This window comes from Roseibium sp. JB4-4 (genome assembly GCF_055693425.1).
Map to the genome: position 1 here is coordinate 3100748 of NZ_CM146333.1, position 115343 is coordinate 3216090.

Consider the following 115343-nt stretch of genomic DNA (forward strand, 5'->3'; position numbering starts at 1 on the left):
TGCAAGTGATCGACGTAGTGATGGAATGTCGAATTCCACGACGTCCCTTTTCTTCAGTATTGTAAATCCACTCGTTAGACCTTGACGCTCGAGGGCGCTAAGAAACTTCTCCAAAGAAGCCGTTTCATTCAACGCTGTTAGAAAAGATACTTGCTGTCTTTCATGTCGCAGCACCACAGCTGTTAGGCCGATAACGAGCACGAGTACCAAGGAAGTCAAAATTGCTGCGGTATTCAAAAGGTCCCCAGCTGCGCTGTCTGCCTGCAACCCTATTAGCCAAGTTCCTAGAGCTATCGTTAATACAATCGCAGCAATCGAAAGCAGTAACCGTCCCAAGTCCGCAAAATTGGCCTCTAGCGTCATTGTGATCCAAACGGCAATTAGGACACCCAGTCCTGACAGGTACAACGGACCTTGAATCGGAAAGAATTCATAATCGGAAAGAAGTAAAATCATTATAATAGGCAAGGCTACAACACATCGATTTATAGTCATATTTTCTGTTAGAGACAAAATCTGCCTATTTCGCGCAATCAGTAGCAATAAAATTACTGATAATGCAGAAAAATGAAACAAAAATAGAGCCTTAATAAAGTAAAAATTGTAGGTATACGGTACAAAAACGGATGATATTGAGAATATGATTAAGCCTAAACTGATAAATATCTTGGTAGTCCGGGGCGCGTGACGACGCAGCAGACCTTCCGTCAAGAGCAGTGCAGCCAAGGGAATGGCTGCTGCTGAAATCACAGTTGCAACTCTAAACACGCTCAAGCTCGACACCCAGCTCGGCTGCGCGCGCGAAATAGAAGACTCCAGCAACAAAGAGCGCGAACCGAAATTGCCGAGCTAACCCGCCATCGCGTGCATCAAATTGCAACCAAGCGATAGCGAGACCCACCACTGTGGCGACCGCAACCGTCAGATTGGTTATCAATTCGGGGTTAGTCATTTCCGATTTATCAACTTTTGGAGCTGGCGCGCTACAAATGGCTTCAACAGTTTTGAAAACGGCCCGGGAAGCGGTTTTTCAACGCGAGCTCGATAGGGATTAAAAAACCATCCCCGTTCATCTGTGCAAGTGGACTTATTCAGCAACAGACCCAGAACTTCATAAGCCATCAAGGTGCCCGTATTGATAACCATTGGTGCGAATGACATTCTGCTGCGGAGACCGCTTGCAACTTCGCCGGCAAGATTTAAATCTATATGGTGCCGTGATGACGAATTCATCATCACATACAGTGCTTCAGCTAAAAAGGCGTTTTGCCTTTGATCGTCCGTGAACTTGTCCCAATCTGTACTGATCGTAGGGTACCCAAGGCGCTCTTCTGGCATGGGACGACCTGCACGCGTTACAAAGACCGATGGTAAAGGTGATGCGTAGGCATCCACGATTGGCTTACCCAAAGACCTCGAAAGTCGATAAAGCAGCACAGAGGCCCCGAGGTCATCGGTGCCGTTCACAACAACATCGGCCTCTGATACAATACCTGAAGAAAATTCCGTCCAATTTCCGTTGAAAATTTCAATCTTTGCGTTGGGGTTAATCTTCAGACATTGAGCGCGCGTTGCCTCTGCCTTTTGCTGATCGACACTTTCTAAATTAGCAAAAACCTGTCGGTTGAAATTTGAGATTTCAAACTCGTCAATGTCCGCAAGGAACAGCCTGCCAACACCAGCTCTGACAAGAGACTGAATGGCCGCCCCGCCCATTCCCCCCGTCCCGCAAATGAATACTGATGCTCGACATATACGTTTTTGTTCCTCGGCAGTCACAAAGCCAATGTTACGCGTCGTAAATTCTTCATAAGTAAAGGTCATCTGGCTCGAATCCGTCCGAAATCGGTCTTCGTATCGAACCAATGAAAGACCGGTAGAAGTGCACGGCGCATGACAACGAGTGCACCAAGCACCGCGACTTGCAAAATTGACTTTCTGGGCACAGTGCGTGTCACATATCGCTGCGCAGCGTAAAGGTCGATCACGCCGATCTGTAAGAAATCGTCTCCGCGATCATAGTTCAGCATCTTCGCGCACCAATCGTTGTATTGCGCATCCCGGTGCTGCGGAGCGTCCTCGAAGGTTTTCATAAGATCGTCGGATCCGCCCGTGTAGGCATTTCTGATGATAAAACGCTGTTCTTCAAACGTTGCATCATCCCCGACGCCAAAAACGTGACGGTGGTTTGCCATTATTTCACGTGCGATGAGGATTTTTCGAAAATCCTTTGGCTTTGAGTCTGACGGTGTTGGACAGACCTCGGAGAATGTCTCCGAAACCATACCAACGACAGCCGGAACTTGTGTGACGTTTGAGACATAGGTGGGGCGCATGCCACCACGAACAAAAATCAGAAGGCAAGTGAGGCCATAGAGGATCCAAGAGAGCCCCTTATTTCGTTCGTTTGCATCAACCATTACCAAGCCAAGATGCACAACTCGACAATCTGCACCAAAAGCCGAAATGTCCATCAGGGAGAGAGCGTTAAAGGCAATTGGCCTATCATCATCTAAACGCCGGACAAGTGTAACAATCGTATTGTCGAATGCGCTCGTTTCCTCGGCAAAAACGCCATAGTCGAGCTTTCCTGCCTCTAGGCTTGAAATAGCGACTGCCTCCATATCGGATTGAAGTCGTCTAAGGCGATCGGATGACATCCAGCGGCCTGGCCGTTCGAAAATATCGACTCGTTGACCACCGGTCTGAAAGGAAACGTCTAACCATTTGCGTTTGAGTGTCTCGGCGATCAGCCCCATGCTGCTATCCATGCCAAATTGTTAGCACCTTGCAAAACGACACCTAACACCATCCTCACTCGGCAAAAGTGAGAATGACTCAAGCTTGCAACCATCGCACAAGATCAGGGACTACTAAAGGTTTTATGAATTGGCGGCAAATATATCGATGAGCAACCAATCACTTTTAGCAAACGAGTGAAGGTTTCCGTAAACGGAGTTGCTCAATAACTGAAATTCTCGGTCTCTCAGAAAGCTCTCGCCAATTCCATACGATGGAATGCTAACGAACGAACAACATTTTCTGCGCCAGTCTGATCCTTAGTCTTGGCAGATTTCTTCTCATTCCCAAGGAAGTGAAATGGATCTCTACTTTTGATTAATTCGTGAAAGCGCCAGGGAAAGTACTGGTGAGCACGACCCTTCCAAAGACACAGAACTTAGTTGTGTCTTGCTCCTGCCGCCTGCAGAACAAACACACAAAAACACTGAACTGGGACAATTCAGGAAATCGTCAGTTCCAGCGCCGGGTGCAGCCGTTGAAGGTTGCGGAGGGACTTGGATTGCCAGGGGATGCTCTTGGAGCCGAGAACGCGGACGCCGACGTCCGGCTGTTTCCGGATTTCGATTGTAAACTTTGCAAAGAGATTGATGCCGGAACTGTTCAGAAACTCAAGACCGGTCAGATCAAGCGTGATGAGATCAGGTTTGGACCCGAGAACGGAGTTCATGATTTCAAGTATCGGCGCATAGGCTTCCGTACCTGAAAGCCGCATGGTGCCTTCATAGTGGATGGACGCACCTTCAGTCCAAACGCGGTAATCGTTGGTGCTGATTTCCATGTTGGTTTCTTCCTTTGGAATAAGTCAGCGATCAGGAAAGTCGCAATGAGGCAAACGTGGTCAGCTTTACGCCTTCACTTACATGCTCGCGGAGGAAAGACCAGCCCAATTTGGCCTCGTAGTCGCTCATGAGCGTAAGCAGGCCGAGGCCTGAGCCGGTCGAATCGGGATTAAGGGCATTTTCTTCGATTTTCTCCAACAAGAGCTCACCGGGGTCGCGCTCCAGGAGTTCGCGCAGAAGCTCCTGAAAACGTGACGCCGTCTCATTGTCGATCTTGTTGACGATCTGAATCTCAAACGTTTCTCCCAGGAGACTGCTGTCGATGGCGACGTCGCCGCCATATCGGAATTTGACCGCGTTCTCGAGGATCTCGTTGATCATGTAACTGATGCTGTGGCGTGCATCGACCGGGTCGACATCTCCGGGACAGGCCCGGCTGAAATACTCACCGATGAAATCCGATGTCACACCGCAATGATGCCAGCTGAGTTCCAATGGCTCGGCCATCAACTTCAGGCAGAACCGCGTTGCGTCGCCGCCGTTTGAAGAATGAGTATGTCCAAAATCCTCGACCATGACCTACCTGTGCTTCAAAACCACGAGCGTGATATCGTCAAATACCTTATATTCACCGATGTGCATCTTGACGTCATCTATGACGGCTTCAGCGATACCCTTTGCCGTTTTGTGGCGATTGCTGTGGGCACTCTCGCTCAACCGATCCAGACCAAACATGTTTCCAGCCGCGTTTTCAGCTTCGGTGATGCCATCGGTGTGAAGGATCAGAATATCGTCCGGACCGAAACTCAAATCCAGCGTCGCGACAAACGCGGAGATATCTGCTTCCAATCCGACCGGGAACCCGAGATCCATGGTGTCGATACGCTCGGTCTCGCCAGTTGATCGGATGATCAGCACTTCTTCATGCTGGCCGGACAGCGTCACCTTGCCATCAATGTAGTCGACAAATGCAAGGGTCAGATGTTTGTCGGATTTGGTCCGTGTGATGTTCTTGTAGACAGCCCGGTTGAGCACATCCAGAAACGCGATCGGGTCCTTGTCACCCTTTTCCTGCAAGGCGCGGGCGACTGACTGAACCATCAGCATCAGAACTCCGCTTTCCAAGCCGTGGCCGGTCACATCACCGATACCCACCTTGATGTGTTCGCCATCAAAGAGCACGTCGTAGTAGTCGCCACCAACCTCATCGGCCGGTTCCATGAAGGCCGCAATTTCGATTTGCGGGATGATCTCCAGCTCACTGCGACGCGGAAGCACCATCTCCTGAATGCGCTTGGCGACATCAAGTTCCGCGCCCAGACGCACATTCTCCGACTTGAGCCGCTTGTTAAGAGCACCGATTTCCTTGTTCGCTGTTTCGAGCTTCTTCGTTCGCTCGTCGACCAGGTTCTCAAGGTTTTCGGTATGGAAGCTGATCTCTTCGGCCATGCGGTTGAAGGCAAGTCCGGCAGCGGCCACTTCATCGCGGGTCGGGATATCCACCCTGACGGAGTAGTCCTTGTTCTGCAGTGCACGAGCTGCACCGGCCAGCTGCGACAAGCCTTTGGTGATCCGGCCGGAAATGGCATAAACGGCAACGGTCACGATCACCAAGCTGATCAGAAGCGCCGCGATCTGCCAATAAACGATCCGCTCAGTCGCCTCGGACAACTCCAACTGCACGGCTGTCAACGGTGCATAGATCTCATCCTTGGCAACCATGAAGCCAAGTGTCAGATTTTCCGAAACAATCGTTTCCCCATTCCAGAGATTGATGGGCGAAAGTTCCTTCAGAACAACGATATATCCTTCGCCCGTCTCTTCGTTGAAATCGCCATCGCCGCCGAGCGTTATGGAATCGATGACTGTGCCCGTATTGTGCGGCAGCTCAAGATTTGCAACCTCAGGGAAACGGCTCTTTCCAAGGAGCCGATCGATCCCTGTCACGCCCTGGCCTTCACCACCGACGGAGACGAGACCAAGCGTTTCCGCCCCAGCTTCGCTCACAGCGATGACATTCCCGGCCGACGATGTGAGAAAACCAAAGCCGGTTTCAGCGATCTTTACATTTTCCACCAGATTGGAAAGCTGATCGAGCGTGATGTCCACGGCTGCCATGCCGGCGACATCTGAACGGTCTGCGGTCCACAACGGATAAAAGAAGCTCACGATGCGCGCACCGGTGATCGCATCAATATAGGGGTCCGTACCCACGATATCGCGGCCCACCGGCCGATTGGCCGGGTCCTTGATCCAGCTTTGCCAGCCCTCATAGACGCCTGGAAAGAAAAAATCCCAGAAGTTGTCTTCGTTGTGGCCGGGATAAAGCTTGTCGAATGTCTGCGCCTGGTCGGTATAGGGCGTTGTGCGCATGATCGGCTTGTCTTTCGGGCCGACATAATACATCTGCAGCTTTGGCGAACCGGTCTTCAGGATACCTGGTGCAATCAGATTAAAAGCGGAGCTGTCTGATATCTGTGCCTCGACCTCGGGCAGCGGATTGCCCTCGTCATCCAGCAGATACCCCCAGACGCTGACAACAGATTCCCCGGAGAATTCTGTGACCAGCCAGCCTGCGGATTGTAAACCAGCTTGTCGCCAAGCTTAGGGTCTGCTTCGACAGTCCTGCCGACATTGGTGCCGGTCTGAGGATTGTCAATCAGCGTCTGCATGGCGCCGCCAAGCGCTTCAACCTCGGAAAAAACCTGATCGAGTAGCAGATCGGTTCTGAGCGCTGTCGTGTCGATATAGGTCCGCAGATACTCTTCCGTGGCGCTGGTGAGGCCGGTCGCGACCTTCTCGGTCGCATCATTGGACAAACGTTGCACATTCCAGATGGCAACGCCGCCCGCCAACATGAGATCGAACAGAACCGCCGCACCGACGACCGCAATGAATTTGGCCCGAAAACTGTGCCTCGAAAACCGGCCAACTGATTGCCCGTCCTGCGGATCCGGAGCCTCAGTCCCTACATGTGTGACACTCATTTTGGTTTCCGTCCCGAAGCGACCCAGATCGGCCAGCCTGCATATCCTCGTGGATGCTTGGCCGCGAAGATATGATCCTGGAAACCCTGCCTGAATTCGCGGATTTGCTCTTCACTGTCGCCACGCTCGACAGCCATCTTGCCGGCATAGACATCTTCCCAGGACTGGATAATATCGGCGAAATCCTGAGGATCACCGTCCAGGTTGGTCACCATGAACGATTCCATCTGAATATCTTCAAGGCCTGCATCGATCAGATACCGCCGGCTCTTGGGGCCAAGCTCGATATCCATGTTGAAGTGGGCCCAAAGCCGCGCGACTTCATTGTAGGTGCGCTGGATCGATTCCGATCTCGGTTCACCAAGACAGTGGGAGTTTTTCTCGTTGGTGATGTAAATGCGTCCGCCCGGCTTGCAGATGCGCAGCAGCTCCTGAAGGATCAGTTCGGGCCGGTCGAACACCTGAAGGGAATGGCGGCAGGTGACGAAATCGAACTGGTCACTTTCCAGCAGCATTTCAGAGGCATCACCAAACACATAGTCGATACCGCGAATGCCGAAATCCGTCGCGACCTTGCGCGCATAGTCGAGACTGGACCGACTGTGATCCAGAGCAACCAGCCGATCGGGCTGAAATTCCTTTTGCAAGAGAACCGCGAAGTCCCCGATGCCGCAGCAGATGTCTGCTACCTGCAATCCGGGTTCCAGGCCATGGCGCTGCAAGATGGCCCGTTCATGACGCCATGTCAGTTTGGTCTGCGTGCGCAAAATCGGGATAAAGCCGCCCTCTTCCAGGAACGTCTGACCCGGATAAAATTCGTTGTCGTATTCACCGACGGTGATGTTTTCGGACATGGTCTCGAGCACCGCAAATTTACGGGTCGCCCAGCCAACCACGCTCGAGGTTGTCACGTGCACTTTCAGATCGCTGCGCCCGCGCACCAGGTCCAGGATCTTGCCGGCGAAGGCATGAAAAGCGACATTGTTCATGCGCACCAGCCGGCGCACATTGACATAGAAGCGCCCGCTGACCCCGGAAACGGAGTTTTCAAGCGCGGAAATGCAGCTGTTCATTTCTTCGCTGCGCTGCGGCCTCAAGCTGCCGTGCAATGAAAATTCCTGGTCGTTTTCGTTGAAATTCCACTGAAATCCTTGCGAAATACTGTCAGCGATCATTCTGTTTCGTCCTCAAGCGCCAATTCAGCGACAAGACACATACGGCCATTTTCAAGCCTGTCGATTGTCAAACGCGCACCGTAGTCGACACCCAGCTCCAGCAGTCCAAGGCCTGCATCCGGTTCGTCTTCCGTGAACAATGCTTCCAGATAAAGTGCTTCCGCATCCGAGGCCTGCACCTTTTCAATAGCTTGCCGGTAAGTCTCGAATGTAGGTTGATCTGCAGGAAAGGTCAGCTCTATCCGGTCGTGGTTGCCCTGGCGGCGCACGGCGCATTCAAGCTTGCCGTCTTCTCCATGAACGCGAAACACAGTTTCCAGGAGCTCGTTCAACGCGGATGAATAAAGATTTGAAAAAAGCAGCAGAATCCAGCCGATTGTGGCTGACCATTCGGGCCAGATACCCCGACATCAGATCGCAATGCGCCCAGTCAGAGCAAAAATCCTTGATATCCAAGTCCATATGGAGCATCTGCGGCACGTCGGAATTCAATGACATGCCTTCAGAAGTCGCCTGCATTACTATTCCCCCGTTGGCATAGTCCCTTGCACCCTTATGCGGAGTGTTCGCTGTTTTACACTTTGCACGGAAAAACTCTCTGGTGACACGTGTGTCATCAGTAATTCACTTATTTAATAATAGGGTTTCGCTCATTGTCGGCGATATAGCAACAGCAATCGCATGCAACATTCCATGAAAACACGAGGTAAAGCCTTTTTGGTTTTTTCCTAAGGTTCCAAGTTGCTACTTCGCGCGTCATCATCAAATCCGAAAACAAGAAAACCCGCCCGGAATTATCCGGACGGGCTCAATCGGGTCGTTCCGATCAGTGTGTCGGCAACTTACTTGTAGTCGTACTGACCGTCTTTCCACTCGTACCAGACATAGCCAGGCAGAGAGACGTCGCCCTTGTCGTCGAAGGACAAGTCGCCGAGAACGGTTGCGAAATCACCAGCGTTCAGAGCGCCAACGACAGCATCATAGTCCGTGGACTTTGCAGTCGTTGCAGCTGCCGCCCATGCCTGGATCGCCGCATATGTGTACAGAGAGTAGCCTTCTGCGGTTTTACCGGCATCTTCAAGCGCTTTCACGACGGGCGCCGCAATCGGGTTCTTGCGCGGGTCCGGAGAGAAGGTCATCAATGTGCCTTCGCCGGCCGGGCCGGTGATTGACCAATACTCGTCGGTGACGAGCGCATCACCGGAAACGAGGATGGTGTCCATACCCTGGTCAACCATCTGGCGCTTCATCAGACCTGCTTCCGTATGGTAGCCGCCGACATAGAGAACGTCGATTTTATCCTGCTTCAGCTTGGAGACCAGCGCGGTGTAGTCCTTTTCACCGGCGGTGTAGGCTTCGTAAAGAGTTTCCTCTTTACCAAGGCTGTTCATAACGCCTTTGGTGGCGTCGGCCAGGCCCTTGCCGTAGGCAGTTTTGTCGTGAACAACGGCAATGTTCTTGTCGCCGAATTCCTCAGCCAGATAAGTACCGGCAACCTGACCCTGCTGGTCGTCACGACCGCACACGCGAAAGACACCCGGACCAGGACGCTCATCGGTGAATTTCGGGTTGGTGGATGCCGGAGAAATCTGAACGATTCCCTCTTCAGCATAAACAGCGGAAGCCGGGATGGACGAACCGGAACAGAAGTGACCGGCCATGAACACAACGCCCTTGCCAACCATCTGGTTTGCAACCGCAACAGCCTGTTTGGGATCGCAGGCATCGTCACCCACTTCCAGAACAAGCTTTTCGCCGTTGACGCCCCCGGCAGCATTGATGTCAGCAACTGCCTGTTCGGCACCAGCTTTCATCTGCGCTCCGAAAGACGCGTACTGACCAGTCATCGGCCCGGCTGTTGCAATCACGATGTCTGCAAGTGCGGCAGTGGACATGGCCACACCAGCAACTGCAGCAACACTCGCCAATAGATATTTTTTCATTGTCAACTCCCCTGGTTCCAGTTTTCTGGACCATTTTGGACACAAAGCCTGCGCTTCCCAAAACGCCTGCTTCAACTTTGGCCGCGGCTAGAACGATTCTTTTCTTATTTCGTCCAGAACCCGGCCGGTTCCCCATGGGCACACAATATGCGCCCCTGGAATTTTTCAGCCCTCAGCGTAACGGTCAGATTGTCCTTCACGCAACCGCCAAGTGAACGGGCCTGTTTTTTGGTAAAGCCAAACATACTGTGTTGTCATCTGGTTAGTCCGCGTGAAACGCCAGCCCGCGAGACCGAAGGCAAGCACAACCAGATAATCCACAATCAAGTAATGCACTGACAACAGAGAGCCTTCGAAAAGCGCGAAGGTCAGGAACCTGATTGCCACTGTCAACAAGAACAAGAACCACAGCAACACCCAAATCGGACGCCAGGTGCTGGCGCAGGCGCGCCCCGTCATCCAGGCCGCGCCGCCTCCGAGCCCGCACAGCAGGATCAAAAAGACGCCAAAGTTCGTTTCATAAAGAATACCCATGTCGCGTCTCCTAGTGCCGTCCGCCCTCAAGGTAGGCCGCCTGCACGTCTTCACGCGTCAGCAGCTCCTTACCGGTTCCGGACATGGTGATCTTGCCGTTCACCATCACATATCCACGATGTGCCAGTTTCAGGGCGTGATAGGCATTCTGCTCCACAAGGAACACCGTCAGACCGTCAGTCTGGTTAAGGTCCCTGATCGCATCGAAAATCTGCTTCACGATGATCGGCGCCAGACCGAGGGAGGGCTCATCGAGCAGAAGCAAGCGCGGCTTGGACATGAGCGCCCGGGCAATGGCAAGCATTTGCTGCTCCCCACCGGACAATGTGCCGCCACGCTGGTTTCGCCTTTCCTTCAGGCGCGGGAACAGGTCGAATGCACGATCAAGGCTGCCTTCCACGTCCTCGTTTCCGGCCATTTCCGCACCCATGACAAGATTTTCCATAACGCTCATGCGCGGGAAGATCCTGCGGCCTTCAGGCGACTGCGCAATGGACTTTCGCATAATTTCATGCGTCGGCATGTGTGTGATGTTTTCGCCGTCATAGAGGACTTCGCCAGACGAAGCATGAGGCGTTCCGCATATGGTCATCATCAGGGTGGACTTGCCTGCCCCGTTGGCACCGATCAGGGAAACGATCTCGCCCTTGTCCACCGTCAGGTCGACGCCGCGCAACGCGATAATCTTACCGTAGTGGGTTTCAACATTTCGGACTTCAAGCATATGGTTCAGGGCTGTCACAGGCCGACCTCCTCTTCCACTGCATCTACTTCTTCATCCGGAACGCCGAGGTAAGCGGCAATCACCTTGGGGTCATCCTTTACTTCAGGTGCGGTGCCGTCGGAGATTTTTTCACCATAGTCCAGCACCACGACGTGATCGGAGATTTCCATGACGACGCTCATGTCGTGCTCGATAAGAAGGATCGAGGTGTCGTGTTCCTTGCGGATATACTGAAGCAGGGCGTTCAGTTCGGCACTTTCCTTTGGGTTAAGACCTGCAGCGGGCTCGTCAAGGCAAAGAAGTTCTGGACCGGAACACATGGCTCTGGCGATCTCAAGACGGCGTTGATCTCCATATGGCAGATCAGCCGCAGGCGCGTCGGCGCGATCAATCAGTGCAGTTTTTTCCAGCCAGTAGCGAGCCTTTTCAACGGCTTCGCGTTCGGCACTCCGGAAGGAGGACAGACCGAAAATGCCCGCCACCGAATAGCCCGAAGCCAGCATGAGTGGATTGTGCTGCGCCACCATCAGGTTTTCCAGCAGTGTCATTCCGCCGAAAAGCCGAATGTTCTGAAACGTCCGGGCAACCTTAGCACGCGCAGAGATCTGAAAATCGGGCATGCGCTCCAGGAGATAATGCTCACCGTTGGAGCGGTTCATCACCACCCGGCCTTCAGTTGGCTTGTAAAAGCCCGTCACGCAGTTGAAGACGGTCGTCTTGCCGGCACCGTTCGGTCCGATCAAAGCCGTGATATCCCCGCGGCCGACGTTGAAAGACAAATCGTCAACTGCAACCAGTCCACCGAAACGCATGGTCAGGTGCTCGATTGTCAGGACGGGGTTGTTGTCCCAGGAGCTCATCCGTGACCCTCCTGCACCAGATCAGAACTGATCCCCTTGCCCTTCTTGCCACTCAACGTGATTGAAGGATTACGGGTTGAGATCAGACCGCGTGGTTTCCAGACCATGATGATGACCATCAGGAGACCAAAGACGAGCATGCGGTATTCTTCCAGACCGCGGAAGAACTCAAATCCACCGATCATCACGATCGCCGCGATGACAACGCCGATCTGGCTGCCAAGGCCGCCAAGTACGACGATTGCAAGGATCACCGCAGATTCGATGAAGGTGAAACTCTCCGGAGAAATGAAGCCCTGGCGTGTCGCAAAGAAAGATCCGGCAAAACCACCGAACATTGCACCGAGCGCAAATGCGGTCAGCTTGGTGTTGGTGGTGTTGATGCCGAGCGAGCGACAAGCAATTTCATCTTCACGCAAAGCCTCCCAGGCACGTCCGACCGGCAGTTTGCGAAGCCGCATCGTCACGAAATTCGTGATCAGCGCCATGAGCAGGATGAGATAATAAAGGAAGATGATGCGGTGGATCGAGCTGAATTCCAGCCCGAACGTTTCGGCGAACCCACCTTCCCCTCTCGTGAATTCGATGCCGAAGAAGCTCGGACGCGGAATACCGGAGATGCCGTCGGGGCCACCGGTAAATTCATACCAGTTGAGCAGCACGACGCGAATGATTTCACCGAAAGCCAGGGTCACGATGGCAAGATAATCACCGCGCAGTCGCAACACCGGAAACCCGAGAATGATGCCCCAGAATGCTGCCAGAATGCCGGCAAGCGGAAGGCAGATCCAGAAGGAGAAGCCGAAGTACTCCGCCAGCAACGCATAGGAATAGGCCCCGACTGCGTAGAAAGCGACGTAACCAAGGTCAAGCAACCCGGCCAACCCGACGACAATGTTCAATCCCCAACCGAGCATGACATAAGTCGTCACCAGAATTGCGAGGTCGAGATATTGCCTTGAGCCGCGCGCGCCATAGGCGGACATCAGCAGGAAAGGCAGCACCACGGCCAGCACCAGGAAGATCGGCATGGCATATTTACCGAGCGGTGCAAACGACTGCAAGTTCGGCAGCAGGCTGCTGGCGGTCTGAGTAACGGGCGTATCAGCCTTCCAGACAAAGAGGTTCAGAAGCAGACGGCCACCGAAAACGATGGCCACCGCAACAGCAACAGCTCCCCAGCGGTAGACGATGCCGAGCTGCCCCCCAAGGCCGCTGGCGACTTCAGCCTTCATGCCGATGAGGACTGCAAAGAGCGCGAGCGCTATTAAGCCGCCCGCCGCTGCATCCTTCACCGAATCCATGAAGAAGTTATCGGATTTCACTGACATGGATCAGACCTTCTCCACTTCCGGCTTGCCGAGCAGACCTTCGGGCATGAAGATCAGAACGATTGCAAGGATGGAGAAAGCGGCAACGTCCTTGTATTCGACCGAGAAATATCCGGACCAGAACGTCTCGATCAGGCCAATCAACAGACCGCCCAGCATTGCCCCCGGGAGGGATCCGATCCCGCCGAGCACCGCTGCGGTGAAGGCTTTAACACCCGCAAGAAAGCCGATGTAAAAGTCGATCACGCCGTAGTAGAGCAGGAACATCAAGCCAGCGACTGAGGCGAGGCCGGCACCCATGACGAAGGTCAGCGAAATCGTACGGTCGACATTGATACCGAGCAACGACGCCATTTTGCGGTCCTGTTCGCAAGCCCGTTGCGCGCGCCCGAGAGACGTTTTGTTGATGAGCAGCGTGAAACCGATCATCAGAGCCACGGTGACAACAATGATCAGGATCTGGGTATAAGACAGCTGAACAATAAAACCTGATCCGTCGGCACCGCCGTCAGTCAGTGTGAAACCGCCGGAAATCAACGGCTGCAACGGCTTGTTGCGCGCTCCTTGAGAGATCTGGACGAAGTTTTGCAGGGCAATGGACGCACCGATCGCGGTGATTAACGGCGCCAGGCGGAAAGAGCCGCGCAGAGGCCGATAGGCAATGCGCTCAACCGTCCAACCCCAGGCTGCTGTCAGCGCCATGGAAACGATCAGGACGCCGATCAGCGCCAGGATCAAAAGCGCCACAGGCAGGGATGCCGTAATGCCGAGGGTTACAATAAAAATCAGCGCGATAAACGCGCCGACCATGAAAATATCACCATGAGCAAAGTTGATCATTCCGATGATGCCGTACACCATCGTGTAGCCGATAGCGATCAGGCCATAGATCGAACCCAGCGTCACGCCATTGATCAGCTGCTGAAGAAAGTATTCCATATTGTTCTTGTTACCCCCGGAGGCTATTGCCGCTTTTTTAGCGAGGCCTTTTTTGCCTTCATGAAGAAATCATTACCAAGACCGATTTGAAGTGACAATTCCTCTCGCGATAACCGCTTGAGAAAAACACATTTCTCCGTTTTTTGTCCAAATCAGGAAAAATTTCTCGGCAAAGACCCATTCTTACCATTAAAACCCCAGCTCGACGCCGCGCATGGTATGAGCTGCGCAACCTCGCTGCACCGGCTGTCTTCGCTGTCAAGCTTGTGCGATGCGCTGATTGACAGTTAGTGTTCCGACAAAAAGCAGGACAGATGTTGCCGGAAAACGACCCTCACGCCCCCCAATTCTTGACCACCAAGGAAGTGGCCGACTTGTTGCGGGTCAAAGAGCGCAAGGTCTACGATCTTGCAGCTGCAGATGAAATCCCACACAGGCGGATCACCGGGAAACTTCTGTTTCCATCTGCCGAGCTTCATGCCTGGATCGAAGGGTCCGGCGAAATCAAACCTGCTGTACGGCCCGATGTTCTGGCAGGGTCTCACGACCCTCTTTTGGATTGGGCAATCAGAGCTTGCGGATGCGGTCTGGCGACGCTTTGCAACGGAAGCCGGGATGGCCTGACAAAATTCGAAGCAGGCACGGCTGCGCTTGCAGGCATTCATCTGCCTGAAGAGAGTGGCTGGAACATAAGCTCGGTAAAGGATCTTGGCGTTTCCGACGCCGTTTTGATCGCCTGGGCTGTCCGCAAACGCGGTCTGCTTGTTTCACCAGACGATGCAGCCAGTGTTCCGTCCATCGCCAGCTTAAGGGGCAAGCGGTTTGCCATGCGGCAACCAGGTGCAGGCGCTGCATTGCTGTTCTCCAGACTTCTTGACGATGAAGGACTGAGCGAAAACGACCTTGCCTGCAGCAAGGATTACGCTCACACGGAAAACGAGGCTGCGGCCATGGTGGCTGCCGGAGAGGCAGATGCCGCCCTTGGGCTCCAGTCCATGGCCCGGCAATTCAAGCTTGCTTTCATCCCGCTGATCGACGAACGGTTTGATCTTCTCATCGACAGGCGCTCTTTTTTCACCATGCCTGTTCAGAAGCTTTTCGAATTTGCGCGTTCGCAGGACTTTCAGGACAAGGCCGAAGCGCTCGGCGGATATGCCCTTGAAGAGACGGGTACCGTGCGCTGGCTGTCGGCATAACAAAACAGGCAATATGAAATGAGCGACGTCCGTCCCCACGAAATCATGGTTCCTACGACCGCCCCCGATGATGCCCGCCTTCGCTTCATCGGCAAAATTCATACGCCCTGGAGTGATCGCAAGGACTGTCCAAGGCAAGGAGACATCGACGGCCCGGAGTGCCGGATTGAAGTCTTCGAACCCTGGGTTCCGGCTCTGAAAGGCATTGAAGATTACGACCGGATCGAAATCCTTTATTGGCTCGACAAGGCGCGGCGTGACCTCGTGGTGCAGAACCCGGGCCATAGTGACAATGTATTCGGAACATTTGCCCTGAGATCTCCAGTGAGACCCAACCCGATAGGCACGGTCCTTGCGAAACTCGTTTCGGTTGATGGCGCAACCTTGGTTGTGCGGGGCCTTGATTGCCTGAACGGCACACCATTGCTCGATCTGAAACCGGACCGATGCTCATTTTCGCCCAAAGCCCCGCCGAAGCTTTCAGCAACATAAGCGTTTCCGTTTGGTCAACTTGACAAGTGTCTCGCGGGACTGACAATCCCGCCCAAAGCCGTTCGGGTGAGCGGCGACGGGAGGTGTTTATGCAGTCAGGTTCGCAGACCGATGTAAATGAAGTCGTTTCAATCGAACAGCATGGTCAGATCGCTCTGATTGCCATCCACAATCCACCGGTCAACGCAGCTTCGCACGCCGTGAGATCCGGTCTTTGTGAAGCGCTTGCTACGCTTCAAAACGAACGGGACATAAAGGCCATCTCACTTTACGGCCATGGCCGGACTTTCATTGCAGGTGCGGACATCAGGGAATTCGGCAAACCGCCACAAGACCCCTGGCTGCCTGACGTCTGCAATATCTTGGAAAACAGCCCGGTGCCGATAGTCTGTGTTCTTCATGGAACCACTTTGGGCGGCGGGTTGGAAGTTGCACTTTCCTGTCATGCGCGCATTGCGCTGAGAGGGACAAAGGTCGGCTTTCCGGAGGTTAACCTCGGCATCCTGCCGGGAGCCGGGGGCACCCAACGGGCACCTCGCCTGGCCGGTATCGGTGCGGCCTTGTCCCTTGCCACGAGCGGTAAGCCCATTTCGGCAGATGAAGCTTTGCAGGTCGGGCTCATCGACGGAATTCAAAACGGAGACCCTCGCGCAGTTGCGTTGCAAGCTGCGGAACAAATCGTCGGGAACAGTCTCAAGACCCGCAAAACAGGGGAACTTACCGTCGAAGCGGACGACAAGGCTCTTGATGATATGCGCAGCTCCCTTCGCAAACGGCAGCCCCACTTGTTTTCACCGCACAAATGCATCGACGCCATTGCTGCTTGTATGCTGCCGATTGAACAGGGGCTGAAGGAAGAACGACGGCTTTACAATCAATGCATGGACAGTCCCCAACGGGCTGGGCTTATTCATGCCTTTTTCGCAGAACGCGCTGTTGCAAAGGTACCCGAAGCCAACGCGACACCAACTGATATCAATGAAATTGGTGTGATTGGCGGCGGCACAATGGGCTCCGGCATTGCGACCGCAGCGTTGCTTGCAGGATTTCCGGTCACACTGACCGAACGCGATGGTGCCGGGCTCGAGCGTGCCAGGGCAACAATTGCCGGAAATCTTGAAGGCGCGGTCAAACGCGGCAAGCTTTCAGCCGAGGCGCGAGACAAGATTCTTGCGGAGAAACTGCATACCGACACCGATTACACAGCCCTCAGCAACGCCGACATGATCATCGAGGCCGCGTTTGAGGACATGACTGTCAAGCAGGATATCTTCGGAAGGCTCGATGACGTTGCAAAACCTGGGGCTGTTCTGGCGTCCAACACCTCCTATCTCGATATCAATCAGATCGCTGCGGCAACCCGGAGACCTGAACACGTCCTCGGACTGCATTTCTTTTCACCTGCCCATATCATGCGCCTGATGGAAATCGTCGTCGCCGACAAGACAAGTGCCGAGACGGCAGCGACGGGTTTCTCCCTTGCCAAGAAACTCAGGAAAATTGCCGTTCGGTCGGGCGTTTGTGACGGCTTCATCGGCAACCGTATCATGACGTTTTACAAGAGAGCCGCCGACTTCATGATGATGGATGGCGCAGCACCGGAAGAGATCGACAAGGCCATGACCGGTTTCGGTTTTGCCATGGGGCCCTACCAGGTTGCCGACCTCGCAGGTCTTGACATCAGCTGGGCTGCCAACAAACGCCGCGCGGCAACACGTCCATCCGAGGAAAGATACATTCCAATTGCCAACAGCCTTTGTGAAAAGGGCTGGTTTGGGCGCAAAACCGGAAAAGGCTTCTATCTCTATGGGCCCGAAGGTCCACGTCCCAACCCGGATGCGCTCTCAATTATTGACCAGGAACGCAGCAAAGCCGGCGTGAGGCCACGCCCCTTTGCGGCTGAGGAAATCACTGACCGTTTCATGACCGCGATGATCCTGGAGGCAACCAGGGTCTTGGAAGAAGGCATTGCCCTGCGTCCTATCGACATTGATGCCGTGTTTCTGTTCGGATACGGCTTTCCCCGCTTCCGCGGCGGTCCAATGCACACGGCAGACCAGATAGGCGCTGAAGAAATCGTCAGAAGGATCGAAGCCTATGCCTCCGAGGATGGCTACTACTGGCAGGTTCCGGGTCTTCTCCGCAAACTCGCAAAAGACGGCGGAACTTTCGCAGAGATGAACGGCAACGCCTGAGGAGGCCAGGCACCCTTAGACTGTCTGAGTTGCCGCAAGACCGCCGGACGCGTAGTCCGGGACACTGGCCCCGAGTTTCAGGCCAAGTTCCGGATTGGAAGCATTTCCGTCCAACGCCCGTTTTTTGACACCTTGCAGGATGGCTCCCATCCGGAAGAAGCAGAAGGCAAGGTAGAAACCAAACCCGGGAATGCCAGGCAGGCCCATACGTTCACAATAGCTGTCGATAAAAGCCCGGTCCTCCGGCAAGCCCAACGCTGATCTGTCAACACCAGCCAGACCGCGCCCTTCCGCGCCGGGCGGGCGCTGCCATTGCATGATCAACGCCGCAAGATCGGCAAACGGATGTCCGATTGTCGACAGCTCCCAATCAAGAACTGCAACACAGGCGACACCGTTTTCGTCAAACAACAGATTGTCAATGCGATAATCTCCATGGACCAGGGTCCGGTTGCCGTCGTCATCCGGGACATTGTTGTCCAACCAGCTTATCAGCTCGTCCATCGCAGCAATGGTTTCGGTCTCGCTGGAACGATACTGCTTGCTCCATCGATCAATCTGCCGTCGGTAATAGTTACCCGCGGGGCCGAAGTCCGAAAGGCCACGCGCAGCCAAATCAATTGAATGAATGGCGGCAAGAACCCGGTTCATCTCCGCATAGATGCCCGCCCGCGCTTCGCGATCCAGCTCCGGCAAACGCGGATCATCGAAATTTCGGCCCCTGACACATTCCATCACATAAAAGGAAGAGCCGATAATGTCGATGTCCTCGCACAGAACATGCATGTTTGCGACCGGCACATCAGATCCGGCAAGCGCTCTTTGAACCCTGAATTCTCGATCAACAGCATGGGCTGACTTGAGCAGCTCACCTGGAGGTTTTCGGCGCAATACATAGTGCCCAGAGGATGCTTTGAGGTGAAACGTCGGATTGGATTGCCCTCGATTGAACTTTTCTGCCTGGACCGGGCCCGCAAATCCAGTCAAATGCTGCTCCAGCCAGAGGGCCGCTGCGTCGATATCCAGGTCGCTTCCCTTGCCTGACACCGGTCAAACCTTGCTGTTGGTGTGTTTCTTCAATTCCGCCCTGGCGACCTGACGGCGATGAACAGCATCCGGACCATCGGCAAATCGCAATGTCCGCAGATTGGTCCACATGCCGGCAAGCGGAAAATCCTGGCTTATTCCGGCAGCGCCATGCATCTGCATGGCTTCATCGACAACCTTGAGCGCCATCAAGGGCGCGACAACCTTGATCTGGCTGATCCAGGGTTGGGCGGCACGTGTGCCTACTGTATCCATCTTCCAGGCCGCTTTCAGGCACAATAGCCTGGCCATTTCGATTTCCATGCGCGCATTCGCGATGATGTCGTAATTCGCGCCCAGATCGACCAGTTTCTTGCCAAAGGCCTCGCGGTCCAGGGCACGTTTGCACAAAAGTTCCAGAGCCTTTTCAGCCTGGCCTATTGCCCGCATGCAATGATGAATTCGACCCGGGCCGAGACGCCCCTGAGCCACTTCAAAGCCGCATCCCTGACCCAGTACCAGATCGGTTTCAGGCACGCGCACATCTGTGAAACGAATATGCATATGGCCATGAGGTGCGTCGTCTGCTCCAAAAACCCGCATCGGGCGCAAGATTTCAATACCCGCTGCGTCAGCAGGCACAAGAAACATGGAATGACGGGAATGCTTTTGTGCATCCGGATCGGTTTTGGCCATGACGATATAAAGGCTGCAGCGCGGGTCGCCAGCGCCCGTCGCCCACCACTTTTCGCCATTGAGCACCCAGGCATCACCGTCCTGAACCGCCTCAAGCGCCACGTTGACGGCATCGGAGGAGGCGACGTTCGGTTCTGTCATCAGATAGGCAGACCGTATCTCCCCTTCCAGCAACGGCTTCAGCCAACGCTGCTTGTGAGCGTCGGAACCATAGCGTTCCAGAACCTCCATGTTGCCGGTATCGGGCGCGTTGCAATTGAACACTTCAGCCGCGATTCCGGCTTTTCCCATCTCTTCTGCCAGATAGGCATATTCCACCGTCGTTAGCCCGAAGCCCCGGTCACTGTCGGTGAGCCAGAAATTCCATAGTCCGCGTTGTTTTGCCAAAGCTTTCAGATGGTCGAGGATTTCCAGCTGCCGCTCTGTCATCCGAAAACGGTTGCCGCTCGGATGGCGACCGACCTCTTCGTGATATTCCTGATCGAGTGGCGCAATTTCGGTTTCGACCATTTGCCGGACGTTTTCGATCAGCGGGCGTACCCGGTCGGAGATACCCAGATCCATGTTGGCCAATATCTCTCTCCCTCAAATCAACTCAGAGCGCAGCCGGGTTAGGGCGGTGCGGAATTCCATTTCCAGCCTGTCGACCACTTCCGATGCAGGACCGACGGACTTTATCGCACCGATGCCCTGTCCCGCACCCCAGATCTCCCGCCAGGCCTTGGGCAGCTTGCTGTCATCGGGCATCACGCTAACTTCCCAGGTTCCGGGAAGCGCGTCTGGATCGAGACCCACCTTCCGAATGGAATCTTTCAAATAATTGGCTGGATGTCCGGTGAAGAGCTTTGACGTCATGACGTCCTCCGCACCACCGGTCACCATCATGTCCTTATAGGCCTGTTCGGCGTTGGCTTCATCTGTTGCAACAAAGGGCGATCCTACATAGCCGAGATCAGCACCTAGAACTTTTACTGCCAAAAGCGCTTCGCCGGTCGAGACAGCGCCACCCAGAAGCAACGGTCCGTCGAACCATTCTCGAATTTCCCGCACAAGGGCAAATGGCGACTGCGGCCCTCCATGGCCACCGGCACCCGAACAGACCGCAATCAGACCGTCAGCCCCCTTGTCGACCGCCTTGCGGGCATAGGTATTGTTGATGACATCGTGCAAGGCAATGCCTCCACAGGAGTGCGCAGCATCGTTGACCTCAACACGAGCACCCATGGAAGTGATCCAGATCGGCACCTTCCAACGCGCGCAGATTTCAACATCCCTTTCCAGACGCTCATTGGACCGATGAACAATCTGATTGACTGCAAATGGCGCTGCCGGACGGTCCGGGTGTGCCTGATTGTGGCGGTCCAGTGCTTCGGTAATCTGCTGAAGCCAGACTTCGAGCATCACCGGGCCTCCCGGCTCATCCCGCGCATTCAAGGCCGGAAAGCTGCCGACAATGCCCGATATGCATTGTGCGATAACCAAATCGGGGCAGGACACAATGAAGAGAGGGGCTGCCACAGCGGGCAGACGCAAATTTTGCAAGGCTGGCGGTAATCGCCGGTCACTCAGCATTCTATATCCTCGGCATCCTTTGCCAGAAAAAACCGGTTGAGCCAGCTTGCCACCAATGCCGGACGCCGAGCGTCGGCAATCTCCACCGTTGCATCCCAAACAACATCGATTTCAGCCATCTTTGGCCGTGTCAAACCGGCAAGCACAAACCGCCCGCGCACGTTGTCGCCACACCGAACCGGCGTCAGGAAGCGGACCTTGTCAAACCCGTAGTTGATGCCGATCTGCGAACCGATGATTGTCGGCTGCGCCTCCTGAGCCATTGCGGAGAGCAACGATAGTGTGAGAAAGCCGTGCGCAATCGTCCCGCCAAACGTCGTTTTCTCCGCTCTTTCCGGATCGACATGGATGAACTGGTGATCGTTGGTGACATTTGCGAAGGCATCAATCATCGCTTGATCGATCTGCTGCCAGCTGGACACGCCAACTTCCTGACCAACCTTCTGTTCCAGTTCCCCAACTGTGAGCGCCTGAGCCGACAGCAATACAGTCACTCATACGCCTCCTGGAAAAGATCCGGACCCGTTTCGACATTGATACCGCCACTGATCGGCAAAATTGCCCCGGTCACGTATGAGCCACCGGGTCCGCACAGATATTGCAATGCTGCGGCAATATCCTGCGGCCGGCCGACACGGCCAAGCGGGACCTGCGCCCCGACCCGCTTGCGGACTTCCTCGTCCGCAGTGGCGAATGCTGTCATGTTGCTGATGAATGGACCAGGTGCCAGCGCATTCACCGTGATGCGCTTTTCCGCAAGTTCCTTGGCCAGGATACGCGTCAAGTGATGCACAGCCGCCTTGGAAGCCGCGTAGCTGTATGCCCGGTCACCATGAGCCGTTTCGCCCATCACGGAACCCACGTTGATAACGCGCCCAGGGTCGTCGTCACTTGCCGAGGTTTCCAATAGCGCAAGCAACGACTGCGTCAGATGAAAAAGACCGGTGACATTGACGCGCATCACCCTATCCCAGGCGTGATACGGAAACGAACCAAGCGGCGTGCCCCAACTGGTGCCCGCATTGTTCATCAGGATATTCAACCTGTCCGTTCGATCGCCGAGCAATCGCACCAGCGCGTCTATACCCTCTTCGCTCGAAACATCCCCGCCAAAGCCGATTGCCTCCCCCGAATAGCCCAGCAAATTCAAGGCATCGGCTGCAGAAGTACACGCTTCTTCCCTGCGGCTGACGATAAACACCTTCGCGCCGGCGGCCATCAAGCCTTCAGCGGCCATTCTACCGATGCCTGTTGCTCCTCCGGTTACAAGGGCAATCTGTCCTTCCAGGCCAAACACGCTGTCAGGCCTCATGATGTCCCCTCAGAATAGTGTTTTCTCAAGGTGAGCTTTGAGACCTTGCCTGTCGCCGTGAGTGGAAGCGTATCCACAAATACGACATCGTCCGGCAGTTGCCATTTGGCGACGTGCTCCGCCAGCCGGTCCAAGATATCCTGCTTTTGAGGTTGCGCGTCTTCACGGGCCTGCACAATCAGCAGCGGTCGCTCGTCCCATTTAGGGTCCGGCACAGCAATGACGGCACAGTTGGCAATGCCCGGATGCGACATGACGATGTTTTCAAGATCGAGCGAGCTGATCCATTCTCCGCCCGACTTGATCAAATCCTTGGAACGGTCGGTGATATGCAAGAAACCATCGGGATCAATGGATGCAATGTCACCGGTGCAAAACCAGCCTTCTGAATCAAAAACGGGCTTGGATGCTGCCTCGTTCTCAAAATATCCGGAGGTGATCGTATTGCCCCTTACATAGAGATGGCCGGGTGTTGAGCCGTCATGCGGCAGACGATTGCCGTCGTCGTCAACGATTTTGAGATCGACCCCAAAAACGCGCCTTCCCTGAGACTGCTTCCGGTCGACACGCTGGTCAACCGGCATCCCGTCCATGGAAGGTGGCAGATTGCACTGGGTGCCGAGCGGGCTCATCTCCGTCATTCCCCAGGCATGGCAGACGTTGACATTCTTTTGTTCAAAGGCCTCAATCAAGGACCGGGAGGCGGCGGACCCGCCCACCACAATATCCGAGAACCCGTCCGGCAAGTGACCCCGCTGGTTGATCTCGTTCAAGAGCCCGAGCCAGACAGTCGGCACACCCCAGGCTGAAAAAACCTTTTCACGATCCATCAGGTCGAACAGGCTTTTGCCGTCGAGCGCGCCACCAGGGAAAATGAGGCTGGCCCCAGCCAGAGGCGCGGCATAGGGAAGCCCCCAGGCATTGACATGAAACAAGGGAACAACGGGCAGAATACGGACGCCTTCGCGCAAGACCCTGGGGATCGTCACGCACAGACTTAACGCATGCAAGACCGTTGAACGGTGGGAAAACAGCGTGCCCTTTGGGTTCCCCGTTGTGCCGGAGGTATAACAAAGACCGGCAGCCTGATCTTCTGGAAAGTCCGCCCAGTCGATTTCCTGCGGTTGGCCATCCAGCAGCTCTTCATAGCAAAGCGCGCCTTCAAGCGTTGTCTCGGGCATATGCGCCCTATCGGTCATTACGACGACTTGCAGGTTTTCCGGCAGCTGCGCCCGCAGCTTTTCGACAATGGGCACAAAGGTCAGGTCCACAAAGAGAACGCGATCTTTGGCGTGACCGACAATATAGGTCATCTGCTCGGCGGACAGTCTCGGATTGATGGTGTGGCATACAGCGCCTGATCCGGAGATGGCATAGTAAAGCTCAAAATGCCGATAGCCGTTCCAGGCAAGCGTTGCCACCCGGTCACCTTCCTTCACACCGAGCGCTGTCAAAGCGTGTGCAAGCTGTGCAATCCGGCCGGCAGTTTCCCGGTACGTCGTCCGGTGAATGTCACCTTCAGTCCGTACGGAGATGAGCTCTGCAGACGGGTGATTTTCCGCTGCGAACGTGATGAGGTCCGCGATTTTCAGCGGACGGTGCATCATCATGCCCTTCATGTGTTTCCTCCCAGAACACGCCCACGATTTTCGCGGTGCTTTTAAAGGGTTAGACATGAAACCTAGCGCGGCTTGGAGCACATAGAAAGGGGCGAAGACCGGAAACCCTTTGACAGCGGTCACCAGTTACGCCAAACCCTGCCCGAACAATTTCGACCCTGATGAAATGATCGCGCTTTTCTCATGACCCAGAAACTGGTCATTGCCGTGTGCACCGCGCAGCGGCCCAAGATGCTGATGTCCTGCCTGGAAAGCCTTGAAAAGCTGGTCAGGCCGGCGGGGACCGAATTGTCAGTGGTAGTCGTTGAAAACGAAGCTGAGCCGCATTTTACCGGCGCCGCCGCGGCGGACGTGCATGCTAAACTCAGCGTGCCGGTCCATTTTTCAGCCGAGAAGCGAAAAGGTATTCCTTTTGCGCGAAACAGCGCTCTGGAAGCTGCACTTGCGCAAGAACCGGACTGGATCGCTCTTATCGATGACGATGAACGCGCCGAACCGGACTGGATCGAGAAACTGCTTTCCGCCTGTGGAGCGTTCGAGGCTGAGGTCGCCAACGGACCGGTTCGCCGGATCTACGAAAAACCTGCGCCTCACTGGTGGAAATCCCAGCTGCTAAAACCGCGTCCAACCGGCACGGAAATAACAGAGGCTCCGACCAACAACATACTGATGAGCGCTCGCATTGTCGCCAAAAGCGGCCTTGGACTTCGCTTTGACGAACGCCTGACATTCGGCAGCGAGGACATCGACTTCTTTCGCCGCACGCACGCAGCCGGTGTCAAAATGATCTGGGTGGACGATGCCTTTGTAGAAGAGGATATTCCAGCCTCGCGTGTCACCACCGGGCGGCTTCTCAGCCGTATGCACATGGCTGCCACCTCCGGCGCATTCAACATTGTTTTGCGCGAAGGACGGCTGAAAGCCGCGCTGCATTTCATCCCCAAAAGCCTCAGACGCATGTTTCTCGGGTCGCTGGCGACACTCGTAGGCTTCACATTGAAGCCCTTTGCCAAAAAACGCGGCGAAAAACTTTACTATTATGGCCTGATCCGGTTGATGAAAGGGTCCGGCAATTTGCGTGGCCTGCTTGGCCGTGCCCACAATTACTATGATGTGATCGATGGCCACTGATGCGCCCCTGCACCTGAAGAAGCTTGCCCATATTCACCTGGGTGTTGACGGCGGCGCGGAGAGGTTCTTCGTGCGTCTCACCCGGGCATTTGCCAAACGGGGCGTCGAACAGATCGCCTTTATTCGCAAGGACCGGCCCTGGCGCGATGAACTTGCAGAGCACTGCGAGGTGCGCGAGATGACTTTCAGCCGATCACATATCAAGCGCCACGTCATTCGCTGGAACATCGCGCGTCAGATCAAGAGCTTTGGCGCGCTCGTGACCATGGGCTGGATGAGCCCCGCCAGCAAATGGTTGCCGAAGCCCGGCCCCGACATGCGCACGTTCCTTCGCCTTGGCGACTGGCCGGACGGTTTTCACACCTATGGCAATGTGGAACAGCTCATTGGCAACACGCCCGAGATCATCCGGCAGGCAATCGAGATGGGCTGGCCCGAGGAACGGGCACATGTGATCAGCAACTTTGTCGATCCGCTGCCTGAAGACAGGCGGTCCGTGAACCGTGCGGATTACAACACACCGGACAATGCAACCGTGCTGATCCATCTGGGCCGGTTCGTGCAACGCAAGCGGTTCGACCTTGCGATTAAGGCCGTCGCAAGACTGCCGGAGACTGTCCACGCCTGGCTGATCGGTGACGGCGAACTTCTGGACGACATGAAGGAACTTGCCAAAAAGCGCGGTGTCACAGACCGGGTCCATTTCCTTGGCTGGCAGCGCGACCCGGCACCTTTCTTGAAGGCCGCCGACATTCTCCTCTGTCCAACCGACGATGAGCCCCTCGGCAATGTCGTCCTGGAAGGCTGGAACGCCGGCCTCCCCGTCGTCGCCACCGCCTCGCCCGGCCCGAGCTGGTTGATTGAGCATGGCAAGACGGGACTGCTCAGTCCGTGTGGGGATGTGGATAGATTGGTTGGGTCCATAGAACGCATGCTTTGCGAAGATGACCTGTCTCAAAACGTGAAGGAAGCTGGCGCGGCTTGGCTTGAGCGCGAGTATTCAGAAACTGGCATAGTCGCCAAGTATGATGCACTGCTATTCTCGGGAACCTAACAACAGTTATTGCCTGAAAATCAGGTCAATCTATCAAAATAATAGCACTTCCGGAGAGCCTTGATCTCCGAAAAACCTTTGTCGGAAAGATACTTGCGCAACGCGTCGATCTTCTCGGGCCCGACGATATGGGGATGCATCTCGATGATGATTTTATTGACCCCATCCAGATTGCACTTCCTAAGAAGATCGATTTCAGCACCTTCGGCATCCATCACGATCGTTGAAGGTGCATATTCATCGATCACTGTGGAAATGGCATCTGCCTGAACGCGCGTGGCACCGCCATGTTGGCGGTCGATCAATGATGAGGACAAGACGCTTTCATCAAAAAAGAACTCAATCTCGCCAGCCTCAACAGCCAGTACTTTACAGCGTAAGTTCGGCTCTAGCCCATTCAGCGCATAGTTCTTTTCAATAACCCGTTTCATCGCAGGGTTCGGTTCGTAAGACAAAATACTGTCGGAACCGCAGATTTTTGCACAGGCGATTCCGATAAACCCGATCCCGGCACCAACTTCAAGCACGCGATCGGAAGGTTCGAGTGCCGTGCGAACCAGCTCCAATTCTTCGCTTTCATATCTTTTTTGAAAAAGCTGCTTCCGCACACCCTTGGGCACATCCTGCAAATCGGTCGTGAGTTGAATGCCACTAAGACTGATAAGTTTGAGGTCCAGCTTCCGCCGGATTTTATAGGCCAGACTGGCCAACGTTTTTTCGAACATCTATCATGTTACCTGTTAGCAACAACCGACGCAGCTTTCTCATACCCAGAAAGACCACTCACGACTAAATCGCGCTTTCCCTTTCGGATAAGGACGGCAAATACGCAAACGCTGCTGCAAAGTCCAGCACAAGGATAAAAACCATTTTTGGGCCTCATTGTGCGGAATCTCAACAATCTGCGGCAATTCCACTTAATTTTTTCTTGTCAACACTTATGCTTGGAACACAAAGAAAAATGCAATAAGGCGCTCTTCTCCGGACTTGTTATAAAGCGAAGAGCACCACAGCAAGAATCGATTCATTGTTCTCTCAGACCAAAGACGAAATGCCCAACAAATTGAAGACTTATCGTAGAAAAATCAAAAAAACTATTCGAGAGATAGTTAGGCTTATTTTTTTCACCCCAGAAATGAACAAAATTTCTGAAAATAGCGATACTTATTGGGAAATTCGAAAGGGCGGACAATTCGACCATTCGCTCAATTCGTTTCAGTCTTTTCGTGCCGAATGGATGACCGAACGTATTGAAGATGGTTCAACGCTCCTTGATATCGCTAGCGGCGAAGGGAAGATTCTTAAATACATCCAAGACAACAAAAACGTTCAGGCGACACCCACGGAAAACTCGGAGATTTGCCTTAACTACTTGAAAAAAAATGGGTTCAAACCACTAAAAATGGATCTATCTGATCCTAACTTTTTTGGAGAGGCTTCACGATATGACCATGTGCTACTTTGCGAAATACTAGAACATCTTCCTAATCCTGAGAAAATACTCAAACTGACAATCTCAAAGACAAATAAATCAGTTTTTTTTAGCGTCCCAAACACTGGTTATTTCCCCTACCGAGTAAGACTTTTGTTTGGTCGCTTTCCAATGCAATGGCGAGCACATCCAGGAGAACATCTTCGCTTCTGGACCCTTCGTGACATGAAGTGGTGGCTCCGTCAGCTCGACTTGGAAGAAAGATCAACAATCTGCTGTTATGAAGGTATTCCATTCTTCAAGACGGTTTGGCCTTCACTTTTTGCTGCAGCAATGATCATCGAAGTTAAGGTTTGAGTGTGAATATCCTGATTGTAGGAACACGTGCAGATCAAAGAGACGGTTGGGGCAAATACTGCTCGATGCTCCGTATGGCACTTTCACAACGAGCGAACATCGAAACTAAGCTAGCGATTAGCAATCTGAGTGCCAAAACAGATCTCGAAAATAGTGATTTTCAAATCAGATCCAATAGACGCCTCAATGTACGTAGGCGCGACTTGATAGTTGACCTGATCAGAAATTGGCAGCAATGGCGTGCAGCCGATGTAATTGTTGCTGCCGATGAGCTTTCCGCTCCAGTTTGTGCTTTAGCAGCACTCCTCTTCAAGAAACGATTGATGCTAGTGATCCACGGAACCTATGCAATCCGATGCTTGGATTGTAAAAAGTCAATGCTTTACAGGCAAGCATTCAGCGCCGCGGCCTCGATCATATCCGTCAGCAACTATACAAAGGCAAGACTGTCGGTTCGACTACCTCAGATTTCTGAGAAAATTCATGTTGTGCCACTTGCTGCTTTGCCCAGTCCTATATCTCGACCTTCCCAGCAACTGGCTGAAAACCACTTCTGCGTCGTCGGCGGCCTAAAACCTCGCAAAGGCGTAATGAGAGCCATAAAGTCACTAGAGATACTAATAAGGAAGGGGCAGGATGTTCGTCTAGTAGTGGTGGGTGAACAGTCGCACAACGATAGCTACGTCAAGAAGGTAATGGACTATGTTGCCAATGCGGACATTAGCGATCACATCACATTCTCTGGCTTTGTGTCAGAGAACGAAAAAAATCATATCGTGGCGACATCCATTGCCAATCTGCTGCCCTCAGAGAATGTTGGCGATGCCTTTGAAGGTTTTGGTTTTGTTCACCTGGAAGCGGGTTTGTTGGCTGTGCCGACAATTGGCAGTCTAAACTGCGGTAACGAAGATGCTATCCGCAACGGTGAAACTGGTTTTCTGCTAGAGCAAGGTGACGTTCAAGGCTTGGCAAAATGCATGGACGATTTTGTCACAGACAATGAACTTCGTAACAGAATCGGCCTGCTCGCTCAGGACTTCGTTTTCGGTTGGACCTGGCAGGACATCGCAGCCGAGTTCGAGAGACTGGCAACCATCGATGGAAAATGAGGTTTTCTGAAGTAAATGGATGCGCTCAATACCAACCGCTAACTTGGCTGGGCGATGTCATGGCAGCCAAACGTATCGCTCCAATTCTTTATCCACCAATGGTCGACCTTTGTGCTTGCGATGTATCGTTTCGATGACTTTACGCAAGGGGTCTTCGAGGCTAGCGGCATAAACCGCCGCACGCCCGTCACTTTCCAGCAGATCTTTAATTGAACAAGCAGGCATCGAGGGTACGACAAGAGCCGAACGGTTAAGCAGAAGAACGGGTTTGCGGCCTTCAAGAGCGTCAAACATCACAGATGTCAGCCCCTCAGTCACAACCAAATCCGCATTTTCCAGATACGTTTTATGCGAACCGAAAGACGCGTCAATGATTCCATTGGAAGGGTCCAGGACATGCTGGACATCTTGCGGGTAGAGGCCCCTATTTTCGAAAGCTCGACCCTTTTGTGCAGTGTCGCTGGTGGTTGTTTTTATCCGCAGAAATAACTCGATATGAGATATGTCGGCAACGACTGCACAGAACTCTTCAATGCACCGGACCGTGTCGAAACAACTTGGTGATATACCCCAAAAGTTTTGCGGCCAGGGAAGGAAATTTGGCGCATAGTACAGTTTGAAGGTGGTTCCATATTCAGTCGGCACGCTCGCTAGCTCGGTTACACGTGGAAGTTTCTCAACCATTTGCCGGTTGTCGTATTTTTGAACCTGAAGCGGTGAACGCGGCACCAAGTGAGACATAGAAGGAGCGCTGTTAAAGTGGCCTGCGCCAATCGTATCGACAATCTTGTGCCGAGACGTATTCCCATGGGACATTAGCGCGCCGTGACTGTACAAACGGCATTCGACATTCGTTTCGTGTAAGGCAGACGCAAAGCCTGCCAATCCTTCGTCACGAACGTGGTTTAGAATGGCGCTCCGCGGCAAACCGTTCCTTTTCAGAAATACCGCCATTGCAGCGCGATACGATGAAAAACCCGTCGCAGCTTGCCGGATTGTCTGCAGCACATAATCGTATTCTGCAGAAGAAAGCCCCAGGTTCGAAATGTCGAGTTGCTCAACACAGTCCGGCACAAGGGCTTTCGGCACGTCCAGTGCCACTTCAAAGCCAGGTTGAAACGTTCTCTGTTTCCAAGCGCTTCGAAGCGCTATGCGATGCAAGGACACCGATTTCTTCCCAGGCGATGGTTTGATGGCAATGTTTATCAGCCCGTCTTCAGAAAGTGGTATCTGCTTGCCACTCAACGAGCGAAAGTCGAGTCTGTATTCCCGTCCCCAGATCACTCCCGGCGCTTCTCTAGCACTCAGCTTAACATCTGTTGCTGCCAGGGCTGCAGAGAGAGGTACAGGCTTTTCAATTGGTAGATACCTGTCGAGTGCGCCGCTTGCTGTGTAAAAGATTTCGGTTTCAAGGCGATTCCTGAGACGCTCCCTGAGATAGAACGCAAGCAGAGCCTTCGCTACCTTTGTCAGCACTGCCGACCTGAGATCTGCTGGCCACGATCCTTCGGTCTTACCGCCTACGGCTTCCAGCACGCGCCATGCTTGATCGAGGTTTTCAGAAAGAAGATCGTCGGATACAAAATTACTCAAGCACAGATAGTCGACTCGACGCACTCGCAACTCGTGTCCAATATGCGCAGTACCAGCAGCGATCCTATAGCCGTCGCGTTGAAAATCCAAAACACGGTCCAGGTCGCGCACGTGGCAAAGCACTATTGTTTTTTCGTAATGTGTCATTTGGTCCAAGTTTTGAGCCGTGCCAGCCGATCGGCTTGTCCCTAACATTCATTCGCAATAATGCTGCGAAAGAACCGAGCTTGGATCGGCTTTACACGCCTCCACTCACAAACGCCAGACTTCACGTAGGATTGTGTGCTTGCGTCGCAATTGCAGCTGTGCAAATGATGCGCCAGAAAAGAACTTGCGGATGCCCCTAGGATCCGCGATTTCACGGGGTATCTTCAACTCGGCTAGGAAGTTACGGCTTCACGCCGTCAATTCACACTGCGCGAAGGTAAACAATCAGCCACAAATGTGCAGCTTTATTTTCTCGACGATCGCACCAACTTCGTCCGACTTCAATCGGATCATGTCATTGCGCGGCCCGGACTATTCCCAAAGCAACACAATTAGCGGTATGTTCTTCTGCCATAACCTGCTCTCAATGCGGGGAAACTATGTACCCCAGCCGTATATCTCCGAAGACGAATCCATAACCGTGATGTTCAACGGAGAAATATACAATTGCCCGGAAAAATACGCCAGTGAAACTCATTATCTTTATGACCTATACTTAGAATCCGGCTCGGAGTGCTTCGCCAAACTAGATGGTGAGTTTGCAATTGTTATCGCTGATTTTAAAAAATCTTTGTTGTTCGTTGCAAGAGACTGTTTTGGAACGAAACCCTTGTTTTTTGGCGCTCACGGCAATGAATTTGGTTTCGCTAGCTACCGAGATCCTCTGAAGGTTCTCGGTTTTGATGAGATAAGACAGCTTAAACCCAACCACGTTGTCGAAATGAGCCTCGATGGCACGAGTATAGTTGAACACCAAATCTATACTTTCAACATCGCCCAATACAAATCAGACTTAAGCAACTGGATTGCAGCCTTCGATCAGGCTGTCGCAAAACGCGTCAAACACATGCGTGGAAAAGCTTTTGTTGGCATGTCTAGCGGTTACGATAGCGGTGCGATCACTGCATCGCTGATCGCTCAAAAAAAGAGCTTTATGACTATCACCGTCGAGGGGCGCGAAGACCCCGACATTGTGAAATGGCGCATCGAGGCAGTGGAACGTTCGGGGAATCAGGCAATTAGAATCCATGAAACTGATCTAAAATTAAAAGAACTCCGTAGGTGGATTGAAAACTACGTCGAAGATCAACCATACCACATTGTCAACGATTCTGGAGAAAACTTCGGTTCGGGTAAAAGTATCCACAAAGACAATGCGGCACTCATACTCGCAGGCGTTTGTATGAGGGCGAAAAATGAAGGCGCATTAGTCTATCTTTCTGGGAGCGGAGCTGACGAGATTTATTCCGACTACGGCCACGGAGGGAGAAAATACTTTGCGCACAGTAACTTTGGCGGCATGTTCCCCAATAGTCTGCTCGGACGCTTTCCATGGTCCTCTTTCTACGGCAGCACACAGGCCGCTTATCTTGCAAAGGAGGAAATGGTCGCAGGTTCCTTCGGCATGGAAGCACGCTACCCCTTTCTTGATTTGGCGGTTGTACAGGAATTTCTAAACCTGAAGGCCGAAATTAAGAATAAGCAATACAAGTCCGTTATTCGGGAGTACTTGGTTTCACGGGAGTTTCAAGTAAAAGAAAACCAAAAGATTGGTTTCGGATTTATTGAGTCAAATTCAACGCCTGCATCTTACAAAAAGGCGGCCCGAAAAAAGAAAAAATCGATATTTAAGATTTGGTAATCGGGTAGCCATTGGCGAATGACGCCACTTCTAAACTGGGCGAAGTTGGTGAACAGTCAGAGGAAACAGGTTTGACAAAGGTCTGTATTTTTACGTCCGCTTATGAGGATGCCCATCATACTTTTGTGAACTTTCACATCGAAAATCTCTTCAACGGTAGTGTGAGCGTCTGCTGCACTGAAGAGACCCGCCCTCAGAGAAACGCCCGAAACCTTCTTGTCAGAGCCAATATTCCATTAGCTCCATGGCACAAGCTTCAAGTAAAGCTGGGCGCATTCTTCAGGAAACGTCAAAGACTGCCGGTTCGGGGCATTTACGGCTCTGAACGAGCTGCTATCAAAAGGTTTTTACGAGCTGAGAAGATCGATGTTGTGCTATGCGAATTCGGCTGTATCGGCTCGGAAGTCGCTGAAAGCCTCAGCAGTACAGGAATACCGATCTATACTTACTTCCGCGGCTATGATGCAACCGCGCGCCTAAATTCTCCTAAAGAGCGCGCGCTCCTCGCGCGCGCAGTCCCAAAGCTCAAAGGCGCGTTTTTCGTTTCTCGGTACCTTCTTAAAAACCTCGCCCAATACGGGATCGACAATCCGAATAGCCACATCATTCCAAGCGGTGTCAATACCGATGAATTTGTTCCCGGCAAGAAGACCATGGGCACATTTTTGGCGGTGGGAAGCCTCATTGAGAAAAAACGACCGGACGTTACGGTTGAAGCCTTCTGTCGCGAGGCAAAAGCTCACCCAGAAGCGAGGCTTACTATTCTCGGTGGCGGTCGAATGCTTACACAGTGCCAAGCGATAGTCAGAGAGCATGGGATGGAAGATCAGGTCAATTTTCTGGGCGAGCAGCCACATGACGTAGTGATGAAACATCTACAAATGTCCGAGTTCTTTCTGCAGCACTCGGTAACCGGATCCAATGGCGACGGCGAGGGTGCACCGACGGCGATTCAAGAAGCCTTGGCCTGCGGTTGTGTAGTATTGTCAACCCGACACGCTGGAATCCCCGAATTGGTTACCGAAGGAGAAACTGGTTTTTTAGTCGACGAGTTGGATCAAATCGGATTCCAAGGATTGATCAAATCCGCACTTGAGGGTGAGATGGAGATTTTCCGGATATCAAATCAGTCCAGAGAATACGCGGTCAGCCACCTTGATAATAGAGCCCTGATCAAACAACTTGAAGGTGTCCTTAGCCAAGCTCACGCTATGGAAACTCTTAAGTGAAAATTATCCAAAAAATCAAAAATCGCCGCCTCAGGCACCTAACAAAAAGTATTCTGAAGGCTCGTGGAGAAGCGTATGCTGTTCAGTTCAACAAAAAGGCCCGTCAACTGAACCTGACAGTTCGCGTAGAGTGGAATGGTTGTTTTTATACGGTTCGCGATGAAGCTCTACCCGACTTCTCGTACAACTTTTGTCATGAACGACAAGGGCATCTTGCCTACGCAAACGGACTTATAACACGTGCGAACAACTTGGGAGTCGCCTACTTTCTTTCGAAAATTGATTTCAAAGATGGAGACTGCGTTTTTGATTGCGGTGCGAATGTTGGTGATTTTAAACTCTGGTTCGAGATCAATAAACTCAAAGTCGATTATGTCGGTTTCGAGCCAAGTCCGAACGAATTTGCGTGTCTCCAGGTAAATGTAAAACCGGGCGTCGCCCACAATGTCGGACTTTGGGATCGCGACGGGGAGATGACATTCTATGTCAGTTCCCAAGGTGCCGATTCAAGCCTGATAGAGCCACCGGATTATGATGAGATGGTTATCGTACAGAGCCGGCGCCTAGAACAATACATAGATAGAAAAATCAAACTCCTCAAACTTGAAGCCGAAGGTGCCGAGCCGGAAATATTGAATGGAATAGGGGAAAATTTAGACAAAATCGAGTATATTACTGCCGATCTTGGATTTGAACGAGGTCTTAGGCAGGAAAGTACACTTGTTCCAGTAATCAACTATTTGTTAGCCCGAGATTTCGAACTGATCGAGGTCGGCCATCGGCGTATTTGCGCGCTGTTCAGGAACAAATCATTTAACAGTTATTACGACGAGTGAACGTGATGGCTATAATTAACCACCGATATCGCGCATGAGCCCGCATTCAATGAGCGAGTCTACTCCAGTGAATTTCTTACTTCCGCTGTAAAACAAACCGCCATTCATAAGCCTGTCTAGTTGGGTTTCGTAGTCCCGATAGTGACCCGCATTGTCAGTATGTTGCTTTCTTTCCAGTGCTTCTGCAATCTTGCTCCGGAAATCGTCCAAATACTTGAAATGCAGAAGAACACCCCACTCAGGTGCAATACTGATCTTCTTGTCAATTCCATGAACACCGCCGGAGAACATGTAGCCATGATCCCATTTTAGAAGTGGGACTTTACTTTGTACCGCAGCCGTATCCGGTACGGCGCTTTTCACCAACTTGAACAAAAATTGATCGCACCTTCGTCCTAGATCGCTTTCTGGAGCCCGTGTGCGGACTGAAAAAATGAGAGAAAGAAGTCCCTTGTCTAGCCATGTCTTCCGTCGTTTCGAATTCTGGTGAAATAACCTTTCACGAGTTCCTCCAAAAATATGCCGAGCGGGCGTCTTGTAACGCTTACCGTGGCTGCCTTTAAGTGGGTTGTATCGATATCCTTTGGGGTCAAAATATGAGCACCGATCAAGAAAGCTATCACCGACATTGTAGCTAAATTGCTTTAGCGGACCCTTGGGATACATGTCGACCATCGGGCAAAAAAGTGCTTGAAATTGCCGATTGTCCAATGAGCTGACCAGATCATCAATCTTCCGCCCGGGCCAACCAGGATAGACCAAAAGCTCGTCAACGTCTGGGAACAGCGTCCAACGCCCAAGCAAATACCGTTCACATAGCAACTGCCGCCAAACCGATTTGTATTCACTGTAGGGTTTTTCAGTTCGAATAACACTCACATCTGTTTGGGCCGCAAGGAAGTCCGAGGTTCCGTCATTCGACATGTTATCGACTACAATGAAGTGACGAATGCCGAGTTCGCGATAGTGTTTTAGAAAAAATGGGAAACGGAGAGCTTCGTTGAAAGCTAGTATCACTGCAACGACTCCGTCAGCCGGAACGGTAAGTGCATCTGCAGCCGGCGTTCCGAAGGCCTCCAAAATACGATGCTGGATCAACGTCCCGGTTAGCTGATCGCCCATTGAAGGCACCTAACTGACAGAATAAAAGTTTTTAGTCGCTGGTGTATCGAAGTCGAATCCGAATAATTCAATGTCGACAGCGTACCAGTCTGCAACAGTTTGAAGCGTCTCACGTGTATAGATTTCACGATAATCAGTCCGCGCACCTGTGCTAATGTTTCTGTGTTTCAGAATCGATTTCAGGCCCAAATAACGCCCAAGTTCGTCACCTAAGTATTCTTGGCGCAGGATGTCTGGCACTATCATTTCATTTTCATCGACGACATAGTCTCGTTGCGGGTACCAGCTTCGGATTGCCCTGTGCCAATAATATGGCTCCGCACCAAAGGAGTGACGCTCCGCCAAAAACTTTTCAAAAGTGGATTTGTTGTAATCTGCCTTTCCAGCACCATTCTTGCGCGTCTGTAGCGCAAACTTAAAACGCGACACTGTTCTAGACCACGGGTTTCTTACAATGGCAAATGCGCGGCACGCCTGTCTGACACAAACGTCAATATCGCGATAGCGGGCGTGTTCATAGGCCGGTGTCGCACCCTTTTTCAACATATGTTCTCTGAGGTCATCTGCATAGTTTTTGCTGACCAATCTTCTTCGGTTGGCTAGGATCAAACAACTTTGCAGTTCTGCGGCGTGCCTGATTGCCATTCCACCGTTTTTGGGAATATGAACGAACAGCCGTTTTCTTGGGACAAGACCCATCCTAACTGGCACGAATTTCAAGAAATTCTTGAGTTGATACTCGTCCATTCCGCCGGTTTCTTCTTCTTTTCATTATTCAATCGGATAGCTTAGAAGCAATCCTTGGCTTTGCACTAGCTGCTCACGCCCACAACACACGAGACTTCTGAACCTCAACGCCGCATTTCGATGCAGTGATGCCTTATCGCAATCTGCCAGGACTGTCCATTTCTGGGTTCGCCGTCGAGGTTGAATTGGACAGACTTTTCGGTTTCGATCTTAACATGGCGAACTCGTCGCATGATCAGGCCGTGTGTCAGATCATCGGCGCCCCTGTCGAGGAGGGTTTGGAGAAGGTCTATGGCCTTTCCTGACTTTGGGAAGGGAAGGATTGTCAGATCGAGGAAACCGTCGTCCAGTTTGGCACGGGGGCAGAGGCGAATGCCGCCGCCGGCGCGGCGGCCGTTGCCAATGGCAAGGGCGAGAAAAGCGCCTTCCCACTCAAATCCCTCCGCCTCGATCCGTGCCTGGCAGGCTGCAAGCTCGGAAAAGCGGTTGAGACCGGTAAATAGATAGGCGGCCCCACCCAGCACGCGCTTCAGGTTGGGATCGGTCTGCGCCGTGACCTGCGTGCCGAACCCCCCAGTTGCCATATTGACGAAGGAACAACCGTTGACCTCACCTATATCCATCGGCTTGGCACTTGCCCTGGCGGCAAATCGGAGACAGGAGGTGATATCTGAAGGGTCCAGGCGAATGTGCCGCGCGAAATCATTGGCGGTGCCAAGCGGCAGCACGGCAAAGGCGAAGGGGGGCTTTCACCTTCCGGCAAGCTGTGCAGAACGGCATCGACGACCTCGTGAAGCGTTCCATCACCACCGCCACTGACGAGTGTGTCGATCTTTTGATCCTGATAATCCCTGAGGGCCTCCCGAGCCAGCCGGGTGATATCTCCGGCTTCGAAAGTGACCCGAACCGATACTTCATGACCCATGGTGCGCACCGCCTCAACGGCAGCCCTTACGTCGCTCCGGCCAGCAGATTTACCGTTTAAGATCAGCCGCAGATGCTGTTTGTCCAAGGTTCTGTCCCTTCCGCTCAGGTGTTCGCGGTGATGTCTTCAGATCCGGTCCAGATAACTGATTGCATCGCGCATGTGGAGATGTTTCGAGCCAGATCAAGCGGCGGTCCAGTTCCAAAGTGTATCACTCCGTCCATTGGAACGTTTCGGCAATTCGTGCTCAGAACGATCGCAAGCATGGAGGCGTTTGAAGATCACCCCGGGAGCATGGTTTCGCGCGCCGTACGCGCGGCGCGGGCTTCTTCCATCAGCCATTGACGGAATGCGGAAACGACCGGGTGCAGCGTGCGTCCTTCCGGATAGACAAAATAATAAGCGCTTTGTTGCATTACGGAGAGGTCAAACAGGCGCACCAGACGGCCGGAGGAGAGTTCCGCCTCTACGAAAAAGCGTGGAATGAGCGCAGCACCCGCATGATGGATGGCGGCTTCCGAGATCATGACAAACTGTTCAAAACGCGCGCCTTGGAATGCAGCATCGGTTTCCACACCAGCAAGATCGAACCATTGCCTCCAGGCAAACGGCCTTGTTGCCAGTTGCAGCCGCGGCACACGGACAAGGTCCTGGGGCGAACGTATCTCGTGCCTGTCTCTAAATGCCCGGGATGCGACCGGAACAACCTCTTCGTCGAACAAGTGTTCGGCAATCGCGCCGGCCCAGACCGGATCTCCATGATGAATTGCACCATCGAACGGCTCTTCGCCAAAATCGAATGGCTGCAGGCGCACACTCAAGTTCAGCCCGGCATCCGGATACCGGCGCGCAAACCCTGCGAGACGGGGTGCTAGCCAGCGTGTGCCGAATGTCGGCAGAACGGCAAGGTTCAGAACGTCTGCGCTACCGGCATAGGACATAACCTGGCGCGTGGCCGCAGTCATTTGCTCAAGCGCACCACGAATGTCGTGCAGGTAGAGCCGGCCAGCATCCGTCAGCACTATGCGCTGCCGCACACGGCGAAACAGCTCCACGCCCAGTCTGTCTTCCAGTTGGCGCACCTGTTTTGAGATCGCGCCTTGTGTCAGGTGCAGCTCTTCTGCGGCACGTGTGAAACTCAAATGCCGGGCTGCGCATTCAAAGGCGATCAGCGTATCGGCGGGTGGGACGAATGCACGGCGCATGGCGATTGCTTTCAGTTCATTCCATTTTGTCATGAACCATGGAGCAGGTTTCGCTTTTCTGCAAACGTAATTGCACTAAAACCAGAGGAAACAGAATGAACACTGTCACGAGACGCCGAATTCAGCAGCCTCGACAGCCCCGCGGGAGAACACAGTCATGAATGCACCGGCTCAAATCAAATCCTCGCCAGCAGGTGGCGGCACCTTCGATTGGCAAGATCCGTTCCAGCTGAGAAGCCAGCTGAACGAAGATGAACAGCTGATTCAGGATACGGCGCGCGCCTTTGCGCAAGACAAGCTTCAGCCGCGCATCATCGAAGCCTACCGGGAGGAAAAGACTGACCGGGAAATCTTCAATGAAATGGGTGAGCTTGGCCTGCTCGGTGTAACGTTGCCCGAAGACTACGGCTGCGCTGGGGCATCTTATGTTTCCTATGGTGTTGTCGCGCGGGAAATTGAACGTGTCGACAGTGGCTATCGGTCCATGATGAGTGTTCAATCATCGTTGGTCATGTATCCAATTTACGCTTATGGCTCGGAAGAACAGCGGCAGAAATATCTGCCAAAGCTTGCCACCGGTGAGTATGTCGGCTGTTTCGGCCTTACAGAACCCGACGCCGGTTCTGACCCCGCGGGCATGCGTACGCGCGCGGAGAAGACCGATGGCGGCTACCGGTTGACGGGCACCAAGATGTGGATCTCAAACGCTCCAATTGCCGATGTCTTTGTCGTCTGGGCAAAATCTGAAGTGCATGACGGAGCCATCCGCGGGTTTGTACTCGACAAGGGCACGAAAGGCCTTAGCGCTCCGAAAGTTGGAGGCAAGCTCTCCCTGCGCGCTTCGATCACCGGGGAAATCGTCATGGATGGCGTAGAGGTTGGTGAAGACGCTCTATTGCCCAATGTTTCCGGACTAAAAGGGCCGTTTGGTTGCCTGAACCGGGCTCGCTACGGCATTGCCTGGGGCTCAATGGGCGCTGCTGAAGACTGTTGGACCCGTGCCCTGCAATATGGCCTCGACAGGGAACAATTTGGCAGACCGCTGGCACAGACACAGCTGTTTCAGAAAAAACTGGCGGACATGCAGACCGAGATCACGCTCGGCCTTCAGGCAGCGCTCCGCGTTGGCCGGCTGTTCGACGCCGGCAATGTTGCTCCGGAAATGATCTCGCTCATCAAGCGCAACAATTGCGGAAAAGCACTGGATATTGCCCGCCAGTCACGCGATATGCACGGCGGCAACGGTATCCAGGAAGAATATCATGTCATGCGCCACGCGCAGAACCTGGAAACAGTGAACACCTATGAAGGAACGCATGACATTCATGCGTTGATCCTCGGTCGGGCGCAGACCGGCCTGCAGGCCTTTTTCTAAGGGAATCAACTGCCTGACAATTGCCATCGACGCCTTGCCGGATGCACCGATACGCGCTTTTTGCTTTATAGACTGTGCAATTCCCTTAACTCAGGAAATTCAGTTGCAGCACAGGGCGATTGGGCACCGGGAGGGCGTTGATGGTCTAACGGCGAATACGAGTTGGCATGCCTCAATCGATTGGCACAGTGACGGTGTCACTCGGCAACCAGAAGCGGTTTTTCCGGCGGATCGTCAGATGCGCCTATTTCCGGTTCGCCGCCGTCTTGTGACATCGACTGCGCGGCTTCTACCGGCTCCAGCTCCATATCGGCGTCCTCGCGACGCCCTGTCTCTTGGCCGTTTGGCGCACCGACTTCATCGTCAGCCATCTTGCCGGATTGATCGTTGTCAGCTTCCAGTTCCTGGCTGATTTCGACGTGACTTGCCTCATTTCCGTTTTTGTCCGGAAGCGCAGTCCAGTCGATCAGTCTGGTCAACATGTCCTGAAGCACTTCGCGCAAACGTTCAACGCGGGTCTTGTCAGGCTCAAACGGCGGCGATTCATGTCGCAGATAGGCGCGTTGCGCCAAAAGCAGCGACATGGCGTGCACACCACGGTCCGGTTGCCCGAAGGTGCGCGTTATCAACCCGCCCTTTGCGTGCTCGTCAACACTGATTGAGAAACCTGGAAGACCTTGAAACGAACCAACAAGGAGGTTGCGGAGGTCGAGGTCGGTTGACCTGCCGTCCATGCTGCCGACACTGACCAAAGGCAGACCTTTGCCGGTCACGCCCTTAATATGTGAGCGCATGGACTGGCAATCCAGCAGAATGACCTTGCCATGCCTCTTCAACAACCTATTCAGCTGTTGCCTCAAAGCCTTGTGGAACGGATCATAAAAGAGCAGTTCACGTTGCTCGGTCTCGGTTGGACCGGGCTCCTCGTCTTCCTGATAGATCCGTTTTCCATCAAGTGTCGTCACCGGACAAAGATCGCCGTCGCTCTCATCGACGGACTTGTCCAGATCGATCACATAGCGGGACACCGTCGAGCGAATAAAAGTCACATCCAGGGTATGGTGAAAGTCAAATACGCGGTCCAGTTGCCAGGACAGGTCCGCCTGCAGGCGTCCTGTTGCATTCAGTCGTTTTGACACAGCTTTGGGTACGTCCGTGCCGCTGTGAGGCAGGCACAGAATAACAGGGCTTTCACCTTCATTTACCAGGATCATGCTGCAACGCCTAACTGACGATACCGACCGGTTGTAACTTGAAGAAATTGCTTAGAGGAAACAAGGTATATTCTGTTCAACTGCAGGGCGTGACTTATTCCCGACCTTCAACCGACTGGCTAATTGTCTTTGTTTTCAGAGCGTTAAAACCCACCTGGGTTCACGCGTCCTTTTTGACACGTCAAGATTAAGCTATCACAATTGCTCCATCCCTCTGTTCGCAATTGCAACAAGCCGACGGTAGGGCAGACAATCAACACCCACGTTCAGCATTGTTGCGGTCTTGACGGATAGGGCTGTAGCGACAATTTTGGCATCCGCCTTCAAACCAACCCTTCCAATAAATCCGTTCTGACCTCAGCTGGAAAAACAAGGATCTCCCCGTGACGCTGCGCAATGGCAAAGAGTTTTTGATGATCCCCGGCCCGACGAATGTGCCCGACGAAGTGCTGCGCGCCATGCACCGCCCCGCCGTGGATATCTACGAAGGGCCTTTGTTGGAAACCACTGATTATTGCCTTGCCAAGCTCAAGGAAACATTCCGAACCCAAGGCAAGACCTACATCTACGCCTCCAACGGCCACGGAGCCTGGGATGCAGCCTTGTGCAATACGCTTCGGCGAGGCGACAAGGTATTGGTGCTGGAATCAGGCCGTTTTGCACTCGGCTGGGGAGAAGCTGGAGAAATCAATGGGTTGAATGTCGAAGTCTTGCCGGGCTCCTGGGAGAAGAGTGTGGATCCCAAACGCCTTGAAGAACGTCTTGCCCAGGACAAGTCGCACGAAATTCGGGCCGTGCTGGTGGTGCAAGTCGACACGGCGTCTGGTGTCTGGAATGACATCGCTGCTCTGCGACAAGCAATTGATGCCGCCGGACACCCGGCCCTATTCATGGTCGATACCATTGCCTCGCTTGGCTGCATGCCTTTTGAAATGGATGCCTGGGGAGTTGATGTCGCGCTCACCGGATCCCAGAAGGGTCTGATGTGCCCTCCCGGGCTCTCCTTTGTCGCTGCAGGACCAAAAGCAGACGAAGCTCACAAGTCTGCAGACCTCAGGACCAACTACACTGACTGGACATTCCGTCAGGGAGCAGAACATTACCAAAAATACTGCGGAACGCCGCCAGAGCACCTTTTGTTCGGTTTCCGCAAAGCGCTGGAATTGCTTTTTGAGGAAGGCCTGGAAAATTCCTGGCATAGGCATGCGCTTTTAGGTGAAGCGACCCGCCGAGCAATTCAGGTGTGGTCGGAAGGCGGCGCTGTGAGCTTCAACGTCAGCGAACCACCCGCTCGCTCCAACAGCGTCACGGTGCTCAAGATTGGAGAGGGAAATGCAGCCGCACTGCGCGAGTTTACCAAGGAAGTCTGTGGCGTGACCGTCGGGGGCACTATTGGAGACCTTTCCGGCAAGGGTATCCGGATCGCGCATATGGGTCACGTCAATGCGGTTATGCTGCTTGGCACCCTTTCAGTTGTTGAACTCGGGTTTCAACGGCTCGGAATTCCGCATGGCAAGGGTGGTACTCAGGCAGCCATGGACTATCTGGCACAGTCGCTTTGACCTTTTAGCAACGGCATCCGCGTGTTTGCGAGTTCACCAAAGTCGCCAAGCGCCGCACTTGCCTTGCAAATCACTTCTCCAGCCGGTCGTCCAGCCGTTCGCAAATTGTTTTGAGGACTTTCACCCGGGCATGGCGCTTGTTTTCGGACGAGACAAGTGTCCAAGGGGCATAGTGCGTAGACGTCCTGTCGACCATGTCTCCTGCTGCGATCGCATACTGATCCCATTTCAATCGGTTGCGCCAATCCTCGTCGGTGATCTTGTGCTGCTTGTAGGCCGTATCTTCCCGCGCCTTGAACCGGCGCAACTGCTCATCCTCGGAAATCGCCAGCCAGAATTTGCAGACGATAAACCCGAAATCCGTCAGTTCCTGTTCGAATTCGTTGATTTCGTTGTAGGCCCGCAACCAGTCTTCATGACCTGCAAAACCCTCAACACGCTCAACCAGAACGCGCTCGTACCAGGACCGATCAAAAATCGCGAAATGACCTTTGCGCGGTAAGCGCCGCCAGAACCGCCAAAGATAGGGACGTGCCTTTTCCTCATCGGTTGGGGCCGAAATGGGATGAACCTTGTAGATACGCGGGTCGAGTGGGCGGATCACACGGCGGATAGCTCCACCCTTGCCGGCTGCATCGTTGCCCTGAAAGACAAGAACCACGCCTGTTTTGGTCATGGCCTTGCGGTCTGAGAGCTCCGACAGGATCGTCTGGTAACGTTCCCGCTGTTCCACATATTCGGCTTTTTCGAGCGATTCGGTCAGGTCAATTGTGTCAACTGCAGTCTCGCGTGTCAGACCACCGACGACCGGCGGGGCTGCGACGGATCTTGGCTCACCATCTTCGAGTTTCAGCTTCATTGACCGGGCAACGGTTTGAGCCAAGGCGACATCCCGGTATTCAGGATCCTGCGAGGGAATCACGAACCAGGGTGCATATCCCTTGGAGGTCTCAAGAATGATTTTTTCACCTGCTTCACTGGCCTTCTTGTGATGCTTGAGCGCCGCCCAGTCAGCAAGAACATGACGGGCGGCATGCTTCTTTGAGATTGAAGCGAGACGCTTTTCCTGCTCTTTTTTGGGCAGGTAGAACCAGAATTTGAGAATGAGCACGTCTTCGTTGGACAGCATCTCTTCAAAGCGGCGGATTCGCACCAGTGCCTTTTCAAAAGCGTCTTCGTCGATCCGCTTGTAAATCAGATCACGCAAGATCGACTGGTACCAGCTGCCGAAAACGATGGCTGTTTCGCCCTTTGCTGGCAAATCGCGCCAATAGCGCCAAAGCGGTGGGCGCAGCCGCGCTTCGTCCATCGGTTCACCGTAAGCGTTGCAAACAAGATGACGGGCGTCCATCCAGCCATAGAGCCTGGCGACAGCCTCACCCTTGCCTGCCCCGTCCAGACCATCGACCAGAATCAGCGTGGAAAAAGACTGCTTTTCAACGACCGGCAGCTGCGCTGACAGCAATGCCTCACGGATCTCCGGCTCCATTTTCTTGAAAGTCTTCTTTGTCATTTTCTGCGGTAAACGTGCTGATTCAAACATCAAAGCCTCCAGAAAAAGCATGGCGCGCGCGGCGTTGAGCACCCGCATGTTTAGAACTCTGCTTCACGTCAGAGCAGATGAACAACGTGAGAAACCCATTTTTCGCTATTGGATGAACGCATGTGCGCTTATATGAAGCAACAGTTGATACCGCCACGAAAGCAATGTCGGGCGGTTTCTGCAATTGATTTTGATACCTGATCCAACAGACAGATTTCTGTGACCGAATTTCTTGATCCAGTTCTGACGTTCATAGCCGAAAACCCATCTCTGGCAGGCATAATCTGTTTTCTGGCCGCCATGGGCGAAGCTCTGTTCATCATCGGATTGTTCGTCCCGACAACCGTTGTTCTTGTGGGGGCTGGAACACTGATTGGGCTCGGCAATCTGGATCCGGTGCCGATCTTCATTTGGACCACGCTCGGCGCGACCGCGGGCGATGCCATTTCCTACTGGATTGGCTGGAAGTTCAAAGACAAGATCAGAAAAATGTGGCCGCTTCGAAATTATACCCACATGCTCGACAGCGGCGAGGCATTCTTCAAACAGCATGGCGGCAAAAGCGTCTTTATCGGACGCTTCGTGCCGGGAGTGAAATCGGTGGTTCCCGGCATTGCAGGCATGGCGGGCATGAATTTCTCCCGCTTTACTGTCGTGAACGTCACATCTGCATTTGCGTGGGCGGTAGCACATCTGGGACCGGGTATCATTGCAGGGTCCGCTCTGAGTGCGATCGGCGAAATCAGCGGCCGCCTTGCGCTCGTGCTCGGTGTCCTGCTCTTGATCATCTTCCTGGCTGTCATGCTTGGCCGCTGGCTGATCCTGATTATCCTGCCTCTCTTTCCGAACGCCCATGCGGCAATCGTCAGCTGGTTCGCAAGGCACCGGAATCCGGTGTCACAATGGATCGCTCGAAACTTCGACCCGGCACACCCACGATCAAGCGGCATGCTTGCCTCCGCCTTGTTGCTGCTGATCAGCATGCCGGCATTTTTCTGGGTCGTAAGCGAGGTTGCCCCCGGCGAACCGCTGGTGCGCGCCGACCTTGCAATCTTGAATCTTTTCGACAGTCTGCGCACACCGGCCGGCGACAAGATCATGGTTTTCATGACGACGCTCGGCGACGGGATCGTGGTGACCGCTGTCGCGGTTGTCGTCGCAGGTTATCTCTTTGTTCGAAAAGCCTGGCGGCGCGGCATCGGCTTTGTTATCGCAATGGCCGGCACCGCAATGTTCGTGCCTTTGTTCAAACTGCTTCTGCATCGATCAAGGCCGATCGAACTTTATAGTGGGGCCGACGCCTACAGCTTTCCAAGCGGTCATGCCACGCTCAATGCGGTTCTTTTCGGCATTTGCGCCGTCTTGGCTGCTCATGACCTCAATCGATGGGCAAAAGCCGCCATATTCACCATTACCGCTGCCTTCGTGATTACGATCGGCTTTTCACGGGTCTATCTCGGCGCGCATTGGATGTCCGACGTGCTGGCGGGCCTGCTGTTCGGAACAGCCATGGTGTCTGCGTTCGCTTTTGTATTCGGTCCAATTCACAATGAAAAAATTGGCCAGTTGACGATAGGCTCCCTTGTGGTTCTCACACTGGCGGTTTTTGGAGGATGGCATCTGTCGACAAGCTTCGATCAGGCGCTCGTGACCTATCAACCCCGCGACCACAAGGAAATCATGACCGCCACCAGTTGGCGTGAGGGAGGCTGGATGGCCCTGCCGGCCAATCGGATCGAATTGAATGGCGACAGGGAAGAGCCCTTGGTCATCCAGTATTCGGGCCCGCTTGGATCCTTTGCAACTGCCGCGGAAAAACACGGCTGGCAACAACCGCCGAAATGGTCCCTGACAACTGCAGGCGGTTTCGTAGAAGGCAAGACGCCACCCGACTCACTCCCCATTCTGCCGCGCACTCAAAACGGGCGTCAGCCTGATCTTGTGCTTATACGCAATGACGACACGGGAACAGAGAGCGGACGATGGGTGCTTCGCCTCTGGCCAAGCCGCTACGAAATCCTTGACGCAGGCCAAATCAGCCCGCTGTTCGTCGGCAGTGTCGTGCATGAAGACATCCTGCGGCCGATGGGTGAGTTTTCAGGCCCAAGGACCGATGTTCATATTCCGGACCCTGCCGATAATCCCGCGCTCCTCGTGTCAGGCGCCATGACCCGCAAACGCGTGGACGGAACCGAAGTCGTGCTGGCCGAACAGCCAACCAATTCGGTCAAACCTGTCAGTACGCCTGAAAAATAAGCGGCCAATCCTCCGGTGCCATTTCGATACCGTCGCACTCAGACTTCTCTCTGAATTCCAGAAGTTCGAGCTCCAGAACTTCGCCCGGGGCATCTATCAGCCGGTGAACACGGTAGCTGCCGCAATCACCAACACCACGATTGAGGCTGGTCGTACGGATGAACCCTTTCGGACCGAGAATATCCGCATTCATGGCCTGGTAGGTTTCACCGTCTTTACCGGGAGGATTGGGCAACGTCAGGAGATTGCCCCAGCCCTGTGGCGGGTTTTGCGTGACCACAAGCGCTGTTGCGGCCTGATAGGCAGCCGAGATGCAGGGCACTTCCCAAAGCAGATAGTAGTCATTGATGACATATCGTGCGCCACCCCAGGCGTGAAACCCGTCGACATCGCATTCATCACCGGCACTTTCACGCACAAGCTGAACGGCTTCCGGTGGCAATTGAGACATATCATCCAGGATTGTCTGGCGGCCGATCGGAATACCGTTTGGCGGTCCCGGCACTCGCGTTTCAGGTTCGCGGACTGGCGTTGCCTTGGCCGATTGCGCAAGCGGCTGTAGGCACCCCAGATGGCCTTTTGCACTGGCAACAAACGGGACCTTACCCTTCTGAATGACGGTCATATCGGCATCTTTGATCCGATAGAGTTCACCTGAAAGTCCCACGTCATTGAACTCGACATGTACCCGGATTTCCCGGTCTTCAGTGGCATAGAAGTACTGCGAGGCAAGGCCGTTGATACTCTCGCCTCCCTCCGCCAAACGGGAGAGCGCGTAAACGGTTTCACCTATCTTGACGCGGGCCGGGCCCTGGTAGCCGTTATTTGCCGCATTGGCATGAAACAGAAAAGCGTACCGGTCCGCATTCGGATCCCTGTCACCTTGCCAAAGTGAAAAACGACACCGATCAATCCCCTGTTCGATATCTTCCTTGCCGAAAAGCTTCAAAGAGACCCTGATATCGTCATCTGCGGCCAGGGCCATGTTTCCGCCAGCCGCGTATATGGCAAGCATGCATGCGGTCGACAAAGCCCGATTGATCGTCATCTGCGCCCCTCCCCAGGTCGTCGCATCATCTGCGTAACAGCATTCAAGGCAGGTTGCCGCAAATTCCGACATGCTGCCAGACTGTTCTTTTTAACCAGTCTCCCTTTTGGTTGATGTCGAAAGTCACTTGCTACTTTTTTATTATATTCATATATTCGAACATATAGTAACAAAGGGCTCATCATGACCGAATTCACACCCCTACTCAGCTTCGGCGGCGGCGTTCTGATCGGCCTTGCCGCAGTTGCGCTGATGGCCGTTCACGGCCGTATTGCCGGCATCAATGGCATCGTCAGCGGCTTTCTGACCACGCAACTCAACCAAGACTGGGCGTGGCGAGCAGCCTTTCTGGCCGGCATGATAGCAAGCCCGCTGATCTTTCTTGGTCTCAGCGGTCAGCTTCCAGCAATCTCCATCCCGTCTTCACCTCTGCTTCTGGTCGTCGGCGGTTTTCTGACCGGCGTCGGCACAACATTCGGCTCGGGATGCACCAGCGGTCACGGCGTGTGCGGAATGTCCAGGCTGTCCGGCCGTTCATTTGTGGCGACCGTGACCTTCATGGTGACAGCTGCGACCACCGTTTATCTGACCAGGCACGTTTTCGGAGGCTGATGAAATGAGACTTCTATTTGCATTCTCCTTCGGCCTCCTCTTCGGATGCGGCATTCTGATCTCCGGAATGGGCAATCCGGCCAAGGTTCTGAACTTCTTCGACGTGGCCGGAACCTGGGATCCGAGCCTCGCCTTCGTGATGGGAGGTGCCTTGCTTGTCACCGCAATCGGCTACCGACTGATTTTCCGCATGCAACAACCGCTTTTGGCACAGGCCTTCACACTTCCAACAAAGCAGGATCTGGACACCAGACTTGTCGGTGGTTCGGCCGTTTTCGGCATCGGTTGGGGGTTGAGCGGCTTCTGCCCGGGCGGTCTGGTCCCGGTCCTGGGGATTGGGCTGATGGAACCCTTGATGACATTCGCTGCGATCATCGCAGGCATGCTGGCAGCAAGATGGGCAATCTCGACACGTTATCGGACAGACACGGCGCAAGCCTGATCCAGGCAGCGACAAGCTTTAGGGAGATGAACATGAGCACATCGAATTACCCGGTCGACATGACCCGCACACCGGAGGTCAAAGCTTTCTTTGACCCGGCAACGAACACAATCAGTTACGTGGTCAAGGACCCGGCCACCAAGGCCTGTGCGGTTGTCGACAGCGTCATGGATATCGACTATGCGGCTGGCAGGATCACGTACGATCATGCCGACGAGATCATTGCCTATATCCAGGAAAAAGACCTGAAGCTGGAATGGCTGATCGAAACGCATGTACACGCGGATCATCTTTCTGCCGCTCCCTACATTCAGGAAAAGCTCGGCGGAAAGCTGGGTATCGGCGAAAAGATCACTGTTGTTCAGGAAACCTTCGGAAAGGTGTTCAACGAGGGCACCGAGTTCCAGCGGGACGGAAGCCAGTTCGACAAACTGTTCAAGGACGGCGACACCTATCAGATCGGTGAGCTGACTGCGTTCGTGATTTACACGCCCGGTCATACACCTGCCTGCATGGTTCACGTCATGGGCGACGCGGCCTTTGTTGGGGACACGCTGTTCATGCCAGATGGCGGTTCTGCCCGCGCTGACTTTCCGGGCGGCGATGCCGCAATGCTCTACGATTCCATTCAAAAGCTGCTCGCCCTGCCGGACGCCATGCGATTGTTCATGTGTCACGACTACGGCCCGAATGGCCGGGACATTCAATGGGAAACGACTGTTGGCGACGAAAAGGAACACAACATTCACGTCGGTGGTGGCAAGACGAAATCCGAGTTCGTCAAGTTCCGCACGGAACGCGATGCCGTATTGGACATGCCGAAGCTCATTATTCCCTCGCTTCAGGTGAATATGCGCGCCGGCCAACTTCCTCCGTCGGAAGACAATGGCAAAACCTTCCTGAAGGTGCCGGTAAACGGCCTCTGAAACCCGGAGAACGAAGAACGCCAACCCGCATCTCCTGAGCGAGGGGATGCGGGAAGGCGCAAGCTGACGATTTTCAGTCGGTGCCGACAGGAGGCGGCAATCCCATGAAACCCATCAATGAACGCATCTCGGTAGCCCCGCAAATCCGCCCGCAGGATCTGGCAGACATCGCACAACAGGGATTTCGATCCGTGATCTGCAACAGACCGGATGGAGAAGGTGCGGACCAACCGGTGTTTGAGGAAATCGAAGCTGCTGCGAAGAAGCTCGGGCTGGAGGCGCGCTATCTGCCAATTGTTGCCGGCAAGGTGCAAGACGAGGATGCGGACGACTTCAGCAAATTGATGGAGGAGTTGCCAAAACCGGTTCTGGCCTACTGCCGCACAGGAACTCGCTCGGCAACGCTTTGGTCGTTGTCGCAGGCCGACACGCTGCCATTGGCCGACATTCTGTCACAGACAAAGGTAGCCGGTTACGACATGGCCGGCGTCGTGCGCCGGATTGCAAATGGCGGGCGGACACCGACGGATGCGGTGGAGGATGCAAGGTTCGATATTGTGGTTGTCGGCGGCGGAGCTGCGGGCATTTCGGTTGCCTCCAGTCTTCTTTCCAGGAAAGCCGATCTGGATATCGCCATAATAGACCCCGCAGATGTGCACTACTACCAGCCAGGGTGGACCATGGTCGGCGGCGGGGTCTTTCAAGCCTCCGATACGGCACGGACCATGGGATCGCTTATTCCGAAAGGCGTGCACTGGATCAAATCGGCGGTTGCCGCCTTCGAACCGAAGGACAATGCCATCCTTCTCGATGGCTGCCGTGTGGTGAAATACGGCCGCCTGGTGGTTTGTCCGGGCCTCAAACTGGATTGGCACAAGATCGAAGGCCTGGTCGACACACTCGGCAAGAACGGTGTCACATCGAACTATCGATACGATATGGCTCCCTACACCTGGCAGCTGGTTCAAAAGATGCAGGAAGGCCGCGCTGTCTTCACGCAGCCGCCCATGCCGATCAAATGTGCCGGTGCCCCGCAAAAGGCGATGTATCTGTCAGCAGATCACTGGAACAAGGCAGGACGGCTTGGCCAGATCGATATTCAGTTCATGAATGCCGGTGGCGCTCTGTTCGGGGTCAAGGACTATGTTCCCGCCTTGATGGAATACATAAAGCTTTATGACGCCGACCTGAATTTCTTCCACAACCTGATCGCCATCGACGGGCCCTCCAAAAAAGCGGTTTTCGAAGTAAAAGCCCCAGACACGGAGCCCAAGCGAGTTGATGTCGAGTTTGACATGATCCACGTGACACCACCCCAAGTCGCGCCCGATTTCGTCCGGGTTTCGCCGCTCGCCGATCCGGCAGGCTGGATCGATGTCGACCAGTCGACTCTCAGGCACAAGACGTTTGAAAATATCTGGTCTCTGGGCGATGTCATGAATGCGCCGAATGCCAAAACCGCGGCAGCTGCACGCAAACAAGCACCAGTGGTGGCTGAAAATATCGTTTCCGACATACAAGGTCATAGCGCCACGGCCCAATATGACGGTTATGGATCCTGTCCGCTTACGGTTGAGCGCGGCAAGATTGTGCTTGCCGAGTTCGGTTATGGTGGAACACTGTTGCCGAGCTTTCCGCGTTGGCTGGTGGACGGGACCAGGCCAACGCGGACTGCATGGCTCTTGAAGGAGCGCATTTTGCCACCCGTCTATTGGCGCGCCATGTTGCGCGGCAAGGAATGGATGGCAAAACCTGAAAAGGTCAGTGCTGCCTGACCGCTGTTGAAGAGTACTGTCCAAACCTCCTTCGAGCCGGTTTTCCGGCTCGTTTTTTGCTCTCAAAAAGGTACATGATGATCCGGTTTCAGCGATATTTGCCCGTTCTTGACTGGGGCAGCCGCTACGACAGGGCGACGGCAACCAGCGACCTTGTTGCCGCGGTGATCGTGACGATCATGCTGATCCCGCAGTCGTTGGCCTATGCGCTGCTTGCGGGACTTCCACCGGAGATCGGGCTCTACGCTTCCATCCTTCCTTTGATCGCCTATGCGATTTTCGGCACCAGCCGGGCATTGGCCGTCGGTCCCGTTGCCGTTGTGTCGCTCATGACTGCTTCTGCAGTGGGTGAATTTGCACAGCAAGGCACTCCGGAGTACCTGGGCGCAGCTATCGTGCTGGCTTTTATCTCGGGCCTGATGCTTGTGCTCATGGGGCTGTTCCGCTTGGGGTTTCTGGCCAATCTTCTCAGTCACCCGGTCATCTCGGGTTTCATAACCGCTTCAGGTCTTCTGATTGCCTCCAGCCAACTGAAACATATTCTCGGTGTTCCAGCCCATGGTCATACGCTTTACGACATTGTTCTGTCGATCGCGTCCCACCTCAATGAAGTCAACTGGATCACCTTCGCCATCGGGTCCGCAGCGACGATTTTTCTGTTCTGGGTCCGGAAAAGCCTGAAAAAGATGTTGCTCGGTCTGGGGCTGAAGCCCTTTCTGGCCGACATCCTGACCAAGGCCGGCCCGGTGGCGGCCGTTGCTGCAACGACGACCCTTTCGGCGGCCTTTCAACTGGGGGAGCACGGCGTCAGGATTGTTGGTGATATTCCTTCCGGCTTGCCAGCGCCACAACTGCCGTCCTTAGACAGCGAGCTTTGGCTGGCCATGGCCGGTCCGGCGCTCCTGATATCGGTCATCGGTTTTGTGGAGTCTGTTTCTGTCGCTCAGACGCTGGCGGCCAAGAAACGCCAACGCATTGAACCGGATCAGGAATTGATCGGCCTCGGTGCATCCAACATAGCTTCGGCGGTCTCCGGCGGGTACCCGGTCACCGGCGGCTTTGCGCGCTCGGTGGTCAACTTCGATGCTGGTGCTGCAACACCTGCAGCCGGCGCATTCACTGCCGTCGGTATCGCGCTTGCGACGCTGTTTCTGACACCACTTCTGACCTATCTGCCACAGGCCACACTTGCAGCCACAATCATCGTCGCCGTTCTTTCGCTTGTTGATTTTGGCGCTATTCGAAGGACCTACGCCTATTCCAAAAGTGACTTTGCGGCCATGGCGGCCACCATCCTTGTCACTCTGTTTTTTGGCGTCGAACAAGGCGTGGTGACTGGCGTCGGCCTGTCGATAGCACTTTATCTCTTTCGTTCCAGCCGACCTCATACTGCGATCGTCGGGATCGTTCCAGGCACTGAGCACTTTCGCAATGTCGACAGGCACAAGGTCATTACCAGTGACAGCGTTCTGACTTTGCGGGTGGATGAAAGCCTCTTTTTCGCCAATTCAAGGTATCTGGAGGATCGGGTCTACACCCTGGTGGCAGAAAACCCGGATATAGACCATGTGATTCTGATGTGTCCCGCGGTGAATGCCGTTGATGCCAGCGCGCTGGAAAGTCTTGAAGAAATCAATCTCCGGCTCTCGGATTCAGACGTCACTTTTCATCTGTCGGAAGTCAAGGGGCCTGTTATGGATCGATTGAAGCGTACTGATTTTCTGGATCACCTGACCGGTCAGGTGTTCTTGAGCCAGTACGACGCCCTGTGCGCCCTTGATCCCCTCACGGCACATATCGCGGAATCGCGCACGCCCAAGAAAACGGCTCCATCAGCCGTCTGGTCGGGACCCGAGATCTAGTTTCCGGGTCAGTTGCTTTTCTGGGACTGCAGGATCGGGATGATCTTGCGGCAAAACCTGAAGTGAACGGGTACTTTTTCGCCTTCCTGCACGAGCAATCCATCTGAGCCACGCGGCTGCACGGTCACCAACTCGATGGATTCGCCGCCATCGTTCGAAAGGCAGTTGATTGCAGCACGCTGGGTCATGCGCCCGCTGCGTTCGGCTCCATAGACCTGGCAAATCCTGCCCGGCGTTTCCAGCAATCCCCGATAGATCACCAAGGCCGAGCCCGGTTCGCTTCGATCGACACGCGGCACAGGGCAGTTTTCCAGTTCACGAACCCAGATCCCCTGGGCGAATTCGGCAAATCTCAAGTCGAGCGTCTTGCCCTGCAAAAGCGGGGCGGATTTGGGCACCTGGAAAAGACGATCTCCCTTGCCCGCATGCGCCGCAGAAGAAAGGGCAGCGAACAGGCTCGCCAGAAAGACAACATTCAATAGTTTTCGCAAGCGCCAGTCCCCTCCCGGTTTGGCATGTCCAATCGGTCAACACGTTCATGTGTGTGCATTCCGAAACGACTTCTAGGACACGCAATTTCTCACGTGAGGTCAACTCTATCGTTTGTGCAACTTCTCTATGACCCTTGAAAAAATCGAACAAACGTGGAACAAAATTGGAATGAATAACGATATTGGGCAATCCCCCGGCCGACTGCAACTCGACGATCCCTTGAAGGACGGGCGTCAGTCCGACACCGCGCTCAAGGTTTGGCGCGGGACAGCCCGTTTGCTCCGGCAGCTCAACTTCGCTTCGCTTGCGGAAGTCACGCTTGCCTCATCCCGCCGCGCTGATCTGATTGCGCTCGGACCAAAACACGAAATATGGATTGTCGAAGTCAAGTCTTCGATCGCCGATTTCCGCGCTGACAGCAAATGGCCCGACTATCGGGAACATTGCGACCGGCTCTTCTTTGCAACTCACCCTGACGTCCCGCTGGACATTTTTCCGGACGAAGCGGGGCTGATTGTTTCCGACGGCTATGGCGCTGAAATTTTGCGCGATGCGCCTGAGCACAAACTCGCCGCTGCAACGCGCAAATCGGTCACTCACAGATTTGCCCGTTATGCTGCCAATCGCCTGCATTCCCTGTCGGACCCCGACGGCACTCAAGTGCTCGACCGGATGTAGGGTCGAGCTCTGCAAATCCGAAAGCAGTGCGCAACGTAAAGACAACAAGGTCAATCGTCGGGTCTGCGCAACAGTGTCATCTTCAGTTCAAGTGGTCTGGTTCAAAAGGGACCTGCGAATACAGGATCATGAACCTCTAAAACGTGCCGCGCTGAGAGGCCACGTCCTGCCGCTTTATGTCGTTGAGCCTGCGCTTTGGAACCAGTCAGACTTTTCCGCACGGCAATATGCATTTCTGCAGGAATGCCTGGAGGGCCTTAGGGAAGATCTTGCATTGCAGGGCCAGCCGTTGATCGTTCGCGTCGGCGCTGTGACTGATGTTTTGACACGACTTTCGCAACAGGCATCAATCACGGGCCTGTGGTCTCACGAGGAAACGGGAAACGACTGGACCTATCAGAGAGACAAACAGGTCGCTGACTGGTGTCGCAGGAACGGGATCGTTTGGACCGAATGTCGACAAACCGGTGTCATTCGCCGCCTTAAGTCCAGAGACGGGTGGGCGAACCGCTGGGACACGTTCATGGCCATTGAGCCTATTGAAACGCCATGCCTCAAACCCTTGTCCGCCATTGACCCCGGACACGTGCCTGCGGCAAGCGAGGTTGGTCTTGCGCCAGACCCGTGCAAAGGACGGCAAATTGGCGGCAGAAAGGCCTCCTTGGACACACTGGAGAGCTTCTTTTTCAAGCGCGGTAAACCCTATCGCGCTGCAATGGCGACACCGGTCAAAGCCTTTGATGCTTGCTCCCGCATCTCTCCGCACCTTGCGTTCGGCACCCTGTCCATGCGTGAAGTCGCACAGGCGACATGGGAGCGACAGCGCGACCTGAAACACTCAAACGAACCTGGCAAAAGTAAGTGGCAGGGAGCCATGCGCTCCTTTTCCGGACGACTCCACTGGCATTGCCACTTCATGCAGAAACTGGAAGACGAGCCGCGTCTGGAATTCGACAACCTGCATCGCGCCTATGATGGACTGAGGTCAAGGGAACCGGACGAAACACGTCTGAGGGCCTGGCAAAATGGTGAAACCGGTCTTCCATTTGTCGACGCATGCATGCGTGCGCTACGGCATACCGGCTGGATGAATTTCCGCATGCGAGCCATGCTGATGGTAGTTGCCAGTTATCATCTTTGGCTCGACTGGAGAGCCCCGGGGCTCCACCTCGCCAGACTGTTTACAGACTACGAGCCGGGCATCCACTGGCCGCAGGTGCAGATGCAATCCGGGACGACCGGGATCAACACGATCAGGATCTACAACCCGGTGAAACAGGGACAGGATCAGGATCCTGATGGCGACTTTGTCCGACGCTGGGTGCCGGAACTGGCCTCGATTGATCCAAACTTTGTTCATGAGCCCTGGAAAGCAGACAACGCATCGCAGGTACTCGGCAAAACTTATCCGTTTCCTGTGGTCGATCACTTAAGCGCAGCAAAGGAAGCACGGGAAAAGGTCTGGGCTGTTCGCAAGGGCCAGGCTTTTCGGGGAAAGGCGGCCGATATCCAATCGAAACATGGCAGCCGAAGAAGCGGAATTCCGATGCGCGGACAGAGTGCAAGCCGCCTCAACGCCCGCCGAAAGGATCCGAGACAATCGGACCTCTTTGGAGAGGATACATGAAGATGCGCAAGAAAGGCGACCTGCCCGAGAAGCTATGCACTGCCTGCGGTCGCCCGTTTTCGTGGCGCAGAAAATGGGCGAAGACATGGGAAAGCGTTCGATATTGCTCGGAACGTTGCCGCCGTCAGCGGTCGCCTGTTGAAGACTGCGCTGGCCGGGCCGACTGACCAGCGCAGAAATGTGCCGTTCTCTTAGACGAACAGATTGGCGAGGCTTTCAAGATATTCCTGCTTGCCGGATTTCGGCTGAGGCTCCAGATCGCTGGCGTGTACCCTTTCAGCCAGAGCTTCAAGAGACGAACCGCCTTTGAGTATGTCGGCGTTTTCCGGCTTTTGCCAACCGGCATAGCGGTCGTTGACAAAGCCTTTCATCCGGCCGTCCTCAATCATTTCAGCCGCCGCCTTCAAGCCCCGCGCAATTGCGTCGGCGGAGCCGACATGCGCCTGGATCAGATCGACCGGATCCAGCGACTGACGACGCAACTTGGCATCGAAATTCGTACCCCCGCTGGTGAACCCACCGGCCATCAGAATTTCATAATATGCCAGTGCGAGTTCAGGGACGTTCATGCCGAAATGATCGGTATCCCAGCCACACTGATAGTCATTCCGGTTCATATCCACAGAGCCGAAAATGCCGAGAGACCGCGCCATATGCAGTTCGTGTTCAAAGGAATGACCGGCCAGGATCGCATGGCCCTGCTCGATGTTCATCTTGACTTCGTTTTCCAGCCCATAGGCCTTCAGGAAACCATAGACGGTGGCGACATCGTAGTCGTACTGATGTTTGGACGGCTCCTGAGGTTTTGGTTCAATCAGGATGGCGCCCTTGAAGCCGATCTTGTGTTTGTACTCAACCACCATGTTGAGGAACCGGCCGAGCTGATCGAGTTCCTGCTTGATGTTGGTGTTGAGCAAAGTTTCGTAGCCCTCACGCCCGCCCCATAGGACATAGTTTGAACCGTTCAGGCGCTGGGTCACGTCCAGGGCATTCTTCACCTGTGCCGCAGCGTAGGCGAAAACATCCGGGTCCGGGTTCGTGGCGGCTCCGCTCATGAACCTGCGGTTGGAGAACATGTTCGCCGTTCCCCACAACAGGCTGATGCCGGTATCGGCCATTTTCTTTTCAAAGATATCGGCAATCGCGTTTACGTTGGCGTTGCTCTCAGCAAGCGTCTTGCCTTCAGGGGCAATATCACGGTCATGGAATGTGAAGAACGGCATGCCCAGGATCTGGAACATCTCAAAAGCAACATCGGCCTTCAACCGGGCCTGATCCATCGGGTCGACACCGGCAGCCATCCAGGATCTCATGAAGGTTTCGCCACCGAATGGATCGGAACCAGGCCAACAGAAATTGTGCCAGTAGCAAACCGCCAGGCGCAAATGGTCTTCCATGCGCTTGCCCAGAACGATTTCGTCCTTGTTGTAATGGCGGTATGTCAGCGGATCGCGGCTCGACGGACCGGCATATTGAATCGGCTGCAAATCGCCAAAGAACCCAGTGCTCATGATCAAATCTCCTTGGAATTTCAGAACCCGGACTGCTTCAGAGCCGGATATAGCTTGCGCCAGCGCCCATAGGCCTCAGCGTATGATTCTGTCAGTGCGGGACGGGGCTCTATGCTGGCCCTGATGGAAGGCTTTGAGAAAATGCCCTCCGTCGTCCCGAGTGCAGCTGCCTGACCGAGGCGCGCTGCCCCGAGCGATCCGCCGAAGTCTCCGTCAACCGGGACATCCACGGTCACGTTCAAAAGACTGGCGATGATTTCCAGCCAGGTATCGGAGCGCGACCCACCGCCTACCGCCAGCAGCCGGTCGACACGCGTGCCTGCGACACTCAAGGCCTCAAGGCAATCGTTCAACGCAAAGGCAACACCATCGAGAACAGCATGTGTCAGTGCGGCGTCGCCAGTGTCATGCGAGATCCCGAAAAAGCCGGCGCGGATGTCGACGTCATTGTGTGGTGTCCGCTCACCGCCGAGATAGGGCAGGAATGAAACTGCCGAAGGTGCCGACACTTCCGGCAGTTCAGCGGTCAGTGCCGCAGGTGTCTTTTTCAAGACGCCTGCCAGCCAGTTCAGGCTGTCGGTTGCAGACAGGATGACCCCCATCTGGTGCCACGTGTCCGGCACGGCATGACAAAACGCGTGAACCGCACCTGCAACATTCGGTGAAAAACGGTCGTTCGTAACAAAGAGCACGCCGGATGTTCCCAACGATACGAAGGCTGATCCCGGCTCGACCGCACCTACCCCGCATGCAGACGCTGCATTGTCGCCGCCACCGCCTGCAACGACAGGGGCTTTTTCAATGCCCCAGCGTGCGCAAAGATCCGGTTTCAGAGTGCCGGAAGATGACGAGCCTTCTACAAGCCGTGGCATGTGAGCGCGCGTCAGGCCTGTTGCTGCAAGCAGGTCGTCGCTCCAATCCCGTTTTGCAACATCCAGCCAAAGTGTTCCTGCGCTGTCGGACATGTCCCCGGCATATTCACCGGTCAGCCTGAACCGGACATAGTCTTTCGGCAGCAGCACTTTGGCAGTGCGCGCAAAAATGTCAGGTTCGTTTTCACGGACCCATTGAAGTTTTGGTGCGGTAAAGCCCGGCATGACCAGGTTGCCGCCAAGGGACAAAAACTTCGGTTCAGCTTCCTGCAGCTCTGCACATTGCTTGCTCGAGCGGCCATCGTTCCAAAGGATGCAGGGTCTTAGCGGCTGGCCAGCGTCATCCAGCAAAGTTGCCCCGTGCATATGCCCGGAAAGTCCGATGCCCTTCACCGCGGCCAAAGCGGCCGGAGCCTGAGCCTTCAAGGCATCAAGAGCGTTTTCACACGCTGTCCACCAACTGTCCGGGTCCTGCTCAGACCAGCCTGGATGCGGGCGCTCGACAGTCAGGTCCGATGTTGCCGAGGCAACCAGTGACTGGTCCTCATCAAGGAGTATGGCTTTGACCGAACTTGTGCCGATATCGAGACCGATATACATGAGGTGCGTTCCTCAAACTGCGTCAAAAAGAAGGCCGAGTCCCCTGGCCGGGTATCGGCACGACGTGTCTCGCGCCTGCCCGATCAGAGCAACCGGCGCATGCGCGAAGAACATGGACCCGCGACACCGAGTTCGCGGGTCCTGTTGGTTTATCCGACCGCTGCCTCATCGACAAGGGCACCAGGGCCCGGTGTCGCACCAGCGGGGCATTTGCCGAGAATGATCATGCCAAGCACGTCGTCGTCGGTGACATCCGTCGTTTTTGCGGTGCCGACCAGTTGGCCGTTTTTCATTACGGCGATCCGGTCGCACAGCTGAAACACATCATGAATGTCGTGGCTGATTAGGAAGATTCCGAGGCCTTGCTTCTTCAGTTCCTCGATCAACTCCGCCACCATTTGCGTCTCATGAACACCGAGCGCTGCCGTCGGCTCGTCCATGATCAGGATCTTGGCGTTGAAATAGACCGCACGGGCAATTGCAACCGACTGGCGCTGTCCACCTGAAAGTGCCTTCACCGGTGCGTGGAACTTTTTGAAGTTCGGATTGAGACGGCCCATGATCTTGCGGGTCTCGGCTTCCATCGCATCGTCATCGACAAAACCGAGCGGCGATGTCAGTTCACGGCCGAGGAACATGTTTGACGCCGCATCGAGATTGTCCGCCAAAGCCAGGGTCTGGTAGATGGTCTCGATATTTTGCGCGCGCGCGTCCCGCGGCGAATGAATATGAACTTCCTTGCCGTTGATGCGGATCTCGCCGCTGTCGGACTTGTAGGCGCCCGACAGCATCTTGATCAGTGTGGACTTGCCCGCGCCGTTGTGGCCCAGAAGACCGACGACTTCACCCGGGTAAAGATCGACAGACACATGGTCCACCGCGCGCACACCGCCAAAGGAGATGCACATGTCTTTGAGTTCTACGAGAGGTGCGTCCATTGATCAGTCCCCCGTGCGCTTGCGATAGATGATGTCAACCAGGACGGCGAGAACCAGGACGGTTCCGACAACAATGTTCTGTAACGGCGCATCGACACCGACCATGGCCATGCCCGATTGCAATGATTGCATGATCAACGCCCCCAGGATCGCGCCATAAATCGTCCCGACGCCACCTGCCAGTGCGGTTCCCCCGATAACGGCTGCCGCGATGACACGGAGTTCATCAAGTGTGCCGATGTCGTTGGTCGAAAAGCCGAGCCGCGCTGCCGCAACCGCGCCTGCCAAGGCGGCAAGTGCTCCCATCAGGGCAAAGACCTTGACCGTCAGGAAACGTGTGTTGATGCCTGAGAGCTCTGCCGCGTCCGGATTGCCACCCGTTGCAAAGATGTACCGTCCAAGGCGGGTCCGACGCGCGATTATGGTCATGACCACAGCAACCATGATCAGGAGCAAAACCGAATAAGGAATGCCGTAACCCATGGTAAGCCCTTCAGGAAGGGTCTCGCCACTGGCTTCGAATATTCGCTTCAGACGTGCCTTTGGAATGTCGTAGGAATTCAGAACCCAGACAAACCCAAGGATCGCAATCGTCGTTATGGCCCCCATCGTGAATTCGGCCCAGGCAGGTTTCACCGGAAATCCGTGGGCCGACCTACGGCGACGGGAAGCGACCTGCAGCCAGACCGCTGCCACGACGGCCACCAGACCACAGACCCACGACGCGGTCTCGCCCATCGTGCCTCCGATACCACCGATCATCGTGAAGGTTTCATCGAGTGGGCCAATCGTCTGTCCTGAGGTGATGAACCAGGCAACGTTACGCCAGACCAGCAGCCCCCCGAGAGTGACAATAAACGCCGGAATGCCGAGATACCCGATCATCCATCCCTGGAATGCCCCGATCACAGCGCCGACAATGACGCCGATCACAATGGCAATGATCCAAATACCCTGATGACCCAGTCCGAGCATTGACGGCAGGACATCTGTTTGCACGACCGCCATGACTGCCGCGACGGTTGCAAGTAGGGAGCCAACCGACAAATCGATATGCCGGGTGACGATGACGAACACCATGCCGGTCGCCATGATGGCCACGGACACGGTCTGAATCGTCAGGTTGAAGATGTTACGCGGTGTAAGAAACCGGCCGTCCGTGAAAACGTTGAACGCAAGACAAAGGACAATGAACGCGCCGATCATACCAAGCAGCCGAGTATCGAGCTGCAACGCGGCAAAGATGTTTCGTGCTGTCGGACCTTTGGGCCCCGACAGTGCAGTGTCGGACATAGAGGTTACTCCTGCTTGGAGACCATTACGCTTTCGCATCGGGTGGCCCATCCCGGGGAATGCTCGTTTTCAAGCGATCCCTGTGAAGAGGCCCCGGTTAGTTTAACCGGGGCCGCGCGTTTGGCGTACTGTTATTAGTTACAAGGAGCCGGGCCGCCGGAAACGCCCTGGCAAAGGTCGTCCTTGGTGATCCAGCCTGCATCAACAACAGCGCTCAGATTGTCCTTGGTGATCGGCAGCGGAGCCAGGAATTTGGCTGTCAGCTCCGAACCGGACGGAGACGACCATGCAGCTGCGCCATCAACACCACTCATTTCGGTGCCGCTTGCGAGCGATACTGCGATTTCACCGGCAGCTTTGCCGAGTTCGCGAGCATCTTTCCACACCGAAACCGTTTGAGTGCCCTTGGCAACACGGTTCAGAGCAGCATGGTCACCGTCCTGGCCGGAGACCGGGATACCATCCATGCCCTGAGCGGTCAGAGCTGCAACAACACCACCTGCGGTGCCGTCATTGGAAGCCACTACAGCGTCAACCTTGTTGTCGTTTGCCGTCAGGATCTGTTCCATGTTGCGCTGTGCGTTCGCCGGAAGCCAGCCGTCGGTGTAGGCTTCGCCAACGATCTTCACGTCGCCAGCATCGATTGCTGCCTGCAGAACTTCCTGCTGACCACCGCGGAGGAAGTCCGCATTCGGGTCGGTCGGAGAACCCTTGATCATGACGTAGTTGCCCTTGGGCGCAGCAGCAAGAACTTCAGCAGCCTGCATGCGGCCGACTTCAACGTTGTCGAAGGTCAGGTAGAATGCGCGCGGATCGTCGATCAGGCGATCATAGCCCACGACCGGGATGCCTTCGTCAGCTGCAGCCTGAACAGCCGGGCCGATTGCCTGTGCGTCCTGAGCCAGGATGATCAGTGCGGTTGCGCCCTGAGCGATCAGTGCTTCAACGTCAGACAGCTGCTTTGCGGAAGAGCTCTGCGCATCGGCGGAGATGTATTTGGCGCCAGCTGCATCCAAAGCGCCCTTGATGGCTGCTTCGTCTGTTTTCCAGCGCTCTTCCTGGAAGTTGGACCAGCTTACGCCGACAACAACGTCGTCTGCATTGGCAGCGGTCAGAGCAGTCGCGGACAGCAGAGCGCCCGCCAGCAAAGTGGTGATTTTACGCATCGCGATGTTTCCTCCAGTTGGCGCGGCCCACGTCGGTCGGCCATGCCTAAAATGCGTCAATGTCGCTAACGCCGATTGCGGCGCTTTCATTTAGGACAACCTTGTTGTTATTTTTTTTGGTGCCCGAAAAAAGTTGCAGTAAAGCGCCGCTCCTGTCAACATGGTTTTGCAAAACTCTGCTCCGAGAGATCAAAAAATGGCGCACGGGGGCAGAAAAACCGGGAGAAACCCGGGCAGAGGAAACACCTTGGGAAGAGCTGAGCGAGCATGACACGCAAGGCGGACCGGGATCAGATCCGGCGGCAAAATCGCAGTATCGTACTTCAGGCCCTGCGCCGAAACGGTCCCATGGCACGGATCGATCTCGGCCAGATGACACGCCTCAGTCCGGCGACTGTCACGGCCATTACCTCCGACTTGCTGGACCAGGGATTAATCCTCAGTCTGGAAAGTGAGGAGCCCAAAACACATCAGGCGCGTGGACGTCCACGCACCTTGCTGAAACTCAATCCCGACGCGGTTTACACCATAGGCGTACGCCTGTCGGTGAACCATATCGACATGTCTCTGGTCAACTTCGCCGGAGAAGTCACCCAAGACAAACGCGCCTATTTCGATAGTGCGGCAGCAGACGCGCAGAGTTTCCCCACGACGCTGCTGGATGCAATCAGAGATTTTCTGCAGGAAGCCGGTGTCGGCCCGTCGCGAGTCCGGGAAATCGGAGTTGCCGCGCAAGGGGTTGTGGAAACGGAAAGCGGAGTTGTGGCGTGGAGCCCCGCATTTGCGGGTAGAAAGATCCCGGTGGTTGAGCCCCTGCGCGAGGCCTTTGGTGCCGATTGCTACATCTCCAATGACACCAACATGATCACCGAAGCGCTGCACTGGTCCGATCCCAACCGCTACAGCGGCACATTCGCCGTGATCATGCTGGACTACGGTGTTGGCATGGGGCTCTACCTCAACAATCAACTGTTCGCCGGTGCAAGCGGCACAGCGGCCGAGTTCGGCCACGCCAACCACATTCCCGGCGGTGCCCTTTGCCGGTGTGGCAAAAGGGGATGCCTTGAGGCCTACCTTTCAGACTACGCTCTGGTTCGGGCAGCGTCACACATGTCGGAAACCACCGACCCGATCACCATCGACGCGGGTGTCAGCGGGCTTGCAAGGCTGATAGAGCTTGCGAGTTCCGGAGACAACGACGCCCGCACCGCATTTCATGAGGCCGGCCGCGTTCTGGGTTACGGCCTTGCCCGGGTGATCGCCATGATCGATCCGAAACGGGTGGTTCTGACCGGCGCTGCGATGCGTGCCTTTTCCTTCATGGACAAGGGCATGTGGGAGGGGCTTGAGGAAGCCCTTGTGGCCGATCTGAGGAACAATTTTTCGCTCGATGTGATGCCTTGGAATGAAGATTTTATCCGCAGTGGTCTAATCGCCCAGTCCATGGAGCGGCTCGACAAGGACTTTCTTGGAACAGATTCGCTGCCAGGAGAGCGATCGGCAGGCTCCGGGAAGAAGGTGTCCGCATGACATTCACCAAGAAGCTGACATTACCGGCAACCGTCCTGACGGCCATGATGGCCAGCCCTGCAGTAGCGGATCCGGATGTGCCGCCCTGGAGCGAAAGGGCAATTCAGGAGGATGTCGATATCGATGCACTGGCCGCATCAGGTCAGGACCCGCTTGAGATACTACTTCCCCTGGGTGAAGACCTGTTCTCAGCCAAATTTACTACCCTCGACGGAGCAGGACGCCCGGATGCCACTGGTGCGATTGTCCCAACCAAGGTGCGCAGACGCTCACATTTGACATTTCAACGACTGGCGGGCCCAGACGCCAATGCCTGCGCGTCCTGCCACAACGAGCCTGTGACAGGCGGTGCCGGGTCATTTACCGCAAATGTCTTTGTGTCCGAGGGGTTCGAAAGCGCTGACTTCGACACGATCGACCCGCAGTTTTCCAACGAACGCAACACCAATGCCTTGCAGGGTGCGGGACTGATTGAACTGCTCGCACGGGAAATGACCGCAGAATTGCGGGCTCAAAGGAAATCTGTTCTGGCGAATGCCCGTAAGAGCCGGCAAGCCCAGGAGATCGACCTTGTCTCCAAAGGTGTCACTTTTGGTACATTGACCGCATTTCCTGACGGTACATTGGATGTCTCTGGTCTTGAGGGCATCGACGACGACCTGACGCTTCGGCCCTTCAGCCAGAAGGGGTTTTTTCGTCGCTCCGGCAATTCACGGTGAATGCCATGAACGCCCACCACGGAATACAGCCAAGCGAGCGCTTCGGCAGTACCTGGACAGGAACGGACGATCATGATCTGGACGGCTTTGCAGATGAAATGTCGCCCGGTCAGATATCGGCGCTGGTCGCCTTCCAGGCAACTCTTCCAGCGCCGACCCGCAAGGAAAACCTGCCGGATGCGTGGCAAGAGGCAGCCGACAACGGTGAAAAGGTCTTTGCGGATATCGGTTGCGTTTCCTGTCATATCCCTGCGTTACCGCTCGACAGTCTTGTGTTTCATGATCCGGGGCCAATCGATACCGCAGGCACTTTGAGACAAAGCGACATGACGGCCCCTCTTGCCCTTGATCTGGCTACGCTGAGCTGGGTCCAGGCGCTGCCACGGGACGAAAACGGTCGTGTTCTGGTGCCTCTTTACGGCGATTTGAAACGACACAAGATCGCGGACGCAGCCAATGATACTTTTGGCAACGAGCTTCTTGCACAGCGCTTCGTTGCCCGGGATGTCTTCATCACCGCGGAACTTTGGGGCATCGGCAGTACCGCGCCATATGGACACCGTGGTGACCTGACGACGCTGAACGAAGTCATCCTTGCCCATGGCGGCGAGGCCACGGAAAGCCGGAAGAACTATGAGGCCCTTTCCGAGGACAACCGGCAGGCCGTTATCGCATTCCTGCGCAGTCTGGAGATTGCCGAATGACCCGATTGAGCCTTTCTCTTGCATTTTGCGCTCTGGCAAACGCGGTTTCCGGATCATTTACCGCAGCTGCTGCGGACGAGCGCCTTACCTCTCTTGCGCCTGTTCCAGTCTTTTCAGAAGAGGCTCAATCAGCCGGGGTCAACCACACATATGACGGCGCATGGGAATTTTTTGTCGGTGGTGGCACGGCCATATTCGACTGCAACGGCGACCGACGAGCTGATATTTTTATCGCCGGCGGGAAAAACCCTGCTGCTCTGTTTCGAAATGAAAGTCAGACCGGCGGCGCCTTGAAATTCATTCCGGTTGAAAGCGGATTGACCGCCAAGCAGGCGGGCAAGGTCCTTGGTGCTTATCCGCTCGACTTCAACAATGATGACACTCTGGACCTTGTTCTGCTTCGGCTTGGTGAAAACCTGCTTCTGGAAGGCAAGGGCGACTGCCGGTTCGAAGTTGCAAACAGGGCTCTTGGATTTGACGGAGGGCAGGAATGGACAACTGCCTTTTCTGCGACATACGAAGCGGAGCAGGACTTCCCCACGCTCGCGTTCGGCAACTATGTGGACCGGTCCGCTCCAGGTTCGCCCTGGGGAACATGCCATGACAACTTCCTCTTTCGTCCGCAAAGCGCAACTGATGGCAGTGTGCGATACCCAGAGGCAAATCGCCTTTCGCCGGGGTTCTGCACGCTTTCAATTCTCTTCACTGACTGGAACCGGTCCGGCGAACCCGCATTAAGAATATCGAACGACCGGCACTACTACAGAGGCGGTGAGGAGCAGCTCTGGTCGGTACCTTCCGGGCGTCCTGCGCGGCCTTTCCGGCGGGCAGACGGTTGGCAGCACCTGAAAATCTGGGGCATGGGCATTGCTTCCATCGACCTGGATGTAGACGGGTTCCCGGAATATGCCCTGACAAGCATGGGTGACACCAAGCTGCAGAAACTCGACGGCGAAGATGACGAGACAGTTCCCGTTTACCAGGATATCGCCTTCGACCTGGGCGTGACTGCCCACAGGCCTTATGCCGGTGATGACCTGAAACCATCCACCGGTTGGCATTCGGAATTTCAGGACGTCAACAATGACGGTCTCTGGGACCTTTTCATTGCCAAGGGCAACGTCGAAGCCATGCCTGACTTCGCAGCCTATGACCCGGACAACCTGCTGATTGGCCAATGGAACGGCAAATTTGCCGAAGTCGGCGACCAGGCCGGCATCGGCCTGGACCGGAGAGGACGTGGGGCAGGTCTGGCAGATTTCAATTCAGATGGATTGCTCGACCTGATTGTTGTGAACCGTGCTGCACCCGTTAGCTTGTTCCGCAATCTTGGGCAAGGCTCAGTTGAAACCACCAAACCGCTTGGAAACTGGCTCGCCGTTGACATACGACAGCCCGGGCAGCCGAACACACGAGCCGTTGGTGCCAAGATCAGTGTCAAGACCGGCAACCGGACTGTGGTCAAGGACATACAGGTCGGAGCAGGTCATGCATCTGGCCAGATGGGCTTTGTACATTTTGGTCTTGGTGTTGCAGAGCGTGCCAATGTCCGGATCAAATGGCCGGATGGTGATTGGAGCCATGGTTACCGGGTTTTCGCCAACGGACACGTCATTATCGAGCGCGGATCCGAGAAGGCAAAGTTCTGGTATCCGGAATAGCCGGAACAACGACTTTTTGGACCTTCCTGTTCCCGGCTTCGATTTGGCGTCTGGCTCGCTTTCCGGCAGTTATCCCCGCTATCCAGAGCGATCCCGGTTGATTTGACTTATCCAACCTTTAGGCGAGATTGCCACATTTACACCAAATATTGCGCGTGTGATGAAGATGGGTAGGATATCGCGACAGGGCATGGGACGCGGTATTGGATAGCTAAAGGTGGGACTTGCAAATGATGGTCGGGTTTTTCGCCGGAACCGTTTTATATGGTGCCGTCACGTTGCTGTTTCTGATTGTGTCTTCAGCCGAGCTCTTGGGCAACAGGCTAAGCACTCCCGGTCGCCTTCTTGGTGTCCTGATAACTTCTGTATTCTGGCCCATAACGCTGGTCGTACTGGGTGTCACCAGTCTTGTCACGATGCTGAACAAGCAGCTTAAAAGTGTCGAATGGCAAGGCCCTGTTGGTGCTTCCCAGAAGTTGAACTGAGGCGATATCAAAATCTGACTTGCCCGATTAGAACTGCTGCAGTTCGCTGCCGGGTTTTGAGTTGAAAAGTTCAGTTTTTTGCTATCCGCAAAGTCGTTATTCCGGTCAGGTTTGCGCACGGTTTTCCCAAAAACCATAGTCAAACTCGAGCGCTTTGGCGCCCCCATGCGCCATGGCGCATTTTTAATCATGCCGTGTTTTTGGTCTAAGGTGCTGTAATTTCGGCAATTTTATTGCTGAATTTAACCTTCAAGTTTTTAATCGTTCTAAAAATATTTGACTAATTGTTCAAATTTTTTTCCAATGGAGATCTAAGCCTTCTCAAACAACGAAGAAGGCCCCCTTGAAATTTGATCGCCAACCTTCCGGAGATCTCCATGACCCAGACTAAAGCCGGCCCGGACATTGTCGCCGGGCGCTTGCCTGAGGACGTTTACGCAGAAAACTTCAGCGACCTGCATCCGCTGCTGGAATCGCATGAAGCCCAGGTCGAGGCCGATCGCTGCTACTTCTGCTACGATGCACCCTGTATGCAGGCCTGTCCGACTAGCATCGACATTCCGCAATTCATTCGTCAGATCTCAACCGGAAACCCGACAGGTTCGGCGAAGACCATTTTCGACCAGAACATCCTTGGTGGCATGTGCGCACGCGTTTGCCCGACAGAGACCTTGTGCGAGCAGGTTTGTGTGCGCGAAGTCGCGGAAGGCAAACCAGTCAAGATCGGCCAGCTTCAACGCTACGCGACTGACCACTACATGGCTGAAAACGACACGACACCATTTACTCGTGGCGCTGCTACCGGAAAGAACGTTGCCGTTATAGGCGCCGGCCCGGCCGGACTTTCATGTGCCCACAGACTTGCCGTTCACGGTCACGATGTGACCCTTTTCGATGCGCGGGAAAAAGCTGGCGGCCTAAACGAATTCGGAATCGCGTCTTATAAGTCTGTAGACAATTTCGCCGCCCGTGAGGTCGAGTTCATTCTCTCGATCGGCGGCATCGAGCTAAAGACCGGGATGCGCCTTGGCGAAAATCTGGAGCTTTCAGAATTGCGTGCCTCCTATGACGCCGTTTTCCTGGGCATTGGCCTTGGCGGCGTCAATTCGCTTGGTGTTGAGGGTGAAGACAAATCGGGTTCAATGGACGCGGTCAGCTACATTGCAGACCTTCGTCAGGCCAAGGATCTCTCCAAACTTCCGGTGGGACGTCGCGTTGTCGTCATCGGTGGAGGAATGACAGCCGTCGATATAGCGGTACAGACCAAGCTGCTTGGCGCTGAAGACGTTACCATCGCCTATCGCCGCGGCCAGGATCGGATGAACGCCTCTGAATATGAACAGCATCTGGCGCAAACCACTGGCGTCAAAATCATGACCTGGGCTCAGCCGAAGGCACTTGTCGGCGCCAATGGCGCGATCACAGGAATCGAGCTGGAGCGGACCCAGGACCAGGACGGTTCTTTCAGTGGAACCGGCGAAACAATCACGTTGCCCGCCGACATGGTGTTCAAGGCCGTGGGGCAAACATTGGTTCAAACGGACCTGAGCGGGTCATTAACCCTTGAGAAGGGCCGGATAGTTGTGGGTGACAACCGACAGACGAGTCTGGCCGATGTGTGGGCAGGGGGTGACTGCATCTTTGGAGGCGAAGACCTGACGGTCACGGCTGTTGAAGACGGCAAAATCGCTGCTGAAAGCATCAACGCTGCCCTGAGCGCCTGAACGGCGCCGGCACTGGGATATTTGAGGGAGAGCCATCATGGCCGACTTGCGCACAGACTTTATCGGTATCAAATCGCCGAACCCCTTCTGGCTGGCATCAGCCCCGCCAACCGACAAGGAATACAACGTTGTCAGGGCCTTCAAGGCCGGTTGGGGTGGTGTTGTCTGGAAAACACTCGGAGAGGACCCTGCCGTCGTCAATGTCAACGGACCGCGCTACGGTGCTATTCACGGCAAGGACAGACAGCTCATCGGATTGAACAATATCGAGCTGATCACCGATCGTCCGCTAGAGGTCAATCTTCGGGAAATCAAGCAGGTGAAGCGCGATTGGCCCGACAGGGCTCTTGTCGTGTCATTGATGGTTCCTTGCGAAGAGCAAAACTGGATCAACATCCTGAAGCAGGTCGAGGACACCGGCGCCGACGGTGTCGAGCTGAACTTCGGCTGCCCACATGGTATGAGCGAACGTGGCATGGGTTCGGCGGTTGGCCAGGTTCCGGAATATATCGAGATGGTGACCCGGTGGGTGAAGCAACACTCCAGAATGCCCTGCATCGTCAAACTGACACCCAACATCACCGATGTCCGCAAACCTGCACAGGCCGCCAAAGCGGGGGGCGCAGATGCTGTCTCGCTTATCAACACCATCAATTCGATCATGGGTGTCGACCTTGATGTGATGTCGCCGGCGCCCACTGTCGACGGCAAAGGCGCACATGGTGGCTATTGCGGCCCGGCGGTCAAACCCATTGCTCTGAACATGGTTGCCGAAATCGCACGTGATCCGTCCACCCACGGCCTGCCGATTTCCGGAATTGGTGGTGTCACCACCTGGCGTGACGCGGCTGAGTTCATGGCGCTTGGAGCCGGATCGGTCCAGGTCTGCACAGCAGCAATGACTTACGGCTTCAAGGTCGTGGAAGACATGATTGACGGCCTGAGCGACTGGATGGACCAAAAAGGATATACGTCCGTCGACCAGTTTGTCGGCAACGCAGTGCCGAATGTTTCCGACTGGCAATACCTCAACCTCAACTACATCGCCAAAGCCAAGATCGATCAGGACCTGTGCATCCAATGTGGCCGTTGTCATATTGCCTGCGAAGACACGTCCCACCAGGCGATCACAAACATGGTCAATGGCGAGCGCAGGTTTGAGGTGATCGACGAGGAATGCGTCGGATGTAATTTGTGCGTCAATGTGTGCCCGGTGGAAGACTGCATCACCATGGAAGCGATGACGCCGGGCAGCATCGACCCGCGCACGAAAAAAACGGTCGAAAAGGACTACGCCAACTGGACCACACATCCGAACAATCCGATGGCGGTCACAGAAGCCGCCGAATAGGGCATCGTCCCTGGTGGTCAATTGAAGCGCAGGCAGGCTCCTCCCTTGCCTGCGCTTTGTTTTTGTCAATTCGCTTTTGCGTTCCGGGTGTTAGCCGTTTAGCTTGCAGGGAAGCGCAAGGCGAGGAAACGGCATGAAAAACTCCCGCATATTACTGGCAGCTTCCATCAGCCTTTGTGCATTCGTTGGCATATGGGGCGTCATCTCGCCCGACAGCCTGCTGGTTTTCGCCGAGGGTATCGTCAATCAGTATTTCATCAGCCGCGGTTGGTTTGTAATGCTGTCTGTGACGGTCATGCTTCTGTTCTGCCTGGCGCTTACGCTGACAAAGTTCGGCGACATCCGACTAGGCGCAGATACCGACCGGCCGGAATACTCAACACCGACCTGGATTGCCATGCTGTTTGCGGCCGGCATGGGTGTCGGGCTCCTGTTCTGGGCTGTGGCTGAGCCTCTGACCCACTTTTATTTCGTGAAAGACGTCCTGCCCCAGCCGATTGCCGCCGAGCAGGCACTCCTTGCCGCCAATTTCAACTGGGGCATTCACGCCTGGGCCATTTATGGCACAACGGCTCTGTCCATTGCCTATTTCAGTTACCGGCGCGGGACGCCGATGATGGTGAGTGCCCCGCTGAAGAACCTGTTTCCGGGCGAATTCTGGGCGAGTGCACTTGGCTGGTTTTCCGACTTCATGGCAATTGCCGCGATCGCCATCGGCGTTGCGGGATCCGTCGCCATGGGAGTTTTTCAGGTCGCTGACGGCGCAACCGTACTCATGGGAAAAGAGACCGCAACGCCGCTGGTGATCGGCGTGGTGTTTGTTCTGATGATCGCGGCTTACATCCCGCCTTTGCTCGTTGATCTTGGAGCCGGCATGGCGAAACTCTCCAATATTGCCATGGCACTTGCTATCGGACTGGTGGTCTACACGATCGTTCTGGGCCCCTCGGACTTCCTGCTCAATTCGATCGTCAGCGGGATCGGCAGCTATGTTGCTGTCGTTATACCTCGCGGCCTCGAAACCTTCACGTTCTACGGAGATGAAGCCAGCAAATGGTTCCGGGACTGGACCCTCACCTACATGGTCTGGTGGATTGCATGGGGCCCGTTCGTCGGCGTCTTTGTCGCCCGAATTTCCAAAGGCCGCACCATAAGGGAATTCGTGCTCGGAGTATTGATCGGTCCAACACTCTTTTCCACCATATGGTTCGGTGCCTTTGGAGGTATCGGAATTTACGATGCGCTCAATGGGCAAGGCGACTTGCTGGCGCTCACTCAGACCAATGTGGAGCGGATGACTTTCGCTCTGCTTGACCGCTTGCCTTTTTCCACGCTGACAACACTTGCGACAGTCCTGGCGGCGTTCCTCTTCATTGTAACGAGTGTGGTCAGCGCGGCTTTCGTTCTGGGCACATTCTCAACCGGCGGAAACCCGAACCCCAGCGCCAAAGTTCGAGTTATCTGGGGCGTGCTTCTGGGTGTTCTCGGAGCAGCCATGATCCTTTCAGGCTCAATGGCGGCAGTGAGGACCCTTATTGCACTTGGTGCGCTGCCCTTTGTCTTCATAACCGTCATTCTGCTTGCCTGCCTGATCCGGGCCCTGTTGCAGGACAATCGGAAAGCGCGGTCATGAGCAGCAAGTTTCTAACCCTTATTTTTTTTGTGGCTCTCAGCTTAGGTATCACCTCAGACGCAACAGCTTGCAGAAACCCAAGCCACGAAACACATACTTTTCTCGATTTCTTACCCGTTTTTGCGAAAGACGAAGCGCTTATTGCTCTTGTTGAGATTGTGGAGCCATTCGTTCTCCGTGACCAGCGCGAAACAACGGTTAAAGTGGTAAAACCTATGTCAGGCTCAACTCCTGGACAGATGGTCAGAGTTGCCAAGGTTTTGCACTCTTGTTCTCGGGATTTTGAAATTGCGAAGGGTGAAATGTACTTCATTGCCGGGTCAATCGAAGAAGACGGTCTCTTCTACGGAGAGTGGCAGAACGTGCCTTCACACTACGCGGGTCACCAACCAAAACCGAAAAAACGTCCTTCGAGGGAACCAAGTGTCCTTAGGGATTGAAACAAGGATTGCGAAATGCTGACAGGTGATCCGCTCGATACCGTTCTGAATGTCGGAACATTCGCCTTCATAGGCTTCATCGTCTGGCTGATGATGCGGAAAAGCCCTGACGACACAGAAAAATAGTCTTCGGCCTGTGTTACAGGGAAAGATCCGGTCTGGTGAGCATAAGCCAGACGATTGCCAACACGGCAAAGAAGGCCGGAAATCCAAACGCAAACCAGATCCGGTAGAGCCGGTGATACGTCTCAGGCAAATTTGTGCCGGCTTCAGCGGCGGCAACGGCAAGCCTGTGCAACCTGATCTGGATCCAGACCACCGGCAACCAGAACAGACCGACAAAAACATAAAGACAGAGCGAAACCAGCACCCAGCCTTCGAGCAGGGACCAGCCGACCTCGTGCGTGAGCAAATATCCGGTCACCGGCTGAGCTATGGCCGCTGTTGCCGTGAAAACCGCATCCGCCAGCACAACAATGCCGGAAACGTGGGCAATCAAGCGCGGGTCGCGGGACCGGTTGGAAATGACCATGAAAAAAGCGATGCCGGCACCGGTGCCGAGCAGCACGCAGGCTCCGATCACATGCGCATATCGAAGCAGTTCGTACCACATCAGCGGTCCTCCAGAAGGAGCGCAACGAACAATGCCAGCACAATCGCCGGGAATACTTTGACAAAGGGGCCGAGCGGATCTGCCCATAAATCGGTAGCAAGCCATGACCCGAACAAAAGATAAGCGCCTGAAACCAGCATCATGCCTGTGCAGGCCAACCGGGTCCAACGCCTGACCAGAACAGTCGCACCCAGCACCAGATCCGCAACGATGCCGCCGATAACAGCAACCGCCGCGATGCCGGACGACACATTGCGCTCTGTCAGGACGGACTGGGCATCTTCGAATGACAACATCCCGATCATGCCGGACAACAACCAGAAAATGGACAGAAATCCAATCGCCAGAGGCAGCAGAAGATACATCCGCGAAAAGGACCGTTCCTGTGCCGTTGCCGGCATGGCTGCAAGCGTTTCCTCAAGGTTCTTAACAGCTATTCCACCACGCTGCCGCCAGTGCGACGGATCTCCGGTGATGCCTGATTTCAACGAAAGAAGGGCGTTGGTTCTTAACGGCGAGCGCCAGCCTAGCCAACCGAGCAGGTCGGCACCTGCTCCAACCGGCTTGAGCAACCATTCAGGCACATCAACTTCTGCGGTCCACTTCGGAAAACCAAGCCAGGACCTGATCCGGCGTGTCAGGTCCGCAAAAGTGCGGGTTTCAGCTTCGCCCAGATCCGCTACAAATCGCGTTCCCAGTTCACCACCGGCAGCCTGCGCAACCGCGGCCGCTAAATCGTCGACATGAATGGTCTGAATGAGTGCACCGGAAAAAACACGGCCGCCTATGCAGGGTGTTGCTGCTGCAGCACGCAGCAATGCGGACCCGCCATAGGCTTCAGAACCGAGCACCAGAACTGGCCGTAGGATGATCCAGTTTGTCGCTGACGCCATGACGACGGCATCACCCCGGGCTTTGCTCCGAAAAAACGCTGTCGGCGCGTCTTCAGATACACCTGCGGCGGAGATCTGGACAAACGTCGCAGACGTTCCCTTAAGTGCTGCAACGATCCGCTCCACTGCGCTCACATGGATCGCAACGAGATTGTCACGCGTTCCATCCTGCAGTGCTCCGGAGGCGTTCACGACGACATCGGCATCACTCAGCAAGTCTTTCCAATCGGTCTCAGTCGTATCGGCAATATCGCGGATCATCCAGACGAGGTCGGGAAAGACCTTTTTGGCGCTTTCCAAAGAACGCCCGACACCACACACCGCATAACCGTCTGCTTGCAGAGCCCTGACACAGGCTGCACCGATAAAGCCGTAAGCGCCGAGGACGACTGCCTTTTTCATCTTCACGCCTTTCCCGAACCGAGGCATAGGGTTTTAGGCCGGGGCGAGAGGCAAGTAAAATCGAAAAAGCGCCCTAACGCTGGCTGTAGTAAAGGCCGACCACGTGTTCGGCCTCGGCAAAGAACAGCCAACGGGATGCCAACGTTCCGGCCAGATAGGCAAGAACAGCCAGACCGGCGCTGAAAACACCGGCAGGCAAAAGGGCAATGATCACAATCGGTAAAAGACAATTCAGAAGAAAGGCAATTGCGCGCAGCTTCTGAGCGTGCTTGCGACCGACGACATATACCATTTCCTTCAGGAGGTAGTTGGTGCCAGTATGAGGCGGTTCGAAAAGCCGCACCTTGCCGCGGTCGCCAAGACCCGTTGCCGTTTCGGTCGTGTGTCCACGTTCTGCAAAACGACGATCACCAAGCACCCAGTAGAGCAGCTGCACACCACCCGCGACGACGAGCAACACCAGAGCTGCCACCGATTGGACCGCCAGAACGGCCCCTCCTGCCAGCGCCAGCGTAACCATGTGAAGTGGCGTCAGCCAGTGGTTCCAGCGTGGCACGGTAGCCAGCTGGGCATAGATCATGCTGGTGGCATAGATGGTTGCCACGCTCAAAACAGCACCAAGAACCCCTAAGGGCACAAGCAATCGGTCGAAAAAGACGGCAGCAAACGCATAAAGACCCATCACCAGAAGAGCCGAAACAGAAAGCCAGGCTTCACGCGACAGCCAACTGCTGCGCCACTGCGAAAACGCTTTCAGTGCCCGCTGCGGATTGCCGAGGTGAAAGGTCGACGCAACCAGTCCACCAACGGCAAGCGCATACGCAATGGCAAAACAGAAGAACGCGGTCCATCCCGTGACGGCAGGTTGACCGATCCCGAGCCAGGCAAGAAATCCGAATCCAAGGCCAGACAAAACGGTGAAAACGATAACTGAGGGAGCCGGATGCATCAGAGCGCCTCCAGCGTCTTGTCGAGCCAGGCCAAAAACCCTTTGGGCAGAATCGGCCACAGGCTTCAATTGCGGAGCTGACTTGTCGGCGGTGAGGCGGTCTTTCACCCGAGGCGGCAAGTACTTGTTCACGGGCCTCGTACCCTGTTCCGGCATCAGGTCCATTCCCCCGCGTTCGGCGGTCAGACGGGACACATTGCTCTCAGGATCGCTGAAGTCACCGAAATGGCGCGCCCCGGCCGGACAGGTTCTGACACAAGCGGGCACCCGATCTTCCTCGGGAAGGTTTTCATTGTAGATCCGGTCGACACACAAGGTGCATTTTTTCATCACACCGGCGGACTGATCCAACTCTCGTGCGCCATAGGGACAAGCCCAAGCGCACAATCCGCAGCCAATGCAGGCATCTTCATCAACAAGGACGATCCCGTCTTCCACCCGCTTATAGCTGGCGCCCGTCGGACAGACCGTAACGCAAGGCGCATCGTCGCAATGCAGGCAGGACTTGGGAAAATGAATGGTCTGTGCAGCGCCGTTTGACGGCTGAACTTCAAAGGCGTGCACCCGGTTCAAAAAGGTTCCAACAGGATCGCTGCCATAAGCGTCATTGTCGCTCAGCGCGACACCATAGTTTTCTGTATTCCAGCCCTTGCATGCCGTCACACATGCATGGCAGCCAACGCATGTGTCGAGATCGATGACCAGGCCGAGTTTCTTTTCCGTTTGATCTGGTAAAGAGGTCATGGCCGCACCTTCTGGCGAACGGTTTTCGGGCCTTTTCCAACCGGAGAACGAAGCTCGGGAAATGCAGGACTGCATTCATCCGGCGGGCCAGTTTTTTCAATGCGGACACGCAGGTCGAACCAGGCCGCCTGTCCCGTGACGGGGTCCGAATTGGACCATCTCAATCCATCTCCCTTTGGCGGAAGCAGTTCATTGATGAGATGATTCAGCAGGAAACCCTTGGTGGACTCGGGCGCGTCGCCATCCAGCGCCCATGCACCTTTGCGCTTGCCGATGGCGTTCCATGTCCAGACGGTATTTTCGTTCAGAGCCGCCATCAAAGCGACTGGAACGACTATCTCGCCGTGGAGCGAGGTCACCCGCGCCCAGTCGCCGTCCTGAAAGCCGTGCTCTTCCCAGATTTTCGTCGGCACATAGAGAGGATTGTGACCATGGATCTGCCTTAGCCAGGCATTCTGACTGCCCCAGGAATGATACATGGCCATGGGCCGTTGTGTGAGCGCATGGACCGGGTAATCGGCTTCACTCACATGGGCATCTTCCAGCGGCGGATACCAGACGGGCAATGGCTCGAAGGTTTCCTTGATGCGGTCACGCAGATGATCCGGCGGTTGCCGGTCGCCATGACCCTCGGCCGCCAGCTGAAAGCGGCGCATGGGCTCGGAATAGAGCTCGAACAGATAAGGCTGCGGCTTGTCGTAAAAACCGAGCTCGACGGCCCAATCCTGATACGCCGAGTTCCAGGGCTTATAGAAGGCTGCTTCGTCGGGAACATGCTCGACGAAAAACCCGCCATTCTCGATGTATCGGTCAAGTTGCTCCGGATTGACCTCGCCTCTGCCTTTTTCAGTTCCGTCACCCCGGAAACCCGCCAAGGGGCCAATTCCCGGCCGGCGCTGGTGGTTGACCATGTAATCGGCATAGTCACGGTATTTGGCACTGCCGTCTTCCTCGATAAAACCGGGAAGATTCAGGCGGACGCCCAGGTCGACCAGCACAGACTGGAAGCCTCTGACATCCCTGTCCGGCTCAATGACCGGCCAGCGGATCGCGTCAGCAGCCGCGTCGGCTTCGCAGATCGGCCGATCCAGCAGGCTGATGCAGTCGTGACGTTCCAGATAGGTGGTGTCCGGAAGAATGAGATCCGCATAGGCAACCATCTCCGATGAATAGGCATCGGAATAGATAATCCGCGGAATAACGTAGTTTCCGTCTTCGTCTTTGTCGGTCAGCATCTCCATGACACCTTTGGTGTTCATGGAGGAGTTCCAGGACATGTTCGCCATATAGAGAAACAGGGTATCGATCCGATAAGGATCGCCTGCATGCGCATTGGAAATAACCATGTGCATCAGCCCATGGGCCGACATCGGGTTTTCCCACGTAAAAGCCTTGTCGATGCGCGCCGGTGTGCCGTCTTCCTTCAGCGCCAGGTCGTCCGGGCCCCGCACGAAGCCCAGATGCGGTCCATCCAGCGGACAATCCGGCTCGGCATGACAGTGAGGCGTTGGATGTGCCGTGACCGGTTTCGGGTAAGGCGGCTTGAACCGGAAACCTCCGGGCACCTCAACAGTTCCAAGCAGGATCTGCAGAAGGTGCAGCGACCGGCAAGTCTGGAAACCGTTTGAATGGGCGGAAATCCCGCGCATGGCATGAAAACTGACCGGACGGCCGGGCATCTTTTCATGACGGTCTCCACGAAAGTCAGTCCAAGGCTGGTCCAGTTCAAATGCCTCTTCAAAGGCAACGCGGGCCAGTTCGGCTGCAATCGCACGGATGCGCTCTGCCGGCACGCCGCATTTTTCGGCAACAGCCTCAGGGCTGTAGGCATCGTCCAGATATTTTTCGGCAAGAAGCTGGAACACTGTCCTGTGGGTCAGACCGTCCTTTTGATACTGTGCCGCAAGATCCGGTTTGACGCCTTTTTGGTCGAATGCCGTCGGCTGACCGCTGTTGCGGTCAATAACAAGCGTTTTTCCGCTGTCATCCCGCAACAGCAATCCGAATTCGGGCGAGGCCGGATCGTTGTTCACCAGGCACGGCGCATTCGTGAATCGGGACAAGTACGTCAGATCAATCTTGCCACTTTGAACAAGCGTGTGAACCAGCGCCAGAATGAACAGACCATCGGTGCCCGGAGTTATCCCGACCCATTCGTCGGCGATGGCGTTGTAGCCGGACCGAACCGGGTTGATGCCGATGACCTTGCCGCCATGTGCCTTGAGCTTGCCAAGACCCATCTTGATGGGATTGGAATCGTGGTCTTCCGCAACACCGAACAACAGAAACAGTTTTGTCCTGTCCCAGTCGGGCTGGCCGAATTCCCAAAAAGCCCCACCCATCGTGTAGATGCCGCCTGCGGCCATGTTCACCGAGCAGAATCCGCCATGTGCCGCATAATTGGGTGTACCGAAATTTTGCGCCCAAAAACTTGTAAAGCTTTGGGACTGGTCACGACCGGTGAAAAAGGCAAGTTTTTCAGGTGCGGACTTGCGGATGGGCGCCAGCCAGCCTGTGGCTATTTCGAGGGCCTCATCCCAGCTGATTTCCTCAAATTCACCCGACCCCCTTGGCCCCTTGCGCTTGAGGGGTGCGCGCAGACGCGATGGCGCATTCACCTGCATGATGCCGGACGAACCCTTGGCGCACAGGACGCCCTTGTTGACCGGGTGATCCCGGTTGCCCTCGATATAGGCAACCTTGCCGTCTTTCATATGGACGTTGATGCCGCATCTGCAGGCGCACATGTAGCAGGTGGTCTGACGAATTTCGTCAGATACAAGTGGAGATGTTTCCACAGATGGCTGCTGGTGTCTGCCCAAGTCCCCTCCTCATGGCTTTTAGAAATTTTTTCTAAAAACCGCTCCTGTGCAGCATGTCTTATGTGTCTGAATATGTATTTGTAGGATGCGTTGGCGTCAATCAACGTCTTCGGTGCGACGGCATATGTCGGGATTCTACCGAAAAGAACGTTTTTCATGGCGCAAAACGACAAAATTCCTTCCCCAGCGACGTCCTGGAAAGTGCCCGGAAAAAGTCAGGTTTCAGCATCAAATGTCAGACTTGGGATATGTGAAGGAAGGCCTACGCCAACCAAAAAAGGCCGCCCGTTGGACGGCCTTTCCGGATGCTTATTTGAGTATTTTCTGCCTTAGAGCTTGTCGGTCACTACAGTTGAAGTGGCGCCTTCCGGCTCCTTCGTGATGACCGGATCGGAACCGCCTGAAAGCAGCGACTTGACCGTACGATTATAAGCTTCCATGTCGAGCTTGCCGTCGGACCCGTCAACCAGCTTGTTGATCTCGCCAACCATGCGGATCTGGTGCTTCTCGGTCTGCGCGCCTGTCGCATCGTTCTCAAGCACGATTTCGGCGGCTTCTTCCGGGTTCGCTGCCGAATATTCCCAGCCCTTCATGGTTGCTTTGACGAACCGCGCCAATTTGTCGACCATTGCCGGATCTTCCAGGCTGGACTCCACCACATAAAGGCCGTCCTCCAGGGTTGCGACACCCTGATCTTCATACTTGAAGACAATCAGCTCATCTTCCGGAATGCCCGCATCAATGACCTGCCAATATTCATTGTAGGTCATGGTGGAGATGCAGTCGGCCTGTTTCTGGAGCAGCGGATCCACGTTGAAGCCCTGCTTGAGAACCGTCACGCCGCCTTCGCTACCATCCGTCGGAATGCCCAACTGGCTCATCCAGGACAGAAACGGGTATTCGTTGCCGAAAAACCAGACACCCAGGGTCTTGCCCTTGAAGTCTTCCGGCGATGTGATGCCAGTGTCCTTACGGCATGTCAGCATCATCCCGGATTTCTTGAAAGGCTGTGCGATGTTGACCAACGGCACACCTTTTTCGCGGGACGCCAAAGCGGACGGCATCCAGTCGATGATCACGTCTGCGCCACCACCGGCAATAACCTGAGGCGGTGCGATGTCAGGGCCGCCGGGCTTGATCGTTACATCCAGGCCTTCTTCTTCATAAAAGCCCTTGTCCTTGGCGACGTAGTAGCCGGCGAATTGTCCCTGTGTGACCCATTTCAGCTGCAACGTCAGTTCGTCCGCGGCATGCGCCGCGCCCGAAACCAGGCCTGCGCCCAAGACGGACACAAGCGCCAGATTCTTCAATGCCTTCATTGCCATTCCCCTATTGGTTACGAGCCACGTCACGTGGACATGACCCTTCTCTGGAATTCACCAATCTATGCTGAACCAACCGGCGAGTGTTTTAAAGCCGCCGTCTTGGGTGCCAGCAATATGGTCGTGTTGCCTGCTACGGGGCATTTACCTTCTCGTGCACAGGTCACTGACCATTTGGTCAAGAAAATCTAGGAAGCTGCCCCGTCTCCGGTCAAGGTTATTTTTTAATCAAGCGGATATAAGAGCCAATTTACGTGCAGATCCAGGTTGCGGAGCACGAAATTGGGATTTTTGGTTGCCTAACGCACAGGAAGACGATCCATTGTTCGATTTTTATGGAGCCGTCTGCCGGCAACCGACGCAATTCAGCGGCGTCTCGGCAGCGAAACCGGGTAGATGATACATGATTGCCAAATCTGCGCTCGACTATCGACCGCTTCCCTTGCCTGACCGTCGGCAGTTTACCGATGAAGAAATGCAGGCAAGAGCTGATGCATTTCTTGAAGATGTGCGCACACGCCACACGATCCGGCATTTTTCCGATCGTCCAGTGGATAGAGCCGTCATTGAAACCTGTATCCGTGCTGCTGGAACCGCACCGAGTGGCGCCAACCATCAGCCCTGGCATTTCGTTGCGATTGCCAGCCCTGCCTTGAAACGCACGATCCGTGAAGCTGCAGAAGAAGAAGAGAAGAAATTCTATGCGGGCGGCGCCGGGGATGAATGGATCAAGGCGCTTGAGCCGATCGGAACCAATGCAGACAAACCGCATCTGGAGATTGCCCCCTGGCTGATCGTGATTTTTGCACAGCGCTGGGGAACCTTTGACGACGGCACCCGGTACAAGCATTACTATGTCCCGGAAAGTGTCGGCATTGCTACAGGCGTGCTGATCACGGCGCTGCATCATGCCGGATTGTCGACACTGACGCACACGCCCAACCCGATGAAGTTCCTGAACGAAATTCTTCAACGACCGGAGGCTGAAAAACCGGTCATGATTCTTGCAGCCGGTCACCCGGCGGATGATGCGACCGTGCCCGCAGCGGCAAAACTGAAGAAACCACTAGACCAGATCCTGAGCGTCTTTGACGACTAGGAACAGTTTAGCCGGTCATATGGCTCGGAGCTGCTGTAACATTGTTCTTTATCTTTTCAACAAGGTCCTTGCGTTCCTGGCTGCCGTCAGCTGAATAGTTGAGATTCTTGAAGAGAGACGTTTGTTCTGTGAAAAATTTGCGCACGGTGTCCTTGTCGTCGAAGGCAAAATCCGTAGTGGCAATCTTGTAGATCAGTTCAAAGGTCTCCTGCTGGCGTTCCAGCGGCGCAGAAGCATCGACATCATCAAAAGCATCCTGCTGCAAATAGACCATGTCGAGAAAGAGCGCCTTTTGTTGAAGGACAAAATCCTCGGTGGAGACACCCTCTTCACCGGTTACCTGCATCATGCGCGTGATTTCGTCGCCTTTACCCAAAAGGTCGATCATCTCTTCAACGCGCGGTACCCAGTTTGGACCGATGTTGTTTTGATACCACTCGCCCAGCTGCGCGTGATAGCGAGACCATGAAAGAAGCGGATCGACAGCTGGATAGAAGCGTTTGTAGGCACGTTCGGAAGACAGTCCCAGGAAGGTTTTCACCGTTCCGAGTGTCGACTGGGTTACCGGCTCTTCAAAGTTGCCACCGGCCGGTGACACCGTGCCGATCATGGTCAGACTTCCCGTTTCGCCAGCGGCTGTTTTCAGAACGCCTGCGCGCTCATAAACGCCCTTGATCGACGAATCCAGGTAGGCTGGAAAGGCTTCCTCACCCGGGATCTCCTCAAGCCTTCCGGAGGTCTCGCGCATGGCCTGTGCCCAGCGCGAGGTGCTGTCGGCAATCAGCAGCACGTCATAGCCCATCTGACGGTAGTATTCGCCAAGAGTGATGCCGGTATAAATCGATGCCTCGCGCGCTGCGACCGGCATTGAAGACGTGTTGCAGATGATGACGGTTCGATCCATCAGTGTGCCGTCGCCGGAAGGATCAGGTTGATGCGGAAACTCAGTGATCGTTTCAACGACTTCACCGGCGCGCTCGCCGCAGGCGACGACTATCACAATGTTGACGGCTGAAAATCGCGAAATCAGAGATTGAAGCACTGTTTTACCGGCTCCGAATGGCCCGGGAATGCAACCCATCCCTCCACGCGCAATCGGAAAGAACGTGTCGATGAGGCGCAAGGTAGTGATAAGCGGTTCACTTGGATAAAGCCTTTCGCTTTGCCCTGCCTTCACGAGTCTTTCTGGCAACGCCCTCCGCACCGGCCAATGCTGCACCATGGTGAGATCACGGGTATCGCCTCTGTCATTCTTGATGGTGGCGACCACTTCGTTGATGGTGAAAGTGCCTTCTCGGATCCGATCAATCGTCCAGGTGCCCGAAAGCGTAAAAGGGGCCATTATCTTGTGCTGGAAGCGTCCCTCGGGAACCGTACCAACGGTGTCGCCTGCCTTGACCCTGTCTCCCGATTTGACCGCGGGCAAAAAAGACCACTTCCGGTTTTGGTCAAGCGCGTTTGTCAGGACGCCGCGTGGTAGAAAAAACCCATGTTCAGCAGCGATATCGGCCAGCGGGTTCTGCAATCCATCAAACACGGTGCTGAGAAGGCCGGGACCAAGCGCAACGGACAGCATCTCACCGCTCTGGATCACCTTGTCGCCAACCCGAACACCGGATGTGCTTTCGAAGACCTGTGCTTCAGCGGATTTGCCGCGAACGCGCAGAACCTCAGCTTTCAGATATTCGCGTGGTTTGCCATCCCGTTCCGGGCCATGCGGAACGATATAAACCACTTCATTCTTGATCAGAGGAGCATTCCCAATCGGTGACAGTGTGACAAGATCGTCTTGCACGGCAACGATCTCGGCTGTTGGGTCGGGAAGTTGAACATGACTGGTCACGACGAGGACCTCTCAAGAGGTGAAAAGGTGTCGGAAAAAAATCCTTGCGGCTTCGGCAGGCTGATATCTGCATCTGGCCCTTTAAGCGCCAGCGAGACCAGAGCCTCCAGGCGATCTCTGGCATCGGCCTCGTTGTAGCGCGTCCATCGCTCTACAATTACCCAGCGCAACACATAGATGCCGACCGCTTCAAAGTCGAAATCATGCATCGTTCCGTAGTGATCGAGCTGCCGGACTACCTCTGTCAGTACCAGACGCTCCATCGAAATATGATCACCGGATTGCATCAGTCGATAGGCTTCGGAGAGCCAAGGCATGAAGTGTCCGAGACCGAATGCAGGGTCGCTCCAGTTCGACTTTATCGACGCACACCAGCGGCCCATACCCCAGTTGTCGATATCCCCGGCACTTTCCTGTCCATTCCGGCGGCGGCGCAAGGCAGCAATCAGTGTTCGCGTTTCCATGCGTGCACCAACAAGGTGCTGCAGATCGGGATAGTCTTTCAGGTCCGCAATGATCCTGTTGGCTCTGCGAATGACTTCCGCATCCTGGTCGTATCTCGCCACACCTGCCCAGGCAGTCACCTCAACCATTTCCTTCAACAACGCCGCATGCTGCGGTTCCAGCATCGACAGGCGCTGTTTCAGCCGGAAATCCGATATAGGCAGTTCCTTGAGCGAAAACAGTCTCCCGAGATGAGGCAAGCTGGTGACAAGCGAAATATATTGATGCGGATTGGACGTCATTATTAGCGTAACACCCCTTCCATCACGGCTCGCAATCGCGGCTGCAAGTGACGTTTCAGCAGCGTAGCAATAGCGTCCTCCGTCAGATCGATGGATACATCCCGATCCGTCAGTTTAACCTTTATTCCGTCGAAGCCTGGTGCCGTGGAGAACGTCACCCCTGCACGCAGTGCATCGCCTGCAAGCACCAACACAAAATGGGTCAGCGTTCCCGGCTCGACCGCCTCGGGAGACTGCTTCAGCTCCTCGAAGCTGACGACCTTTTCCGGCAACACGATTTCCATCGGTTCCGTGTCGCTGACAGACGCGTTGTCACGCGCAATTCCGGCCATCGCCAGAATGAGTTTTTGTAAGAAAGCCTCGTCGGCGAGAGTTGTGCCGACCAGTCTTCCGGCTTCCTGTTGAATGCGGTCACCCAACTCGTTCCTGAGGCTCAGGACAAGATCGCGCGCCGCGACCTTGAGCCCGTCTTCCGTAGCAGCTTTTTCCTTTGCGGCCTCAGCGCGCGCTGTCGCCAAGAGATTATCTGCCCGCTCCTGTGCTTCCGATACAATTTCCTCTGCCTTTGCCTTGGCTTTGGCAAGAATGTCGTCGGCTTCTGACTGACCCGCGGCAACGCCTTCGGATTTCAGCCGATTGATCAGGGCCTGCACCCCAGCACCAGCTGCGTTTTCGAGCTCTTGTGCGGTATCATGCTTTGACATGTTGCCCTCCTAACTCGGGATCGAACCGGCAAGCACAAGCGCGAAGACAAGGGCAAAAACGGAAAACCCTTCCAATACCGCGGCAGGCGCCAGCGATATGCCGAATATTTCCGGTTTGGCCTTTGAAGCATGAATGGCCGAAGCCAACACTTCTCCCTGGCGAATTCCGGTGAAAAGCATCGTGAACCCGGACAGGACACCGATGCCGAAGAGCGCGGCACCGTTCGCGGCATCGACTTGTGATTGCTGCAGTGAGAACATGATGACGATGCCATAGATCACCTGGGAGGACGGCATCAGAGAGACACCGATGAAACGGCCATAACCGCCATCACTGTCGAGCATTGCACCGATTGCGGCACTGCCACCAAGAGCGCACCCCCAGGCACTGCCAATGGCACCAAGAGCGACAGGGGCATAGAGCCCGAACCAACCGAGAGCCACAACGAATTCGTTCACAGGCGTGTCTCCTCTTTCTTGAACGGACGGAAAGGCGTGCCTTCGTCCTTCAAACCCCAATTGAAAAACTCAATGACATTCAGGCGCAGGCCATGCACACAGCCTGCGATCAGTCCAAGACCAATGTTGATGGCGTGTCCGATTGCCAGAACCAGAATGGCGATGAGAATGCCGATGCCCGGAACCGACTGATTGAGCTGGCCGGACAGCGAATTGATCGTCTCTGCAAGCGAGGCCGCTGCAAGCCCCAGGGCGAACAGACGCATGTAGCTCAGCACGTCGGAGAAGATGTTGACGATCCGGGCAAGCGCGGCGAGACCGTCGAAAATACGCAGTCCACCCGTGGAAACCGAATCGACTTTCCGGTCACTGCCGAAGAAACCGACCAGCAGCAATCCGGCGATGACACTGATCGGGCCGATTGTCGCAATGACCGTTCCCTGGCCCAGGAAGGTTGCGAGCCCCCCGAGCGCCACCAGGCACCAACCGACTGGTTGATAGCGACCGCTCGGTGTCTGTTCGTGCCATGCACGCAAGAGATTGGCGATCACGATGTGCACAACGCCGATGGTCAGCGTGATCTTCATCATCGTGTCAACGTCTTTGAGGTGCAGGATCTTGAGATGGTCGAGATAACTGCCTTCAGGCGGTGCGACGCCAAAGTAACTGCCCGTGACAACACCGAACGCTGCCGTAGACACCATCAGCCAGCAGGACATGCGATACATTCGGCGACCAAGCGCTGACCCGGTAAATTTTTTGCGGAAAAGAAACAACAGCAGAAGCAGAAACAACCCATATCCCGCATCGGTCATGATCATGCCGAAGAAAATGATAAAGGACACGTAGACAATGACCGACGGGTCCCAGTCCCGGTAAGCCGGGGTCTGATAGAATTCGACCAAGTCCTCGCCGGCTTCCATCGAGCGCGTGTTTTCCAGGAGCGTCGGCGGTGCGTCTTCGTCTTTGACATCTTCAAACAGCGCTGCGATGTCAAGCTTTGAGGCGAGTGCATCGATCTCACTTACCTGATCCCGGCGCGCCCAGGCCTGCAAGACAAAAACCCGGCCCGTATCGGCGGTTTCAAGCGCCGCCCGTCGACGGGCGGAAGTGTCGCGCGCTGCGGACAGATTTTGCGCCAGAATATATCGCCACTTTGTCAGTGTCTGACGTTCAAGTTCCAATTCTTCCAGATCAATTGCCGCTTCCTCATGGCGTTGCTTCAGCGCTGAGAGCGGCATCGCACCGACGTGGGTTCGCGGCACCGGCATGGCACCAACCGGCGGTTCTTCAGGTGCCAGCAAAACGATATAGCTGCGGAACCTGTCCTCGTGTACGGTTTCAAGGACCTTGTCAGATGGGTCTATCTCTCTCAGCTTGCCGTTGGGCACCACATAGAACCACAGCCTGTTGTCACCAATTTCAGCCAGATCTGAAAAACTGAATTCGCCCCAGGGTTCAACGTCCTGAATGCGTTTATCCAGTTTTGCCAGCAGATCCTGGCAGGACTTAAGAGCTTTGCGGTTTTCAAGCGTCTTTTCGACCACGTCATCGAGATCGAATTTGTCGTCCCTGGTTTCCGGGCGGCGCTGATCCGGGCAATCGACCAACCAGCGCAGTGCATCCACCGCGTCTCTGCCAAGACCGGCCGGAACAGCCTCCAGTTCCTTTTGTGCCGAGACGAGCGGAATCAAATGCAGCGCTCCAAAAGCCTGCGCAGCTTCAAGTACCGTGTGCTTGTCGTCCAGAACTCCAACCAAATTCACTTTGATCAGCGGAACGATGCTCATAGCTCGGCCATCCGTTTGTCTGCCCCACGAGCTGCCGTTTTGCGCTTGGAAATCTTAGCGCGCACAACAGCATCTCTTTCGGCATCGGCAAGGGCTGTCCGGATTCTCTTGATATTGCGCACCGCTTGCGGAATGAGAACTTTTTCAAACAGATTTACCCTCCGTGAAATCACGGCTTCCGCTTCAACCAACCGCTTGATGCGCTCGTTGGCGACATCGCGCTCCATGTTCAAACACAACAGCTCCTGCATTCCTTCCACATAAGGATCGACCCAATGCGGGCGGGCCAACAAGGAATAGGGCCGGGTTTCCACATCGACACTTTCGAGGGTCGGCAACTTGGTACCCGAGAGGTTCTGCTCTCCTTTGGAGACCCCTTTCAATGCAACCAATCCTTCAAGCGGTACATGCCTGTTTGCAAGCATTGGCAGCGATTTCGCCAGATCTGAAATCCGATCCTGGTATGCCTTTTCGAGTTGAACCGCCGTTTCCTTGGCTTTGGCGCGCTCCGCCATGATCTGAAGCCGTTTCAGCTCCAGAGAAGGCAGAAATCGTTTGTACTCGGCAAGATGTGCGCTCTCTCTCGCCAACGACGATTTATTGAGCGCCAGTCTGGCCATCAGGCTGCCTCCTCATCCGAAGACTTTGCAACTGAGGCCTTTGCCGGAAAGTACTTGTCGATCAGGCCTTGCTTCATCAAAAGCTGTTCGGGCTCGAAGCATTCAGCCAATGTCTTCCAGCAAAGATCCAGCGCCTCCTCCAGGGGTATCGACACTTCAATGTCCATGAACCGTTCCCGGAACAGACCGCCAAACTTCAGCAGCTGCCGGTCGTAGTCCGACAATTCAAATGCCATCGACTGTTTCTGCTCAGCGTCGCGTGCACCGGAATAGAACCGGATCATCGTGTTCATGATCTGGTTGTGATCCTCACGCGTCACCTTACCGATCACATGCTGTTTCAGTCTGGAAAGAGAGCCGAAGGGATCAAGAACCCCGCTGTGAAGATAAAACTGACCCTCTGTAATGTAGCCGGTGTTGTCTGGAACAGGGTGCGTGACATCATTGCCGGGCATCGTCGTGACAGTCAGGATGGTGACGGAACCGGATCCTTTGAAATCGCAAGCTTTTTCATATCGGCGCGCCAGCTGCGAATAAAGGTCGCCCGGATACCCTCGGTTGGCCGGGACGCGCTCCATCGCAATGGAAACTTCTTTCATCGCATCGGCAAAAGCGGTCATGTCCGTGAGAAGAACCAGGACACGCTTGCCTTCCTCGACAGCGAACTTTTCAGCAACCGCCAGCGCCATATCCGGTACCTGCAAACGTTCCACGACCGGGTCTGAAGCCTGATTGATGAACATCACGGTGCGTGGAAAGACGCCCGCATCCTCGAATTGCTTTCTGAAAAACGAATAGTCGTCGAATATCAGGCCCAACCCGCCGAACACAACAATGTCCGCATCCGCCTGAATCCCGATCCTGGCCAGAAACGGATTGTAGGGTTCACCTGAAACCGAAAAGATCGGAATCTTCTGACTTTCAACGAGACAGTTGAAAATGTCGATCATCGGCACATCCGTGCGGATCATTCGCGAGGCCAAAACACGTTTCATCGGATTGGCAGACGGCCCGCCGATCGGAACGGCTGGATCGCTCGACAAGTCAGGTCCCTGATCTATCGGGTGACCGGCACCATTGAAGACCCGGCCAAGTATGTTGTCCGAGTATGTGACTTTGGCGGCTTCGCCGAGAAAACGGACCGAGGCGTTGTTTGCCAATCCCTTGGTACCGGAATTAACCTGAAGCGAGACCATGTCCTGATCGATGTTAATGACTTGCGCGAGCGAGGCATTGCCGTCCCCGCCATCGACAAGGGCCAGATCGCCCAGGCAGGGCCGCCCCTCAGAATCCGCTTTGGTGGACGACACCTGAATGCGAATGATGTCGCCAACGATATCAATTATCCGCGTATGGGAGACCAGCATATATGCCCCATTGTCTTCAAACGACTGTCTTCCAAGACCAGTAACATCGAAGCCCTTTGCCGACCGGCTGCTACTGTTTTTCCTGCAACGGAAATCATCTTAGGCGGGTTTTTGAGCCAGTTACAACCAGATTGACACTGCCGCCCATCGTCCGCTTCAACTCTGTTGAAGATAGGTGGGAACGAGTTGCGCCCCCATGACCTGGATCAACATTGGAACGACACACATCGCCAGACAATAATCGGCCTTTTCTCCTCAAGCGATCTGGGTTGCTCATCTGCTTTCCCATGCAGCACAATCGTCGAGCTGGCAGCTTTACCGGACACCGGCTTTCGGTATTTATGCAGTACACAAATATTTCAGTTCCGCAGCGGCCGGATTACACCGCTTTAAATTCATTGGATTTATTTAAGCACTAGGTATTTTTTACGGTAAATACTTTAACCTGACGTTGAATTCTTTTGTCTGAATTTGCTTTGTACTTATCATCAGCGTCAAGTTATACTTTGGAAATTCTCTAAATATATTTATTCATCTAAGTACTATGTGCAGATTAGACTGATTAATGAATTCATTATTATGCACGCATAGGTTTATCTTTAGTTGTAAATAGCATTTTTTCTAATTTTTTTCCCAAGTTTTGCTTCTTAGTCTTAAACTCCGCGCCTGTCTTCTAATATTCGCGCACCGATTCGCGCAAAGCGTGTACGGAATCGGTTTTGGTTTCTGGAGGGGAAAATTGACGGATCACACATTAGAGCTCACTGCTCCGCCAAATGATACCAAACACAACGACCAGACCAATATTCCTACAGCTCAAGGCAGCGCCTCCCGACGACCTGAGGACAAGCAACCGCCTGTGCGTAGTGATCTGGGAACCATTCTGCTTCACTGGACGCTGACCATTGCGATCTTCGCGAGCCTGTTGACCGGCCTCCGCCTTTCTTCCGACGCAGAAGATGCATGGTTTTCAAAGTTGTTCGAACCGATATTGCCACAAGGCGAAATCTGGACCTGGCACTATGTGTCGGCCATTTTCGTGCTGGCGGTTATCTTCGCTTATGCTGCCTATATGTCGTTTGCCCGCTTGAAACGGCGCATTTCGACCAAGAAAGCCGTTGTTCTGACGCTCCCGGCAAGCACCAAGCTGCGGCTTGCGGCTGTCAATGTCATCGCCTACTGGATCCTGTTTGGCGCTGTTCTCACCCTTTCTGCTACCGGTGTGCTTCTCTATCTGGGTCATGGCGGGATCTGGGTCACCGTTCACTACATCGCCGCACTTACGGTGCTTGGCTACATCGTTGCCCACGTGGTTCTGCATTATTTCTATGGCGGGATCGCACAGCTTCTGCGCCTGTTCCGGCCTCAGAAACTCCGTCGATTCCCGGGCATGAGCCGGCACCCCCTGGCGGCGTCGCTTGCTATCGGGGCGGTGGTTCTGGCAGGCGCCGTCGCGCTCGATTTCTCCACGAGGGATGACCTTATCGTTGCCAACGCCACTGAGCTTCCTGCGTTGGACGGCGAAATGGACGAAGCAATCTGGAACAGTGCGAAACCCATTTTTGTCAGGACGCAACAAGGGTCCGGCCTCGACAAGACGGGAGAATCCACCGTCGAGATCCGCGCCGTTCAGGTGGGTGACAAGATCGCATTCGGTTTTCGTTGGGAAGACAGCAACCGGTCTTTGAAACGCCACCCACTGATCAAGACCGAAGACGGCTGGCGGATGCTCAACAACCGTGCCGATATCTCGGACGAAACCGATTATTACGAAGACAAGTTTTCGGTCGCCTTTTCCAAGTCGGATGCCTTTGGCGGAGGCGCGTCAACGCATATGGGCCCCAAGCCGCTAAGCGACAAACCAGGCGCCTTCAACTATCGCGGCCTTCACTATACCACCGACGGCAGTCTGCTTGACGTCTGGCAGTGGAAGGCCTCGCGCGGTGGCATGCTGGGGAAGGTCGATGACATGTGGTTCGGCACACCAATCGAACCGAATGAGGCTCAGGCCGCTGGCAAAAAACGCTACAGCGCTGGCTATTCGGCAGACGAGGGCAAATCCTTCTACATCTATAACTACAAGAAAAAATCCGGCTCCAACTACGAAAACACAGTCGACGTGGTGCGGCTGCCGGTGGATCTTGAAAAAACCGTCGCCCAGATGGGCAATATTGACCTCGATGTAGAGGCGACGGACGACCCGGGATCACAGTGGTGGATGTTTGAAGCAGAGAGCGTTCCCTATTCGCCGGAGATCGACGCAGGAATACCCGTTGGGACGATGATCCCCGGCGTCCTGATTATCGGAGAATACGAAGGTAGCCGCGCCGACCTTTCCGGCGGTTCAAAGTGGAAAGACGGTTATTGGACGCTTGAGATCATTCGCGACATGGACACCGGTAACCACCAGGATCTTCCCATGGAAGATGGCCTTTATGTCTGGGTCGCGGTGTTTGATCACAACCAAACGCGCCACACGCGTCATTCACGTCCGGTTCGCCTGACATTCAACTGATGCCTTCCCAACGGACCAAACTCATGTCGAAAAGCACCTGTACCGTTACGATCAACGGTAAAGAGATCAAGGCAAGTGTCGGCGACACGCTGATTGATGCCGGACTTGGTGGCCGCCTGGTCATCCCCCATGACTGCTGTTCGGGGCAATGTGAAACCTGCCGGGTTCGCGTGCTCAGTGGCGCTGTCGACGATTTGGGAACACGTGAGAAAAACACTGTCCTCGGGTGTCTTGCCGTCCTGGAGGGCGACGCAGAGATTTCTTACGATCCCGTTCCGATTGTAAAAACGATAAAAGGTACCGTCGACAGTGTGCAGACAATCAAGGAAGACTACCTTGAAGTGCGTGTCCGCACTGCCAAGAAGGTGACCTGGTTGCCCGGCCAATATCTGCGCGCAACGTTCGCCGGGTATCCGCCGCGCGATTACAGCCCGACGACCCCTCTCAATCTGGATGCGGAAGAAGAGGTGATCGTCTTTCACATCAAGGTTTATCCGGACAGCATCGTATCGTCGAAACTGGGCAGTCAGATTGCCAAAGGGCACGGTGTCAAACTGCGCGGCCCATTTGGCAATGCTTTCCTGCGTCAACAACCGGAGCCGATCGTTCTGACCTCGACAGGGACCGGCTTTGCGCCAATATGGGCGATTGCCGTTGCTGCAAGGCTGGGACAGCCGGACCGTGATATCAGGGTCATCTCGGGTGCTCGTACACGGGATGGACTTTATATGCGCGACGCAGTTCGCTGGTTGCAAAGCAACGATGTCCCGATATCTCTCACAGCCGGCGATGGCGATAACGAGACAGTCATGACTGCCCGACCGCAAGAGCTGGTTGGCGCGCTGACTTCCGATCACATCGTCTATTCCGCCGGCGCGCCCGCGCACGTGGATGCGATGCGCGAACTGGCATTGCAAGCCGGCGCCACTTTTTATGCCGATCCGTTCTACGTTGCTGAAGAAAGCAAAGGCATTCTTGCCTTTGCAAGCAGGCTCTTTCGCAAATCCGCACCACCACAACAAGCGGAGGCTGCAGAATAGAGCAATGACGGTGTTTATTGCGCGGCTGTTGTCACCGCCTGCGGGCATGTGAAAATTAGCTCGTTCGCCTGCATGACCGGCATCGGACGCCCAAGATAGTAACCCTGGGCATCGGTGCACCCAATATCGTTCAGCATGTCAAGCAGCTGCCGGGTTTCGACACCCTCAGCCGTCGTTGTCATGTTCAGGTTCTTCGCCAGCTCGATGACAGCTTTGACGATTGAGATCGAGTCATCAGAATATGCCATTGACCGGACAAAGGACTGATCGATCTTGATCTTGTCAAAGGGGAACCGCCTGAGATAACTCAGCGACGAATACCCGGTGCCAAAGTCGTCCATCGAAACCTTGACACCAAGCGACTTGGCCTGGTGAAGAGCTTCCAGAACATCCTCTGAATCTGTCAGCAAGACACTTTCTGTGACTTCCAGTTCAAGCCGGTCCGCTTTAAGACCCGATTTCATCAGCGCACCGATCAACACAGGCCCGAAGGCATTGCCACGCAACTGCCGAGGCGACAGGTTGACGGCTACCCGCATATGATCCGGCCAGCCGGCGGCGATCCTGCAGGCCTCTTCCAAAACCCACTCGCCAAGCTGAACAATCAGACCGGTGTCTTCGGCCAAAGGTATGAAATCACCGGGTGAGACCAGACCTCTCGTCGGGTGATTCCAGCGCAGCAACGCCTCGAAACCGGAGATCTGATAATCGCTCAACGTGTACTGCGGCTGGAAGTAAAGTTCCATTTCGCCATTTGCGGCTGCGTTGCGCAGATCCAGGATCAATTCGCGCCGGTCATTCACCTCGGTTCCCATGTCCTCTTCAAAGAAGCGGTAGGTGTTCCTGCCGTCTTCCTTGGCGCGATAAAGGGCAAGGTCCGCCTGTTTGAACAGCTCGTCGCCAACAGCTCCGTCAGCCTTGGCCACCGAGATGCCTATGCTGACGCCAATGACCAGGTCATGATCCGCGATTTGGAATGGCTGGGAGAGTTCCCAAATAATGGACTGCGCCAGTTCGTCGACCTGCTTCTGCTTGACGGGCAGGTCGGTCAGGATCGCGAATTCGTCACCGCCCAGACGCGCGACCAACTCACGATCTTCAAGCAGGTGTTTCAACCGTGCTGAAACCTGCCGCAAAAGCTCGTCGCCGATGGGATGTCCCAGAGAATCGTTGACGGTCTTGAACTCGTCGAGGTCCAGACAGAGAATTGCGAATTCGCCTCCCTGGACCTGCTGGCGCTTCAGGAGCAATTCCATCTGATCGCGGAATTCGATACGGTTGGGCAACTGGGTCAGCATGTCATGCCGCGCAAGGAAGGCCAGACGATCGCGCGCCTCCTGGCGCTCCGTGATATCCTCGGAGATCGCCACCCAACCGCCATCTGACAATGGTTGCCGGGTGGTCAGAACAATGCGGCCCGACCGGATCTTGACCATTTCCGTGCTTTGCGAGAAAGGCGCCGATTGATGCGCTTTCGTGAATGCCTCCGACAATTCGGTCTGGTCGGTGCTGACAGCCTCCGCATTCTGAAGAGCGGTCAGATCCCTGGCGGTCATGCCGGGCACGAGTTTGTCCTCGTCGAGTTCGAAAAGGTCTGCAAACCGCTGGTTCGATACGATCAGGCTACCGCTTGCATCAAACATGCAAAGCCCGTGCGACATGTTGTTGAGTGCCGCATCAAAGAGAACGTTCTGCTCGCGCAACTGCGCTTCTTGCGATCTCAGAATCGTGTTCTTTTCATGAACCCTGACCCGCAGAGCGTCGCGTTCCTTGACAGAGCGCTGCAACGAAACGACAGAACGCGCAATGTCTCCAACTTCGTCCAGCCGCTCCGTTCCGGCAACTTTCTTTTCAAAGTCGCCTGCGGCAATTCCTGTCAAAACCTTGGTAATGTCGGTCAGCGGCCGCGTGATCTGGCGAGAAAGGAGATAAGCGACCGAGGCAAAGGCGATCAACGTCAGAACACCGAACAGGAACAGCCACCTAAGCAGCTTGGCTTCTTCCTCCGAACCGATACGGGTCAGCTCGTTTTGGGTTTCGGTCAGCTTTTCGATCGGAACCAGCGCACATACCGTCACTGGCGCGACTGGCACGGCGCACTCTATGACATTGCTGCCACTGGCGGTGATGTTTGGTGTGGTCGCTGAAATCTGGAGATCGGCGAAATTACCTTTGAAATTCCCTCTGGAAATCACTTCGTCCTCAAAGACGACAGCAAGACCGAAGGAGTTGATCTTCGCCAGGTCGGAAAGCAGAGGTTCGTTGGACCGGATCCATCGTTGAGCCAGCAATCCGCCCACCGCGTATCCAAATTCATCGAAAACCGGTGTGAAGACGATTTGGGAAACAGTGTTGATGTGTTCGCCAGGAACAAAGATGCCTGTTTCAGAACGTGGCAATAGACGCGACAAGGTTTGCACGTCCCCCGGGAAACTCTCGTTGAGGGATGCGACGATCTCATCGAAAAAACTAAGTTCTGGAATATTCGATCCAAGTCGGACCAGGTCTGCCTCATAAGAAGAAGCGCCGATAACCCGCGCCTTCTCGTCAAGAACGACGATCCCGTCCATATCGGCCTGTTTCGCTGCCGGCCCCAGGAGCTCCGACATGGCAACAACATTTCGAGACATGACAGCATTGGACGTGTCATGGTGCTTGGCAATCGAGTTGACCCTTCGAAGCCGATCCTGAAACAGGAACTCCATCCGGGTTCCGGCAAGCTCCACGTCGGCGATCAACGTCTCAAGCAACCGAGACTGAGACAGTTTTAGTAGCTCGACCTCTTGTCGGGCCATGCTGTCTTCCAACTGATATGCCACCAGGCCAATCAGACCTGCAAACGCACACAGCGCTGTGAAAACAGCGCCGTAGGTATAGTGCCAAAGCAGGGACGAGTGACGTATCATGTTGCGATTGGGCCTTTAGTTAGACACCGGCACTCCGCCATAATTTCGGATCAGGCTGCGCGCCTGATCGGACTGGCTGAAGTCAATGAATGTCTTCATCTCACCATCCAAAGCGCCATCCTTATAGATAAGCGCCAGGGTCACCGCGCTTGGATAGGCCTCGCCCGTCGGATGATTGCCGTCGATTTTCAGAACGTTCAGTCCCTCTTCAAGCGGGCGGGAATAGGGTCCAAAGGCGATCGCTCCCTGAACGTCGCGCGCCGTCGAAATGGCGTCTTGCGTTGTCAGCGCTGTTTTGGATCGTGGCGAAAACGTCAGGTCTTTCCAGCCTGGCATCGTGTTGCGCAGAACCTGAAGAGTGCTGTCGGCATCTTCGCGCCTGACCAGCCGTACACGAAGATCCGCACCACCGAGTTCCGACCAATTGGTGATCTTGCCAGCATAGAGTTTTTTCAGGTCTTCACTTGAAAGAGCCTCAACTCCAGTCGAAGGATGGGTGAAAATGGCGCTTGGGATCTTGGCAATCGGCAGATAGACCAAACCATATTCAATCTCGCTGTCCTTCAGGGGCCTCGCCACCCGACCCAGCCGTTCAGTCCCTGAACTAACGGCTGCGATACCGCCGCCTGAACCAATGCTTGGGGGGATCTTGAGGTCAATTTCAGGATGAGCTTTTGAAAAGCCGTCACCCATTTCGCGCAACATTTCCAATCCATCGCCAGTGCCGACAACACTGAGTGCAGTTTGTGCACCAGCGACAGGCGACTGAACAAGGAGGGCAGACAGCGAAAGAACGAAGCAGAAGAAGGAGATCCGCATTTTTTCCACCAATTTGAGTTTGTATTATCTAGAATGCCATATTCAAGTTAATCAAACACTAAAACCCTGCCACAAGTTACAATTAACCTGTATTTAAATTGACTTTTATTAGTATTCATGCAGCTAGAATCTAATTATTCTTGCATAATCTTTAGGCATTATTTGCCGATAGGCTATTTTTTCCTAGCAGCCCAAATTGCTACAATCGTTTCGGGAAATCTTAATCTGTCAGCCCTTGAAGCAATCACTCACTTTTACATACGATTTGAAATTATTTTGATAGAACTATGAGTGATCGATGTGAAAACTACTGTGCGAGTGACAGATTTCATGATCTTCACAAATTAGTCAAACAGGCAATACAACCCTTACTATACTATAGCGTGTGCCAGTTTTCCGACGTTTCTGATCCGTCATCTACTTAACAAAATTGATAAAACTCATTATATTACAGATTATTGGAAAGCTTATGTGATCAAGCTTGAATGCCTGTTTCCTGCAAAATACTGGCTGCACTCTGCCGAACGACCAGTTTCACATCAATCATGACTGGTTCAGAGTGTTTATTGTCGATTGCATCGCCTGCGTGAATACACTCCAGGAGCAACCTGGCGGCCCTGGTTCCCAAAGCATGACGATCCTGACGGATCGTGGTCAGCGCAGGAACGTAGAATTCAGAAAGTTCAATGTCATCAAATCCAACGACTGATATGTCTCCAGGCACTTCCACACCTCGTGTCTTGAGCGTTGAAATCAATCCGAATGCAACCTGATCCGAAGCGCAGAAAATGGCTGTAGGCCTGTCTTCCATTGACAGGATTTTTTCTGCTGCTGCTCGGCCTGATTCCAGAGAGAAATCGCCACGAATGATCCATTCATCCCGCATCGGCAGACCGAGCTCAGCCCTTTCTGCCAGCATGCCCTCCCGCCGGACATGTGTCAGGACATTCTCCTGCGGTCCGGTAACATGCGCTATTTTCCGGTGTCCCAGTTCATAAAGATGCCTAACGGCCAACCTGGCACCCTGACCGTTGTCGCTTCGCACAGATGGCTGAGAGCTTCCCTGTTTCCATTCACACGCAAACACGATCCTGCCGTTCACGCCGTTTTCTTCAAACTGCCTAATTTCCTCGTCTGACAGCGCGCCATCCAGGCAAATCATGCCGTCAATCTGAGAATCCAGGAAGTAGTCGACGACGCGTTTTCCCGCTGTCGCATGATCTTTTGTATCGGCGATCAGAACAGAAAGGTCGCTTTCACCGAAAACTTCACTGATACCGGCAAGAATCTGCGAAAAAAACGGGTTTCCGAGGTTTGGAACCAGAACAAGAATTGCTCCGGCCTGACGCGTTCTAAGATTTCTTGCAGCCCGATTGACCCGGTAACCCGTGGAGCGAATGGCGCCGAAAACCGTTTCCCGCGTCGCTTCCGTCAAAAGCTCAGGATTGCTGAGCGCTCGACTGACCGTTGCCGTTGAAACTCCAGCTCTTTTGGCAACATCTCGAATTCTTATGGGCTTCTGCGCCAATGCCGCCTCCCGATTTTTGTTTGCGACTTGCTGACATTCCGGGTTGACACGAGGGGCTTTCCCGAGAATGATAAATGTAATCGATTACATGAGAGATACACAATTCTGTAATCGATTACAATTGCGGTGGAGGCCGCATCAATTGAAAAATCGGGCGAAAGTTCGATGGGAGGAGACTATGAAAGCACTACGCGCTGTATTTGCAGCAACCACCGCTCTGTGCGCGGCGACTGCCGCCCATGCGACGGATTTGGAAGTTACGCATTGGTGGACGTCTGGTGGAGAGGCTGCGGCTGTTGCTGAGTTTGCGAAGGCGTTTGACGCGACTGGCAACAAGTGGGTTGACGGTGCGATTGCCGGTTCTGGCGGCACGGCGCGTCCGATCATGATCAGCCGCATCACGGGCGGCGATCCGATGGGCGCCACCCAGTTCAACCACGGCCGTCAGGCAGAAGAGCTTGTTGAAGCCGGCCTGATGCGCGACCTCAGCGACGTGGCGGCGGAAGGCAACTGGGCGGAGCTCGTGCGTCCCTCCAGCCTGCTCGACAGCTGCACGCTTGACGGCAAGATCTACTGCGTGCCGGTCAACATTCATTCCCCGCAATGGCTGTGGATCAACAATGCCGTTTTTGAAGACAACGGCCTGGCCGTGCCGACCAACTGGGACGAGTTTGTCGCCGCAGCGCCCAAGCTGCAGGAAGCCGGTGTCGTGCCGCTCGCCATGGGCCAGCAGCCCTGGCAGACCACGCTTGCCTTCCAGACCCTTCTGACCGCGCTCGCAGGTCCTGAGACCTACACCAAGGTGTTCGGCGACAAGGATGCCGATCTGGCAGGTGGTCCGGAACTGGCCAAGGTCTTTGAGGCTGCGGCAACGGCCCGCGACATGGCCAAGGATTCCAACGTTCAGAACTGGAACGATGCCACAAACATGGTCATCACCGGCAAGGCCGGCGGCCAGATCATGGGCGACTGGGCCCAGGGTGAGTTCCAGGTGGCCAATCAGGTCGCCGGCAAGGATTACACCTGCCTGCCGGGTCTTGGCGTCAACGAAGTGATCCAGACCGGCGGCGACGCCTTCTACTTCCCGCAAGTGGACGATCCGGAGATCTCCGCGGCCCAGGCCGAGCTCGCCAAGGTCATGATTTCCCCGGAGACACAGGTTGCCTTCAACCTGAAGAAGGGGTCTCTGCCGGTGCGCGGCGATGTCGACCTGTCGGCGGCCAATGACTGCATGCGCAAGGGTCTGGAGATCCTGGCCAAGGGCAACATCATTCCGGGCACCGACCAGCTGATGTCTGCTGACAGCAACCAGCAGGTCAACGACCTGTTCGTCGAGTTCTTCAACAACCCGTCCATGTCGGCTGAAGACGCTCAGAAGCTGTTCGCCTCGATCGTCGCCAACGCCGACTGATCCGCACAACGGGCTCCGCCGGTTCCGTCAAGGGGACTTGAGGGCACCGGCGTCCTCCAGCCCTGCGCGCAGTTTCTGCGCGCAGGGACTTCCGGGACACTGCAAGCAGGCTTTTACGGGACAAGGAAGACAGGCATGGCCGCAACCTCAGCCCCAGCCAGATGGCACCGCAACCTGAGTGCCAAGGTGGCGGCAATTCCGATGATCGTCACCGCCCTGGTGGTCTTTATCGGCGGAACCGCCTGGACGGTTCTCTACTCCTTCACCAACTCCAAGCTTCTGCCGCGGGAGAAGTTCATCGGCTTTGGCCAGTACGAACGCCTGTGGAGCAGCAACAAGTGGCTGATCTCGATCGAGAACCTGGCCATCTATGGCGGGTTCTCCCTCGTCTTCTCCCTCCTCATCGGCTTCATTCTGGCCGCCCTGCTCGATCAGAAGATCCGCTTTGAGGACACCTTCCGCACCATCTTGCTCTATCCCTTCGCGCTCAGCTTCATCGTCACGGGCCTTGCCTGGCAATGGATCCTCAATCCGGATTTCGGCATCCAGCATGTCGTGCGCAGCCTGGGCTGGGAGAGCTTTGCCTTCGACCCCCTCTACAATCCCGACATCGTCATCTACGGCATTCTGATTGCCGGCCTGTGGCAGGGAACCGGCCTCATCATGTGCCTCATGCTGGCCGGGTTGCGCGGCATTGACGAGGACATCTGGAAGGCTGCCAAGATCGACGGCATCCCCATGTGGAAGACCTACATCTTCATCGTCATCCCCATGATGCGCGGCATCTTCATCACCGCCATCGTGCTTGTCGCCTCCGGCATCATCAAGGTCTATGACCTGGTCGTTGCCCAGACCGGCGGCGGGCCCGGCATCTCCTCGGAAGTGCCGGCCAAATACGTCTATGACGCCATGTTCCTGTCCCAGAACCTCGGACAGGGCTTTGCCGCCTCCACCATGATGCTGCTCACCGTCGCCGTCATCGTCATTCCCTGGGCCTATCTCGAATTCGGAGGCAAGCGTCGTGGCTGATACTGCATATCTTTCCGGCCCCTCAGGTCCAAAACCCCGGCACATCCTGTCCCGCCGCAACATCATGATCTACGGCACGCTGATCGTCGTCTCGCTCTACTATCTGCTGCCCCTTTACGTGATGGTCGTCACCTCCCTCAAGGGCATGCCCGAGATCCGTCTCGGCAACATCTTCTCGCCCCCGGTCGAGGTCACCTTCCAGCCCTGGGTCAAGGCCTGGGCGGAAGCCTGCACCGGCCTCAATTGCGACGGCCTGTCGCGCGGCTTCTTCAACTCCGTGCGCATCCTCATTCCTTCCGTGATCCTGTCGATCATCATCGCCTCGATCAACGGCTATGCGCTCGCCAACTGGCGCTTCAGGGGCTCGGAGACCTTCTTCACCATCCTGATCGTCGGCGCCTTCATTCCCTATCAGGTCATGATCTATCCGATCGTCATCATGCTGCGCGAGATCGGCCTTTACGGCAGCCTCACAGGCCTGGTCATCGTGCACACCATCTTCGGCATGCCGATCCTGACCCTGCTCTTCCGCAACTATTTTGCCTCCGTGCCGCAGGAACTCTTCAAGGCCGCCCGCGTCGACGGCGCTGGCTTCTGGGGCATCTATTTCCGCATCATGGTGCCCATGAGCCTGCCCATCTTCGTCGTCGCCATGATCCTGCAGGTCACCGGCATCTGGAACGACTTCCTGTTCGGCGTCATCTACACAAAGCCGGACCTTTATCCGATGACGGTGCAGCTCAACAACATCGTCAACTCGACCCAGGGGGTGAAGGAATACAACGTCAACATGGCCGCCACCATTCTCACCGGCCTTGTTCCCCTCACCATCTACTTCATCTCCGGCAAACTCTTCGTCCGCGGCATCGCCGCCGGAGCGGTCAAAGGCTAACGAGAAAACAATGGAAACAAGTATCTCCGTCAAGAACCTCGCCTTAAGCTTCGGACACCTGGACGTGCTGAAGGATCTCAACCTGGAGATCGGCAAGGGCGAATTCCTGGTCCTGCTCGGATCCTCGGGCTGCGGCAAGTCCACCTTGCTCAACTGCATCGCAGGCCTGCTCGATGTCACCGGCGGCCAGATCTTCATCGGCGGCAAGAACGTCACCTGGGAAGAACCCTCAAAGCGCGGCATCGGCATGGTGTTCCAGTCCTATGCCCTTTACCCGCAGATGACCGTTGCCGGCAATCTCAGCTTCGGCCTGAAGAATGCGGGCCTGCCAAAGGCGGAAATCGAGGAACGGGTCAACCGCGCCGCCAAGGTGCTGCAGATCGAACCCCTTCTCGATCGCAAACCCGCCGCCCTGTCAGGAGGCCAGCGCCAGCGCGCGGCCATCGGACGGGCCCTGGTGCGCGATGCCGATGTCTTCCTCTTCGACGAGCCGCTCTCAAATCTCGACGCAAAACTCAGAGCCGACCTCAGGGTCGAGATCAAGCAGCTGCACCAGAAGCTGACGAACACCATGATCTACGTCACCCATGACCAGATCGAAGCCATGACCCTGGCCGACCGGATCGCCATCATGCGCGGCGGGCGCATTCTGCAGCTGGCATCGCCCAACGAAATCTACAACCGGCCGGCCAGCAAATATGTCGCCGAGTTCATCGGATCCCCCACCATGAACTTCTTCGAGGGCGAGCTCAAAGCCGACGGCGGAACCTACAGCTTCACAAACGGCACACTCACCGTCCCCTTGAGCGACTATCAGTTCAAGGAAACAAGCCCAGAACCGGAACCAGCCTGGTTCGGCATCCGCCCCGAACACATGACCTCAGGCGAGGCAGCACAAAACGCCACAGTCCGCATGACAGCATCCGTCGAACTCGTCGAACCCCTCGGATCCGACACCCTCGCACGCGTCAATGCACAGAACCATACCCTTTGGGTCAGACTCGACGGACAGGCAAACATCAAAACAGGCGACAGAATCGACATCGGCTTCGAGCCAATGCGCGCAAACATATTCAGCAAAAATAACGAAATCAGAATCTGAGCCAGATTCTAATCCAACATCGGGAAAACACTCATGGATGTTTCATTCCAGCTCTATTCTGCACGCGAATTCACCCCTTGGGACGGCGTTTTCAAACGTCTTGCCAAGCTAGGCTATACACAGGTCGAGGGTTTCGGAGGTGTTTACGAAGATCCGGCGGCATGCCGGGACCTGCTTGACCAGACAGGCTTGAGCATGCCGTCCGGGCATTTCTTTCCAATGGAACAGTTCGACGACGACATCAACAAGGTCATCGCGACCGCCAAGACATTGGGCATGGAACGCCTGTTCTGTCCGGCCCTGCCGCCCGATCAGCGGTCTGCCGATGCAGCTCACTGGCAATCCGTCGGTGAGCGGCTGGAAGCCATTGGCACGAAAATCCGGGACGCAGGTCTGCGCTTCGGCTGGCACAACCATGATTTTGAGTTTGTCACCTGTGGCGACGGCCGATTGCCGATGGACATACTGCTTGAAACTGCGCCTTCCATTGAATGGGAAGCAGACATTGCCTGGATCGTCCGAGGCGGTCAGGACCCTCTGGCCTGGATTTCGAAATACGCCGACCGCGTCACCACTGCCCATGTCAAGGACATCGCACCCCAAGGCGAGTGCGCCGACGAAGACGGCTGGGCGGATGTCGGGCAGGGAACCATGGACTGGAAAACCATCATGGCCGCGTTGCGCAGTGCCGGTGTCGATCTGTTCATCATGGAACACGACAAACCTTCGGACGTCGACCGGTTTGCCGCCCGCTCTATCGAAGCCTTCCGCACATATTAAGGAACCATCATGAGTAAGACACTCGGCATCGGCGTACTGGGATGCGGAAACATTTCGGCTGCCTATATGCGTCTTGCCCCGCTTTTCAGGGGCATCGAAATGCGTGCCTGCGCCGACATCAACGCGTCGGCCGCAAAAGCGCGTGCAGAGGAATTCAATCTGCGCGCAGAAACGGTCGACGGTCTGCTTGCAGCCAGTGACATCGATATCATCGTCAACCTGACGGTACCTGCCGCACACTTTGAAGTTTCAAAGAAGATCCTGGACGCCGGCAAACACGTTTATTCTGAAAAGCCCTTCGTACTGAATGTCGCGGAAGGACAGGACCTCGCGGCAATCGCCAAGGAGAAAGGTTTGCGCGTCGGCTCTGCACCTGACACGTTCCTGGGCGGCGCGCACCAGCTGGCCAGACACCTGGTCGACAGCGACGCTGTCGGCAAGATTACTTCGGGCACCTGTTTCGTTCAGAGCCCTGGCATGGAAATGTGGCATCCGAACCCGGATTTCTTCTTTCAGCCTGGCGGCGGACCCATCCTCGATCTTGGGCCCTACTATGTCTCCAACCTTGTTCAGTTGCTCGGCCCGGTAAAAAGGGTCTGTGCCATGAGCTCGTCCGGGTCCGAATATCGGACAATCACCTCCCAACCCCGTTTTGGTGACAAGATCAAGGTGGAAACGCCCACCACGATCCACGCGGTGATGCAATTTCATTCGGGCGCCCAGATAACGTATTGCGCCAGCTGGGACGTCTGGCAACATGGTCACTCCAATATGGAACTTTACGGCCTGGGCGGGACATTGCATGTACCCGATCCGAACTTCTTCGGCGGTGAAGTGCGGATGACTGAGAAGGGTGCTTACGTCAACATGTCGGATGCCTGGAACCATCCGTTCTCGAAAGCCAATGACGGAAGCAATGCAAACTATCGAACCGCAGGACTTGCGGACATGGCTCAGGCGATCCTGGCCGACCGGCCACACCGTTGCTCGCTGGAGTTTTCCCTGCATGCCGTGGATGTGATGACGTCAATCCTTGCATCGGGCGAGAGTGGGCAGTTTATTGATGTCGCAACCACCTGCGACCGTCCTGCTGCGCTCGATCCACAAGCAGCACAGGACCTTCTCACCTGATAGGAAATCAAATGACCTGGACTGCGGCGCCAACGCGCTATGACAATATGGTGTATCGCCGATGCGGCCAATCGGGCCTGAAGCTGCCGGCGATCTCACTCGGGCTCTGGCATAATTTCGGTGAAGACACACCGCATGCGCTCAAGCGGGAAATCGCCTGCACGGCCTTTGACCTTGGCATTACGCATTTCGATCTTGCCAACAATTACGGCCCGAGGCCCGGTTCTGCCGAAAGCGCATTCGGAGAATTGCTGCGAACCGACTTTGCGCCCTACCGAGATGAAATGATCATCTCGTCCAAGGCCGGATATGGAATGTGGCCCGGCCCCTACGGGGAATGGGGCAGCCGCAAATACATGATTGCCTCCTGCGACCAGTCCCTGAAGCGGATGGGGCTGGATTATGTCGACATCTTCTATTCCCACCGTTTCGATCCGGACACGCCGTTGGAAGAGACGATGATGGCACTCGATCACATCGTGCGGTCCGGACGGGCACTCTATGTCGGCATTTCGTCCTACAATTCCAAACGCACGCGAGAGGCAACCGCGATCCTGAAAGAGCTGGGCACCCCCTGCCTGATCCACCAGCCGAGCTATTCCATGATCAATCGCTGGGTGGAAGAGGACGGCTTGCTGGACACGCTCGAGGAACTCGGTGTCGGATCCATTGCCTTTTCTCCGCTTGCCCAGGGCATGCTGACCAACAAGTATCTCAACGGGATCCCTGAAGACAGCCGGGCGACACAGGGAAAATCTCTCAAAAGCCAGTTCTTGAGCGACGACAATATCGAGACCATCAGAGCGCTCAACGCGATTGCCGAGCGAAGGGGCCAGACCCTTGCCCAGATGGCAATTGCCTGGGTTCTGCGGAACGGAAAAGTCACAACGGCTCTTATCGGTGCCAGCCGCGCTGAACAGGTCAGAGACTGTGTACGCACGGTGGAAAATCTCGATTTCACAGATGCTGAGCTTGAGGAAATAGCAGCCACGACACGCGAAGCTGACATCAATCTCTGGGCCGCATCAGCGGAACGGAAAGGACCGTCACGCTAAACGGACGTCACCACGACAGGTCAATAACTAAGGGAGGCAGCCATGGCCGGACTGATCAAGGGACCAGCGATTTTCCTGGCACAATTTGCAGGCGACGAAGCACCTTTCAATTCACTTCCCGCCATCACCAAATGGGCTGCCGACCTTGGTTACAAGGGCGTTCAGATTCCAACATTTGACGGACGCCTGTTCGACCTCGACAAGGCGGCCGAAAGTCAGACCTATTGCGACGACGTGAAAGGCATCTGCGCGGATGCCGGTGTCGAGATCACCGAACTTTCCACTCACCTTCAGGGGCAACTCGTGGCGGTACATCCAGCCTACGATCTTGCCTTTGACGGATTTGCGCCCGCAAACGTGCATGGCAACCCCAAGGCGAGGCAGGAATGGGCGGTCGACCAGATGAAAAAGGCGGCTGTCGCCAGTCGTCGCTTTGGCCTTGATGCTTCGGTCAGCTTCACCGGTTCGCTGGCATTCCCATATCTATATCCCTGGCCACAGCGTCCCGCCGGTCTGATCGAAGAGGCTTTCAGGGAACTCGCCAACCGCTGGAAACCGATACTTGATGTCTATGAAGACAACGGTGTCGATGTCGGTTACGAGATCCACCCTGGGGAAGACGTCTTTGACGGGGCGACGTTCGAGATGTTCCTCGACGCACTGGGAGGTCACAAGCGCTGCCAGATCAACTACGATCCGTCGCATTTTCTGCTTCAGCAAATGGACTATCTGGCGTTTATCGACATCTACCATGAGCGCATCTGTGCCTATCATGTGAAGGATGCGGAGTTTAATCCGGATGGCCGGCAGGGCGTCTATTCAGGCTATCAGGGCTGGGTGAACCGGGCGGGCCGGTTCCGTTCACTGGGCGACGGTCAGGTTGATTTCTCCGGTATCTTTTCCAAGCTTGCACAACATGGCTATGACAGCTGGGCGGTGCTGGAATGGGAGTGCTGCCTGAAGTCACCCGAACAAGGCGCGGCAGAAGGCGCACCGTTCATTGAAAGCCACATCATCGAGGTGACGGACAAAGCCTTCGACGATTTTGCAGGCGCAGGAACGGATCAAGAGCAGATCCGCAGGATGCTTGGATTAACTTCCTGACACCGTGATTTTTCGCGCACCTGAACGCATTGAGCCGGCCAAAATCCAATTGGCCGGCTCATTGTTTTGTCAAAGGCAGTTCGGATCCACCTTGGATCAACCACCGAAGTCGTCGAGCATGATGTCTTCCCGATCCACGCCCAGATCCAGCAGCATATTGATGACGGACTGGTTCATGATCGGTGGTCCGCACATGTAGAATTCACAGTCTTCCGGTGTCGGATGATTTTTGAGGTACTCGTCGAAGAGGACGTTGTGGATGAAACCGGTATATCCCTTCCAGTCGTCTTCCGGCAGCGCATCTGACAGGGCCACATGCCATTCGAAATTCGAATTTTCGGCAGCAAGCGTGTCAAAGTCCTCAACAAAGAACATCTCGCGCTTTGAACGGGCGCCGTACCAGAAGCTGATCTTGCGCTTTGACTTCAGCCGCTTGAGCTGATCGAAAATATGGCTGCGCATCGGCGCCATGCCGGCACCGCCACCCACAAAGACCATTTCCCTCTCGGTTTCGCGCGCGAAGAACTCGCCGAAAGGACCGGAAATCGTGACCTTGTCGCCCGGTTTCAGGTTGAAGATGTAACTCGACATCTTTCCGGGAGGGATACCCTCCGATCCGGGGGTGGCGAAGCTACGCGGACGTTGAGCATGATCATGCCCTTTTCTTCCGGGTAGTTTGCCATGGAATAGGCGCGCTCGAGCGGCTCGGCAACAACCGATTCGTATTGCCAGAGATTGAAGCGGTCCCAGTCCTCCCGGTATTCCTCTTCAACGTCAAAATCCGTGTATTTGAGATGGTGCGAGGGCGCTTCGATCTGAATATATCCACCGGCACGGAAATTGACGTCCTCGCCTTCGGGAAGCTCCAGCACCAGCGCCTTGATGAAGGTGGCAACATTCTCGTTCGAGCGAACGGTACATTCCCATTTCTTGACCCCGAAGACCTCTTCAGGAACTTCGATCACCATGTCCTGCTTCACCGCAACCTGGCATGACAGGCGGTCGCCGCACGCCGCTTCACGCTTGGTGATATGGCTTTCTTCCGTTGGCAGAATCGAGCCACCTCCGGAGAAGATCTTCACCCGGCACTGGGCGCATGTGCCACCGCCGCCGCAGGCAGACGGCACGAAGAGTTTTTGCTCAGCCAGCGTTTGCAGCAATTTGCCACCCGCCGGAACCGAAATGGTCTTCTCGCCGTTGATGCTGATGTTGACATTGCCCACGGAGACAAGCTTCGAGCGGGCGGCCAGGATGATCGTGACAAGCGCAAGCACGATCAGCGTGAAGAGCAGGATGCCTAATCCGAATGTTGCCACAAGGCGCTCCCGTTACAGTTTGACGCCGCTGAAAGACATGAAGGCAAGTGCCATCAGTCCGGCAGTGATGAAGGTGATGCCCAGGCCCTGCAGGCCGTCTGGGATATCGGCATATTTCAGTTTTTCCCGAACGCCGGCCATCGCGGTGATCGCCAGTGCCCAACCAAACCCGGAGGAGAGCCCGTAGGTAACCGATTCGGTAAAATCGTAGTCTCGCTCAACCATAAAGAGCGAGCCGCCAAGAATGGCACAGTTCACCGTGATGAGCGGCAGGAAGACACCTAGAGCGTTGTAGAGCGGCGGAAAGTACTTATCGAGCACCATTTCCAGGATCTGAACCAGGGCGGCGATCACACCGATATAGGATATCAGACCGAGAAAGGTGAGGTCGACATCGCTGAAACCGGCCCAGGAGAGTGCTCCGGGGGCAAGCAGATAGGTCAGGATCAGATTGTTCGCCGGAACCGTGATCGCCTGAACGATCATGACCGAAATTCCAAGGCCAATGGCCGTGGAAATTTTCTTGGAAACGGCGATGAACGTGCACATGCCGAGAAAGAACGACAAGGCAAGGTTTTCGACAAAGATCGCCTTTACGGCAAGGGAGACCAGCTGTTCCATCAGTGTGCGTCCACCACCTGGATCTTGTATTCACGCTCTTCGACCTGTTCGGGTTTCCATGTTCGGAATGCCCAGATGAGCAGGCCGATGATGAAAAACGCGGACGGCGGCAAGAGCAGCATGCCATTGGGAACGTACCAGCCGTCATTGTTAACGGTCGGAAGCACCGTGATACCGAACAGGCTGCCGGCACCGAACAGTTCGCGAATGAAACCGACCAGCATCAGGATCAGCCCGTAGCCCAATCCGTTTCCAACACCATCGATGAAAGATGCAACCGGCGGGTTCTTCATGGCAAATGCTTCTGCGCGGCCCATAACAATGCAGTTTGTGATGATCAGACCAACAAAGACGGACAGCGTCTTCGAGATTTCATAGGCATATGCCTTGAGAACCTGATCCACGACGATCACCAGCGACGCAATGATCACCATCTGGACGATGATCCGGATTGCGCCCGGAATATGGTTCCGCAGCATCGAGATGAACATTGAAGAGAACCCTGTCACCAAGGTCACCGCAATGGACATGACAAGGGCCACCTGAAGCGACGAGGTCACCGCAAGAGCCGAGCAGATGCCCAGAACCTGCAAAGTGATCGGATTGTTGTCGACCAACGGATCGATCAGCATGCTTCTCTTGGTCTGCGCCATCAGATCGCTCCTGCTTTTACGTTGGCAAGGAAGGGGCCGTAGCCGCTTTCACCCATCCAGAACCGCACAAGATTGTCCACGCCGACCGAAGTCAGCGTTGCGCCGGCAAGCGCGTCGACATGATACTCTTTGCCCGCTGGCGGTGCCGTCTTGGCCACCGTGATCAGAAGATCGCCATTGTCATCCGTCAGTTTTTTACCGCTCCACAAGGCTTTCCAGCGAGGATTGTCCACTTCGGCACCGAGCCCGGGTGTCTCAGCGTGCTGATAGAACTGAAGTCCAAATATATCGTTGCCGTTGGCTTCCAGCGCCACGAAGCCGTAAAGCGTCGACCAGAGCCCGTATCCGTGCACCGGCAGGATGATCTTGTCGATCGACTTATCTTCCTTGCGCAGCAGATATATGGTCCGGAAGTTCGATTGGCGGCCAATGCCGGCTGGGTCGTCAGTCAGCGCACGGCTGAGTTCGGGATCATCGGCAGCAGCCAAGTCGTCGAATGTCGCGGGATCGAACTCCGTCGTGAATTCGCCCGTTGCCAGGTCAAGTACATGCGGTTCGAAGGCATTGAATGCTTCCGTTATGTTCTCACCGGGCGTATAGACGCCGGCAACCTGCAGGATATTGATCTGCTTGTCCCTGAGCTTGTTGACGTCCTGGATCGGACGCAACGAGACAGCCGTCGCGGAGACGACCATCGACGCGACCAGACACAGCGTAACGGCAACAAAAACGGTCTTGGGAACCGAATCCGCCGGCAAGTCCAGAAAACGCCGGACGAACCCTTTGTTTGGACGGTCGTCCTGATGTCCGTTGTCGTCAGGCATTTCGTTTCGCCCTGCGTTTGATGTTCGCCTGCACCACAAAATAATCAATAAGCGGCGCAAAAACATTACCGAACAAGATGGCCAGCATCATCCCTTCCGGAAAAGCCGGATTGATGACCCTGATCATCACAACCATAAACCCGATCAAGGCCCCGTAAATGTAACGGCCAAGATTGGTGTGAGACGCGGACACCGGCTCTGTGACCATGAAGACCAGGCCGAACGCATATCCACCGACGACAAGATGCCAATACCAAGGCATTGCGAACATCGGATTGGTGTCCGAGCCGATCAGGTTGAGCAGCGTCGAAAAGGCTATCATCCCGCCGAGACAGCCGACAACGAGACGCCAATTGGCAATCTTGGTGATCAGCAAAAAGGCAAGGCCGATCATGCAGGCAAGCGTGGAGGTTTCGCCGATGCTGCCTTGAATAATGCCGATGAAGGAATCGAACCAGGTCATGCCATGTGCCGCGAGCTGCAGGTAACCGTCCGAAGCGCCCACGGACAAAGCCGTTGCTCCTGAAAAACCGTCGACCGGTGTCCAGATCGTGTCTCCGGACATCTGCGCCGGATAGGCAAAATAAAGGAAGGCACGGCCGGTTAGGGCCGGATTAAGGAAGTTCTTGCCGGTTCCGCCAAAGACTTCCTTGCCAATGACCACGCCGAAAGAGATCCCCAGAGCGACCTGCCAGAGCGGTGCGGACGGCGGAAGGATCAGCGCGAAGAGCATGGACGTTACGAGGAAACCCTCGTTGACTTCATGGCCGCGCACTGTTGCAAAGAGCACTTCCCAAATTCCGCCAACCACGAGCGTCGTGATGTAAATCGGCAGAAAATAAAGCAATCCGTGCATGAAATTGACAAATGGGTTGGCCGGATTAAAGCCGATCCCGAGAGCCTCGATGATCCAGGCCCTCCATCCCGACGCACCGTAAGTGGCAATGGCCGAATTGACCTGAAAGCCAACGTTATAGAGGCCAATCAATATGCACGGGATTGTCGCGATGACCACGTAGGTCATGATCCGCTTCATGTCGACATAGGAGCGGGCATGCGGTGCGGCGGTGGTGACCGTCTTCGGCGTATAGATGAAGCTTTCCACCATCTCGTAGACGGGGAAAAGTTTTTCATATTTACCGCCCTTAACGAAATAGGGCTCGATGCGGTCGAAGAAGTTGCGAAGGCCCAACTCTAGCCCTCCTTCTCAATTTTCGTGAGGCAGTCGCGCAAGGCAATGCCATATTCATATTTCGCTGGACAGGCAAATCCCACAAGTCCCAGGTCTTCCTCATCCAGCTCCAGTGCGCCAAGCGCCTGGGCCTGATCAGTGTCCATCACAAGCAGCGCGCGCAGCAACTGTGTCGGCAGGAAATCTTGCGGCATCAGCTCTTCGAACGTGCCCAGGGGCACCATGGCCCTGCGCCCGCCGTTCAAGTTTGAAGTCAACGCATAAAGTTTCTTGGAAAAGGCAGACCCCAGAACCGGCTGTAGAGCGTATTTCGAGGGCATTGGACGGATCCAGCCCATCGGGATCTGTTTGTGGTCTTCTTCAATCAGTGTGATCTGCCGCGCGTAACGTCCCAGATACGCGCTTGGTCCTTCGCCAAGGCGACCGCTGAGAATGGAACCCGATATGAGCCGGACCGGATCGTCTCCCGTGAGTTCATTTTCCGACAGCTCAAGCATCGAAGCGCCGGTGACAGTGCGAGATCAAACGGGGATTGCTGCAACGCGGACCGGATAGGGCAATGATCCTTTGCGGATCGTATTGCCCCGTTTCAAGGAGACGCCCTATGGAAATCACGTCCTGATAGCCGATCGTCCAGACTGTTTTTTCCGATGACGGCACATCCAGGAAGTGGATGTGCGTTCCTGCCAGTCCAGCCGGGTGAGGGCCGGAGAATCCGACGGTTTCGACCCCTGCCACATCGGTTCCAGGAACAGCGGCCCCGGTTTCGCAGCACAGATATGTGCGACCATCGCTCAGTGAAGCAACCGCCTCGAGGCCTTTTGCAAAGGCAGCGGCATGCTCAGAAAGCACCACTGCTGGATCCGGCGAGAGCGGTTCAGTATCCATTGCGTTGACAAATATTGCCGCCGGGCGTGCTTCCGGTGCCGGATTTTTTGAGTATGGTCGCGTGCGGAAGGATGTCCAAAGTCCCGAGGCGCACAGACGCTCGATGAGACCTTCACGTGTCGTGGCGTCGCCGATATCGGAAAAATCAACGGGTTCGGCCGCTTCGCTGTCGACTTCGATTTCGACACTGACAAGGATACGGCGAGCGCCGCGATTGACAGCCTTTACCCGACCCGATGCGGGCGAAGCGACCATCACGTCCGGTGTGTCCTTGTGGAAAAGCAGCGGTGCGCCCAATGCGACCACATCCCCTTCCTTAACAAGCAGTCTCGGCTTCAGACCAATATAGTCCGCAGCAATGACCGCGACCGTGCTTGTTTCGCGAGTTTCGCTGATCTGTTGATCCGGTGCCCCCAGCACAGGTAGATCCAGACCTTTCTTGAGCTTATAGCTTTGCACGCATCTGGCCTCCAGAATTCGACAAAACGCGGTATCCTACGTTTTTGCGCCCGTAAAAAGGACTAATTTGCCAACTAGCTACATTTTTTTGTTGAATCGTACTCCAGAACCGATGAAAAGCGCCCATAGAACGTCGGCAAACGCCGCAAGTGACCGATCGGAGGCTGTTATCGTGCCAACTCACATCAAATTCTCCCGACGGGGTTTCATCCTGATGTCGCTCACTACTCTGGCCGCCTGTAAGGGCGGTGCGGATGTCATTGAGCTGACTGGATCGACAATGGGTACGAACTACTCGGTGACGGCTCTAGACCATGATCGCGCTGTCGACAAGGACGACTTGCAACGCGCAGTCGAAAACAGCCTGTTGAACGTGAACGCACAAATGTCGAACTGGGATCCCAAATCCGAGGTTTCCCGTTTCAATTCCCTGACTTCAACGCAGCCTTTGACGGTGTCGAAGGATCTGGCAATGGTCGTTCAGGCGGCCAAGGACGTCAATCAGGCGAGTGGCGGTCAATTTGACGTAACGCTGGGGCCCGTCATCGAGGCTTGGGGTTTTGGCGCTGAGGGCGGTCACAAGAACGCACAACCTGACCCGGTCAATCTTGCCAAAGCGGTTGAAGCTGCAGGCAAAAGCCAAGCGTTGCATATTGACGGAAACAAACTCAGTAAAAGCGATCCTGCCGCCCGTATCTACCTGCCTTCCATTGGCAAAGGCTATGGTGTCGACCAGATGGCGAAGGTTGTCAGGGGCTTTGGTCTGACCGACTTCATGGTTGAAATCGGCGGCGACCTTTATGTCTCCGGTCTGAATGCGGACGGCCTGGATTGGCAAATCGGTATCGAATCACCTGATGCGCACAATCGCCAAGCCTACAGGATCGCCAGTGTTTCCAATCTCGGTATGGCGACGTCTGGCGATTACAGAAATTACTTCGAACAGGATGGCGTGCGCTATTCTCACATTCTGGATGCGCACAGCGGTCGTCCGATTACGCACAGGACAGCCTCGGTCACGGTTCTTGCGGAAAACACCATGCTTGCCGATGCCTGGTCCACCGCTATGTTGGCACTAGGGACCGAGCGCGGTCTTGAACTTGCAAATCAGCGTGACCTCGCCGTCATGTTCATTGATCGCGGCGGCGTAGCAGATGAGAAAAACTTCATCGCCACCAACAGCAAGCGCTTCACAGCATTGCAGGCATAGCATCTGATCGGGCCAAGACCTTGTTGACCTTTGTTTTAGCGTTTGTGTTGTTGATAACGGTCATGGTCGGCATGGCGATCGGCGTGATTTTCTCAGGCAAAACAATCAAAGGCAGCTGTGGTGGGCTGAATGCAATTGCCGATGCGGATCACTGCCTGGTTTGCAACAAGGAAATCGATCCGAACAGTCCGCTCAGAGACCGTCTGGCTTGCCCGAGAGCTCGCAAGATGTTGGCGAACAAGGAAGCCTGACGCGATTCCACGAGTGTCAGGCTGTTACCGGTATGAACGCCACGACCGCCAGACAAGTGGCTGCAATTAATCCGAACAACCACAGTTTCCATCGCGGTCCCTCTTTCACCCAAACACGGCGGTACTGGTATCCCGCGAGGCAAGCCGCCACGAAAAAAATCGTCGCGGTCATGGGTGTTAGAAACAATTCTTGCAATTGAAGAGTTCCTTAGGCCGATTTGTTTCGGTTAGGCTGTGTCATGCGTTATTGCTGGACCCACAGGAAGGAGCCACTCTCATGCCAAGCTCTTATCAGGCCCCGAGCCGAAAAGACAAGCAGCAGGCTACGACACATAGCCAGTCTTCCAGTACAAACACGACCAAGGAAACGGCGACCGTCGGCAAAATTCTTGCGTCAAAAGGCAACGACCTCTATGCGCTTCGTCCGCAAAACACACTGCATGAAGCGGTCGAGATGTTGCGCGACAAGCGAATCGGTGCGCTGGTGGTAAAGAATTCCGAAGGCGGCCTTCAAGGTATTTTGTCCGAACGAGACATCGTTCGAAAGCTGGCCGAAACGCCGGGGCAAACCCTCGCCCAGAAAGTTGAAGATGTCATGACCACCAATGTGGAGGTCTGCCACCCTGACGATGCCCTGATAACCGTGCTGCGTAAAATGACGGAAGGACGCTTCAGGCATATGCCTGTAATCGACGACGGCAATCTCGTCGGCATCGTGACCATCGGCGACGTCATCAACTACCGGCTGAACGAGCTCGAATACGAGGCACTTCAACTGAAACAACTTATCGTCGGCTAAGAAACAACGGAGGAAACTCCGCTTTCAAAAACACCGTCAAGCTGCGGCAAAATCTGAGACAAGCCGCAGCCTGAAACTGCGTCAAAGTGCGAGCACACCGCCATCGACAGCAATCGCCTGACCGGTCAGATACGAATTGGCAGGCCGCAATAGCGACAGCATCGTTTCCACGATTTCTGCCGGCTCGCCAAGCCGCTTCATTGGCACGCCTGCCGCCAGAAATTCTTCGCGATCTGCAAAGCCGCTTTCGGTCATGAGCGGTGTCGGGCTGAAAAACGGACAAACAGCGTTGACGCGGACGTTGTGACGCGCGAACTCAACCGCGGCGGTTCGCGTCAGTCCGACGACCGCATGTTTGGCCGCCGCATAGGCTGCAAGTTTTGGAGCTGCGTTCAAACCTGCGACCGAGGCTACGTTCAAGATCGCTCCCCCTGATCAAGCATCAAGGGTATCTGGTGCTTCATTCCAAAGAACACGCCCTTGGCATTGACCGAATAACACTGGTCAAGATCGTCTTCGCTCGTTTCCAGGAGACCTTTCATGGGTGGAGCAAATCCGGCGTTGTTCACCGCAAGATCCAGACTGCCGAATGCGTCACGCGCCGTGGCACAGAGTGCCTCGACATCCGCTTCCCG

At 55.0% G+C, this 115343-nt stretch carries 103 protein-coding genes and 3 pseudogenes (2 of these 106 running past the window's edge); 44 read left to right on the forward strand and 62 right to left on the reverse strand.

What is annotated here, in order from left to right; translation table 11 throughout:
- From ACZ1HV_RS14475 to ACZ1HV_RS14545, 15 genes and pseudogenes are all read right to left on the reverse strand, one after another.
- A protein-coding gene (locus ACZ1HV_RS14475; protein ID WP_472715555.1) for a hypothetical protein crosses the window boundary here: on the reverse strand, positions 1-774 show its 5' portion. It extends 258 nt beyond the left edge of the window; 774 of the gene's 1032 nt are visible here — the first part of the coding sequence; it begins with the start codon at positions 772-774; its stop codon lies off the left edge, out of view.
- Entirely contained in the window at positions 761-952 is a 192-nt protein-coding gene (locus ACZ1HV_RS14480) for a hypothetical protein (protein WP_472715556.1), read from the reverse strand. Before ACZ1HV_RS14480 ends, ACZ1HV_RS14475 begins: the two co-directional genes overlap by 14 nt.
- The gene (locus ACZ1HV_RS14485) at positions 949-1824 is read right to left on the reverse strand and encodes a ThiF family adenylyltransferase (protein ID WP_472715557.1); all 876 of its coding nucleotides are present in this window, start codon (positions 1822-1824) and stop codon (positions 949-951) included. Before ACZ1HV_RS14485 ends, ACZ1HV_RS14480 begins: the two co-directional genes overlap by 4 nt.
- A complete protein-coding gene (locus ACZ1HV_RS14490; RefSeq protein WP_472715558.1) occupies positions 1821-2759 on the reverse strand; it encodes a hypothetical protein in 939 nt (312 codons plus the stop codon). The genes ACZ1HV_RS14485 and ACZ1HV_RS14490 overlap by 4 nt, the downstream gene beginning before the upstream one ends.
- 482 nt (positions 2760-3241) lie before the next feature.
- Positions 3242-3580, reverse strand: coding sequence for a slr1659 superfamily regulator (locus ACZ1HV_RS14495; RefSeq protein ID WP_298821534.1), 339 nt, complete (start codon positions 3578-3580; stop codon positions 3242-3244).
- 31 nt (positions 3581-3611) lie between these two features.
- The gene (locus ACZ1HV_RS14500) at positions 3612-4157 is read right to left on the reverse strand and encodes a slr1658 superfamily regulator (RefSeq protein ID WP_298821538.1); all 546 of its coding nucleotides are present in this window, start codon (positions 4155-4157) and stop codon (positions 3612-3614) included.
- 3 nt (positions 4158-4160) lie between these two features.
- Positions 4161-6568, reverse strand: a pseudogene (locus tag ACZ1HV_RS14505) (SpoIIE family protein phosphatase).
- The gene (locus tag ACZ1HV_RS14510) at positions 6565-7743 is read right to left on the reverse strand and encodes a class I SAM-dependent methyltransferase (protein ID WP_298821542.1); all 1179 of its coding nucleotides are present in this window, start codon (positions 7741-7743) and stop codon (positions 6565-6567) included. Before ACZ1HV_RS14510 ends, ACZ1HV_RS14505 begins: the two are co-directional and overlap by 4 nt.
- Positions 7740-8054 carry a hypothetical protein gene (locus ACZ1HV_RS14515; RefSeq protein WP_472715559.1) on the reverse strand — a complete coding sequence of 105 codons (315 nt, stop codon included), beginning with the start codon at positions 8052-8054 and terminating at the stop codon, positions 7740-7742. The genes ACZ1HV_RS14510 and ACZ1HV_RS14515 overlap by 4 nt, the downstream gene beginning before the upstream one ends.
- 531 nt (positions 8055-8585) lie before the next feature.
- Positions 8586-9686 carry a branched-chain amino acid ABC transporter substrate-binding protein gene (locus ACZ1HV_RS14520; RefSeq protein WP_298821546.1) on the reverse strand — a complete coding sequence of 367 codons (1101 nt, stop codon included), beginning with the start codon at positions 9684-9686 and terminating at the stop codon, positions 8586-8588.
- Between the two features lie 165 nt (positions 9687-9851).
- Positions 9852-10220, reverse strand: coding sequence for a DUF6867 family protein (locus ACZ1HV_RS14525; protein WP_298821547.1), 369 nt, complete (start codon positions 10218-10220; stop codon positions 9852-9854).
- Positions 10221-10230: 10 nt separating this feature from the next.
- Complete coding sequence (locus ACZ1HV_RS14530; RefSeq protein WP_298821673.1) at positions 10231-10944, reverse strand: ABC transporter ATP-binding protein; 714 nt, start codon at positions 10942-10944, stop codon at positions 10231-10233.
- 14 nt (positions 10945-10958) lie between these two features.
- Positions 10959-11804 (reverse strand): ABC transporter ATP-binding protein, encoded by an 846-nt coding sequence (locus ACZ1HV_RS14535; RefSeq protein ID WP_298821548.1) that lies wholly within the window; start codon positions 11802-11804, stop codon positions 10959-10961.
- A complete protein-coding gene (gene livM / locus ACZ1HV_RS14540) occupies positions 11801-13135 on the reverse strand; it encodes a high-affinity branched-chain amino acid ABC transporter permease LivM (RefSeq protein ID WP_472715560.1) in 1335 nt (444 codons plus the stop codon). Before livM ends, ACZ1HV_RS14535 begins: the two co-directional genes overlap by 4 nt.
- 3 nt (positions 13136-13138) lie before the next feature.
- A complete protein-coding gene (locus ACZ1HV_RS14545) occupies positions 13139-14074 on the reverse strand; it encodes an ABC transporter permease subunit (RefSeq protein ID WP_265680070.1) in 936 nt (311 codons plus the stop codon).
- A gap of 314 nt (positions 14075-14388) precedes the next feature.
- On the opposite strand from ACZ1HV_RS14545, the gene ACZ1HV_RS14550 reads away from it, so the two are divergent.
- The 3 genes from ACZ1HV_RS14550 (at position 14389) to ACZ1HV_RS14560 (ending at position 17957) form a co-directional block, all read left to right on the forward strand.
- Positions 14389-15270: a substrate-binding domain-containing protein gene (locus ACZ1HV_RS14550; RefSeq protein WP_298963433.1), complete on the forward strand. Its 882-nt coding sequence runs from the start codon at positions 14389-14391 to the stop codon at positions 15268-15270.
- A gap of 18 nt (positions 15271-15288) precedes the next feature.
- Positions 15289-15762 (forward strand): tRNA (N6-threonylcarbamoyladenosine(37)-N6)-methyltransferase TrmO, encoded by a 474-nt coding sequence (gene tsaA, locus ACZ1HV_RS14555; protein ID WP_472715561.1) that lies wholly within the window; start codon positions 15289-15291, stop codon positions 15760-15762.
- An 89-nt stretch (positions 15763-15851) separates the two neighbouring features.
- Positions 15852-17957: a 3-hydroxyacyl-CoA dehydrogenase NAD-binding domain-containing protein gene (locus tag ACZ1HV_RS14560; protein ID WP_472715562.1), complete on the forward strand. Its 2106-nt coding sequence runs from the start codon at positions 15852-15854 to the stop codon at positions 17955-17957.
- A gap of 15 nt (positions 17958-17972) precedes the next feature.
- Here ACZ1HV_RS14560 and ACZ1HV_RS14565 read toward each other — a convergent pair whose 3' ends face one another.
- From ACZ1HV_RS14565 to ACZ1HV_RS14590, 6 genes are read right to left on the reverse strand one after another with little or no spacing between them, the layout of a single operon-like run.
- The gene (locus ACZ1HV_RS14565; RefSeq protein WP_298821561.1) at positions 17973-19004 is read right to left on the reverse strand and encodes a phosphotransferase family protein; all 1032 of its coding nucleotides are present in this window, start codon (positions 19002-19004) and stop codon (positions 17973-17975) included.
- A gap of 3 nt (positions 19005-19007) precedes the next feature.
- Complete coding sequence (locus ACZ1HV_RS14570) at positions 19008-20243, reverse strand: acyl-CoA dehydrogenase family protein (protein WP_472718449.1); 1236 nt, start codon at positions 20241-20243, stop codon at positions 19008-19010.
- A 21-nt stretch (positions 20244-20264) separates the two neighbouring features.
- On the reverse strand, positions 20265-21251 hold the full coding sequence (locus ACZ1HV_RS14575) for an NAD(P)H-dependent flavin oxidoreductase (RefSeq protein WP_298821566.1): 987 nt from the start codon (positions 21249-21251) through the stop codon (positions 20265-20267).
- A complete protein-coding gene (locus ACZ1HV_RS14580; RefSeq protein WP_298985824.1) occupies positions 21245-21745 on the reverse strand; it encodes a MaoC family dehydratase in 501 nt (166 codons plus the stop codon). Before ACZ1HV_RS14580 ends, ACZ1HV_RS14575 begins: the two co-directional genes overlap by 7 nt.
- The gene (locus ACZ1HV_RS14585) at positions 21742-22563 is read right to left on the reverse strand and encodes an SDR family oxidoreductase (RefSeq protein WP_472715563.1); all 822 of its coding nucleotides are present in this window, start codon (positions 22561-22563) and stop codon (positions 21742-21744) included. Before ACZ1HV_RS14585 ends, ACZ1HV_RS14580 begins: the two co-directional genes overlap by 4 nt.
- On the reverse strand, positions 22560-24182 hold the full coding sequence (locus tag ACZ1HV_RS14590) for a long-chain fatty acid--CoA ligase (RefSeq protein ID WP_472715564.1): 1623 nt from the start codon (positions 24180-24182) through the stop codon (positions 22560-22562). The genes ACZ1HV_RS14585 and ACZ1HV_RS14590 overlap by 4 nt, the downstream gene beginning before the upstream one ends.
- A 183-nt stretch (positions 24183-24365) precedes the next feature.
- On the opposite strand from ACZ1HV_RS14590, the gene ACZ1HV_RS14595 reads away from it, so the two are divergent.
- Entirely contained in the window at positions 24366-25313 is a 948-nt protein-coding gene (locus tag ACZ1HV_RS14595) for a glycosyltransferase family 2 protein (protein ID WP_472715565.1), read from the forward strand.
- Positions 25303-26367 carry a glycosyltransferase gene (locus ACZ1HV_RS14600; RefSeq protein ID WP_472715566.1) on the forward strand — a complete coding sequence of 355 codons (1065 nt, stop codon included), beginning with the start codon at positions 25303-25305 and terminating at the stop codon, positions 26365-26367. The genes ACZ1HV_RS14595 and ACZ1HV_RS14600 overlap by 11 nt, the downstream gene beginning before the upstream one ends.
- Before the next feature lie 20 nt (positions 26368-26387).
- Here the strand turns inward: ACZ1HV_RS14600 and ACZ1HV_RS14605 are convergent, their stop codons facing one another.
- Positions 26388-27092 (reverse strand): FkbM family methyltransferase, encoded by a 705-nt coding sequence (locus ACZ1HV_RS14605; RefSeq protein WP_472715567.1) that lies wholly within the window; start codon positions 27090-27092, stop codon positions 26388-26390.
- A 302-nt stretch (positions 27093-27394) separates the two neighbouring features.
- Between ACZ1HV_RS14605 and ACZ1HV_RS14610 the strand changes: the two genes are divergently transcribed.
- Positions 27395-28156, forward strand: coding sequence for a class I SAM-dependent methyltransferase (locus ACZ1HV_RS14610; RefSeq protein ID WP_472715568.1), 762 nt, complete (start codon positions 27395-27397; stop codon positions 28154-28156).
- Positions 28157-28158: 2 nt separating this feature from the next.
- Positions 28159-29265: a glycosyltransferase family 4 protein gene (locus ACZ1HV_RS14615; protein WP_472718450.1), complete on the forward strand. Its 1107-nt coding sequence runs from the start codon at positions 28159-28161 to the stop codon at positions 29263-29265.
- Between the two features lie 57 nt (positions 29266-29322).
- Here ACZ1HV_RS14615 and ACZ1HV_RS14620 read toward each other — a convergent pair whose 3' ends face one another.
- Positions 29323-31005 carry a hypothetical protein gene (locus ACZ1HV_RS14620; protein WP_472715569.1) on the reverse strand — a complete coding sequence of 561 codons (1683 nt, stop codon included), beginning with the start codon at positions 31003-31005 and terminating at the stop codon, positions 29323-29325.
- A 358-nt stretch (positions 31006-31363) separates the two neighbouring features.
- On the opposite strand from ACZ1HV_RS14620, the gene ACZ1HV_RS14625 reads away from it, so the two are divergent.
- The 3 genes from ACZ1HV_RS14625 to ACZ1HV_RS14635 are packed head-to-tail and all read left to right on the forward strand — an operon-like array spanning position 31364 to position 34772.
- Positions 31364-32707 carry an asparagine synthase-related protein gene (locus ACZ1HV_RS14625; RefSeq protein ID WP_472715570.1) on the forward strand — a complete coding sequence of 448 codons (1344 nt, stop codon included), beginning with the start codon at positions 31364-31366 and terminating at the stop codon, positions 32705-32707.
- Between the two features lie 11 nt (positions 32708-32718).
- Complete coding sequence (locus ACZ1HV_RS14630; RefSeq protein ID WP_472715571.1) at positions 32719-33936, forward strand: glycosyltransferase; 1218 nt, start codon at positions 32719-32721, stop codon at positions 33934-33936.
- Entirely contained in the window at positions 33933-34772 is an 840-nt protein-coding gene (locus ACZ1HV_RS14635) for an FkbM family methyltransferase (RefSeq protein WP_472715572.1), read from the forward strand. Before ACZ1HV_RS14630 ends, ACZ1HV_RS14635 begins: the two co-directional genes overlap by 4 nt.
- Positions 34773-34787: 15 nt before the next feature.
- Here ACZ1HV_RS14635 and ACZ1HV_RS14640 read toward each other — a convergent pair whose 3' ends face one another.
- The 5 genes from ACZ1HV_RS14640 to ACZ1HV_RS14660 all read right to left on the reverse strand — a co-directional run bounded on the left by ACZ1HV_RS14640 (position 34788) and on the right by ACZ1HV_RS14660 (position 38771).
- Positions 34788-35894, reverse strand: coding sequence for a glycosyltransferase family 2 protein (locus tag ACZ1HV_RS14640; protein ID WP_472715573.1), 1107 nt, complete (start codon positions 35892-35894; stop codon positions 34788-34790).
- A gap of 9 nt (positions 35895-35903) precedes the next feature.
- Positions 35904-36641, reverse strand: a complete 738-nt coding sequence (locus ACZ1HV_RS14645) for a sulfotransferase family 2 domain-containing protein (protein ID WP_472715574.1) — start codon at positions 36639-36641, stop codon at positions 35904-35906.
- 104 nt (positions 36642-36745) lie between these two features.
- On the reverse strand, positions 36746-37369 hold the full coding sequence (locus ACZ1HV_RS14650) for a YegS/Rv2252/BmrU family lipid kinase (RefSeq protein WP_472715575.1): 624 nt from the start codon (positions 37367-37369) through the stop codon (positions 36746-36748).
- Complete coding sequence (locus ACZ1HV_RS14655; RefSeq protein ID WP_472715576.1) at positions 37255-37653, reverse strand: diacylglycerol kinase family protein; 399 nt, start codon at positions 37651-37653, stop codon at positions 37255-37257. The genes ACZ1HV_RS14650 and ACZ1HV_RS14655 overlap by 115 nt, the downstream gene beginning before the upstream one ends.
- A 194-nt stretch (positions 37654-37847) precedes the next feature.
- Complete coding sequence (locus ACZ1HV_RS14660; protein ID WP_472718451.1) at positions 37848-38771, reverse strand: LysR substrate-binding domain-containing protein; 924 nt, start codon at positions 38769-38771, stop codon at positions 37848-37850.
- Between the two features lie 157 nt (positions 38772-38928).
- On the opposite strand from ACZ1HV_RS14660, the gene ACZ1HV_RS14665 reads away from it, so the two are divergent.
- Complete coding sequence (locus ACZ1HV_RS14665; protein WP_472715577.1) at positions 38929-40146, forward strand: acyl-CoA dehydrogenase; 1218 nt, start codon at positions 38929-38931, stop codon at positions 40144-40146.
- Positions 40147-40343: 197 nt separating this feature from the next.
- Here ACZ1HV_RS14665 and ACZ1HV_RS14670 read toward each other — a convergent pair whose 3' ends face one another.
- Positions 40344-41360 (reverse strand): N-formylglutamate amidohydrolase, encoded by a 1017-nt coding sequence (locus tag ACZ1HV_RS14670; protein ID WP_472715578.1) that lies wholly within the window; start codon positions 41358-41360, stop codon positions 40344-40346.
- A gap of 383 nt (positions 41361-41743) precedes the next feature.
- Here ACZ1HV_RS14670 and ACZ1HV_RS14675 point away from each other — a divergent pair, with 383 nt between their 5' ends.
- Positions 41744-42922, forward strand: a complete 1179-nt coding sequence (locus tag ACZ1HV_RS14675; protein ID WP_472715579.1) for a pyridoxal-phosphate-dependent aminotransferase family protein — start codon at positions 41744-41746, stop codon at positions 42920-42922.
- 70 nt (positions 42923-42992) lie between these two features.
- Here ACZ1HV_RS14675 and pap read toward each other — a convergent pair whose 3' ends face one another.
- Complete coding sequence (pap, locus tag ACZ1HV_RS14680; RefSeq protein WP_298821612.1) at positions 42993-44465, reverse strand: polyphosphate:AMP phosphotransferase; 1473 nt, start codon at positions 44463-44465, stop codon at positions 42993-42995.
- A gap of 219 nt (positions 44466-44684) precedes the next feature.
- Here pap and ACZ1HV_RS14685 point away from each other — a divergent pair, with 219 nt between their 5' ends.
- Positions 44685-46721, forward strand: a complete 2037-nt coding sequence (locus ACZ1HV_RS14685; RefSeq protein WP_298821614.1) for a bifunctional DedA family/phosphatase PAP2 family protein — start codon at positions 44685-44687, stop codon at positions 46719-46721.
- Here the strand turns inward: ACZ1HV_RS14685 and ACZ1HV_RS14690 are convergent.
- Positions 46702-47769: a DUF1176 domain-containing protein gene (locus ACZ1HV_RS14690; RefSeq protein ID WP_472715580.1), complete on the reverse strand. Its 1068-nt coding sequence runs from the start codon at positions 47767-47769 to the stop codon at positions 46702-46704. The genes ACZ1HV_RS14685 and ACZ1HV_RS14690 overlap by 20 nt on opposite strands.
- A 183-nt stretch (positions 47770-47952) precedes the next feature.
- On the opposite strand from ACZ1HV_RS14690, the gene ACZ1HV_RS14695 reads away from it, so the two are divergent.
- From ACZ1HV_RS14695 to ACZ1HV_RS14715, 5 genes are all read left to right on the forward strand, one after another.
- Positions 47953-48381 carry a YeeE/YedE family protein gene (locus tag ACZ1HV_RS14695; protein WP_472715581.1) on the forward strand — a complete coding sequence of 143 codons (429 nt, stop codon included), beginning with the start codon at positions 47953-47955 and terminating at the stop codon, positions 48379-48381.
- Positions 48382-48385: 4 nt separating this feature from the next.
- The gene (locus ACZ1HV_RS14700) at positions 48386-48823 is read left to right on the forward strand and encodes a DUF6691 family protein (protein WP_472715582.1); all 438 of its coding nucleotides are present in this window, start codon (positions 48386-48388) and stop codon (positions 48821-48823) included.
- A 32-nt stretch (positions 48824-48855) separates the two neighbouring features.
- A complete protein-coding gene (locus ACZ1HV_RS14705; protein ID WP_298821622.1) occupies positions 48856-49749 on the forward strand; it encodes an MBL fold metallo-hydrolase in 894 nt (297 codons plus the stop codon).
- A gap of 104 nt (positions 49750-49853) precedes the next feature.
- On the forward strand, positions 49854-51524 hold the full coding sequence (locus ACZ1HV_RS14710; protein WP_472715583.1) for a bifunctional protein tyrosine phosphatase family protein/NAD(P)/FAD-dependent oxidoreductase: 1671 nt from the start codon (positions 49854-49856) through the stop codon (positions 51522-51524).
- 77 nt (positions 51525-51601) lie between these two features.
- Positions 51602-53386, forward strand: coding sequence for a SulP family inorganic anion transporter (locus ACZ1HV_RS14715; protein ID WP_472715584.1), 1785 nt, complete (start codon positions 51602-51604; stop codon positions 53384-53386).
- Between the two features lie 8 nt (positions 53387-53394).
- On the opposite strand, the gene ACZ1HV_RS14720 is transcribed toward ACZ1HV_RS14715, so the two are convergent.
- Entirely contained in the window at positions 53395-53877 is a 483-nt protein-coding gene (locus ACZ1HV_RS14720) for a hypothetical protein (RefSeq protein ID WP_472715585.1), read from the reverse strand.
- Between the two features lie 169 nt (positions 53878-54046).
- On the opposite strand from ACZ1HV_RS14720, the gene ACZ1HV_RS14725 reads away from it, so the two are divergent.
- From ACZ1HV_RS14725 to ACZ1HV_RS14735, 3 genes are all read left to right on the forward strand, one after another.
- The gene (locus ACZ1HV_RS14725; RefSeq protein WP_298821628.1) at positions 54047-54556 is read left to right on the forward strand and encodes an MmcB family DNA repair protein; all 510 of its coding nucleotides are present in this window, start codon (positions 54047-54049) and stop codon (positions 54554-54556) included.
- A gap of 73 nt (positions 54557-54629) precedes the next feature.
- Positions 54630-56183, forward strand: coding sequence for an FAD-binding domain-containing protein (locus ACZ1HV_RS14730; RefSeq protein ID WP_472715586.1), 1554 nt, complete (start codon positions 54630-54632; stop codon positions 56181-56183).
- Positions 56184-56185: 2 nt separating this feature from the next.
- Positions 56186-56350 carry a DUF2256 domain-containing protein gene (locus ACZ1HV_RS14735; RefSeq protein ID WP_298963541.1) on the forward strand — a complete coding sequence of 55 codons (165 nt, stop codon included), beginning with the start codon at positions 56186-56188 and terminating at the stop codon, positions 56348-56350.
- 24 nt (positions 56351-56374) lie between these two features.
- Here ACZ1HV_RS14735 and xylA read toward each other — a convergent pair whose 3' ends face one another.
- The 5 genes from xylA to xylF all read right to left on the reverse strand — a co-directional run bounded on the left by xylA (position 56375) and on the right by xylF (position 62563).
- Entirely contained in the window at positions 56375-57694 is a 1320-nt protein-coding gene (xylA, locus tag ACZ1HV_RS14740; protein ID WP_472715587.1) for a xylose isomerase, read from the reverse strand.
- Between the two features lie 20 nt (positions 57695-57714).
- A complete protein-coding gene (gene xylB, locus ACZ1HV_RS14745) occupies positions 57715-59166 on the reverse strand; it encodes a xylulokinase (RefSeq protein WP_472715588.1) in 1452 nt (483 codons plus the stop codon).
- Between the two features lie 149 nt (positions 59167-59315).
- Positions 59316-60104 carry an ATP-binding cassette domain-containing protein gene (locus tag ACZ1HV_RS14750; protein ID WP_298821637.1) on the reverse strand — a complete coding sequence of 263 codons (789 nt, stop codon included), beginning with the start codon at positions 60102-60104 and terminating at the stop codon, positions 59316-59318.
- 3 nt (positions 60105-60107) lie between these two features.
- The gene (locus ACZ1HV_RS14755) at positions 60108-61397 is read right to left on the reverse strand and encodes a sugar ABC transporter permease (protein ID WP_298821639.1); all 1290 of its coding nucleotides are present in this window, start codon (positions 61395-61397) and stop codon (positions 60108-60110) included.
- Between the two features lie 134 nt (positions 61398-61531).
- On the reverse strand, positions 61532-62563 hold the full coding sequence (gene xylF, locus ACZ1HV_RS14760; RefSeq protein WP_298821642.1) for a D-xylose ABC transporter substrate-binding protein: 1032 nt from the start codon (positions 62561-62563) through the stop codon (positions 61532-61534).
- Positions 62564-62830: 267 nt separating this feature from the next.
- Here xylF and ACZ1HV_RS14765 point away from each other — a divergent pair, with 267 nt between their 5' ends.
- The 9 genes from ACZ1HV_RS14765 (at position 62831) to ACZ1HV_RS14805 (ending at position 72810) form a co-directional block, all read left to right on the forward strand.
- The gene (locus tag ACZ1HV_RS14765; protein WP_472715589.1) at positions 62831-64093 is read left to right on the forward strand and encodes an ROK family protein; all 1263 of its coding nucleotides are present in this window, start codon (positions 62831-62833) and stop codon (positions 64091-64093) included.
- On the forward strand, positions 64090-64812 hold the full coding sequence (locus tag ACZ1HV_RS14770; RefSeq protein ID WP_472715590.1) for a hypothetical protein: 723 nt from the start codon (positions 64090-64092) through the stop codon (positions 64810-64812). The genes ACZ1HV_RS14765 and ACZ1HV_RS14770 overlap by 4 nt, the downstream gene beginning before the upstream one ends.
- Before the next feature lie 5 nt (positions 64813-64817).
- Positions 64818-65516, forward strand: coding sequence for a di-heme oxidoredictase family protein (locus ACZ1HV_RS14775; RefSeq protein WP_472715591.1), 699 nt, complete (start codon positions 64818-64820; stop codon positions 65514-65516).
- Positions 65513-67177 (forward strand): CRTAC1 family protein, encoded by a 1665-nt coding sequence (locus ACZ1HV_RS14780; protein WP_472715592.1) that lies wholly within the window; start codon positions 65513-65515, stop codon positions 67175-67177. The genes ACZ1HV_RS14775 and ACZ1HV_RS14780 overlap by 4 nt, the downstream gene beginning before the upstream one ends.
- Positions 67178-67407: 230 nt before the next feature.
- On the forward strand, positions 67408-67662 hold the full coding sequence (locus ACZ1HV_RS14785) for a hypothetical protein (protein ID WP_472715593.1): 255 nt from the start codon (positions 67408-67410) through the stop codon (positions 67660-67662).
- 377 nt (positions 67663-68039) lie between these two features.
- Positions 68040-69386, forward strand: coding sequence for an NAD(P)-dependent oxidoreductase (locus tag ACZ1HV_RS14790; protein WP_472715594.1), 1347 nt, complete (start codon positions 68040-68042; stop codon positions 69384-69386).
- Positions 69387-69423: 37 nt separating this feature from the next.
- Positions 69424-70737 (forward strand): NAD-dependent dihydropyrimidine dehydrogenase subunit PreA, encoded by a 1314-nt coding sequence (preA, locus tag ACZ1HV_RS14795; protein ID WP_298821657.1) that lies wholly within the window; start codon positions 69424-69426, stop codon positions 70735-70737.
- A 133-nt stretch (positions 70738-70870) separates the two neighbouring features.
- Positions 70871-72370 carry a BCCT family transporter gene (locus ACZ1HV_RS14800; protein ID WP_472715595.1) on the forward strand — a complete coding sequence of 500 codons (1500 nt, stop codon included), beginning with the start codon at positions 70871-70873 and terminating at the stop codon, positions 72368-72370.
- The gene (locus ACZ1HV_RS14805) at positions 72367-72810 is read left to right on the forward strand and encodes a hypothetical protein (RefSeq protein WP_298963517.1); all 444 of its coding nucleotides are present in this window, start codon (positions 72367-72369) and stop codon (positions 72808-72810) included. The genes ACZ1HV_RS14800 and ACZ1HV_RS14805 overlap by 4 nt, the downstream gene beginning before the upstream one ends.
- Before the next feature lie 139 nt (positions 72811-72949).
- Here the strand turns inward: ACZ1HV_RS14805 and ACZ1HV_RS14810 are convergent, their stop codons facing one another.
- From ACZ1HV_RS14810 to ACZ1HV_RS14835, 6 genes and pseudogenes are all read right to left on the reverse strand, one after another.
- Positions 72950-73423, reverse strand: a complete 474-nt coding sequence (locus ACZ1HV_RS14810; protein ID WP_472715596.1) for a DUF2269 family protein — start codon at positions 73421-73423, stop codon at positions 72950-72952.
- On the reverse strand, positions 73423-74718 hold the full coding sequence (locus ACZ1HV_RS14815; protein WP_472715597.1) for an SDR family oxidoreductase: 1296 nt from the start codon (positions 74716-74718) through the stop codon (positions 73423-73425). The genes ACZ1HV_RS14810 and ACZ1HV_RS14815 overlap by 1 nt, the downstream gene beginning before the upstream one ends.
- Before the next feature lie 73 nt (positions 74719-74791).
- Entirely contained in the window at positions 74792-75667 is an 876-nt protein-coding gene (locus tag ACZ1HV_RS14820) for a dimethyl sulfoxide reductase anchor subunit family protein (RefSeq protein ID WP_472715598.1), read from the reverse strand.
- Positions 75667-76411 (reverse strand): annotated as a pseudogene (locus ACZ1HV_RS14825) (4Fe-4S dicluster domain-containing protein). Before ACZ1HV_RS14825 ends, ACZ1HV_RS14820 begins: the two are co-directional and overlap by 1 nt.
- On the reverse strand, positions 76408-79158 hold the full coding sequence (locus ACZ1HV_RS14830) for a molybdopterin oxidoreductase family protein (RefSeq protein WP_472718452.1): 2751 nt from the start codon (positions 79156-79158) through the stop codon (positions 76408-76410). The pseudogene ACZ1HV_RS14825 and the gene ACZ1HV_RS14830 overlap by 4 nt, the downstream one beginning before the upstream one ends.
- Positions 79159-79562: 404 nt before the next feature.
- Positions 79563-80558 carry an ABC transporter substrate-binding protein gene (locus tag ACZ1HV_RS14835; RefSeq protein WP_298821687.1) on the reverse strand — a complete coding sequence of 332 codons (996 nt, stop codon included), beginning with the start codon at positions 80556-80558 and terminating at the stop codon, positions 79563-79565.
- Positions 80559-80958: 400 nt separating this feature from the next.
- Here ACZ1HV_RS14835 and ACZ1HV_RS14840 point away from each other — a divergent pair, with 400 nt between their 5' ends.
- Positions 80959-81654, forward strand: a complete 696-nt coding sequence (locus ACZ1HV_RS14840; RefSeq protein WP_298822048.1) for a nitroreductase family protein — start codon at positions 80959-80961, stop codon at positions 81652-81654.
- A 7-nt stretch (positions 81655-81661) separates the two neighbouring features.
- On the opposite strand, the gene ACZ1HV_RS14845 is transcribed toward ACZ1HV_RS14840, so the two are convergent.
- From ACZ1HV_RS14845 to ACZ1HV_RS14875, 7 genes are read right to left on the reverse strand one after another with little or no spacing between them, the layout of a single operon-like run.
- On the reverse strand, positions 81662-83497 hold the full coding sequence (locus tag ACZ1HV_RS14845) for a V-type ATP synthase subunit A (protein WP_472715599.1): 1836 nt from the start codon (positions 83495-83497) through the stop codon (positions 81662-81664).
- Positions 83494-84243 (reverse strand): hypothetical protein, encoded by a 750-nt coding sequence (locus tag ACZ1HV_RS14850; protein ID WP_472715600.1) that lies wholly within the window; start codon positions 84241-84243, stop codon positions 83494-83496. Before ACZ1HV_RS14850 ends, ACZ1HV_RS14845 begins: the two co-directional genes overlap by 4 nt.
- Positions 84244-84245: 2 nt before the next feature.
- Complete coding sequence (locus tag ACZ1HV_RS14855) at positions 84246-84947, reverse strand: hypothetical protein (RefSeq protein ID WP_298822051.1); 702 nt, start codon at positions 84945-84947, stop codon at positions 84246-84248.
- Between the two features lie 9 nt (positions 84948-84956).
- Positions 84957-85406, reverse strand: a complete 450-nt coding sequence (locus tag ACZ1HV_RS14860) for an ATP synthase subunit C (RefSeq protein ID WP_152498992.1) — start codon at positions 85404-85406, stop codon at positions 84957-84959.
- On the reverse strand, positions 85403-87196 hold the full coding sequence (locus ACZ1HV_RS14865) for a V-type ATP synthase subunit I (RefSeq protein WP_472715601.1): 1794 nt from the start codon (positions 87194-87196) through the stop codon (positions 85403-85405). Before ACZ1HV_RS14865 ends, ACZ1HV_RS14860 begins: the two co-directional genes overlap by 4 nt.
- Positions 87193-87816 carry a V-type ATP synthase subunit D gene (locus tag ACZ1HV_RS14870; RefSeq protein WP_472715602.1) on the reverse strand — a complete coding sequence of 208 codons (624 nt, stop codon included), beginning with the start codon at positions 87814-87816 and terminating at the stop codon, positions 87193-87195. The genes ACZ1HV_RS14865 and ACZ1HV_RS14870 overlap by 4 nt, the downstream gene beginning before the upstream one ends.
- Positions 87816-89183 carry a V-type ATP synthase subunit B gene (locus tag ACZ1HV_RS14875; protein ID WP_298963531.1) on the reverse strand — a complete coding sequence of 456 codons (1368 nt, stop codon included), beginning with the start codon at positions 89181-89183 and terminating at the stop codon, positions 87816-87818. The genes ACZ1HV_RS14870 and ACZ1HV_RS14875 overlap by 1 nt, the downstream gene beginning before the upstream one ends.
- Positions 89184-89922: 739 nt before the next feature.
- Between ACZ1HV_RS14875 and ACZ1HV_RS14880 the strand changes: the two genes are divergently transcribed.
- Both ACZ1HV_RS14880 and ACZ1HV_RS14885 read left to right on the forward strand, forming a co-directional pair.
- A complete protein-coding gene (locus tag ACZ1HV_RS14880; RefSeq protein WP_472715603.1) occupies positions 89923-91698 on the forward strand; it encodes an ethylbenzene dehydrogenase-related protein in 1776 nt (591 codons plus the stop codon).
- Positions 91699-91721: 23 nt separating this feature from the next.
- Positions 91722-92738, forward strand: a complete 1017-nt coding sequence (locus ACZ1HV_RS14885) for a 2Fe-2S iron-sulfur cluster-binding protein (RefSeq protein WP_472715604.1) — start codon at positions 91722-91724, stop codon at positions 92736-92738.
- A 14-nt stretch (positions 92739-92752) separates the two neighbouring features.
- On the opposite strand, the gene ACZ1HV_RS14890 is transcribed toward ACZ1HV_RS14885, so the two are convergent.
- The 3 genes from ACZ1HV_RS14890 to ACZ1HV_RS14900 all read right to left on the reverse strand — a co-directional run bounded on the left by ACZ1HV_RS14890 (position 92753) and on the right by ACZ1HV_RS14900 (position 97991).
- Positions 92753-95644: a putative bifunctional diguanylate cyclase/phosphodiesterase gene (locus ACZ1HV_RS14890; protein WP_298822057.1), complete on the reverse strand. Its 2892-nt coding sequence runs from the start codon at positions 95642-95644 to the stop codon at positions 92753-92755.
- A gap of 15 nt (positions 95645-95659) precedes the next feature.
- On the reverse strand, positions 95660-96463 hold the full coding sequence (locus ACZ1HV_RS14895) for a PstS family phosphate ABC transporter substrate-binding protein (RefSeq protein ID WP_298822058.1): 804 nt from the start codon (positions 96461-96463) through the stop codon (positions 95660-95662).
- A gap of 475 nt (positions 96464-96938) precedes the next feature.
- Entirely contained in the window at positions 96939-97991 is a 1053-nt protein-coding gene (locus tag ACZ1HV_RS14900; protein WP_472715605.1) for a LacI family DNA-binding transcriptional regulator, read from the reverse strand.
- 178 nt (positions 97992-98169) lie between these two features.
- Between ACZ1HV_RS14900 and ACZ1HV_RS14905 the strand changes: the two genes are divergently transcribed.
- The 8 genes from ACZ1HV_RS14905 to ACZ1HV_RS14940 all read left to right on the forward strand — a co-directional run bounded on the left by ACZ1HV_RS14905 (position 98170) and on the right by ACZ1HV_RS14940 (position 106495).
- Positions 98170-99402, forward strand: a complete 1233-nt coding sequence (locus tag ACZ1HV_RS14905) for an ABC transporter substrate-binding protein (RefSeq protein ID WP_472715606.1) — start codon at positions 98170-98172, stop codon at positions 99400-99402.
- A gap of 135 nt (positions 99403-99537) precedes the next feature.
- A complete protein-coding gene (locus tag ACZ1HV_RS14910) occupies positions 99538-100431 on the forward strand; it encodes a carbohydrate ABC transporter permease (RefSeq protein WP_298967020.1) in 894 nt (297 codons plus the stop codon).
- A complete protein-coding gene (locus ACZ1HV_RS14915) occupies positions 100424-101323 on the forward strand; it encodes a carbohydrate ABC transporter permease (RefSeq protein WP_472715607.1) in 900 nt (299 codons plus the stop codon). Before ACZ1HV_RS14910 ends, ACZ1HV_RS14915 begins: the two co-directional genes overlap by 8 nt.
- 10 nt (positions 101324-101333) lie before the next feature.
- Positions 101334-102425: an ABC transporter ATP-binding protein gene (locus tag ACZ1HV_RS14920; RefSeq protein WP_472715608.1), complete on the forward strand. Its 1092-nt coding sequence runs from the start codon at positions 101334-101336 to the stop codon at positions 102423-102425.
- A gap of 33 nt (positions 102426-102458) precedes the next feature.
- Positions 102459-103205 (forward strand): sugar phosphate isomerase/epimerase family protein, encoded by a 747-nt coding sequence (locus ACZ1HV_RS14925; RefSeq protein WP_472715609.1) that lies wholly within the window; start codon positions 102459-102461, stop codon positions 103203-103205.
- A 9-nt stretch (positions 103206-103214) separates the two neighbouring features.
- Positions 103215-104336: a Gfo/Idh/MocA family protein gene (locus tag ACZ1HV_RS14930; protein ID WP_472715610.1), complete on the forward strand. Its 1122-nt coding sequence runs from the start codon at positions 103215-103217 to the stop codon at positions 104334-104336.
- An 11-nt stretch (positions 104337-104347) separates the two neighbouring features.
- Complete coding sequence (mgrA, locus tag ACZ1HV_RS14935; protein WP_298822691.1) at positions 104348-105391, forward strand: L-glyceraldehyde 3-phosphate reductase; 1044 nt, start codon at positions 104348-104350, stop codon at positions 105389-105391.
- Positions 105392-105433: 42 nt separating this feature from the next.
- The gene (locus tag ACZ1HV_RS14940; protein WP_298965946.1) at positions 105434-106495 is read left to right on the forward strand and encodes a sugar phosphate isomerase/epimerase family protein; all 1062 of its coding nucleotides are present in this window, start codon (positions 105434-105436) and stop codon (positions 106493-106495) included.
- Between the two features lie 96 nt (positions 106496-106591).
- On the opposite strand, the gene nqrF (ACZ1HV_RS14945) is transcribed toward ACZ1HV_RS14940, so the two are convergent.
- Genes nqrF (ACZ1HV_RS14945) through ACZ1HV_RS14980 form a run of 8 tightly spaced genes read right to left on the reverse strand, consistent with a single transcriptional unit; the run spans position 106592 to position 112448 of the window.
- Positions 106592-107086 (reverse strand): NADH:ubiquinone reductase (Na(+)-transporting) subunit F, encoded by a 495-nt coding sequence (gene nqrF, locus ACZ1HV_RS14945; RefSeq protein WP_472715611.1) that lies wholly within the window; start codon positions 107084-107086, stop codon positions 106592-106594.
- A complete protein-coding gene (gene nqrF / locus ACZ1HV_RS14950; RefSeq protein WP_472715612.1) occupies positions 107062-107811 on the reverse strand; it encodes an NADH:ubiquinone reductase (Na(+)-transporting) subunit F in 750 nt (249 codons plus the stop codon). Before nqrF (ACZ1HV_RS14950) ends, nqrF (ACZ1HV_RS14945) begins: the two co-directional genes overlap by 25 nt.
- A 12-nt stretch (positions 107812-107823) precedes the next feature.
- Positions 107824-108432, reverse strand: coding sequence for an NADH:ubiquinone reductase (Na(+)-transporting) subunit E (gene nqrE, locus ACZ1HV_RS14955; RefSeq protein WP_152499008.1), 609 nt, complete (start codon positions 108430-108432; stop codon positions 107824-107826).
- Entirely contained in the window at positions 108432-109085 is a 654-nt protein-coding gene (locus ACZ1HV_RS14960; RefSeq protein ID WP_152499009.1) for an NADH:ubiquinone reductase (Na(+)-transporting) subunit D, read from the reverse strand. Before ACZ1HV_RS14960 ends, nqrE begins: the two co-directional genes overlap by 1 nt.
- Positions 109085-109909, reverse strand: a complete 825-nt coding sequence (locus ACZ1HV_RS14965; RefSeq protein ID WP_472715613.1) for a Na(+)-translocating NADH-quinone reductase subunit C — start codon at positions 109907-109909, stop codon at positions 109085-109087. The genes ACZ1HV_RS14960 and ACZ1HV_RS14965 overlap by 1 nt, the downstream gene beginning before the upstream one ends.
- Complete coding sequence (locus tag ACZ1HV_RS14970; RefSeq protein ID WP_472715614.1) at positions 109902-111101, reverse strand: NADH:ubiquinone reductase (Na(+)-transporting) subunit B; 1200 nt, start codon at positions 111099-111101, stop codon at positions 109902-109904. Before ACZ1HV_RS14970 ends, ACZ1HV_RS14965 begins: the two co-directional genes overlap by 8 nt.
- A 2-nt stretch (positions 111102-111103) precedes the next feature.
- Positions 111104-111598, reverse strand: a complete 495-nt coding sequence (locus ACZ1HV_RS14975; RefSeq protein ID WP_472715615.1) for a hypothetical protein — start codon at positions 111596-111598, stop codon at positions 111104-111106.
- Positions 111591-112448, reverse strand: coding sequence for a hypothetical protein (locus tag ACZ1HV_RS14980; RefSeq protein WP_472715616.1), 858 nt, complete (start codon positions 112446-112448; stop codon positions 111591-111593). Before ACZ1HV_RS14980 ends, ACZ1HV_RS14975 begins: the two co-directional genes overlap by 8 nt.
- A gap of 172 nt (positions 112449-112620) precedes the next feature.
- Here ACZ1HV_RS14980 and ACZ1HV_RS14985 point away from each other — a divergent pair, with 172 nt between their 5' ends.
- The 3 genes from ACZ1HV_RS14985 to ACZ1HV_RS14995 all read left to right on the forward strand — a co-directional run bounded on the left by ACZ1HV_RS14985 (position 112621) and on the right by ACZ1HV_RS14995 (position 114708).
- Positions 112621-113658 carry an FAD:protein FMN transferase gene (locus tag ACZ1HV_RS14985; RefSeq protein ID WP_472715617.1) on the forward strand — a complete coding sequence of 346 codons (1038 nt, stop codon included), beginning with the start codon at positions 112621-112623 and terminating at the stop codon, positions 113656-113658.
- 23 nt (positions 113659-113681) lie between these two features.
- Entirely contained in the window at positions 113682-113909 is a 228-nt protein-coding gene (nqrM, locus tag ACZ1HV_RS14990; protein WP_298822684.1) for a (Na+)-NQR maturation NqrM, read from the forward strand.
- Positions 113910-114186: 277 nt separating this feature from the next.
- Positions 114187-114708: a CBS domain-containing protein gene (locus tag ACZ1HV_RS14995; protein WP_472715618.1), complete on the forward strand. Its 522-nt coding sequence runs from the start codon at positions 114187-114189 to the stop codon at positions 114706-114708.
- Positions 114709-114836: 128 nt separating this feature from the next.
- On the opposite strand, the pseudogene ACZ1HV_RS15000 reads toward ACZ1HV_RS14995, so the two are convergent.
- A pseudogene (locus ACZ1HV_RS15000) lies at positions 114837-115343 on the reverse strand (SDR family NAD(P)-dependent oxidoreductase); its annotated part runs 189 nt beyond the window's last position; the annotation flags it as partial.

Excerpts from the sequence above, each read along its gene's own strand:
- ACZ1HV_RS14480 (WP_472715556.1), bottom strand. The coding sequence starts at position 952 with ATGACTAACCCCGAATTGATAACCAATCTGACGGTTGCGGTCGCCACA.
- ACZ1HV_RS14485 (WP_472715557.1), bottom strand. The coding sequence starts at position 1,824 with ATGACCTTTACTTATGAAGAATTTACGACGCGTAACATTGGCTTTGTG.
- ACZ1HV_RS14490 (WP_472715558.1), bottom strand. The coding sequence starts at position 2,759 with ATGGGGCTGATCGCCGAGACACTCAAACGCAAATGGTTAGACGTTTCC.
- ACZ1HV_RS14495 (WP_298821534.1), bottom strand. The coding sequence starts at position 3,580 with ATGGAAATCAGCACCAACGATTACCGCGTTTGGACTGAAGGTGCGTCC.
- ACZ1HV_RS14500 (WP_298821538.1), bottom strand. The coding sequence starts at position 4,157 with ATGGTCGAGGATTTTGGACATACTCATTCTTCAAACGGCGGCGACGCA.
- ACZ1HV_RS14510 (WP_298821542.1), bottom strand. The coding sequence starts at position 7,743 with ATGATCGCTGACAGTATTTCGCAAGGATTTCAGTGGAATTTCAACGAA.
- ACZ1HV_RS14520 (WP_298821546.1), bottom strand. The coding sequence starts at position 9,686 with ATGAAAAAATATCTATTGGCGAGTGTTGCTGCAGTTGCTGGTGTGGCC.
- ACZ1HV_RS14525 (WP_298821547.1), bottom strand. The coding sequence starts at position 10,220 with ATGGGTATTCTTTATGAAACGAACTTTGGCGTCTTTTTGATCCTGCTG.
- ACZ1HV_RS14530 (WP_298821673.1), bottom strand. The coding sequence starts at position 10,944 with ATGCTTGAAGTCCGAAATGTTGAAACCCACTACGGTAAGATTATCGCG.
- ACZ1HV_RS14535 (WP_298821548.1), bottom strand. The coding sequence starts at position 11,804 with ATGAGCTCCTGGGACAACAACCCCGTCCTGACAATCGAGCACCTGACC.
- livM (WP_472715560.1), bottom strand. The coding sequence starts at position 13,135 with ATGTCAGTGAAATCCGATAACTTCTTCATGGATTCGGTGAAGGATGCA.
- ACZ1HV_RS14545 (WP_265680070.1), bottom strand. The coding sequence starts at position 14,074 with ATGGAATACTTTCTTCAGCAGCTGATCAATGGCGTGACGCTGGGTTCG.
- ACZ1HV_RS14550 (WP_298963433.1), top strand. The coding sequence starts at position 14,389 with ATGTTGCCGGAAAACGACCCTCACGCCCCCCAATTCTTGACCACCAAG.
- tsaA (WP_472715561.1), top strand. The coding sequence starts at position 15,289 with ATGAGCGACGTCCGTCCCCACGAAATCATGGTTCCTACGACCGCCCCC.
- ACZ1HV_RS14560 (WP_472715562.1), top strand. The coding sequence starts at position 15,852 with ATGCAGTCAGGTTCGCAGACCGATGTAAATGAAGTCGTTTCAATCGAA.
- ACZ1HV_RS14570 (WP_472718449.1), bottom strand. The coding sequence starts at position 20,243 with ATGGATCTGGGTATCTCCGACCGGGTACGCCCGCTGATCGAAAACGTC.
- ACZ1HV_RS14575 (WP_298821566.1), bottom strand. The coding sequence starts at position 21,251 with ATGCTGAGTGACCGGCGATTACCGCCAGCCTTGCAAAATTTGCGTCTG.
- ACZ1HV_RS14585 (WP_472715563.1), bottom strand. The coding sequence starts at position 22,563 with ATGAGGCCTGACAGCGTGTTTGGCCTGGAAGGACAGATTGCCCTTGTA.
- ACZ1HV_RS14590 (WP_472715564.1), bottom strand. The coding sequence starts at position 24,182 with ATGAAGGGCATGATGATGCACCGTCCGCTGAAAATCGCGGACCTCATC.
- ACZ1HV_RS14595 (WP_472715565.1), top strand. The coding sequence starts at position 24,366 with ATGACCCAGAAACTGGTCATTGCCGTGTGCACCGCGCAGCGGCCCAAG.
- ACZ1HV_RS14600 (WP_472715566.1), top strand. The coding sequence starts at position 25,303 with ATGGCCACTGATGCGCCCCTGCACCTGAAGAAGCTTGCCCATATTCAC.
- ACZ1HV_RS14605 (WP_472715567.1), bottom strand. The coding sequence starts at position 27,092 with ATGTTCGAAAAAACGTTGGCCAGTCTGGCCTATAAAATCCGGCGGAAG.
- ACZ1HV_RS14620 (WP_472715569.1), bottom strand. The coding sequence starts at position 31,005 with ATGACACATTACGAAAAAACAATAGTGCTTTGCCACGTGCGCGACCTG.
- ACZ1HV_RS14640 (WP_472715573.1), bottom strand. The coding sequence starts at position 35,894 with ATGGGCGATCAGCTAACCGGGACGTTGATCCAGCATCGTATTTTGGAG.
- ACZ1HV_RS14645 (WP_472715574.1), bottom strand. The coding sequence starts at position 36,641 with ATGGACGAGTATCAACTCAAGAATTTCTTGAAATTCGTGCCAGTTAGG.
- ACZ1HV_RS14660 (WP_472718451.1), bottom strand. The coding sequence starts at position 38,771 with ATGCGCCGTGCATTCGTCCCACCCGCCGATACGCTGATCGCCTTTGAA.
- ACZ1HV_RS14665 (WP_472715577.1), top strand. The coding sequence starts at position 38,929 with ATGAATGCACCGGCTCAAATCAAATCCTCGCCAGCAGGTGGCGGCACC.
- ACZ1HV_RS14670 (WP_472715578.1), bottom strand. The coding sequence starts at position 41,360 with ATGATCCTGGTAAATGAAGGTGAAAGCCCTGTTATTCTGTGCCTGCCT.
- pap (WP_298821612.1), bottom strand. The coding sequence starts at position 44,465 with ATGTTTGAATCAGCACGTTTACCGCAGAAAATGACAAAGAAGACTTTC.
- ACZ1HV_RS14690 (WP_472715580.1), bottom strand. The coding sequence starts at position 47,769 with ATGACGATCAATCGGGCTTTGTCGACCGCATGCATGCTTGCCATATAC.
- ACZ1HV_RS14695 (WP_472715581.1), top strand. The coding sequence starts at position 47,953 with ATGACCGAATTCACACCCCTACTCAGCTTCGGCGGCGGCGTTCTGATC.
- ACZ1HV_RS14700 (WP_472715582.1), top strand. The coding sequence starts at position 48,386 with ATGAGACTTCTATTTGCATTCTCCTTCGGCCTCCTCTTCGGATGCGGC.
- ACZ1HV_RS14705 (WP_298821622.1), top strand. The coding sequence starts at position 48,856 with ATGAGCACATCGAATTACCCGGTCGACATGACCCGCACACCGGAGGTC.
- ACZ1HV_RS14710 (WP_472715583.1), top strand. The coding sequence starts at position 49,854 with ATGAAACCCATCAATGAACGCATCTCGGTAGCCCCGCAAATCCGCCCG.
- ACZ1HV_RS14715 (WP_472715584.1), top strand. The coding sequence starts at position 51,602 with ATGATCCGGTTTCAGCGATATTTGCCCGTTCTTGACTGGGGCAGCCGC.
- ACZ1HV_RS14725 (WP_298821628.1), top strand. The coding sequence starts at position 54,047 with ATGAATAACGATATTGGGCAATCCCCCGGCCGACTGCAACTCGACGAT.
- ACZ1HV_RS14735 (WP_298963541.1), top strand. The coding sequence starts at position 56,186 with ATGCGCAAGAAAGGCGACCTGCCCGAGAAGCTATGCACTGCCTGCGGT.
- xylA (WP_472715587.1), bottom strand. The coding sequence starts at position 57,694 with ATGAGCACTGGGTTCTTTGGCGATTTGCAGCCGATTCAATATGCCGGT.
- xylB (WP_472715588.1), bottom strand. The coding sequence starts at position 59,166 with ATGTATATCGGTCTCGATATCGGCACAAGTTCGGTCAAAGCCATACTC.
- ACZ1HV_RS14750 (WP_298821637.1), bottom strand. The coding sequence starts at position 60,104 with ATGGACGCACCTCTCGTAGAACTCAAAGACATGTGCATCTCCTTTGGC.
- ACZ1HV_RS14755 (WP_298821639.1), bottom strand. The coding sequence starts at position 61,397 with ATGTCCGACACTGCACTGTCGGGGCCCAAAGGTCCGACAGCACGAAAC.
- xylF (WP_298821642.1), bottom strand. The coding sequence starts at position 62,563 with ATGCGTAAAATCACCACTTTGCTGGCGGGCGCTCTGCTGTCCGCGACT.
- ACZ1HV_RS14765 (WP_472715589.1), top strand. The coding sequence starts at position 62,831 with ATGACACGCAAGGCGGACCGGGATCAGATCCGGCGGCAAAATCGCAGT.
- ACZ1HV_RS14770 (WP_472715590.1), top strand. The coding sequence starts at position 64,090 with ATGACATTCACCAAGAAGCTGACATTACCGGCAACCGTCCTGACGGCC.
- ACZ1HV_RS14775 (WP_472715591.1), top strand. The coding sequence starts at position 64,818 with ATGAACGCCCACCACGGAATACAGCCAAGCGAGCGCTTCGGCAGTACC.
- ACZ1HV_RS14780 (WP_472715592.1), top strand. The coding sequence starts at position 65,513 with ATGACCCGATTGAGCCTTTCTCTTGCATTTTGCGCTCTGGCAAACGCG.
- ACZ1HV_RS14785 (WP_472715593.1), top strand. The coding sequence starts at position 67,408 with ATGATGGTCGGGTTTTTCGCCGGAACCGTTTTATATGGTGCCGTCACG.
- ACZ1HV_RS14790 (WP_472715594.1), top strand. The coding sequence starts at position 68,040 with ATGACCCAGACTAAAGCCGGCCCGGACATTGTCGCCGGGCGCTTGCCT.
- preA (WP_298821657.1), top strand. The coding sequence starts at position 69,424 with ATGGCCGACTTGCGCACAGACTTTATCGGTATCAAATCGCCGAACCCC.
- ACZ1HV_RS14800 (WP_472715595.1), top strand. The coding sequence starts at position 70,871 with ATGAAAAACTCCCGCATATTACTGGCAGCTTCCATCAGCCTTTGTGCA.
- ACZ1HV_RS14805 (WP_298963517.1), top strand. The coding sequence starts at position 72,367 with ATGAGCAGCAAGTTTCTAACCCTTATTTTTTTTGTGGCTCTCAGCTTA.
- ACZ1HV_RS14810 (WP_472715596.1), bottom strand. The coding sequence starts at position 73,423 with ATGTGGTACGAACTGCTTCGATATGCGCATGTGATCGGAGCCTGCGTG.
- ACZ1HV_RS14815 (WP_472715597.1), bottom strand. The coding sequence starts at position 74,718 with ATGAAAAAGGCAGTCGTCCTCGGCGCTTACGGCTTTATCGGTGCAGCC.
- ACZ1HV_RS14820 (WP_472715598.1), bottom strand. The coding sequence starts at position 75,667 with ATGCATCCGGCTCCCTCAGTTATCGTTTTCACCGTTTTGTCTGGCCTT.
- ACZ1HV_RS14830 (WP_472718452.1), bottom strand. The coding sequence starts at position 79,158 with ATGTGCGCCTGCAGATGCGGCATCAACGTCCATATGAAAGACGGCAAG.
- ACZ1HV_RS14835 (WP_298821687.1), bottom strand. The coding sequence starts at position 80,558 with ATGGCAATGAAGGCATTGAAGAATCTGGCGCTTGTGTCCGTCTTGGGC.
- ACZ1HV_RS14840 (WP_298822048.1), top strand. The coding sequence starts at position 80,959 with ATGATTGCCAAATCTGCGCTCGACTATCGACCGCTTCCCTTGCCTGAC.
- ACZ1HV_RS14850 (WP_472715600.1), bottom strand. The coding sequence starts at position 84,243 with ATGACGTCCAATCCGCATCAATATATTTCGCTTGTCACCAGCTTGCCT.
- ACZ1HV_RS14855 (WP_298822051.1), bottom strand. The coding sequence starts at position 84,947 with ATGTCAAAGCATGATACCGCACAAGAGCTCGAAAACGCAGCTGGTGCT.
- ACZ1HV_RS14865 (WP_472715601.1), bottom strand. The coding sequence starts at position 87,196 with ATGAGCATCGTTCCGCTGATCAAAGTGAATTTGGTTGGAGTTCTGGAC.
- ACZ1HV_RS14870 (WP_472715602.1), bottom strand. The coding sequence starts at position 87,816 with ATGGCCAGACTGGCGCTCAATAAATCGTCGTTGGCGAGAGAGAGCGCA.
- ACZ1HV_RS14875 (WP_298963531.1), bottom strand. The coding sequence starts at position 89,183 with ATGCTGGTCTCCCATACGCGGATAATTGATATCGTTGGCGACATCATT.
- ACZ1HV_RS14885 (WP_472715604.1), top strand. The coding sequence starts at position 91,722 with ATGTCGAAAAGCACCTGTACCGTTACGATCAACGGTAAAGAGATCAAG.
- ACZ1HV_RS14890 (WP_298822057.1), bottom strand. The coding sequence starts at position 95,644 with ATGATACGTCACTCGTCCCTGCTTTGGCACTATACCTACGGCGCTGTT.
- ACZ1HV_RS14895 (WP_298822058.1), bottom strand. The coding sequence starts at position 96,463 with ATGCGGATCTCCTTCTTCTGCTTCGTTCTTTCGCTGTCTGCCCTCCTT.
- ACZ1HV_RS14905 (WP_472715606.1), top strand. The coding sequence starts at position 98,170 with ATGAAAGCACTACGCGCTGTATTTGCAGCAACCACCGCTCTGTGCGCG.
- ACZ1HV_RS14910 (WP_298967020.1), top strand. The coding sequence starts at position 99,538 with ATGGCCGCAACCTCAGCCCCAGCCAGATGGCACCGCAACCTGAGTGCC.
- ACZ1HV_RS14920 (WP_472715608.1), top strand. The coding sequence starts at position 101,334 with ATGGAAACAAGTATCTCCGTCAAGAACCTCGCCTTAAGCTTCGGACAC.
- ACZ1HV_RS14925 (WP_472715609.1), top strand. The coding sequence starts at position 102,459 with ATGGATGTTTCATTCCAGCTCTATTCTGCACGCGAATTCACCCCTTGG.
- ACZ1HV_RS14930 (WP_472715610.1), top strand. The coding sequence starts at position 103,215 with ATGAGTAAGACACTCGGCATCGGCGTACTGGGATGCGGAAACATTTCG.
- mgrA (WP_298822691.1), top strand. The coding sequence starts at position 104,348 with ATGACCTGGACTGCGGCGCCAACGCGCTATGACAATATGGTGTATCGC.
- ACZ1HV_RS14940 (WP_298965946.1), top strand. The coding sequence starts at position 105,434 with ATGGCCGGACTGATCAAGGGACCAGCGATTTTCCTGGCACAATTTGCA.
- nqrF (WP_472715611.1), bottom strand. The coding sequence starts at position 107,086 with ATGTCGAGTTACATCTTCAACCTGAAACCGGGCGACAAGGTCACGATT.
- nqrE (WP_152499008.1), bottom strand. The coding sequence starts at position 108,432 with ATGGAACAGCTGGTCTCCCTTGCCGTAAAGGCGATCTTTGTCGAAAAC.
- ACZ1HV_RS14960 (WP_152499009.1), bottom strand. The coding sequence starts at position 109,085 with ATGGCGCAGACCAAGAGAAGCATGCTGATCGATCCGTTGGTCGACAAC.
- ACZ1HV_RS14965 (WP_472715613.1), bottom strand. The coding sequence starts at position 109,909 with ATGCCTGACGACAACGGACATCAGGACGACCGTCCAAACAAAGGGTTC.
- ACZ1HV_RS14975 (WP_472715615.1), bottom strand. The coding sequence starts at position 111,598 with ATGCTTGAGCTGTCGGAAAATGAACTCACGGGAGACGATCCGGTCCGG.
- ACZ1HV_RS14995 (WP_472715618.1), top strand. The coding sequence starts at position 114,187 with ATGCCAAGCTCTTATCAGGCCCCGAGCCGAAAAGACAAGCAGCAGGCT.